81 protein-coding genes, 1 tRNA gene and 3 pseudogenes are annotated in these 87,830 nt (G+C 69.6%); 39 read left to right on the top strand and 46 right to left on the bottom strand.

The annotated features are described in order from the left end of the window. Window positions 1-20: 20 nt before the first annotated feature. From SPR02S_RS28560 to SPR02S_RS28540, 5 genes are all read right to left on the bottom strand, one after another. The gene (locus SPR02S_RS28560; protein ID WP_026150936.1) at window positions 21-833 is read right to left on the bottom strand and encodes a class I SAM-dependent methyltransferase; all 813 of its coding nucleotides are present in this window, start codon (window positions 831-833) and stop codon (window positions 21-23) included. Between the two features lie 311 nt (window positions 834-1,144). Beyond that, complete coding sequence (locus SPR02S_RS28555) at window positions 1,145-1,978, bottom strand: hypothetical protein (protein WP_019060440.1); 834 nt, start codon at window positions 1,976-1,978, stop codon at window positions 1,145-1,147. Beyond that, entirely contained in the window at window positions 1,978-2,526 is a 549-nt protein-coding gene (locus tag SPR02S_RS28550) for a SigE family RNA polymerase sigma factor (RefSeq protein ID WP_019060439.1), read from the bottom strand. The genes SPR02S_RS28555 and SPR02S_RS28550 overlap by 1 nt, the downstream gene beginning before the upstream one ends. A 51-nt stretch (window positions 2,527-2,577) precedes the next feature. Then, window positions 2,578-4,086, bottom strand: coding sequence for an MFS transporter (locus tag SPR02S_RS28545; protein WP_019060438.1), 1,509 nt, complete (start codon window positions 4,084-4,086; stop codon window positions 2,578-2,580). 64 nt (window positions 4,087-4,150) lie between these two features. Beyond that, window positions 4,151-5,341, bottom strand: a complete 1,191-nt coding sequence (locus tag SPR02S_RS28540; RefSeq protein WP_019060437.1) for a lipid-transfer protein — start codon at window positions 5,339-5,341, stop codon at window positions 4,151-4,153. Window positions 5,342-5,562: 221 nt separating this feature from the next. Here SPR02S_RS28540 and SPR02S_RS28535 point away from each other — a divergent pair, with 221 nt between their 5' ends. Both SPR02S_RS28535 and SPR02S_RS28530 read left to right on the top strand, forming a co-directional pair. Further along, window positions 5,563-7,296 (top strand): MFS transporter, encoded by a 1,734-nt coding sequence (locus tag SPR02S_RS28535; protein ID WP_019060436.1) that lies wholly within the window; start codon window positions 5,563-5,565, stop codon window positions 7,294-7,296. A 147-nt stretch (window positions 7,297-7,443) separates the two neighbouring features. Then, window positions 7,444-8,094 carry a class I SAM-dependent methyltransferase gene (locus SPR02S_RS28530; RefSeq protein ID WP_019060435.1) on the top strand — a complete coding sequence of 217 codons (651 nt, stop codon included), beginning with the start codon at window positions 7,444-7,446 and terminating at the stop codon, window positions 8,092-8,094. A gap of 2 nt (window positions 8,095-8,096) precedes the next feature. Here the strand turns inward: SPR02S_RS28530 and SPR02S_RS28525 are convergent, their stop codons facing one another. Then, window positions 8,097-9,080 carry an alpha/beta fold hydrolase gene (locus SPR02S_RS28525; protein WP_019060434.1) on the bottom strand — a complete coding sequence of 328 codons (984 nt, stop codon included), beginning with the start codon at window positions 9,078-9,080 and terminating at the stop codon, window positions 8,097-8,099. A gap of 113 nt (window positions 9,081-9,193) precedes the next feature. Between SPR02S_RS28525 and SPR02S_RS28520 the strand changes: the two genes are divergently transcribed. The 4 genes from SPR02S_RS28520 (at window position 9,194) to SPR02S_RS28505 (ending at window position 13,078) form a co-directional block, all read left to right on the top strand. After that, entirely contained in the window at window positions 9,194-10,102 is a 909-nt protein-coding gene (locus tag SPR02S_RS28520) for an N-acetylmuramoyl-L-alanine amidase (protein ID WP_078623019.1), read from the top strand. A gap of 259 nt (window positions 10,103-10,361) precedes the next feature. Then, a complete protein-coding gene (locus SPR02S_RS28515; protein ID WP_158697886.1) occupies window positions 10,362-10,775 on the top strand; it encodes a hypothetical protein in 414 nt (137 codons plus the stop codon). A 386-nt stretch (window positions 10,776-11,161) separates the two neighbouring features. Beyond that, the gene (locus tag SPR02S_RS28510) at window positions 11,162-11,953 is read left to right on the top strand and encodes a hypothetical protein (RefSeq protein ID WP_019060431.1); all 792 of its coding nucleotides are present in this window, start codon (window positions 11,162-11,164) and stop codon (window positions 11,951-11,953) included. A gap of 120 nt (window positions 11,954-12,073) precedes the next feature. After that, window positions 12,074-13,078, top strand: coding sequence for an LLM class F420-dependent oxidoreductase (locus SPR02S_RS28505; RefSeq protein ID WP_019060430.1), 1,005 nt, complete (start codon window positions 12,074-12,076; stop codon window positions 13,076-13,078). A 32-nt stretch (window positions 13,079-13,110) separates the two neighbouring features. Here SPR02S_RS28505 and SPR02S_RS28500 read toward each other — a convergent pair whose 3' ends face one another. Then, complete coding sequence (locus SPR02S_RS28500) at window positions 13,111-13,686, bottom strand: hypothetical protein (RefSeq protein WP_019060429.1); 576 nt, start codon at window positions 13,684-13,686, stop codon at window positions 13,111-13,113. A 128-nt stretch (window positions 13,687-13,814) separates the two neighbouring features. Here SPR02S_RS28500 and SPR02S_RS28495 point away from each other — a divergent pair, with 128 nt between their 5' ends. Then, a complete protein-coding gene (locus SPR02S_RS28495) occupies window positions 13,815-14,102 on the top strand; it encodes a hypothetical protein (RefSeq protein WP_019060428.1) in 288 nt (95 codons plus the stop codon). A gap of 127 nt (window positions 14,103-14,229) precedes the next feature. Here the strand turns inward: SPR02S_RS28495 and SPR02S_RS28490 are convergent, their stop codons facing one another. Genes SPR02S_RS28490 through SPR02S_RS28480 form a run of 3 tightly spaced genes read right to left on the bottom strand, consistent with a single transcriptional unit; the run spans window position 14,230 to window position 17,437 of the window. Further along, window positions 14,230-15,297, bottom strand: coding sequence for a prenyltransferase/squalene oxidase repeat-containing protein (locus SPR02S_RS28490; RefSeq protein WP_019060427.1), 1,068 nt, complete (start codon window positions 15,295-15,297; stop codon window positions 14,230-14,232). Next, on the bottom strand, window positions 15,294-16,028 hold the full coding sequence (locus SPR02S_RS28485; protein WP_019060426.1) for a class I SAM-dependent methyltransferase: 735 nt from the start codon (window positions 16,026-16,028) through the stop codon (window positions 15,294-15,296). The genes SPR02S_RS28490 and SPR02S_RS28485 overlap by 4 nt, the downstream gene beginning before the upstream one ends. Further along, window positions 16,022-17,437 (bottom strand): glycosyltransferase family 4 protein, encoded by a 1,416-nt coding sequence (locus SPR02S_RS28480; protein ID WP_019060425.1) that lies wholly within the window; start codon window positions 17,435-17,437, stop codon window positions 16,022-16,024. Before SPR02S_RS28480 ends, SPR02S_RS28485 begins: the two co-directional genes overlap by 7 nt. A gap of 222 nt (window positions 17,438-17,659) precedes the next feature. Between SPR02S_RS28480 and SPR02S_RS28475 the strand changes: the two genes are divergently transcribed. Further along, window positions 17,660-18,292 carry a TetR family transcriptional regulator gene (locus SPR02S_RS28475; protein WP_026150934.1) on the top strand — a complete coding sequence of 211 codons (633 nt, stop codon included), beginning with the start codon at window positions 17,660-17,662 and terminating at the stop codon, window positions 18,290-18,292. A gap of 7 nt (window positions 18,293-18,299) precedes the next feature. After that, window positions 18,300-18,923 carry a maltokinase N-terminal cap-like domain-containing protein gene (locus SPR02S_RS28470; protein WP_019060423.1) on the top strand — a complete coding sequence of 208 codons (624 nt, stop codon included), beginning with the start codon at window positions 18,300-18,302 and terminating at the stop codon, window positions 18,921-18,923. A gap of 10 nt (window positions 18,924-18,933) precedes the next feature. Here the strand turns inward: SPR02S_RS28470 and SPR02S_RS28465 are convergent, their stop codons facing one another. Both SPR02S_RS28465 and SPR02S_RS28460 read right to left on the bottom strand, forming a co-directional pair. Next, window positions 18,934-19,797 (bottom strand): hypothetical protein, encoded by an 864-nt coding sequence (locus SPR02S_RS28465; RefSeq protein ID WP_245607630.1) that lies wholly within the window; start codon window positions 19,795-19,797, stop codon window positions 18,934-18,936. 32 nt (window positions 19,798-19,829) lie between these two features. Continuing rightward, window positions 19,830-20,204 (bottom strand): peptidase inhibitor family I36 protein, encoded by a 375-nt coding sequence (locus SPR02S_RS28460; RefSeq protein ID WP_019060421.1) that lies wholly within the window; start codon window positions 20,202-20,204, stop codon window positions 19,830-19,832. 235 nt (window positions 20,205-20,439) lie between these two features. Here SPR02S_RS28460 and SPR02S_RS65020 point away from each other — a divergent pair, with 235 nt between their 5' ends. After that, a complete protein-coding gene (locus SPR02S_RS65020; RefSeq protein ID WP_019060420.1) occupies window positions 20,440-23,691 on the top strand; it encodes an AfsR/SARP family transcriptional regulator in 3,252 nt (1,083 codons plus the stop codon). An 11-nt stretch (window positions 23,692-23,702) separates the two neighbouring features. On the opposite strand, the gene SPR02S_RS28450 is transcribed toward SPR02S_RS65020, so the two are convergent. Together SPR02S_RS28450 and SPR02S_RS28445 are read right to left on the bottom strand one after the other, a co-directional pair. Beyond that, window positions 23,703-23,978: a ferredoxin gene (locus SPR02S_RS28450; RefSeq protein ID WP_052347065.1), complete on the bottom strand. Its 276-nt coding sequence runs from the start codon at window positions 23,976-23,978 to the stop codon at window positions 23,703-23,705. Between the two features lie 5 nt (window positions 23,979-23,983). After that, window positions 23,984-25,441, bottom strand: coding sequence for an aldehyde dehydrogenase (locus SPR02S_RS28445; RefSeq protein ID WP_019060418.1), 1,458 nt, complete (start codon window positions 25,439-25,441; stop codon window positions 23,984-23,986). Between the two features lie 125 nt (window positions 25,442-25,566). On the opposite strand from SPR02S_RS28445, the gene SPR02S_RS28440 reads away from it, so the two are divergent. Next, entirely contained in the window at window positions 25,567-26,592 is a 1,026-nt protein-coding gene (locus SPR02S_RS28440; RefSeq protein ID WP_019060417.1) for a Strvi_7410 family MBL fold metallo-hydrolase, read from the top strand. Between the two features lies 1 nt (window position 26,593). Here the strand turns inward: SPR02S_RS28440 and SPR02S_RS28435 are convergent, their stop codons facing one another. Then, the gene (locus tag SPR02S_RS28435) at window positions 26,594-27,157 is read right to left on the bottom strand and encodes a DinB family protein (protein WP_019060416.1); all 564 of its coding nucleotides are present in this window, start codon (window positions 27,155-27,157) and stop codon (window positions 26,594-26,596) included. Window positions 27,158-27,274: 117 nt separating this feature from the next. Here SPR02S_RS28435 and SPR02S_RS28430 point away from each other — a divergent pair, with 117 nt between their 5' ends. After that, window positions 27,275-27,748: a nuclear transport factor 2 family protein gene (locus tag SPR02S_RS28430; RefSeq protein WP_019060415.1), complete on the top strand. Its 474-nt coding sequence runs from the start codon at window positions 27,275-27,277 to the stop codon at window positions 27,746-27,748. On the opposite strand, the gene SPR02S_RS28425 is transcribed toward SPR02S_RS28430, so the two are convergent. Beyond that, window positions 27,718-29,880: an ATP-binding protein gene (locus SPR02S_RS28425; RefSeq protein WP_019060414.1), complete on the bottom strand. Its 2,163-nt coding sequence runs from the start codon at window positions 29,878-29,880 to the stop codon at window positions 27,718-27,720. The genes SPR02S_RS28430 and SPR02S_RS28425 overlap by 31 nt on opposite strands. Before the next feature lie 211 nt (window positions 29,881-30,091). Here SPR02S_RS28425 and SPR02S_RS28420 point away from each other — a divergent pair, with 211 nt between their 5' ends. Then, window positions 30,092-31,216, top strand: coding sequence for a PP2C family protein-serine/threonine phosphatase (locus SPR02S_RS28420; protein ID WP_245607631.1), 1,125 nt, complete (start codon window positions 30,092-30,094; stop codon window positions 31,214-31,216). A 16-nt stretch (window positions 31,217-31,232) separates the two neighbouring features. Here the strand turns inward: SPR02S_RS28420 and SPR02S_RS28415 are convergent, their stop codons facing one another. Then, a complete protein-coding gene (locus SPR02S_RS28415) occupies window positions 31,233-31,958 on the bottom strand; it encodes an alpha/beta hydrolase (protein WP_019060412.1) in 726 nt (241 codons plus the stop codon). A gap of 241 nt (window positions 31,959-32,199) precedes the next feature. Between SPR02S_RS28415 and SPR02S_RS28410 the strand changes: the two genes are divergently transcribed. From SPR02S_RS28410 to SPR02S_RS28395, 4 genes are all read left to right on the top strand, one after another. Then, window positions 32,200-33,066 (top strand): helix-turn-helix domain-containing protein, encoded by an 867-nt coding sequence (locus SPR02S_RS28410; protein ID WP_019060411.1) that lies wholly within the window; start codon window positions 32,200-32,202, stop codon window positions 33,064-33,066. Between the two features lie 339 nt (window positions 33,067-33,405). Next, complete coding sequence (locus tag SPR02S_RS28405) at window positions 33,406-33,822, top strand: aggregation-promoting factor C-terminal-like domain-containing protein (RefSeq protein ID WP_019060410.1); 417 nt, start codon at window positions 33,406-33,408, stop codon at window positions 33,820-33,822. 69 nt (window positions 33,823-33,891) lie between these two features. After that, window positions 33,892-34,596 carry a YoaK family protein gene (locus tag SPR02S_RS28400; RefSeq protein ID WP_019060409.1) on the top strand — a complete coding sequence of 235 codons (705 nt, stop codon included), beginning with the start codon at window positions 33,892-33,894 and terminating at the stop codon, window positions 34,594-34,596. A 67-nt stretch (window positions 34,597-34,663) separates the two neighbouring features. Continuing rightward, a complete protein-coding gene (locus SPR02S_RS28395) occupies window positions 34,664-35,248 on the top strand; it encodes a TerD family protein (RefSeq protein WP_019060408.1) in 585 nt (194 codons plus the stop codon). A gap of 60 nt (window positions 35,249-35,308) precedes the next feature. Here the strand turns inward: SPR02S_RS28395 and SPR02S_RS28390 are convergent, their stop codons facing one another. Next, window positions 35,309-36,544 carry a cytochrome P450 gene (locus SPR02S_RS28390; protein ID WP_019060407.1) on the bottom strand — a complete coding sequence of 412 codons (1,236 nt, stop codon included), beginning with the start codon at window positions 36,542-36,544 and terminating at the stop codon, window positions 35,309-35,311. Window positions 36,545-36,775: 231 nt separating this feature from the next. Between SPR02S_RS28390 and SPR02S_RS28385 the strand changes: the two genes are divergently transcribed. Continuing rightward, a complete protein-coding gene (locus SPR02S_RS28385; RefSeq protein ID WP_019060406.1) occupies window positions 36,776-37,945 on the top strand; it encodes a steroid 3-ketoacyl-CoA thiolase in 1,170 nt (389 codons plus the stop codon). Here the strand turns inward: SPR02S_RS28385 and SPR02S_RS28380 are convergent. Then, window positions 37,929-38,828, bottom strand: a complete 900-nt coding sequence (locus tag SPR02S_RS28380) for a LysR family transcriptional regulator (RefSeq protein ID WP_019060405.1) — start codon at window positions 38,826-38,828, stop codon at window positions 37,929-37,931. The two genes, SPR02S_RS28385 and SPR02S_RS28380, sit on opposite strands and share 17 nt — an antisense overlap. Before the next feature lie 155 nt (window positions 38,829-38,983). Between SPR02S_RS28380 and SPR02S_RS28375 the strand changes: the two genes are divergently transcribed. Continuing rightward, entirely contained in the window at window positions 38,984-39,871 is an 888-nt protein-coding gene (locus SPR02S_RS28375; RefSeq protein ID WP_019060404.1) for an SDR family oxidoreductase, read from the top strand. Window positions 39,872-39,943: 72 nt separating this feature from the next. Here the strand turns inward: SPR02S_RS28375 and SPR02S_RS56555 are convergent, their stop codons facing one another. After that, a complete protein-coding gene (locus tag SPR02S_RS56555) occupies window positions 39,944-41,992 on the bottom strand; it encodes a bifunctional glycosyltransferase 87/phosphatase PAP2 family protein (protein ID WP_052347064.1) in 2,049 nt (682 codons plus the stop codon). A 277-nt stretch (window positions 41,993-42,269) separates the two neighbouring features. Here SPR02S_RS56555 and SPR02S_RS28365 point away from each other — a divergent pair, with 277 nt between their 5' ends. Then, window positions 42,270-42,977: an O-methyltransferase gene (locus SPR02S_RS28365; RefSeq protein ID WP_019060402.1), complete on the top strand. Its 708-nt coding sequence runs from the start codon at window positions 42,270-42,272 to the stop codon at window positions 42,975-42,977. Window positions 42,978-43,002: 25 nt separating this feature from the next. Here the strand turns inward: SPR02S_RS28365 and SPR02S_RS28360 are convergent, their stop codons facing one another. After that, window positions 43,003-43,395: an FHA domain-containing protein gene (locus tag SPR02S_RS28360; protein ID WP_019060401.1), complete on the bottom strand. Its 393-nt coding sequence runs from the start codon at window positions 43,393-43,395 to the stop codon at window positions 43,003-43,005. 83 nt (window positions 43,396-43,478) lie between these two features. Here SPR02S_RS28360 and SPR02S_RS28355 point away from each other — a divergent pair, with 83 nt between their 5' ends. After that, the gene (locus tag SPR02S_RS28355) at window positions 43,479-43,916 is read left to right on the top strand and encodes a DnaJ family domain-containing protein (RefSeq protein ID WP_019060400.1); all 438 of its coding nucleotides are present in this window, start codon (window positions 43,479-43,481) and stop codon (window positions 43,914-43,916) included. Between the two features lie 18 nt (window positions 43,917-43,934). Here the strand turns inward: SPR02S_RS28355 and SPR02S_RS66210 are convergent, their stop codons facing one another. Then, window positions 43,935-44,747 (bottom strand): hypothetical protein, encoded by an 813-nt coding sequence (locus SPR02S_RS66210; RefSeq protein ID WP_019060399.1) that lies wholly within the window; start codon window positions 44,745-44,747, stop codon window positions 43,935-43,937. Window positions 44,748-44,752: 5 nt separating this feature from the next. After that, complete coding sequence (locus SPR02S_RS28345) at window positions 44,753-45,400, bottom strand: hypothetical protein (protein WP_019060398.1); 648 nt, start codon at window positions 45,398-45,400, stop codon at window positions 44,753-44,755. Between the two features lie 177 nt (window positions 45,401-45,577). On the opposite strand from SPR02S_RS28345, the gene SPR02S_RS28340 reads away from it, so the two are divergent. Beyond that, entirely contained in the window at window positions 45,578-46,207 is a 630-nt protein-coding gene (locus SPR02S_RS28340) for a dihydrofolate reductase family protein (protein ID WP_019060397.1), read from the top strand. Between the two features lie 10 nt (window positions 46,208-46,217). Further along, the gene (locus SPR02S_RS28335) at window positions 46,218-46,709 is read left to right on the top strand and encodes a GNAT family N-acetyltransferase (RefSeq protein ID WP_019060396.1); all 492 of its coding nucleotides are present in this window, start codon (window positions 46,218-46,220) and stop codon (window positions 46,707-46,709) included. 363 nt (window positions 46,710-47,072) lie between these two features. Here SPR02S_RS28335 and SPR02S_RS56545 read toward each other — a convergent pair. Then, a pseudogene (locus tag SPR02S_RS56545) lies at window positions 47,073-49,153 on the bottom strand (MDR family MFS transporter). A 157-nt stretch (window positions 49,154-49,310) separates the two neighbouring features. Between SPR02S_RS56545 and SPR02S_RS28325 the strand changes: the two are divergent. Then, window positions 49,311-50,363, top strand: a complete 1,053-nt coding sequence (locus SPR02S_RS28325; RefSeq protein ID WP_019060394.1) for a peptidoglycan-binding domain-containing protein — start codon at window positions 49,311-49,313, stop codon at window positions 50,361-50,363. A 514-nt stretch (window positions 50,364-50,877) separates the two neighbouring features. On the opposite strand, the gene SPR02S_RS28320 is transcribed toward SPR02S_RS28325, so the two are convergent. Both SPR02S_RS28320 and SPR02S_RS28315 read right to left on the bottom strand, forming a co-directional pair. After that, a complete protein-coding gene (locus SPR02S_RS28320; protein ID WP_019060393.1) occupies window positions 50,878-51,537 on the bottom strand; it encodes an HAD family hydrolase in 660 nt (219 codons plus the stop codon). Between the two features lie 235 nt (window positions 51,538-51,772). Continuing rightward, complete coding sequence (locus tag SPR02S_RS28315; protein WP_019060392.1) at window positions 51,773-52,354, bottom strand: TMEM165/GDT1 family protein; 582 nt, start codon at window positions 52,352-52,354, stop codon at window positions 51,773-51,775. A 396-nt stretch (window positions 52,355-52,750) separates the two neighbouring features. Here SPR02S_RS28315 and SPR02S_RS28310 point away from each other — a divergent pair, with 396 nt between their 5' ends. The 4 genes from SPR02S_RS28310 (at window position 52,751) to SPR02S_RS28295 (ending at window position 57,702) form a co-directional block, all read left to right on the top strand. Then, window positions 52,751-53,395, top strand: coding sequence for an HNH endonuclease family protein (locus SPR02S_RS28310; protein WP_019060391.1), 645 nt, complete (start codon window positions 52,751-52,753; stop codon window positions 53,393-53,395). A gap of 89 nt (window positions 53,396-53,484) precedes the next feature. Then, complete coding sequence (locus SPR02S_RS28305) at window positions 53,485-55,113, top strand: alkaline phosphatase D family protein (protein WP_019060390.1); 1,629 nt, start codon at window positions 53,485-53,487, stop codon at window positions 55,111-55,113. 98 nt (window positions 55,114-55,211) lie between these two features. Further along, window positions 55,212-57,143 carry an FAD/NAD(P)-binding protein gene (locus tag SPR02S_RS28300; protein ID WP_019060389.1) on the top strand — a complete coding sequence of 644 codons (1,932 nt, stop codon included), beginning with the start codon at window positions 55,212-55,214 and terminating at the stop codon, window positions 57,141-57,143. Between the two features lie 97 nt (window positions 57,144-57,240). Continuing rightward, complete coding sequence (locus tag SPR02S_RS28295; protein ID WP_026150933.1) at window positions 57,241-57,702, top strand: DoxX family protein; 462 nt, start codon at window positions 57,241-57,243, stop codon at window positions 57,700-57,702. A gap of 56 nt (window positions 57,703-57,758) precedes the next feature. Here SPR02S_RS28295 and SPR02S_RS28290 read toward each other — a convergent pair whose 3' ends face one another. Beyond that, a complete protein-coding gene (locus SPR02S_RS28290; protein WP_019060387.1) occupies window positions 57,759-58,313 on the bottom strand; it encodes a superoxide dismutase family protein in 555 nt (184 codons plus the stop codon). 229 nt (window positions 58,314-58,542) lie between these two features. On the opposite strand from SPR02S_RS28290, the gene SPR02S_RS28285 reads away from it, so the two are divergent. Beyond that, window positions 58,543-59,184 carry a DedA family protein gene (locus SPR02S_RS28285; protein ID WP_026150932.1) on the top strand — a complete coding sequence of 214 codons (642 nt, stop codon included), beginning with the start codon at window positions 58,543-58,545 and terminating at the stop codon, window positions 59,182-59,184. Between the two features lie 352 nt (window positions 59,185-59,536). Here SPR02S_RS28285 and SPR02S_RS28280 read toward each other — a convergent pair whose 3' ends face one another. Further along, a complete protein-coding gene (locus tag SPR02S_RS28280) occupies window positions 59,537-59,764 on the bottom strand; it encodes a DUF2277 domain-containing protein (protein WP_019060385.1) in 228 nt (75 codons plus the stop codon). Window positions 59,765-59,886: 122 nt separating this feature from the next. Between SPR02S_RS28280 and SPR02S_RS28275 the strand changes: the two genes are divergently transcribed. Then, on the top strand, window positions 59,887-60,792 hold the full coding sequence (locus SPR02S_RS28275) for a ketopantoate reductase family protein (protein ID WP_019060384.1): 906 nt from the start codon (window positions 59,887-59,889) through the stop codon (window positions 60,790-60,792). A 54-nt stretch (window positions 60,793-60,846) separates the two neighbouring features. Here SPR02S_RS28275 and SPR02S_RS56540 read toward each other — a convergent pair. From SPR02S_RS56540 to SPR02S_RS28255, 3 genes and pseudogenes are all read right to left on the bottom strand, one after another. After that, window positions 60,847-61,353: pseudogene (locus SPR02S_RS56540) on the bottom strand (GNAT family N-acetyltransferase). Beyond that, window positions 61,340-61,858, bottom strand: a complete 519-nt coding sequence (locus SPR02S_RS28265) for a hypothetical protein (protein ID WP_019060381.1) — start codon at window positions 61,856-61,858, stop codon at window positions 61,340-61,342. Before SPR02S_RS28265 ends, SPR02S_RS56540 begins: the two are co-directional and overlap by 14 nt. A gap of 694 nt (window positions 61,859-62,552) precedes the next feature. Then, window positions 62,553-63,119, bottom strand: a complete 567-nt coding sequence (locus tag SPR02S_RS28255) for an acyl-CoA-like ligand-binding transcription factor (RefSeq protein WP_245607629.1) — start codon at window positions 63,117-63,119, stop codon at window positions 62,553-62,555. Between the two features lie 120 nt (window positions 63,120-63,239). Between SPR02S_RS28255 and SPR02S_RS28250 the strand changes: the two genes are divergently transcribed. Both SPR02S_RS28250 and SPR02S_RS28245 read left to right on the top strand, forming a co-directional pair. Further along, window positions 63,240-63,608, top strand: coding sequence for a DUF8825 domain-containing protein (locus SPR02S_RS28250; protein ID WP_019060378.1), 369 nt, complete (start codon window positions 63,240-63,242; stop codon window positions 63,606-63,608). Window positions 63,609-63,640: 32 nt separating this feature from the next. Beyond that, window positions 63,641-64,036 carry a nuclear transport factor 2 family protein gene (locus SPR02S_RS28245; RefSeq protein WP_019060377.1) on the top strand — a complete coding sequence of 132 codons (396 nt, stop codon included), beginning with the start codon at window positions 63,641-63,643 and terminating at the stop codon, window positions 64,034-64,036. A gap of 23 nt (window positions 64,037-64,059) precedes the next feature. Here SPR02S_RS28245 and SPR02S_RS65015 read toward each other — a convergent pair whose 3' ends face one another. Then, a complete protein-coding gene (locus tag SPR02S_RS65015; RefSeq protein ID WP_078623018.1) occupies window positions 64,060-64,440 on the bottom strand; it encodes a hypothetical protein in 381 nt (126 codons plus the stop codon). A 124-nt stretch (window positions 64,441-64,564) separates the two neighbouring features. Between SPR02S_RS65015 and SPR02S_RS65010 the strand changes: the two genes are divergently transcribed. Continuing rightward, the gene (locus tag SPR02S_RS65010) at window positions 64,565-64,759 is read left to right on the top strand and encodes a hypothetical protein (protein ID WP_245607628.1); all 195 of its coding nucleotides are present in this window, start codon (window positions 64,565-64,567) and stop codon (window positions 64,757-64,759) included. A 377-nt stretch (window positions 64,760-65,136) separates the two neighbouring features. Here the strand turns inward: SPR02S_RS65010 and SPR02S_RS28230 are convergent. Then, window positions 65,137-65,211 (bottom strand) — tRNA-Val (locus SPR02S_RS28230). Window positions 65,212-65,339: 128 nt separating this feature from the next. Further along, complete coding sequence (locus SPR02S_RS28225; RefSeq protein ID WP_019060374.1) at window positions 65,340-65,546, bottom strand: helix-turn-helix transcriptional regulator; 207 nt, start codon at window positions 65,544-65,546, stop codon at window positions 65,340-65,342. A gap of 46 nt (window positions 65,547-65,592) precedes the next feature. Between SPR02S_RS28225 and tnpB the strand changes: the two genes are divergently transcribed. The 3 genes and pseudogenes from tnpB (at window position 65,593) to SPR02S_RS28210 (ending at window position 68,938) form a co-directional block, all read left to right on the top strand. After that, window positions 65,593-67,059 carry an IS607 family element RNA-guided endonuclease TnpB gene (gene tnpB, locus SPR02S_RS28220; protein ID WP_019060373.1) on the top strand — a complete coding sequence of 489 codons (1,467 nt, stop codon included), beginning with the start codon at window positions 65,593-65,595 and terminating at the stop codon, window positions 67,057-67,059. Between the two features lie 155 nt (window positions 67,060-67,214). Continuing rightward, window positions 67,215-67,439, top strand: a pseudogene (locus SPR02S_RS28215) (DUF4097 family beta strand repeat-containing protein); the annotation flags it as partial. Between the two features lie 71 nt (window positions 67,440-67,510). Beyond that, a complete protein-coding gene (locus SPR02S_RS28210) occupies window positions 67,511-68,938 on the top strand; it encodes a hypothetical protein (RefSeq protein WP_019060371.1) in 1,428 nt (475 codons plus the stop codon). Between the two features lie 73 nt (window positions 68,939-69,011). Here SPR02S_RS28210 and SPR02S_RS28205 read toward each other — a convergent pair whose 3' ends face one another. The 3 genes from SPR02S_RS28205 to SPR02S_RS28195 form a co-directional block, all read right to left on the bottom strand. Further along, a complete protein-coding gene (locus SPR02S_RS28205) occupies window positions 69,012-70,181 on the bottom strand; it encodes an amidase domain-containing protein (protein ID WP_019060370.1) in 1,170 nt (389 codons plus the stop codon). Between the two features lie 109 nt (window positions 70,182-70,290). Beyond that, window positions 70,291-71,571 (bottom strand): polysaccharide deacetylase family protein, encoded by a 1,281-nt coding sequence (locus SPR02S_RS28200; RefSeq protein WP_019060369.1) that lies wholly within the window; start codon window positions 71,569-71,571, stop codon window positions 70,291-70,293. Between the two features lie 43 nt (window positions 71,572-71,614). Further along, a complete protein-coding gene (locus SPR02S_RS28195; protein WP_019060368.1) occupies window positions 71,615-73,798 on the bottom strand; it encodes a transglycosylase domain-containing protein in 2,184 nt (727 codons plus the stop codon). Window positions 73,799-74,109: 311 nt separating this feature from the next. Here SPR02S_RS28195 and SPR02S_RS60515 point away from each other — a divergent pair, with 311 nt between their 5' ends. Beyond that, a complete protein-coding gene (locus SPR02S_RS60515; RefSeq protein ID WP_078623017.1) occupies window positions 74,110-74,325 on the top strand; it encodes an FmdB family zinc ribbon protein in 216 nt (71 codons plus the stop codon). 87 nt (window positions 74,326-74,412) lie between these two features. Here SPR02S_RS60515 and SPR02S_RS28190 read toward each other — a convergent pair whose 3' ends face one another. Genes SPR02S_RS28190 through SPR02S_RS28180 form a run of 3 tightly spaced genes read right to left on the bottom strand, consistent with a single transcriptional unit; the run spans window position 74,413 to window position 78,994 of the window. After that, the gene (locus SPR02S_RS28190; protein WP_019060367.1) at window positions 74,413-75,240 is read right to left on the bottom strand and encodes an HAD family hydrolase; all 828 of its coding nucleotides are present in this window, start codon (window positions 75,238-75,240) and stop codon (window positions 74,413-74,415) included. Then, the gene (locus SPR02S_RS28185; RefSeq protein WP_019060366.1) at window positions 75,240-77,813 is read right to left on the bottom strand and encodes a phosphoribosyltransferase; all 2,574 of its coding nucleotides are present in this window, start codon (window positions 77,811-77,813) and stop codon (window positions 75,240-75,242) included. Before SPR02S_RS28185 ends, SPR02S_RS28190 begins: the two co-directional genes overlap by 1 nt. Window positions 77,814-77,827: 14 nt before the next feature. Next, window positions 77,828-78,994, bottom strand: a complete 1,167-nt coding sequence (locus SPR02S_RS28180) for an HpcH/HpaI aldolase/citrate lyase family protein (protein ID WP_019060365.1) — start codon at window positions 78,992-78,994, stop codon at window positions 77,828-77,830. Window positions 78,995-79,170: 176 nt separating this feature from the next. Here SPR02S_RS28180 and SPR02S_RS28175 point away from each other — a divergent pair, with 176 nt between their 5' ends. Further along, window positions 79,171-79,947, top strand: coding sequence for a TerD family protein (locus tag SPR02S_RS28175; RefSeq protein WP_019060364.1), 777 nt, complete (start codon window positions 79,171-79,173; stop codon window positions 79,945-79,947). 90 nt (window positions 79,948-80,037) lie between these two features. Here the strand turns inward: SPR02S_RS28175 and SPR02S_RS28170 are convergent, their stop codons facing one another. From SPR02S_RS28170 to SPR02S_RS28145, 6 genes are all read right to left on the bottom strand, one after another. Then, complete coding sequence (locus tag SPR02S_RS28170) at window positions 80,038-80,772, bottom strand: TerD family protein (protein ID WP_019060363.1); 735 nt, start codon at window positions 80,770-80,772, stop codon at window positions 80,038-80,040. A gap of 116 nt (window positions 80,773-80,888) precedes the next feature. Continuing rightward, on the bottom strand, window positions 80,889-82,034 hold the full coding sequence (locus SPR02S_RS28165) for a DUF475 domain-containing protein (RefSeq protein WP_019060362.1): 1,146 nt from the start codon (window positions 82,032-82,034) through the stop codon (window positions 80,889-80,891). Window positions 82,035-82,188: 154 nt separating this feature from the next. Further along, window positions 82,189-82,764, bottom strand: coding sequence for a TerD family protein (locus SPR02S_RS28160; RefSeq protein WP_019060361.1), 576 nt, complete (start codon window positions 82,762-82,764; stop codon window positions 82,189-82,191). Window positions 82,765-82,894: 130 nt separating this feature from the next. Beyond that, complete coding sequence (locus SPR02S_RS28155) at window positions 82,895-83,470, bottom strand: TerD family protein (RefSeq protein WP_019060360.1); 576 nt, start codon at window positions 83,468-83,470, stop codon at window positions 82,895-82,897. Window positions 83,471-83,583: 113 nt separating this feature from the next. After that, entirely contained in the window at window positions 83,584-84,042 is a 459-nt protein-coding gene (locus tag SPR02S_RS28150; RefSeq protein WP_026150930.1) for a peroxiredoxin, read from the bottom strand. A 138-nt stretch (window positions 84,043-84,180) separates the two neighbouring features. After that, complete coding sequence (locus SPR02S_RS28145; RefSeq protein ID WP_019060358.1) at window positions 84,181-84,618, bottom strand: DUF3052 domain-containing protein; 438 nt, start codon at window positions 84,616-84,618, stop codon at window positions 84,181-84,183. Between the two features lie 418 nt (window positions 84,619-85,036). On the opposite strand from SPR02S_RS28145, the gene aceE reads away from it, so the two are divergent. Beyond that, complete coding sequence (gene aceE, locus SPR02S_RS28140; RefSeq protein ID WP_019060357.1) at window positions 85,037-87,784, top strand: pyruvate dehydrogenase (acetyl-transferring), homodimeric type; 2,748 nt, start codon at window positions 85,037-85,039, stop codon at window positions 87,782-87,784. Window positions 87,785-87,830 lie beyond the last annotated feature (46 nt).

The following is an 87,830-nucleotide window of genomic DNA, read 5'->3' as shown; positions in this document are numbered from 1 at the left end:
GCTCCCCCGCCCTCCCCGCCCTACGCCCCGGTCCCCCGGCGGAACAACGCCGTCCAGAGGAAGCTCTCCCCGAAGCACGGCGAGGCGTCAGGTTCGTCACGCATCCGACGCAGCTCGACCTCCTCCAGCTCCAACTCCGACTCCCCGAATATCCAACGCAGTTCATCAGCCGTGTAGGCCAACCCGCCCTGAAGCCCGGAGCCCCGATAAAGCTCGGCATCGGGCAACTCGGATCCCATCCCACCCGCAGCGAAGCACGTGAGCGCGAAGCACCCGCCGGGGGCGAGGACTTGGTCCAACAGGGCGAGGTAGCTGATACGCCGGTGCGGGGGCAGGTGATGGAAGCATCCGGAGTCGTAGACGAGGTCGTAGGGGCCCGGAAGTTGGAGTTCACTACCGGCGAGGGCGAACACGTCCCCGCAGTGAAAGCGAACCCGGGGGCCCTCCCCCTCCCCTCCCCCCACCCCCGCCTCCCGTGCCCGCTCCTCCGCCCAAGCGACAGCCGTGGGCGACAGATCCACCCCGTCCACCTCGAAGCCCCACGCGGCCAGTTGAAGAGCATTGCGCCCCGGACCACACCCCAGGTCCAGCGCACGCCCACCCCCGCCCCCGCCTATCAGCCCCCGGTCGACATACCCGACCAGGTTCTCGTCCGGCTTCGCCACGAAGAACGGCACCGGCCTGTCACGGTCGGCATAGAACCCGTCCCACCAAGAGGCGCCCCTGGAACTCCAACGGTCGGCCTCCGGCGCGAACAGTCCGTCCAGAAGCCGGAGCACGTCGTCGACCGTCCGTATGTCACGCCCACGCCGCTCCCGATCCGTCCGGTCCATCCAGACCCCCTCTCCGCTCCACCGATCGTAGAAGCGGACGGACCGAAAGCCCAGGTCAGCCCCCATCCGGGACGCTCACGCGAATCCCGTCAACTCCTCTGTACGGGGCGGGAGTCGACGCCGGAAGCACGTCACCCCAACGCCACGGTGAACCCCTGCCGACACCCCGCCCGAGGACCGCCAGGACGGCATTCCCGGCGACGGCGACCGCACTTTCCGGCGTGCCGGCCCGGCGGGACCTGCACGTCATGCCCCTCAGGCGAACGTGCCCTGCTGCGGCGCCAGTTCATCCACGCCGCCACACTCCCGCCCTACTTCGTCACCTCCGCCGACTCGTAAGCCGTCCCCGCCGCCCCCACGCACACGAACCAGTTGTCCAAAGACCCCGCCGCCGGCCGGATCGCCGCCTCGTCGCTGTTGATGTCGGCCCCCGCCTCCACCCTGCGGGCCACGGTGGACGAGCCGTCCTTCCAGGTGCAGGTGACCTCCTGTGCGGTCTTGGCGACCTGGCCGACCACCACGCGCTGGGGGCCTTCGGTCTTCTTCGGGTCCAGGGTGGACGCGCCCGACTTGAGGTCCGTGCCCGCCATGGTGTCCTGCGGGGAGACCGAGTCGCCCATCAGGAGTTCCGGCTCGCCGGTCCCGACGGCCCGTTGCACGAAGTACGTGATCTTGCCTACCAGTGCGGAGGAGTTGTCCCTGTCCCAGGGCTCCTCGTGATGGCTGGACATGGACCGCAGCTGGGCCGCGGCCTCCGCCTCGGTGCGGGGGGCGCCCCACACGTCGACCGTGACGTACCACGTCTCGCCCTGCTCGATGCCCGCCGCGAGCGTGGTTTGCTGCGGCGTGTACACATGCCGTTCCTCCGGGGTCGACGGCTGTGTCGCCCTCTGGGTCACCGCGGGGGTGACCTCGCCCCCGTCCCCGCCGCGCAGCCCGGCCAGCGCGAGGCCGCCCGACGTGCCGACGATGACCAGTGCCGTCGCCGTCGCGAGCGCCCAACGGCGGGCCCGGCGTCGGCGGCCACCGCGGATCACCGCCTGGTAGGGGGCTATGCCGATCTCGACCTCGTCCGCGGCGTCGGCCAGCAGGAGGGCGATGTCTCTGTCCGTCATGGTCTGGTTCGTCTCCCGGTCCGCGCTCATCACTTCCGCCCTCCGTGCGTCACCATCTCGGCGAGTCCCGGTATGGCGCGGAGTTTCGCGATCCCCTTGGCCGCGTTGCTCTTCACCGCGCCGACCGAGCAGCCCATCGCCTGGGCCGTCTGTGTCTCGGTCAGGTCCTCCCAGTACCGCAGCACCACCGCCTCCCGCTGCCTCGGCGGCAGTTGGGCCAGTGCCTGCAACAGGGCGCTGCGGTCCTCGGCCTGGGCGATGCGGTCACCGGTGTCGGCGACCTCGCGCACCAGGCCCGAGTCGTCCTTGGGCGCCAGGAACTCCTTGAGCCGTCTGCGGTGTTTGCGTGCGTGCGCGTTGATCATCACGCGCCGTACGTACGCCTCCGGATCGTCGGCCGAGCCGACCTTCCGCCAGGCCACAAAGGTCTGTTCGAGTGTCGACTGGACCAGGTCCTCCGCGGCGTGCTGCTCCCCCGTCAGAAGAAATGCCGTCCGCATCAACCGCGGCCAGCGGCCGATGACAAAGCTCTGGAACGCGTCATCGCGAGTCTCCCGAGCCTCTTCGCGATCCCCCATGGGCACCTCCTAGATATGTAAAGGAGTCCATGAGCCGCCCGAACCGTTGCCTCATCCCGTGGAACTCGTCGAAACCCTCCTGGGCGGCCACGGCAGCCACACCACCATCAGCACCACCGCACCGAGCAGCACCCCCGCCCCTGTCCGGAACGCCAGCGCGTACCCCTCCGTCAGCGCCTCGGCCGTACCGCGGCCACTCCCCACCGTCCCCGCCGTCCCCGCCGTCCCCCCGGCACTCGCCGTACGCGCCGCCGCGATCGTCGACATGACCGCGAGCCCCAGCGAACCGCCCATCGTGCGCGAGGTGTTGATCAGCCCGGAGACCAGCCCGGCCTCCCCCGGCGCCGCCCCGGACGTGGCGAGTGCGGCGAGTGGCGTGGCCGTCAGGCCCGCGCCCAGCATCATCAGGATCCCGGGGAACATGATCTCGGTCAGGTAGTCGCCCCGCACCGTCATCAGGGACTGCCAGCCGAAGCCCAGCGCGGCGATCACCGTCCCGAGCACGGCCACGTTGCGCACGCCGAGCACCGGCATGAAGCGGGGTGCCGACTTGGAGCCGATGAGGACGGCCAGGGAGCTGGGCACCAGCGCGAGTCCCGCCTCCAGCGGTGTGTAGCCGAGGACGTTCTGCGCGTACAGGGTCATGAAGAACCACATGGAGAACATCGCCGAGCCGTTCACGAACATCGCCGCGTTCGCCGACGACACCGCCCGCGCGCGGAACAGTCCCAGCGGCATCAGCGGAGCCGCCGTACGCGCCTCGACGACGAGGAAGAGTGCGATCAGGGCGAGTCCGGCGGCCAGCGGGAGCAGGGTGGCGGCGGCCGTCCAGCCCCTGGCCTCGGTCTGCGAGATGCCGTACGCCAGGACTCCGAGACCCGCCGTGATCAGGACGGCGCCCGGCAGGTCGAGCCGTCGCCGGTCGCCCGCGCGGCTCTCCGGGAGCCAGCGCAGGGAGCTGAGCAGCACGACCGCGCCGACGGGCACGTTGATCAGCAGCACCCACCGCCAGGACAGGGTGTCGACGAGCACTCCACCGACAAGTCCGCCCGCGGCCCCGCCACCGGCGCCGACCGCCGTCCAGGTGGCGATGGCCCGGGCGCGGGCCGCGCCCTCCGACACCGCCGAGGTGACGATCGTCAGGGTCGAGGGTGCCAGTACGGCGGCGCCGAGTCCCTGTACGGCCCGGGCGAGGAGCAGTTGCCAGCCGTCCTGGGCGAGCCCGCCGCACAGCGAGGCCAGCGTGAACAGCGCGAGCCCGACCAGGAACATCCGCTTGCGGCCGTAGAGGTCACCGGCCCGTCCGCCCAGCAGCATGAACCCGGCGAAGGCGATGGCGTACGCGTTGACCACCCATTGCAGCCCGGACGCGCTCATCCCCAGGTCGGCCCGCATCGACGGCAGTGCCACGTTGACGACGGACACGTCGAGGACGACGAGGAACTGCCCGGCACAGGCGAGCGCGACGACCAGCCAGGCGGCGGGCGGCGGCGAGCCCCGGCGGAACGGGCGCGATATTCGGGAGGGAGGGGCATCAGCGGCTCGGGGCATGGTCGTCATACTCTCAACCGGCCCGTGCCCCTTGCATCGGCATTTCGCCCCAGCCGTACCACCGCCGCAGGACCTACGCCGCCCGCAGCAACGTCACCACCGCCGCCCCGCCCAACCCGATGTTGTGCGCGAGCCCCACCTCGGCCGCCGGCACCTGCCGCTCCCCCGCCGTCCCCCTCAACTGCCACACCAACTCGGCGACTTGGGCGATCCCGGTGGCCCCCAGCGGATGCCCCTTGGAGATCAGCCCACCGGACGGATTGACCACCCACCGCCCGCCGTACGTCGTCCCCCCGGACTCGACGAGCTTCCCGGACTCCCCCGGCTCGCACATGCCGAGCGCCTCGTACGTCAGCAGCTCGTTGACCGAGAAGCAGTCGTGCAGTTCTACGACGTCCACGTCGTCGATGCCGAGTGCGGACCGTTCGTAGACCTGGCGGGCGGCGGCCCGCGACATGGGCTGCCCTACGACGTCGATGCACGAGCCCGACGCGAAGGAGTCCTCGGTGTCAGTGGTCATCGCCTGGGCGACGATCTCGACGGGCCGGCAGGTCAACTCGCGTTCCTGGGCGAAGCGTTCGGAGACCACGACCGCCGCCGCGGCGCCGTCCGAGGTCGGTGAGCACTGGAGTTTCGTGAGGGGGTGGTGGACGACCCTCGCCGCGAGGATGTCGTCGACGTCGTACACGTCCTGGAACTGGGCGTACGGGTTGTGCGCGGAGTGCCGGTGGTTCTTGGCGGCGACGGCGGCGAGCTGGGCCTCCGTCGTGCCGTACTTCTCCATGTGTTCGCGGGCCGCGTCGCCGAAGATCTGGGCGGTGGGCGGGGTCATCTCGAAGCCGTGCCGGGCGGCCATGATGCCGTAGTGCCGGGCGACGGGGGAGGTCGCGAAGTCGCCGCCATCGGTACCTCCGCCGAGCGCACCCCTCTTCATCTTCTCGAAGCCCAGTGCCAGCACACAGTCCGCCGCCCCGCCCTCGACCAGCTGCCGGGCGAGCATCAGGGCGGTCGAGCCGGTGGCGCAGTTGTTGTTGACGTTGTAGACGGGGATGCCGGTGAGACCTAGTTCATAGGCGGCGCGCTGGCCGGCGGTCGAGGGCTGGAAGCAGTAGCCGACGGGAACCTGTTCTACGTCGGTGTAGGAGATCCCGGCGTCCGCGAGGGCGGCGTTCCCGGCCTCGCGGACCATGTCCCAGTACTGCCACTCCCGGGTCTCGGGCTTCTCGAATTTCGTCATCCCGACGCCTGCGACATAGGCCTTCATGGCGGGCGAGATTAGAACACGTTCCAGTGAATGACCAGAGATGACGGAGGGTCAGATATTCATGGGACGGTCAAGGATTCGTTAGTACGCCGAAGCATCGGAATAGTTGCCCATGCATACGAGGTTTACCGTGCACTTATCTCACCCGGATGAGTCCACCCGCACGGATCAGTCCGCCCCGCACGGATCACGCCACACCTACGGCCTGGAGGCCCTACTCCATGACGCACACGTCGACCGACCAGCCCGCACGGAGGCCGTCCGGCGCCGTCGTGCCGGTGCTCGCCTTCGCGGGCATCGTTGTCGCGGTGATGCAGACCCTGCTCGTCCCGGTCATCAAGGACCTGCCGCAGCTGCTGAGCACCGAGCCCAGCAACGCCACCTGGGTCCTGACCTCGACTCTCCTGTCCGGAGCCGTCGCCACGCCGATCATGGGCCGCCTCGGCGACCTCTACGGCAAGCGCCGGATGCTGATCGTCAGCCTGTCCGTGATGGTCGTGGGAGCGCTGGTCAGCGCGCTCACCAGCGACCTGCTCACGATGATCGCGGGCCGTGCGCTCCAGGGCTTCGCGATGGGTGCGATTCCGCTGGGCATCGGTCTGATGCGCGACATGCTGCCCCGCGAGAAGCTCGGCTCGGCGATGGCCCTGATGAGTTCCTCGATCGGCGTCGGCGGCGGTCTCGCGCTGCCCGCCGCGGCGCTCGTCGCCCAGCACGCCGACTGGCACGCCCTCTTCTACGGCGCCGCCGGCCTCGGTGTCCTCGCGATCGGCCTCACCCTCCTCGTCGTACCGGAGTCCCCGATGCGCGCGGAGGGCACCTTCGACGTGCTCGGCGCGATCGGTCTCTCCGCGGGCCTTGTCCTCTTCCTCCTGCCGATCACGAAGGGCAGCGACTGGGGCTGGACCTCCGGGACCACGCTCGGCCTGTTCGCGGCGGCGGTCGCCGTCCTGCTCCTGTGGGGCGTGATGGAGCTGCGCCTGAAGGCCCCGCTGGTCGACCTGCGCACCACCGCCCGGCCGGCGGTCCTCTTCACCAACCTCGCCTCGATCATGGTCGGCGTCTCCTTCTACGTCGTCTCCCTCGTCCTGCCCCAGCTCCTCCAGCTGCCGAAGGCCACGGGCTACGGTCTCGGGCAGTCGATGGTCAGCGCCGGTCTGCTGGTGGCTCCGCTCGGCCTGACGATGATGTTCACCGCTCCCGTCTACGCCCGGCTCTCGGCGAAGTACGGTCCCAAGGTCACCCTGATCCTCGGCATGCTGATCATCGGTATCGGCTACGGCGCGGGGATCGGGCTCATGAGCGCGGCCTGGCAGTCCCTTGTCATCGCCGTCGTGCTGGGTGCGGGGATCGGGCTCGCGTACTCGTCGTTGCCCGCGCTGATCGTGGGGGCGGTGCCGGCGTCGGAGACCGGTGCGGCGAACGGGCTCAACACCCTTATGCGGTCCATCGGTACGTCCGTCTCCAGTGCGGTGATCGGGATGGTGCTGGCGAATACCGCGAACCATGTGGGCGGGGTTGCCGTTCCGACCATGCACGGGTTCCGGGTGTCGTTCCTGATCGCTACCGGTGCGGTTGCCGTCGGCCTGCTGATGGCCCTGTTCCTTCCGAAGCCGAATCGGGCGCCGCAGTTGAACTTCAGCAGCGAGGAGGAAGCGAACCTTGAGCGGGCCGAGGAGGCTCTGCGGGGCTTCCGGGGGCGGGTGCTGAGTGCCGACGGTGTTCCCGTCGCCCGGGCCAAGGTCACGCTGATCGACCGTCGTGGTCGGCAGGCCGGGGCGACGCTCTCCGAGGAGGACGGGAGTTACTTGCTCGCTGTGCCGTCTCAGGGGGCGTATGTGCTGGCGGCTCGGGCGAGTGGGCATGGGCCGCTTGCTTCGTCTGCGACGCACGGTGGGGACGAGGTCGCGGTTGACCTGGATCTTTCGTTGCCCGGCGAGACTGTCAGCGCGTAGTCGGGTTCGTCGTTTTCTGCGGGTGCGTGGGGGCTGGTCGCGCAGTTCCCCGCGCCCCTAAAAGCAAAAGCCGCACCGCACCCCCTGCCGAAGCGTTCGGCAGGGGGTGCGGGAGCATGTGCGTGCAGCCCTATCGAGAGGAACCCCATGCCCCCGGCACCCAAGCCCGAGATCCTCGCCGCGTTCGAGGCCGCCAAGGGGTTCATGCCTGCCGGTGAAGGGCTCGCCCTCTACGCCGCAGCCGTAGAAGCCGGGCACCTCGGCCTCCCTCTCCTCGAAGTAGGCACGTACTGCGGGCGCTCCACCCTCCTCCTCGCCGATGCCGCCCGCGAAGCCGGTGTCACCGTGCTCACGCTCGATCACCATCGGGGTAGTGAGGAGCAGCAGCCGGGCTGGGACTATCACGACCCGGAGACCGTCGACCCGGAGGTCGGGCTGATGGACACATTGCCCACGTTCCGCAGGACCCTGCACCGGGCCGGCCTGGAGGAGCACGTCGTCGCGCTCGTCGGGCGGTCGCCGCAGGTCTCGCGGATCTGGCGGACCCCGCTCGGCCTCGTCTTCATCGACGGTGGGCACACCGACGAGCACGCGAACGGTGACTACGAGGGGTGGGCGCCCCATGTCGCCGAGGGTGGGCTGCTCGTCATCCATGACGTGTTCCCGGAACCGGAGGACGAGTTCACCGGGCAGGCGCCGTACCGGGTGTATCTCCGGGCGCTGGAGTCCGGCGCGTTCACGGAGGTCTCGGCGACCGACTCCCTGCGTGTCCTACGGCGTACCGGTACCGGTGTCTGAGGTCAACTCGGCAGCCCTGCCAGCCAGTTGAGCAGGTGCTGGTTGACCTCCGCGGGGCGTTCCTGCTGGATCCAGTGGCCGCAGCCCTCCAGGATGTGCGCGCCGCGCAGGCCGGGCAGGGTCGCCGGGTACGCGGCGATCGCGTCGGACAGCCAGGTGGTGGACGCGTCCAGGGAGCCGCCGAGGAACAGGGACGGTTGGGGGATCGGTGCGCCGTCGTGGGCAGCCATGTCCTCCCAGTCCTGGTCCATGTTGCGGTAGCGGTTCAGGGCGGCGGTCAGGCCCGTGCGCTCGAACTCGCCCGCGTAGACGTCCAGTTCGGCCTCGCTCAGCCAGGCAGGCCGGTCGGTCGCCGCGGGGAACCGCTCCCTCAGCGTCCCTCCCTCCCGGCTCACGAAGTGCGGGTCGGGGGCGCCGGGCGCGGGCATCGTGTCGGCGGAGAACGCGGCGTAGAAACCGGAGAGCCAGCCGCGTACGTCCGGTTCGATCTCGGACTCGGCGCGGCCCGGTCGCTGGAAGTAGGAGACGTAGAACTCCTCGTCCCCGCCCATCCCCGCGAAGATCTCGCTGGGGCGCGGGCCGCCGCGCGGCGCGTAGGGGACGCTCAGCAGGCCTACGGCTCGGAAGGCGTCCGGCCTGAGGAGGGCGGAGTGGGCCGCGATGCCCGCGCCCCAGTCGTGGCCGATGATCACCGCCGACTGTTCGCCGAGGGCGTGCACGACCGCCACGGCGTCCTCGACGAGGTCGAGCATCCGGTACGCCGACGCGTCCTCGGGGCGCGACGAGCGGCCGTAGCCGCGGACGTCGACGGCGACCGCGCGGTGGCCGGCCGCGGCCAGCGCGGGGAGCTGGTGGCGCCAGGAGTACCAGGACTCCGGGAAGCCGTGGACGAGCAGGACCAGGGGGCCTGTGCCCTGTTCCACGAGGTGGATGCGGCCGGCGGGGGTGGGGACGAGTCGGTGCGTGACGTCCTTGACCATGGTCATGAGTCCTCCGGGACGGGGGCTGGTCCAACGATCCTGCGCCCCGGCGGCGCCACCCCACGACTCTTGTTGCCGCTTCAGCAAACCCACCCTGTGCGGCGGCTAGGGTGGCTCCCGTGTCGTACGTAGGTCCGGACTTCGATCCCCCGCAGCCCCGCCGTCCCCGTCGAGGGCCCCTGACCGTGGCGCTGGCCGCGCTGGTCCCGGGAGCGCTCATCGGATGGTTCGTCTATGAGGCGGTGGGCAGCCCGGGGGGCGGCTCCTCGGCCCACGCGTCGTCCGCGTCGGCAGGCGCGTCCGTGTCGCCGACGTCCACCGCGTCGAACGACGACAAGCCGCCGGGCCCAAGTCCCCTCAAGGGCAAGGTCGTCGTCATCGACCCGGGGCACAACGTAACCAACTTCCAGCACACCGCCGAGATCAACCGCAAGGTGGACATCGGCACGAACTGGAAGGAGTGCGACACAACGGGGACGTCGACCAACGTGGGTTATTCGGAAGCCCAGTTCACGATGGACGTGTCCCACCGGCTGAAGGCGCTGCTCGAAAAGCAGGGCGTCACAGTGAAGTTGACGCACGACACCGGCTCCCCGTCCTGGGGGCCGTGCGTGGACCAGCGGGCCCGGATCGGGAACGACGCGCACGCGGACGCCGCGCTCTCCATCCACGCGGACGGCGCACCGGCCGGCGACCGCGGCTTCCATGTGATCCTGCCCGCCTCCGTGCACGCGGGCGGCGCCGACACCCGTGCCATCGTCGGCCCCTCTGCCGTCCTCGGGCGGGGCATCGCGAGCAACTACCGTCGGGTGACGGGCGAACCGTTCTCCAATTACGTCGGCGACGGCACCGGTCTCGACACACGTAAGGACCTGGGCGGTCTCAATCTGTCAACGGTTCCGAAGGTGTTCATCGAATGCGGCAACATGCGCGATAGCAATGATGCCGCACTGCTGACGAACGGCGCCTGGCGACAGAAGGCGGCACAGGGGATCTCTGAGGGAATCGTCAGCTTCCTGGAGAGTTAAGCGCTTTGATGGCATGTCACCAGCGCCTCACCCGCTCCCTCATATCTGCCTCAAATCAGTTGCAGATGCACAGCTCACCCTGATCAACTGATCTTGACCGGAGGCGATCAAAGCCTTCCCACTTACGATCACGGGGGATCACTTGAAGTTCCAAACAGTTCGGCGTGGGGCCGTTGTTGCCTCACTGTCCATGGGTCTGCTCGGCATGACGGCTTCAGCGCAGGCGGCATCCGGCGCGGAGCACACGAACATCGCGAGCGTGAAGTCAGCCAAGACCGTGGGCCCGATCGAGTACAAGCGGCTGATCAACGTCCACTCCATCGGGACCTCGTGCGGTAAGCCGGTGATCGCCTCGGCTTCCGGGCGGGGCAAGATGACACTGCGCATCGACGACACCCGATCGGTCGGCACCGTGCTCTCGAAGCACATCGACGCTTCCAAAGGCGTGATCAGTGCGGGCGTCGGCTGGGACGTGACGAAGTCGCACAGCATCACGGTGAGCGGCGCGAAGGAAGTACCGAGCGGTAAGTACGGCACCCTTAACGCCCACACCAAGTACGCCGTCAAGAAGTTCGATGTGCAGCTGTACATCGACGGCAAGACGCGCACCATCCAGAAGGGCAAGAAGGCTTACAAGCCCATCGGCGTCTGCTTCACATACACGCAGAAGTAGACGGCCAGGACACCCTCGCTTGCACACGAAGCGGCTCGCCGAGACCTCTCTTGGCGAGCCGCTTCGTTTGCTGCAAGCACTCCCGGCCGCCTCAAGGGCCAAGGCCCGTCGGCGCTCGCAAGTCATCCACCGACACAGCAAGCATGATCGGTACTCGACAGCACGCCGCTGCCCGTGAGCGGGGCCTGGCACGAGGAGTCAGCGCAAAACATCGTGAGGGTCTTGCGCGAGTAACCGAGCCTGCCCCGTAGCGGCGGACACCCGAACCTTGCAGGCGATATTGTCACCCGTACGATGAGTAGCCATCCCCGCGCTTCGCACCGGGCGTGAAGGCAACAGCGTGACAGCGATGCCGACGACGAGACGACTGATGAAGGATCTCTGAAGTGAATATCCGCTCCCTCACACGAGGCGACGGCGTGGTGATCGGGGCAGCGGTGTTGCTCTTCATCGCGTCGTTCCTCGACACCTACGACAGCTCCGGCAGCAACATCCCCAACGCCTGGGACAACCTCGGCCTAGTGATGAGCACGTACGTCGGCGGCATCATCGGTGCGGTCTTGATCGTTCTCGCCCGTTCACTCCCTCAGCCTCGCAAGGTCGTCGGTCTCGACCTCGGTCAGGTCGGTGTCTCGCTGACGGTCTTCGCCGCGTGGACCGCATTTTGGACGATCATCGACCCACTGGGCGCGTTCGATGACCTGGGCTCCGGGGTCAGTGCCGGAGTCGGCCTCATCCTCGGCCTGATCGCCGCCCTCGTCCTGGCCGGCGGCGCCATCGCCACCCCGCTCCTCCCGCCGCTCCAGGCCGCCCTCATCCCGGCCCCCAAGCCGGCCGCCCCGCAGCCCTACGGCGCCCAGCAGCCGCCCGGTGGTTACGGCTACCCGGGTGCCGGTCAGCCGCAGCCCTCGTACGGCACTCCGCCGCAACAGGCGCAGGCCGCGCAGCCGTTCGGGCAGCCCGCGCCGGCTCCGGCCGGGGACTTCTCGCCGTTCTGGTTCGCGGTGCCGGTGGCCCGGCCGCTGTTCGCGGAGGACGGTACGCCGTCGCCGATCGCCGAACTGGCGCCGGGTACCTGGTACTTGGCCGTGGAGCAGCGTGGTCCGGCGCTCGTCGCGCAGACCCAGGACGGCCGTCGTGGTGTCCTGCAGGACACGTCGGGGATCCAGCGCGGCTGAGCCCCTCCCCCAGCGTTCACCGCGGCCCCTCGCCCTTCCGGGTGGGGGGTCGTTGTCGTACAGTCGCAGCCGTCCGGCGACGGACTGACGGTCCGTCAAGTCCTTGGCTGTGGAGGCGATATGCGGCTCGGTCTCGCACTCGGGTACTGGGGGCGCGGCCCCTCCGCCGACCATGTGCCGCTGGCCCAGGAGGCCGAGCGGCTCGGGTACGACTCCGTGTGGACGGCCGAGTCGTGGGGCTCCGACGCCTTCACTCCCCTCACCTGGATCGCGGCGCAGACCTCAACGATCAAGCTGGGCACGGCCGTTGCGCAGATGGCGGCCCGCTCCCCGACCACCACCGCGATGCACGCGCTCACCCTCGACCATCTCTCCGGCGGTCGGGTGCTGCTCGGGCTCGGGCTGTCGGGGCCGCAGGTGGTGGAGGGCTGGTACGGGCGGCCGTTCCCCAAGTCGCCGCTGACCGCGACCCGGGAGTACGTCGAGGTCGTACGGCAGGTGCTGCGGCGGGAGGCGCCGGTCGAGGTGGACGGGCGGTTCCACGCGCATCCGTACCGGGGCGCGGACGGTACGGGGCTCGGCAAGTCGCTCAAGTCCATTACCCACCCGCTCCGTTCGGATCTGCCGATCCTGCTGGGCGCCGAGGGGCCGAAGAACGTGGCGCAGACGGCGGCGATCGCGGACGGGTGGCTGCCGTTGTACTGGTCGCCGAGCCGACCGGAGGTCTACGGGACTACGGCCTTCCGTGACAACTTCCTCGTCGCGCCGATGGCGCAGGTGAAGGTCTGCGACGACGTGGCCGAAGGCCTTCTCCCCGTGAAGATGATGCTCGGCTTCTACATCGGCGGGATGGGGCACGCGGCCCGTAACTTCCACGCCGATCTGATGGCGCGCATGGGGTACGAGGAAGAGGCCCGGCGGATACAGGAGTTGTTCCTCGCGGGCCGTCGGGAGGAGGCCGTGCTCGCGGTGCCGGACGCGTTCGCCGACGAGATCTCGCTGGTCGGCCCGCGTGAACGGATCGCGGAGCGGCTGGAGTTGTGGCGCAAGGGCCCGGTGACGGACCTGCTGGCCCTTGCGCCCGACCCGCACACGTTGCGGGTGCTGGCGGAGCTGAACTCCTAGGAACCGCTCAACTCCCAGATGCTGAAGGGCTTTTACCCTCCGGTGAGCTGCCCTGCCGACGGCACCTTGTCGGTCACCTCGGCGCCCGCGCTCTTCCCGGCGTCCTTGACCTTGTTGATGATGTCGTCGAAGGAACCCGCCGTGGCGTCCGTCGAGTCACCCTTGCGCAGCTTGGACGGCAGATCCTTCAGGGAGTCGATGCCGGCGCTGAGCGGGGCGACCGCCTTGGACAGCGTGGGGTCGCCCTTGGCGTTCTTGGTGGCCGCCTTGAGCCGGTTGTACGCGAACGCGCCCGCGAGGCCCGCCTTGATGAGCGCGAACCTGCGTCCGCTCGCGCCCTTCTTGAACTTGCCCGCCTTCCAGGGCTTCACGATCCACTGGTAGGTGGCACCGGCGGCGAGGCCCGCGTTCGCGACGAAGCGGGTCTTGGCGAACTTCTGCCGTTCGGCGGAGGTGCTGGGGCTCGGGGTCGCGGCGGCAGCGGCGGCCACTACGGCTGCGGTGTCCTGCGTGGCGTCATCGGTGGCGCTGCCGCAGGCCGTGGCACCGGCGAGCAGGGCGCAGCAGAGGGTGAGCGCCACGAAGAGGCGCCGTATCGGTACGGGCACGGGGTCCTCCGGGGTGTTCTCCCCGAGTGGGTGTCCTTACCCCGGCAGCCTGACCCGGCTCGGCCACGCGCGCCACCCGGGCGGGACCGTACGGGTTTCATCCGGCCGGAAGCGGCAATCCGCTTGGCATGTCCCCCTACCGACGCGGTTCGAATTCGGTCGGCAATGTCATCGTGATCATCGCCGACATCATGGCCCTCATCCTGGCCCTCTGGATTCTGATGTACCTGCTGGACGCCAACCGCGCGAACGACCTCGTGCAGTTCGTCCACCGCTCGGCCAACTGGCTCGCCGGCTGGTCCCGCGACCTGTTCACCTTCGACGAGGCGTGGGCGCGGGTCATCTGCGGCTACGGTCTGGCGGCGGTGGTGTACCTGTTCATCGGGCATGCGATCGCCAACAAGGTGCACCGCTAAGCATTGCCGGTTGCGCCCACGCGGCGGAGCCGCATATAGATACAGCCCCGCGCCCCTAAAAACACCAGCGGGACCAGGCTTTTAGGGGCGCGGGGAACTGCGCGACCAGCCCCCACCGGGCCCGCGCCTAACAACAATCCGGATCCAGCCCCAAAGGCAAATGCTCGGCGCCAAACACCGCACAGGTCGCGTCATGGCCCCCCAACGCCGCCACCGCAAGCAGCAACGACCCCGCAGTCCACGTGGTCAACTCACGAGGCCACACCGCATCGTCATCGAAGACGTACCCGGTCCAGTACAGCCCGCTCTCCGCATCCCGCAGATGCTGAATGGCCTGGAGAATCTCCAACGCACGGTCGGACTCACCCAACACCCACAGCGCCAGGGCGAGTTCAGCCGACTCACCCCCCGTAACCCACGGGTTGGGAACGACACACCGCACCCCGAGCCCCGGCACGACGAACCGGCTCCAGCCCTCCTCCACCCGGGACTTGGCCTCCACACCGGTCAACGCACCACCCAGCACCGGGTAGTACCAGTCCATCGAGTAACGGCCCTTGTCCAGGAACCGTTCAGGATGCCGACGGATAGCGTGCCGCAGCGCCCCGACCGCCAACTCCCAGTCGGGCTGCGGCTCTTCACGCTGTTCGGCGATCGCAAGGGCACACCGCAACGCCTGATGGATCGACGAGGAACCGGTGAGCAGCGCGTCCGACGTGTCCGTACCGTCGTCCTCCCGCTTCCACCCGATCTGCCCACCCGGCTGCTGCAACCGCAGCACGAACTCGACCGCAGTGAACACCGTGGGCCACAACCGGTCCAGGAACGTGTCGTCGCCGGTCGCGAGGTAGTGGTGCCACACGCCTACGGCTATGTAGGCGACGAAGTTGGTCTCGCGCCCCCGGTCCGTGACCTCATCCGGATCCCCGTCCGCGTAGGCCGCGTACCAGGAACCGTCCTCGTTCTGGTGCCGGGCAAGCCAGTTGTACGCCCGCTCGGCGGCTTCGTGTTCGCCCGCCGCGTCGAGCGCCATCGCGGCCTCGGTGTGGTCCCACGGGTCGAGGTGATGGCCCCGGAACCACGGGATCGCCCCGTCCTCCCGCTGCACGGCGAGGATGCCGGCGACGGTCGCGGCGGCCTGCTCCGCGGTGAGGACCCCGGGCAGGACGAGGTGTTCTGTCCGGGGAGTGGTCACTTGGCTTCCGCCACGGGGAGGTGCGGCTTGGTCGCGTAGGCCACGAAGCTCTTGCCGATCAGCGGGTTCAGCGCCTGTTCGGCGACCCGGGTCGCGAGGGGTTTCTTCATGATGTCCCAGACCAGGAGCTTGTGGTACGCCTGCACCGGCAGCGCCTTGTCGTTGTCCACGCCGAACGCGCACTTCAGCCACCAGTACGGCGAGTGCAGCCCGTGCGCGTGGTGGGTGCCGTACGGCTGGAGGCCCGCCTCGCGGATCTTGGTGAGGAGTTCGTCCGCCTTGTAGATGCGGATGTGGCCGCCCTCGACCTCGTGGTAGGCGTCGGACAGGGCCCAGCAGATCTTCTCGGGGCCGTAGCGCGGGACGGTGATGGCGATCCGGCCGCCGGGCTTCAGCACCCGGACCATCTCGGCGAGCACTCCCTTGTCGTCCGGGATGTGTTCCATGACCTCGGAGATGATCACGGCGTCGAACGACTCGTCCGGGAAGGGGAGTTGGAGCGCGTCGCCCTCCATCGCGGTGGCGGTGGCGCCGGCCGGGGCCTCGCCCGCCTCCTTCATCGCCGCGAACCACTTGGCTACCTCGCGGATCTCCTCGGCGTTCTGGTCGAGGGCGACGACCTGTGCCCCTCGCCGGTAGCACTCGAACGCGTGCCGCCCGGCACCGCATCCGAGGTCCAGGACACGGTCGCCAGGGGCGAGCGGGAACCGGGAGAAGTCGACGGTCAGCACGTGGCCCTGCTTTCGGGAGAGACGCCGGTAACACTGGTCGGAGAAGGGGATGGAGCGGGAGACGGAGGCGCCGAGGGCGACAACGATGCCGTGGCCGCGCCGGCCGTCCGGCCGGAGGTGATCGCCTCGCGGTACCTGGCCGCCGTGCCCTCCGCGGCCTTCGCCCAGGTGAAGCGGGCCAGGACGCGTTCACGGCCCGCCGCACCGAGGCGGGCCCTCAGTGCCGGGTCGGCCAGGAGTCGACTCAGCGCGGTCGCCAGCGCCCCCGGGTCGCCCGGCGGCACCGCGAGGCAGGTCTCCCCGTCGCGTCCGGCGACCTCCGGGATGGCCCCGCCCGTCGTGGCGACAAGCGGGGTACCGGTAGCCATCGCCTCCGCCGCCGGGAGCGAGAAGCCCTCGTACAGCGAGGGCACGCAGGCGACCTCCGCCGAGCGGACCAGGTCGACGAGTTCGGCGTCCGTGATGCCCTTGACGAACTGGACGGCGCCTTCGAGGCCGTAGCGCTCGATGGACTGGGCCACCGGGCCCTCGGTGGGGCGTTTGCCTACGACGATCAGGTGGGCGTCGGGGTGTTCGGTGCGGACCTTCGCCAGGGCCTCGACGAGGAACACGAGGCCCTTGAGGGGGACATCCGCGCTGGACGTCGTGACGATCCGGCCCGGCACCTGCGGTACCGCCGGGTTCGGGGAGAACTGGTCGGTGTCGGCGCCGATGTGGACGACGTGGATGCGGTCGTCGCGGACGCCGAGGTGGTCGATGATCTCCTGGCGCGAGGTGCCGGAGACGGTGAGGACGGAAGGGAGGCGGCGGGCGACGCGCTTCTGCATCTGCGTGAACGCGTACCAGCGGCGCTTGGACATGCGCTGGCGCCAGTTCTCGGCGGCGTCCAGCTCCAACTGGCGGTCCACGGTGATGGGGTGATGGATCGTCGTCACCAGCGGGGCGCCGACGTCGCCCAACAGGCCGTAGCCCAGCGTCTGGTTGTCGTGCACGATGTCGAACTCGCCGCGCCTGGCGCGGAGATGACGGCGGGCGCGGAGCGAGAACGTGAGGGGCTCGGGGAAGCCGCCGGTCCACATCGTCGCGACTTCGAGGGCGTCGATCCAGTCCCGGTACTCGTCGCGCTTCGGGGTGCGGAAGGGGTCCGGGGAGCGGTAGAGGTCGAGCGAGGGCAGCTCGGTCAGGGAGATGCCGTCGTAGCCCTCGTCGAGCACGGGGTAGGGCTGCGATCCGATGACCTCGACGCGGTGGCCGAGGCGGGCCAGCTCGCGGGAGAGGTGGCGGACGTAGACGCCCTGGCCCCCGCAGAACGGGTTCCCCTTATAGGTGAGGAGTGCGATACGGAGCGGTCGCTCGCCGTCGGCTGCCAGGTCCTCCTGGGGACCCGCCTGACTGGCCTCAGCGGTCACTCTGAGCCCCCTTCTGCCTGCACCGTCCCGCGAGATTACGCCGGGACGCTAATCTAGAACAAGTTTCAGACTTGATCGTCCAGGAGGTTCTGAATCTACCGGCCGGTACGGGCGCTGTGAGAAGTGGATCAGGTGATTCACACCACGGCCGAGACCCTGCCATGATCGGTCCGATCACCCGCCCTCACCGACAGTCACGGGAACAGTCACGGAACGGGAGCCATGCCAGTGGAAGCCAAGCCCGAAGCCACTGCGCGGACCTCGCCGCCCCTCACCGAGCGGCAGGAGGCCCGGCGGCGGCGCATCCTGCACGCGAGCGCGCAGCTGGCGAGCCGGGGTGGTTTCGACGCGGTGCAGATGCGGGAGGTCGCGGAGTCCTCGCAGGTCGCGCTCGGCACGCTGTACCGGTACTTCCCGTCCAAGGTGCATCTCCTGGTCGCCACGATGCAGGACCAGTTGGAACACATGCACGGCACGCTCCGCAAGAAGCCGCCGAGCGGCGACAGCGCGGCCGAGCGGGTCGCCGAGACCCTGATGCGGGCCTTCCGCGCGCTCCAGCGCGAGCCGCATCTCGCCGACGCGATGGTCCGCGCGCTGACCTTCGCGGACCGCAGTGTCTCCCCCGAGGTCGACCAGGTGTCGCGGCAGACCACGGTGATCATCCTGGATGCGATGGGCCTCGAACACCCCACGCCGGAACAGCTGTCGGCGGTCCGGGTCATCGAGCACACCTGGCACTCGGCCCTGATCACCTGGCTCTCGGGCCGCGCGTCCATCGCCCAGGTGAAGATCGACATCGAGACGGTCTGCCGATTGATCGATCTCACCGAACCGGGCGGGGCCGGTGACCGATAATTCCCCCATGGCTGTCATTCACCAGACCTACGTCAAGCCCACCAAGCTCGAACTCCTCACCGCCTGGCTGCCCACCCGCAGCTGGTATCACGGCCCCGCCGAACCGGAGTTGGCGAAGGCCGGCGGGTTCCGGCTCGACGACCCCGAGGGCGAGGTCGGCATCGAGTTCATGGTCGTCACCGACGGCTCGGGCGCCTACCTCGTGCCGCTCACCTACCGGGCCGCCCCGCTCCCCGGCGCCGAACACGCCCTCGTCGGCACCATGGAGCACGGCGTGCTCGGTCCACGCTGGGCCTACGACGGCTGTCACGACCCGGTACTGACCGCCGGGTTGACGGCGTTCGTCGAGGGGCGGGTGGCGGCGCAGGCGCAGAGCGTCTCCCACACCCTGGACCGGGAGGTCGCCCGCTCCTGGACCGGGACGGCACCCGTCCCCGCCCTGGGCGCCCCGACCGACACCGACGAGGCCACCGAGTTCGCCGTACCGGACGGCCCGACCCTGCGGCTGCACCGGGTGCTGACCGCCGGCTCCACGGCCCCCGAGGACGCGCTCGGCCAGGTCACCGGCGCCTGGGCCCAGGCCGACGGCACCCGGGTCCGCGCGCTGTTCGCCACGCTCCGGCCCAGTTAGTCCCGGTGGCTCATGCGGTGGCGGAGGCCAGTGCCCTGCGCCGGTCCGCCACGTAACGCGCCACCGTCTTCTTGTCGGCCGCCGTCAACAGCCGCTTCTCGACCGCCCGTTGGACATCCCGGACGGCTTCGGACAGGCCCGTCTCCAGCTGGCACTGCGCGTCGGCGCGGGCGGTGCGGAGCTCGTCGTTGCCGAGCGCGCGCAGGGCCGTCTCGTCCGACGCGGCCTTCCGCAGACGGGAGTCGACGGCCTGCCGGGGGGCCTGAAGGTCCTTCGCCGGGTGCCCCGCCTTGGTCATGCACGAGGACCAACGGCGTACGGCGGAAAGGTAGTTGGAGTCCTTCTCCACGGCGTTGAGCACCCGGTTCGCCAGTCCTACGGCGGTGGGCTCCACCGTGTTCCAGTCCGCGCCGTACAGCTCGGTGCGGGCCTTGGTGACGCAACCGTCGGTGGAGTAGGCGAGGTTGACGCCGTCGGGCAGTCGCAGGGTCACCCGGTGGGCCGGGGTGCCGGTCAACGCCCGCTGCCAGGACGCCTGGTGGGATTCGCTCGCGGGGACGGGCGTGGAGCGCCGGTAGAGGTACTCGCCGACGATGCCGTAGCCGTCCTGAGCCGCCTTCCGGACGGTGAGCAGGCCGTAGGGGTTGGTCTCCTCGCCGCGCGCGGACGCGGTGCGGGGCTGTGCCGTGTAGGTCTGGCCGCGGGCGCTCATGCAGGCCGCGACGGCATGTTCCTCACGGTCGTAGAGGCGTACGGCGTCGGCGTGGGTGGACGCGGTGGCACCCGACAGGGGACGCACGTCGAGCGCCGCGGGCCCGCGGGCCGACTGCTCACCCCCGAGGGAGCAGCCGGCCGCGGTCAGCACAAGGAGCACCGTGAGAAGTGTCCGCCGCGCCGTGGTTGTGCTCACACGCACCAGTCGTTGGAGGCGACGTTGTGCCAGTACACGGTGTTCGCCAGCGAGCCGTTGTAGTAGCCCTTGGCGAGGATGTAGCTGGAACCCGTGTAGCCCGTGCCCGAGTAGATCCGGACGTTGCAGCTGCTGCCGTTGTTGTACAGCGACTCGGCGTTGTTGAACTTGTTGTACTGGAGCAGGTTCGTGTTGTCGCCGTAGACCACGCCGGGGGTGCCCGAGCCGTTGACGCCGAGGTAGGCGCAGAGTCCTCCGGAGGGGCAGTCCGACAGTGCCGCGCTTGCGGGGGCGGCGGTGATGAACGCGCCGGTGGTGGCCAGGGCCACGCTTCCGAGGGCGATGCCGGCCTTGGTCAGGATCCGCTTCATTCTCTGTGTTCCTCCATCACTCGGGGTGCCGCCCGCGGACCCGAAGTCGTCCGTGGCACGGGCGAGTTGCCGTGCCCAAGGTGATGGAGGGAGGTGGTCGGGGACCTTGCGCAAACCTTGTCCCGCAGGTGGGCAGGTGGTTGGGTGCGCGGTGGAGAACCTGTGAAGCGCGTGGGGTGGGACAGTGGAGACGGGCGTGAGGGGATTTCGGCTGCTGGGGCCCGTGGAGTTATGGGTGGCGGGCCGTCCGGTCGATCTGGGGCCCGCCAAGCGGCGTACGGTCCTGGCGGCGTTGTTGGTGGACGCGGGCCGCTGGGTGCCGGCCGAGACGCTGATCGACCGGGTGTGGGGGGAGGATCCGTCGGCCCAGGTGCGGGGCACGCTGTACGCCCATATCGCCCGTATCCGCCGGGTACTTGTGGAGACGGGGCCGCGGCTCTCCGGCGGTGACCCTGGGAGGCCCGAAGTCCCCTTCCCCGCACCGGAGTTGGTGCGCGGCCCCGCAGGCTACCGGCTCGACGTCTCGCCGGACCTGGTCGACGTGCACCGCTTCCGGAACCTGGTCGCGCGGGCCCGCCGGGGCGAAAGTACCGACGCGGTACGGGTGTTGGGGCTGCGGGAGGCGATGGGCCTGTGGCAGGGGACGCCGTTGGCCGGGCTGCCCGGTGAGTGGGCGGCGCGGACCCGGGAGAGCTGGCTGCATCAGTACGTCGACGCCGTGCTCGGCTGGGCGGACGCCGAACTCCGGGTCGGCGGGCACCTCGTGGTGGTCGACGCGCTGTCCGTCCTCGTCGCCGAGCACCCGCTGGTCGAGCCGCTCGCCGTGGCGCTGATCCGGGCGCTGCACGCCGCCGGGCGCGCTCCGGAGGCACTCGCCTGCTACGCCGCCCTGCACAAGCGGCTGGCCGACGAACTCGGCACCACCCCGGGGGCGGAGGCCCGGCGGGCACACCAGGCGGTCCTGAGCGGGAAGGCCGCCCCGCGCCGGTCGTCGGGGGTCGGCGGCACCGGGCACGTCAAGGTCGTACCCGCTCAACTCCCTCTGGACCCGGCGGGGTTCACCGGGCGCGAGGAGGAACTGGCCCGGCTGGAGAAGGTGTTGGGAGCGAGTGCCGCGCGGCCGACCGCGGTGGTGGTGTCGGCGGTGTCCGGGACGGCGGGCGTCGGCAAGACGGCCCTGGCGGTGCACTGGGCGCACCGGGCCCGGGACCGGTTCCCGGACGGCCAGTTGTATGTGAACCTGCGCGGCTACGACCCCGACCGGCCGCTGACCGCCCCGGACGCGCTGGTCCGGTTCCTGACCGCGCTCGGGGTGTCCGAACAGGACATCCCGCCGGAGCCGGACGACCGCGCGGCGCGCTACCGCACCGAGGTCGCGGACCGGCGGATGCTGATCGTGCTCGACAACGCGGCCACCGTCGAGCAGGTCCGTCCGCTGCTGCCCGGCACCGGCTCCTGCGCGGTGCTGGTGACCAGCCGCGACAGCCTGGCCGGGCTGGTCGCGCGGGAGGGCGCCCAGCGGCTCGACCTCGACCTGCTGCCCGCCGACGCGGCCCGCACGCTGCTGCGCCGGCTCATCGGCCCGCGTGCCGAGGCCGAGCCGGACGCCGTGGACGCCCTCGCCGCGCAGTGCGCCCGGCTGCCGCTGGCGCTGCGCGTCGCCGCGGAGCTCGCCGTCACCCGCCCCGGCACCCCGCTGACCGACCTCGTCGCCGAACTCGCCGACCAGCAGCGGCGGTTGTACCTGCTGGACGCGGAGGGCGACCCCCGGGCCGCCGTGGTCACGGTGTTCTCCTGGTCGCTACGGCAACTGCCCCCGGAGGCGGCGCGCACGTTCCGGCTGCTCGGTCTGCACCCCGGCCCCGACCTCGACGCGCACGCCGCCGCCGCGCTGACCGGCAACACGGTGCCGGACGCCCGCCGTGCCCTGGAGATCCTCGCCCGCGCCCATCTGGTGCAGCGCGTGGACGCCTCCCCCGCACCGACCGGCACCTCCACGCCGGACGCCCGCGAGGCCCTCGACACCCCCACCCGCACCCAACCCGTCCAACGCGCAGACACCACCCCCGCACCGACCGGCACCTCCACACCGGACGCCCGCGAGGCCCTCGACACCCCCACCCGCACCCACCCGATCCAGCGTGCGGACACCGCCCGGTACGGCATGCACGACCTGCTGCGCGCCTACGCCGCGCGGCTCGCCGTAGCGCAGGATCCGGCGAAGGCCCGCGAGGCGGCGCTGGACCGGCTTTTCGACCACTACCTCGCCACCGCGGCCGCCGCCATGGACCGCCTGCACCCGGCCGAGGCCCACCGGCGCCCCACCGCTCCCGCAACGTCAACTCCCGTGCCCGATCTGTCGGATGCGGACGCCGCACGGGCCTGGCTGGACACCGAGCGCACCTGTCTGACGGCGATGTCCGCGCACACCGCCGCCCACGGCCGGCCGGCCCACGCCATCCGGCTCTCCCTCACCCTGTACCGCCACCTCATCAGCGGCCACCACACCGACGGCCTCACGATCCACGGCCACGCGCGCGACGCCGCCCGCCTGCTCGCCGACCCGGCGAGCGAGGCCCTCGCGCTGCTCGGCATCGGCACCACCCACTACCAACTGGCCCGGCACGAACCGGCCCGCCGGCAGCTCCAGGAGGCGCTGACCCTGTTCCGGCGGGCCGGCGATCCCACCGGCGAGGCCCGTGCCCTGACCAACCTCGGCCTCGTCGACGAACGCCTGGGCCGCTTCCTGTCGGCCGTCGAGTACCTCGAACAGGCGCTGCTGCTGTACCGGAGCGTCGACGACACCTCGGGCGAGTCGATCGCGCTGAAGAATCTCGCCCATGTCGAGGGCCAGTTGGGCCGCTACGACCAGGCAGCCGACCACCTCCAGCAGTCCCTGACCCTGCTGCGCCGCACCGGCAACCGCTACCTGGAGGCGCACGCGCTCATGGACCTCGGCACGGTCGAGACCCGCCTCGACCGGCTCGACGAGGCCGCCCGCCACCAGGAACAGGCCCTGGCCCTGATCCGCGAGGTGGGCGACGGCTACGGCGAGGCCGGTGCGCTGCACGGCCTGGGCATCGTCCACTCACGGCGCGAACAGCACACACAGGCCGCCGAATGCCACCGCCAGGCCCTCGCCCTCTACTCCCGCAACGGCGACCGCGACGGCGAGACCCGAGCCCTCAACGGCCTCGGCGAGGCCGCCCGGGCCGCCGGCCGCACCGCCGACGCCCTCACCCACCACACCGACGCCCTCACCATCGCCGAGGACATCGGCAATCCGGGCCAACAGGCCCGCGCCCACGAGGGATTGGCCGAGGTCCACCACGCACGCGACGACACGACCCGCGCCGTCCACCACTACGAGCGCGCACTCGCCCTGTACACGGAACACGGCATGCCGGAGGCGGACACCGTCAGGTCACGGCTGGCCGCGGTGTCCGACCCCGCCGGTGGCCACGCTTCCGGAGCCATTGGCAGCTGAACCAGGGCGAGTTACTCCTCCTCCGGCGGGAACACCGGCTCCCCGCTCCCCAACAGCGTGATCATGATGGCCTCCACCGGGCACCCCTCCGCCGCCGCGAGGATCTTCTCGTTGGCGTCGGTCTCCGGGGCGACCGGGTGGGACTGCATGGCCGCGTCGAGGTGGAAGCGGTCGGGGGCCTGGTGGGTGCACTGGGCCGAACCGATGCAGATCGAGCGGTCGACCTCTACCTGCCAGCGGTCGCCCGCCCCCACGCTCGAATACGCTCGCGCGGGAGGTACCCCCATCCCGTTCACCCCTCCCAGCCGGCCGGCAGGTGGATCATCTTGTGTTCGAGGAACTCGGAGAAGCCCTCGGGCCCGAACTCCCGTCCCAGACCGCTGTTCTTGTAGCCGCCGAAGGGGCCGAGCATGTCGAGGCTGAAGGTGTTGACGTTGTAGGTGCCGGTGCGGACCCGGCGGGCGATGTCGATGCCGTGCGCCACGTCTCCCGTCCAGACGCTGCCGCTGAGGCCGTAGTCGGAGTCGTTGGCGATCTTCACGGCCTCGGTCTCGTCGCCGTACGGGAGGAGGCAGATGACCGGGCCGAAGATCTCCTCGCGGGCGATACGCATCGAGTTGTCGACGTCCCCGAAGAGGGTCGGCTCCACGTACCAGCCGCGGTCGAGGCCGGGTGGACGGCCGCCGCCGGTAAGGATCTTGGCGCCCTCCTCCTGGCCGATGCGGATGTAGTCGAGGTTTCGTTGTTGCTGGCGCTTGGCCACCAACGGGCCTACCTGGGTGGCCGGGTCGAGCGGGTCGCCGACCACGAGAGCGCTCGCCGCCTGGGCGAAGGCGTCCGCGAACTCGTCGTAGCGCGAGCGCGGTACGAGGATGCGGGTCTGGGCGACGCACGCCTGGCCGTTGTTCATCCAGGCGGCCGAGACGATGCCGGGGACGGCGGTCGTGAGGTCCGCGTCGGGCAAGACGATCGCCGCCGACTTGCCGCCCAACTCCAGTGTCACGCGCGTGAGATGACGGGCGGCGACCTCCATCACACGCTTGCCGGCCGGGACCGAACCGGTGAAGGAGACCTTGTCGATGCCGGGATGCCCGACGAGGTACTCACTGACCTCGCGGTCGGCCGGGAGGATGGAGAGGACACCCTCCGGCAGCCCTGCCTCCTTCGCTATCCCGCCCAACAGATAGGCGTCCAGGGGCGATTCGGGCGACGGCTTCAGGATCGCCGTACAGCCGGTGAGCAGCGCGGGCGCGAGCTTGGCGGCGGCGACGAACTGCGGGACGTTCCACGGGACTACGGCCGCGACCACCCCAACCGGCTCCCGGCGCACGAGAATCGGTCCGAGGACGCCGTCCCGCCGCTCCTCGTAGGTGAAGCCCTTCGCTACGGTGATCGCCGCGTCCCACACCATCATCGCGCCGAGCGCCTGCCCGAGGATGCTCCAGGAGTACGGCGACCCGTTCTCGGAAGAGATGACGCGGCCGATCTCCTCGTACCGGGCGGCGATCGCGTCCTTGATGCGGGTGACGACCGCGATCCGTTCGTCGAGCGTCATGCGCGGCCAGGGCCCCTCGTCGAAGGCGCGGCGGGCGACCGCGACCGCGCGGTCCACGTCCTCCCTCGACGCGTGCGGGACGCGGCCGATGACCTCTTCGGTGTGCGGGGAGATCACCTCGATGACGTCCTTGCCCAGGGGGTCGGTCAACTCCCCGCCGATGAACAGCTGTCGGTGTTCCACGAGCTCTGTCATGGCCGAACGCCTCCCCGGTACCGCTGTCTGACGATCCATCAGATACGAAGACTGAATACCAGTTCCGGTCGATGGAGTCCACGTATAGTGACCGGAAGGCGGCGATTGGGGAGTCCATGACGTCCATGGGGCAGGTCCACGACCACGGCGGCGGCGTTCGCTCCATCGAAGTCCCCATCCCCGACAACCCGTTGGGGACCACGCTCGTCTACGTCGTCGACACCGACCGCGGACCGGTCCTGGTCGACACGGGCTGGGACGACCCGGCCTCGTGGGACACCCTGGTCGAGGGCCTGGCGGCCTGCGGGACACCGGTCGACGAGGTCCACGGCGTGGTCGTCACCCACCACCACCCCGACCACCACGGCCTGTCCGGGCAGGTGCGCGAGGCGTCCGGGGCGTGGCTCGCGATGCACGCGGCGGACACGGCGATCGTACGGCGGGCCCGTTCGACCGAACCGGGCCGCTGGCTGGCGTACATGACCGCGAAGCTCACGGCGGCCGGTGCCCCCGAGGAGCACCTCGCGCCCCTGCGCGCGGCCCGCCCGCGCAGCGTGCCGGGCCTGGCCCCCGCCCTGCCCGACCGGGAGATCGTCCCCGGCGAACTCCTCGACCTGGCCGGCCGCCGACTGCGCGCGATCTGGACGCCGGGCCACACCCCCGGGCATGTCTGCCTGCACCTGGAGGAGCACCACCCGGCCCAACTCCCGGGCCACGGCCGCCTGTTCTCCGGCGACCATCTGCTCCCGGAGATCACCCCGCACATCGGCCTGTACGAGGACCCGGACGACACGACGATCGCCGACCCGCTCGGTGACTACCTCGACTCCCTGGAGCGGATCGGCCGCCTCGCCCCCGCCGAGGTCCTCCCGGCCCACCAGCACACCTTCACCGACGCGACCGGCCGCGTAAGGGAGTTGCTCACCCACCACGAGGACCGGCTGACCGGACTGCTCGCCCTGCTGTCCGAACCGCTCACCGCCTGGCAGGTCGCCGAGCGGATGGAGTGGAACCGGCCCTGGGCCCAAATCCCCTTCCAGTCAAGGAACATCGCGGTGTCCGAGGCCGAGGCACATCTGCGGCGACTGGTGAAGCTCGGGCAGGCGGAGTCGGTGACGGGGAGCGAGCCGGTCACGTACGTGGCGGTGTGACTCATACGCGGCGCGGTACGGCTCCGTCCTGCCAACGGTAGAGGTCGCGCAGCAGGGAGATCTCGGCGCCGTGATGGATCAGCTCCCTGTTGACGTGCAGGATCCTGTTCTCCATGGGATACCGCTCGGGACCCACCGCGGGCGGATTCTCCAGGTCGGCGTCCGAGAGCCCGCGGACCCCCGCGTCCCATCTCCCGTACATCTCGTCGAGCTGTTTCAGCGCCTCGTCGGCGGTCCCCGCGTAGGCGAATGTCTCGGATTCGACGCCCTGGCCGCCGAAGTACCATCCGACCCGGTAGCCCAGGCAGTCGACGATGATGTGCGCCAGCCGCCAGGCGATCGTGGTCACCGGCGCCGGCTCCGGGCCGGGGGACGCGTGGTCCATCGTCCATTCCCCCGAACCCTCCGACATCGGTGCGGTCGACGTGCCCCGTGGGCGGATGCTCCAGCAGTCACGCACCGGCTCCCAGAAGTACTCCTCATCGGCAAGACCGTGCAGCCGCGGCCGCAGGTTTTTCTGCCAGTACCAGTCCAGCTGGAACGCGAGCCGCTCACTTCTTGTCATTTCGGCACACTACAGAGAACGGGGAACGAGCCGGTGGCGTACATGGCGGTGCGGTCGGTTCGGTCGTGGGGGTAATTCGGTCGTGGGGCGAGGGGTGCGGCTGGTACCAACGACCGCATGGACCTGGACCCTTTGCAACGACTCCTCGCCGAACGCGCCTGTGAACGCGTCGTCCTGGACTTCGTCCGCCGGCTCGATCTCGGTGAACCCTCCTCCGTCGCCGAGCTGTTCACCGAGGACGGCAGCTGGGAGTGGCCGGACGGCGATCGGCTCGTGGCGGGGCGGGAGGCGTTGCGGAAGTACTTCGGTTCCCGGCCCGCCGGGCGGCTCTCGCGACGCCTGATGTCGAACGTCCTCGTCACCCTCACCTCCCCCGACACGGCGATCTCGACGGCGTACTTCACGACGTACCGCGTCGACGGCCACCACGGCGGCGGCATGGTCAGCGCCGGTCCCCCGGTCCAGGTCGGCCACTACGAGGACAACTTCCGTCAGATGGACGGGAGTTGGCTGATCGGTACCCGCACCCTGTTCCTGCCGTTCGGCGGTCCCACCCCGCGTCACCGACCGCCCGGCCGGCTCGTCGCGTAGGCGATTCCCTCGTCGTACGACATCGCCAGGCCCGCCCGGTATCCCGTCTCGTAGGCGTCGTCGCCGAGGTGTTCGCGGACGCGGAGTTCGCAGGTGCGGCGGGTGGCGATGAGGTCCGGAGAGTCCATCTGGGCGCGGCCGGTGAGCTCCCAGAGGCGGGTGCCGATGCCCAGGAGGCGGGCGGCGCGGTGGGCGTCGCCGGTGGTGACGATCGCGGCGGCCAGCAGGTCGAGGGACATGGCGGCGCCGACGGTGTTGTGCAGCAGGGCGTGGCCCGCGATGGAGGTGCGGGCGCCGTTCACCGCGGCCGGAATGTCGCCGTGGGCCAAGTCGGCCTGGGCGATGAGGTAGTCGGCGAAGGCCCCGCACCAGTACTCGCCCTGTTTCCGGCCGGCCGTCCGCACCTCGCCCGCGACCTCGCGACCTCGCTCGTACTCGCCGCGCAGCACGTGCGCGAGGGAGAGCGCGAGCCGGACCTGGAGCTGGGCGGCTCCGAACGCGTCGTCCTGTATGGGGAGTTGGGTCGCGGCGGCGAGGACGTCGATGGCCTCGGCGAGGCGGCCGGTGAGGGCCAGTTGGCCGCCCCGCACGTACCCGGCGGCGACCACGGCGACCGGTGAGCCCTGTTCGCGGGCCGCGTCGGCGCAGCGGACCGCCCAGTTGGCGGCCGCCTCCTGGTCGCCCTGGAGGATGGCGACCGCGCCGCGCGACCACAGGGCGAGGGTGCGGCCGTGGCCGGGCGGCGGGTCGGCGGCGAGGGCCTCGTCGAGGCAGGCCTGAGCCTCGCGGAGGTAGCCGCAGTGCCGCCACAGGAACCCGACATGGCCCGCCATCTCCACGGCCGCCGCACGGTCCGGTTCGGCGAGCGCGCTCTCGACCGCCGCGCGGAAGTTGGCGTGTTCGCTCAGCACCCGCTCGCACCAGGCGACCTGCCGGCCGGTGTTCCACTCGGCGCAGCCCTGGTGGGCGAGGCGCGCGTAGTGCTCGCGGTGACGGCGTCGTACGGCGCGTTCCTCACCGAGCGCGTGCAGCCAGTCGGTTCCGTACTCGCGCACGGTGTCGAGCATCCGGTAGCGGGCCGAGATGACGGGTTCGGGCAGCACGATGGATTGGGCGACGAGCCGCGAGAGCAGCCCGGCGATCCGCTCCGGGGCCAACGGGCCGCCCGCGCACACCTGTTGGACGGTCTCCGCGCAGAACCCGCCGGTGAAGACGGACAGCCGCGCCCACAGCAGGCGTTCGAGCGGGGCGCAGAGTTCGTGGCTCCAGCCGATGGCGGTGCGCAAGGTCTGGTGGCGGTGCGGGCGTTCACCGGGGGCGGAGGTCAACAGGTCCAGCGGGGAGGGGAGATCGGGGAGTGAGGGCAGGCGTTCGCCGAGCCTCGCGTGGAGTTGGTCGAGGGTGAGGTCGGCGAGGCGGGCCGCGGCGAGTTCGAGGGCGAGGGGGATGCCGTCGAGGCGACGGCAGACGGCGGCGGCGAGCGCGCGGCCGGCCAGGTCGTCGTCGCTCAGTGGACGTCCGGCGGCCGCGGCGCGCTCGGCGAACAGGGCCACGGCGTCACCGGCGGCCCCGAGGTCACCGGCATCGGAACCGTCCCCGGCGTGGCCGTCCACGGGGAGCGGTTCGAGGTGGAGGACCTCCTCGCCGGGCAGCGCGAGGCGTTCCCGGCTGGTGACGAGGATGCGCAGGCCGGGCACGCGGGACAGCAGCGCGGCGGCGACCTTCGCGCAGTCCGCGAGGAGATGTTCGCAGGAGTCGAGGACGATCAACAGCCGTCTGCCGTGCGCCCATTCGATGATGACGTCGGTCACCGGGCGGGTCGACTGGTCGGCGAGCCGGAGGGTCTCCATCACGGCGAGGTCCACGAGTCCGGCGGTGTGCAGCGGGGAGAGTTCGGCCAGCCAGACACCGTCGGGGTAGGACTCCCGGACCTCCGCCGCCGCGCGCAGGGCGAGCCGGGTCTTGCCGACCCCGCCGACACCGACGACGCTCACCAGCCGGGCCGCGGGACCGACGCCCGGGTCCAACGCGGCCCGGAGCCGCGCGAGTTCGGTGCGCCGCCCGACGAAACTGTGCGTCTCGGGCGGCAGATTCCCGAGGTTCCCGGGGTTCGGGTGAGTCGTGTCCGGCACGAGGCCCAGTGTGTCCGTACGCCACCGACTCCATGCGCGGGTCACGTAACGCGGTCCACGGCTGCCCGGAACAGTCACAGTGGCCACGAAATCGCCGTACCTTCTGATCATTTGTGGGCCGATTTCGACGCGCCGTGATCGAGAGCTGATCAACTCCCCGTTGGCATGGGTGGGGAGACGGAAATTCGGCGATCGTCGTGGCGTGAACACGATGGATGGGGGACGCGGATTCCGCACGGCACGGACGGGTTCCCGTACCGCAGCGGCGGATTCCCGCACGGGCTCGGCCGGTTTTCTCGCGGGGCCGCTCGGGCTGCTCGTCGCGCCGGTCGGTTGTCTGCTCGCGGCCACGCCGGGGCTGCTGATCGGGCGGGTGCAGCCGATCCTGCCGCTGCTGGCGATCGGGCCGCTGATGGCAGCGACGTTCCTGGGCGCCCGCCGTACGTTCCTGGTCAGCTGCTGGACGGTCCTGCTCGCGCTGGCGGCGGGTCTCGGCGCGGGGACGCAGCTGAGCGCCGGGTTCGCCGTCCGCTGGGGCGGGCTGCTGCTGGGCTGCGCGTGCAGCGTGTACGCGGCGTGGCAGCGCGGCCGGCTGCGGGAACGGCTCGCGGAGGCACGGGAGGTGGCCCGGATCACCCAGGAGGCGATCCTGCGGCCGGTGTCCCGCACCCTCTCCGGCACGCATGTCAGCACCCGCTATCACTGCGCGGGCCGTGAGTCGTCGGTCGGCGGCGATCTGTACGACCTCGCGGTGACGCCGTACGGACTGCGTGTCCTGGTCGGCGACGCACGCGGGCACGGGCTCGACGCGCTGCGGACTGCGTCCGACACGGTCACCGCGTTCCGTGAACTCGCGTACACGACACCGGACTTGACGGCCCTCGCGAGGAAACTGGACGTCCGCCTCGCGCCCCGCCTCGCGCCCGAGGACTTCGTCACGGCGGTGCTCGCGGAGTTCGGGCCGGGTGAGGTACGGCTGGTCAACTGCGGTCACCCGGCGCCCCTGCGCTCCGGCCGGCGCCTGGAACTTCTCGAACCCCGGGTCCCCGCCCTGCCGTTGGGCCTGCACCCGGAGCCGCACCAGTACCGGGTCCGGCTCCAGCCCGGTGACCGCCTCCTCCTCTACACGGACGGCCTCACCGAGTCCCGTGCCCCCGACGGCACCCCGTTCGCCCTGCTCACCGAGTCCGCCACGGCCCTCGGCGAACCGACGCCGGACGCGGCGCTGCACGCCCTCTACGACCGCCTCCTCGCCCACACCGGCGGGCCGCCCACCGACGACCTGGCACTCGTCCTGTGCCAGCCGACGGGGGTGACGGCGCCGGTGCGGGTGTGAGGCCGGTCCGTCCGGTTCAGCCCAACTTGAGGAGCAGTTCGGTGAGTTCGGCGGGCTTGGTGATCATGCAGTCGTGGCCGGTCTCCAACTCCCACACCTGCGCCGGGGTGCCGTTGGGCTGTATCGCGGGGACGGGCCGGCGCTCGAAGCCCTCCGGTTCGCTGCCCACGCAGTGGATGTGGGTGCGGGGGATCGCGTTCGCGGCGGGGTTGTCCAGTCGTACGGGTTGCTGGAGGCAGAGCGCCGACTGGTCGGAGACCATCGTGCGCAGCCAGGCCACGTCCGCCGGGTCGGTGACCCCGAACAGGCCACCGGGCGGCGGGAGTTCGGGCAGCGGCGGAATCCGCCAGGGGGTGTCGGACCGCGCCGCGAGGTCGATCAGGACCTGGGTCACGGGCAGGATGTCGGTCGCGCGCTCGCCGTCCACCGGGACCATCGCGTCCAGGTGGACGAGTTGGGCGATCCGGTCCGGGAGCCTGTTGGCCGCGCCCGAGACGACCAGCCCGGCGTAACTGTGCCCCACGAGGACCACGTCCGTGAGGTCCTCCTCGGTGATCAGCCCGACGACGTCGTCGACGTGGGTGTCGAGACCGACCTCGGGACCGAGCAGCCCCGCCTTGTCGCCGTGGCCGGTGAGCGAGGGCGCGAGCACCCGGTGCCCGGCCTCCGTCAGCAGCGGGACAACCCGCTCCCAGGCCTGCCCGCTGTGCCAGGCGCCGTGTACCAGTAGATAGGTGGACATGACTGTGCTCCTTGGTGAGGTGGTGGCCGGGGTTCCCGAGCCGTGGTGGCCGGCGTGCTGATCAGCACGCACTCGACCGGCCATCGACCGGCCATTCAGCGGCCATCGGGGTGGCCACTGAGCGGCCATCGACCGGCCACCGACGACGCTCCCGCCCGCCGAACACCCCAACCAGGGCCCCGCCGACCCTGGGGGTGACAGGACCAGGCACGCGCCCCGCCTGCCGCCTTACAGTGCGGAGATGGCCGAGGAACCGAACCCGCTGGGCGAGTACGTGCGCGCCCGCCGCGAACTCGTCACCCCCGAACAGGCGGGCATCCCCGCCTTCGGGGTACGGCGCGTGCCGGGTCTGCGCCGCGAGGAGGTCGCGATGCTCGCCGGCATCAGCGCCGACTACTACCTGCGCCTGGAACAGGGCCGCGACCGCAACCCCTCCATACAGGTCCTGGAGTCCATAGCCCGCGTGCTACGACTCGACGAAGACGCGACAGCCCACCTCCTGCGCCTCGGCGCCGCCAAACCCCGCCGACACCGCGCCAGACCCCGCCCCCGCAAGGAAACCGTCCCCCCGGGCATCACCAAACTCGTGGCGACACTCCCCCTCCCCGCACTGGTCGAGGGCCGCTACTTCGACGTCCTGGCCGCGAACGCCCTGGCGACCGCCCTCTCCCCCCGCTTCACGCCGGGAGCCAATCGCCTGCGGTCCCTGTTCCTCGACCCGGCCGAGCAGGCGCTGTACCCGTACTGGGAGGGCGCCGCCGGAGGCATGGTCGCCGGTTTCCGCGAGTCCGTCGGCACCGACACCGACGACCCCCGTTTCATCGAGCTGGTCGGTGAACTCTCCCTGGCCAGCCCCCTGTTCAGCCGTCTCTGGGCCCGCCACGACGTCCAGGCCTGCGAGGCCGCCCCCAAACACCTCGCCCACCCCCAGGTCGGCGGCCTCCAGCTGAACCGCGAACGCCTGAGCATCGACGGCACCCCGGGCCAGACCCTCGTCATCTACCACCCGGACCCCGACACCGACGCGGCCGACAAACTCGCCCTCCTGGCCTCCGCGATCCAGCCCCGATCGGTACGCGAGGTGCCCAGAAATCCAACCACTGTGTGAGGCGGCGCGCACCGGCCGTCACAGAGGTGGTGAAGCGGCCCACATGACCCATGTCACAAACTACTTGGATTAGTAGTGTTTAGCCATGACATGTACGCGCCCCAAACACCCTCTGACCTGGGGTTTGAGAGCCAGGTCACACAGTTCATCTTTCACCCACATGCGACCACAACTAGTAAAAGGGGTCTTTGCGGACACGGATCGAGAGTGCTTCTCTGGAGCAGTCGCACGGCGCCGACGAGTCCTCACGGGCCTCGGCGCCGACGCATTGCCACCGCCGCGCACCGCGTGACACCGGCAGGCACACGACGCCTCTGTCCCCGAAGAAACAGGTTCTCCGTGTCCGTCTCCCGCATCGTCGCTCGCATCGCCTCCCCGAAGAAGGCCCTGACCGCCGCCGCTCTGGCCGCCGCCACCACCGGTCTCGTGCTGACCTCGGCTCCCGCCCAGGCCGCGACGACCTCCGCCTCCTCCGCTCAGTCGATCGCGCACAAGATGATCCCGAGCGCCGCGCAGTACAACGCGTTCAGCAAGATCGTCGAGCACGAGAGCGGCTGGAACGTCACCGCCACGAACTCCTCCTCCGGCGCCTACGGCCTGGTCCAGGCCCTCCCGGGCTCGAAGATGTCCTCGGCCGGCTCCGACTGGAAGACCAACGCCGCCACCCAGATCAAGTGGGGCCTGGACTACATGAACTCCCGCTACGGCAGCCCGACGGCCGCCTGGAGCTTCTGGCAGTCCAACGGCTGGTACTGATCACCGGCCCACACACACGCACGCAGCGGCGGTCCCCGGCACACCGGGGGCCGCCGCTACATTGCGTTCATGGACCAGAACACGGACCAGAACACACCGCCCCAGTCCTACGACCGTGAAGCGCGCGGAGTGCGGCTGGTGGCCGTGCTGCTGGGGCTGACCGTGGTCAGCGGGCTCATCGACGCCGTCAGCTATCTGGGCCTCGGACATGTCTTCGTCGCGAACATGACCGGCAATGTGGTCGTGCTGGGCTTCGCCGCCGCCGGGGCGCCCGGGTTCTCGGTGCCGCACACCCTCGCCTCCCTCGGCGCCTTCCTGGTCGGCGCGGCGGCCGGGGGCCGGATCGCGGTACGGATGGACACCGGCTCGCGCCGGACCTGGGCCCGGGTGAGTCTCGGCGCGGAGGCGCTACTGGTCGGCGTGGCGGCGGTGATCGCCTTCGCGGCACCGGGCGACGGCGCCACGACGTATCCCTTGATCGCCCTCACCGCCTTCGCGATGGGCATGCGCAACGCGACGGTCCGCAAACTCAAGGTCTCCAACTTCTCGACCACCACGGTCCTGACGATGACCCTGACCGGCCTGGTCGCCGACTCGGTCGCGGGCGGCGGTTCGGGCCCCGGTTCGGTGCGCCGGGTTCTGGCGGCCGTCACGATGGTGGTCGGCGCGTGCCTGGGCGCCTGGCTCACTCTGCACGACGGTATGCGCTATCCACTCCTGATCGCGGCCCTGACCGCCGGGGCGTTCGCGGTGACGGCATCCGGACGGGAGTAGCCCAAAGCCTGGCCAAGAAGGCAGAATTCGTGCGTCTTAGTCCCACGATCAAGAGGATCGATCACACATGATCACGCTCACGAAGGAAGACGGTCCGGCGGATCTGGACGGAGTGACCCATCTGGAGATCGGGGCGTCCTGGGACCCCACCGTCGGCAGCAGCGGCGGCATCATCGGGAAGCTGCGCCAGAAGGCCGGTACGGACCTCGATCTCATCGCCATCGCGATGCAGGGCTCGGAACCCGTACGGCTCGCGGGGCTCGACTCCCTGGACCCGCTGGGCAACGGCGCGCTGCTGCACAGCGGGGACAACCAGACCGGCAAGGGCGAGGGCGACGACGAGACGGTGACCGTCGACCTCGCCAAGATTCCGGCCGCCATCACGTCCATAGTCTTCGTCGCCGCCGCTTACAAGAAGGGCAGTTCCTTCCAGAAGGCACGGAACATCGCCTTCAAGGTCTACGACGCGAGCGGCGGCAGCACCCAGCAGGTCGCCGAGATCTGGCCGAACCTGCTCAGCTCCGACAACGGTTGCGCGGTCGCCAAGGCCGTCCGGGAGGGCGGTAGTTGGAAGCTCCTGGTCATCAACGAGACCGGGAAGATCAAGCAGGGGGACGAGAAGGAGCTCATGAAGTTCGCGGTACGGAAGTAAGCCCCGAGGACATGAGCTGAGACGGGCCGGCGGCGCCGGGATGCCGCCGGCCCGAGCTTCTCAACCTGCCGTCACCTGAAGCTCTTTGACCCCGTTGATCCATGCCGAGCGCAGCCGGCGCGGGTCGCCCGTCAGGGTCAGGTCGGGCATCGCGTCCGCTATCGCGTTGAAGATCAGGTCGATTTCGAGGACCGCGAGGGACTTGCCGAGGCAGTAGTGCGGGCCTCCGCCGCCGAAGCCCAGGTGCGGGTTCGGGTCGCGCATGACGTCGAACTGGTCCGGGTTCTCGAAGACTTCGGGGTCGTGGTTGGCGGAGGCGTAGAAGATCCCGACGCGGTCGCCCTTTTTGATCGACTTGCCGCCCAGCTCGGTGTCCTGGGTCGCCGTGCGCTGGAAGGCGTTGACCGGCGTGGCCCAGCGGACGATCTCCTCGGCGGCGGTCGACGGGCGCTCCCGCTTGTACAGCTCCCACTGCTCGGGGTGGGTGAGGAACGCGTGCATGCCGTGGGTGATGGCGTTGCGGGTCGTCTCGTTGCCGGCCACCGAGAGCATCAGCACGAAGAAGCCGAACTCGTCGGAGTTCAGGTTGCCCTCGTCCTCGGCGGCGACCAGCGTGCTGACGATGTCGTGGGCCGGGCACTGCTTGCGTTCGGCGGCCATTCCCATGGCATAGGCGATGAGTTCGGCGGCGGACTCGGCGCCGATCTCCTCCGTGATGGCGTACTCGGGATCGTCGTACGCGATCATCTTGTTGGACCACTCGAAGATCTTGACGCGGTCCTCCTGCGGGATGCCGATGAGTTCGGCGATGGCCTGGAGGGGCAGTTCGCAGGCGACCTCGGTGACGAAGTCGAAGGGGCCGGAGTGGGCGCGGGCGGTCTCGACGATCGCGTGGGCGCGGTCGCGCAGGCGTTCCTCCAGGGCGCGGATCGCCCTCGGTGTGAAGCCTCGTTGGACGATCTGGCGGACGCGGGTGTGCTCGGGCGGGTCCATGTTGAGCAGGATCAACTGCTGGACGTCGAGCGCCTCGCGCGTCATGTGCTCGCCGAAGCGGATGATCGCCGTGTTGAGGGTCGAGGAGAAGATCTCCGGGTGGGTGGAGACGTACCGGACGTCGGCGTGCCGGGTCACGGCCCAGTAGCCCTCGTCCTGGAACCCCGCGATGTTGAGGGGCTGCGGTATCCAGCGCACCGGCTCGGCCGCGCGCAGTTCGGCGAACTCCGGTAGCGGGACGCGGTGGTGGAGCAGGTCCGGGTCGGTGAAGTCGAACCCGTCGGGCAGAGCTGGACAGGGCATGGGCACTCCAGCCGTTTTCTGACGGTCCATCAGAACAGGGGAATGCCCGTGAAGGTAATAACGGGTTCTACAAGTCGCAAGAGGCACGGCAAGCCGAATTCCCTGCACGACCCTTGCGGTTGTGGACGACCTGTCAGCAGACTGCACACAGAACTAGAACGCGTACTAGTTCTGCGCGGCAGGTGGCCGGGACGCCCGCGCCGCGCGGTGTACGAGGAGAGGACGTGTCCCATGGTCGCGGAACCCGTCATCGTGGAAGCCGTACGCACCCCCATCGGCAAGCGCGGCGGCGCGCTCGCCAACCTCCATCCCGCCTATCTCCTGGGCGAGACCTACCGTGAACTCCTCGGCCGCACCGGCATTCACGCCGACTGCGTCGAGCAGGTCGTCGGCGGCACGGTGACCCACGCCGGCGAACAGTCCATGAACCCCGCGCGCACGGCCTGGCTGGCCATGGGTCTGCCGTACGAGACGGCCGCGACGACGGTCGACTGTCAGTGCGGCTCCTCGCAGCAGGCCTCGCACATGACCGCCAACATGATCGCGGCGGGCGTCATCGACGTCGGGATCAGCTGTGGCGTCGAGGCGATGTCACGGGTGCCGCTGGGATCGGGGTCGAAGCACGGACCCGGGAAGCCGTTCCCGGACGAGTGGAACGTGGATCTGCCCAACCAGTTCGAGGCCGCCGAACGCATCGCCCGCAACCGGAAGTTGACCCGCGAGAACGTCGACTCGCTCGGCCTGATCTCGCAGGAGCGGGCGGCGATCGCCTGGTCCGAGGAACGCTTCAAGAAGGAGACGTTCGCCGTCCAGGTGCCGACGACGGAGGACGAACAGCGCGCCGGGCACGGCATGTGGCGGCTCGTCGACCGCGACGAGGGCCTGCGCGACACGTCGATGGAGGCGCTGGCGCGGCTGAAGCCCGTGATGCCGACCGCCGTGCACACGGCGGGCAACTCCTCGCAGATCAGCGACGGCGCCTCGGCGATCATGTGGGCATCGAAGCGGATGGCGCGGGCGCTGAAGCTCAGGCCGCGGGCGAGGATCGTGGCCCAGGCGCTGGTCGGGGCCGACCCGCACTACCACCTCGACGGGCCGATCGACGCGACGCGGGCCGTGCTCGGCAAGGCGGGCATGACGCTCAAGGACATCGACCTCGTCGAGATCAACGAGGCGTTCGCGTCCGTGGTGTTGAGCTGGGCGCAGGTCTTCGGCCAGGACCTGGAGAAGGTCAACGTGAACGGCGGCGCGATCGCCCTCGGTCATCCGGTGGGGGCGACGGGCGCCCGGCTGATCACCACGGCTCTCCATGAACTGGAGCGCTCCGACAAGGAGTTCGCGCTGATCACGATGTGCGCGGGCGGGGCGCTGGCGACCGGCACGATCATCCAGCGTCTGTAGCCGCCCAGTTGGCGGGGGTCAGATGATCCTCGGCGCAGGCGCGGAAGGCCGCGAGCAGTCGGCGGTTCTCCTCGCCTGCGCGGGTGGCCAGCACAACCGGGACGGGGGGCGCGCCCTCGATCGGGACCGTGGTCAGATCGAGCCGCAGCCCCTTCTTGACGGCGCCCGCCGGAACGAGTGCCACCGCCTCGCCCGCCGCGATGACTTCGAGCTTGTCCTCGAACTCCCTGACGAACGGACCGGCCGGCGCGGGCCGGCCGCCCGGGCGGGGGTCGACGCGCCAGACCGCGTTGAACTCCTCGTCGGGGAACCGGGGTACGGGCTCGTCGGCGATGTCGTCGAGGGTGACGTACTCCTTGCCGGCCAGCCGGTGGCCGACCGGCATCAGCAGCACGCGGGACTCCTCGTAGAGGACGCTCACGCTCAACCCCTCGGTGGCGAACGGGAGTCGGCCCACCACCACGTCCACCCGGTGCTCCAGCAGGGCGGACGGCAGCTCGCCCCAGCCGAGGAAGCGGCTGTGCACATCGGCCTCCGGGTGCCCGGCGCGCAGGGCACGCACCGCCGGGGTGATGATGAGCCCGGTCATGAACCCGACGACGACCCGGCTGGGCTGCCCGACCGCCCGTACCAAGGCCGCCGCTTCCTCCGCCGACCGCAACAACGCCCGGGCCCGGGGCAGGAACGCCTCCCCGGCCTCGGTGAGTTGGGTGCCCTGCGCGGTCCGGTCGAAGAGCCGGACGCCCAACTCGCCCTCCAAGCGCCGGACATGACGACTGAGGGACGGCTGCGCGAGATGCAGGACGGCCGCCGCCCGGCCGAAGTGCAGTTCCTCGGCGACGACGGTGAAGTAGCGGACGAGGCGCAGGTCCAGGTCACTCATCCCTCGACTGTACGACGCTACAACCGCGCGAGCTGCACTGATACCGGAAATGAATCACGTCTTCCGGAGTCGGTCTTGGACGGGCCTGGTGCGGCGGGCGCAGGCTGGAAGCACACCGATTCTTCCGACCCGACTTTGATCTGGGTGATTTCGTCATGCGTGTTTTCGTCACCGGAGCGACCGGATTCGTGGGCAGCGCGGTTGTCCGCGAACTGCTCGACAACGGCCACCAAGTGCTGGGCCTGGCGCGTTCCGACGCCTCGGCCGAACGGCTCGCGGCGACCGGGGCGGAGGTGCACCGGGGTTCGCTGGAGGACCTCGACGCCCTCCGCGCGGGCGCGTCGGCGTCCGACGGTGTGATCCACACCGGTTTCATCCACGACTTCTCGAACTACGCCGCCTGCGTGGCGATCGACCTGAGCGCGGTGCGGACCCTCACCGAGACCCTCGCCGGCTCGGACCGCCCTCTCGTCATCAGCTCCGTGATGAGCCACGGCCGGACCGAGGACGACGTACCCGACCCCGCCGCCCGCCCCGACCTGGTCCGCCTCCCGGCCGAGGTCACGGCCCTGACGGCGGCGGCGCGGGGCGTCCGTTCCTCGGTCATCCGGCTGCCGCAGGTGCACGGCGAGGGCGATCACGCCTTCGTCCCCGGTGTCATCGACATCGCCCGTGCCAAGGGCGTCTCCGCCTACCCCGGCGAGGGCACGAACGGCTGGGCCGCCGTCCACCGCGACGACGCCGCGCTGCTGTTCCGGCTGGCCCTGGAGAGCGCCCCGGCGGGCACGGTCCTGCACGCGGTCGACGACGAGGGCGTCCCCGTACGGGAGATCGCCGAGGTCATCGGCAGGCGGCTGGACCTACCGGTGAAGAGCGTGCCGGTCGAGGAGGCCGGGACCCACTTCGGCTGGCTGGGCCACTTCTACTCGTCCGACCTGGTGGGCACGAGCGTCCTCACCCGGGAGCGGTTCGGCTGGACCCCGACCCGGATCGGCCTGCTCGCCGACCTCGACCACGACTACTACTTCAACCAGCCGTCGTAGCGGACCAGTTGACGAAGGTGGCGAAGGTGGCGGGGCCGAGGGTGAGACCTTCCGCTACCGGCAGGCGGGCCGCTATCTGGCGGCCGCCGGTTCCAACTCCTCGCTGGTCCGCACCGGTTGGGGCCGCGACCGGGCCCGCGGCCCCTGGAAGACATACGCCAGGCCGAAGCCCGCGGCGACGACCGCCGCGCCGCCGGCCGCGTCCAGGACCCAGTGGTTGCCGGTCGCGACGATCGCGGAGACGGTGAAGAAGGGGTGCAGCAGGCCCAGGGCCTTCATCCACCACTTGGGGGCGAGGGCGAAGATGACGACACCGCACCACAGGGACCAGCCGAAGTGCAGCGAGGGCATCGCCGCGTACTGGTTGGTGAGGGCGGTGAGGGTGCCGTAGTCCGGCTTGGAGAAGTCCTGGACGCCGTGGACCGTGTCGATGATGCCGAGGCCGGGGAGCAGGCGGGGCGGGGCCAGCGGGTAGAGCCAGAAGCCGACCAGGGCGAGCAGGGTGGCGAAGCCCAGGGCGGAGCGGGCCCAGCGGTAGTCGACCGGGCGGCGCCAGTAGAGGACCGCCATGACGGTCAGCGGGACCACGAAGTGGAAGGACTCGTAGTAGAAGTTGAAGAAGTCCTTCAGGAAGTCGACCTTCACGACCCAGTGGTTGACCGCGTGCTCGATGTCGATGTGCAGGAAGCGCTCGATCGAGAGGATCTCGCGGCCGTGGTGTTCCGCCGTGGCCCGGCCGCCCGCGTTGGTGCCGCCGGTCGCCGCGAGGCGGACCTGCTGGTAGGCGGCGTAGGTGACGCGGATCAGGAGGAGTTCGAGGAGGAGGTTCGGGCGGGTCAGGACGCGGCGCAGGAACGGGAGCAGCGGGACGTGCTTCCAGCGCGTGGGGACCGGCTCGGCGTACTCCGTGGGGATCGGCCGCCGGTAGTACTCCGACGTGCGGGACAGGAACGGCACGACGGTCGCGGCGGCCAGCGCCATGAGCAGAACGACGTTGTCACGGAGCGGATAGACGGCCGCCATGTTCGGCAGCATCATCTTCGCGGGCAGCGTGACGACGAGGACCACCGCGACCGGCCACACGTACCGGTCCGAGGTCCGCTTGCCGACCCGGCCGACCACCGCGAGCAGCACCCACAGCAGCTGGTGCTGCCAGGTCGTCGGCGACACGGCGATCGCCGCGCAGCCGGTGACCGCGACCGCGAGCAGTAGCTGCCCGTCACGCGCGTACCGCACGGTCCGGCGCAGGCCCAGGTACGCGACGGCCGCGCCCAGCACCAGGAACACGCCGATCTCCAGCGGCCCGGTGAGACCGAGCCGCAGCAGCGCGCCGTGCAGCGACTGGTTGCCGAGGCCGTCCGCCGCGCCGCCGAGGCCGGCGCCGGCGATGTGGTGCACCCAGTAGGTGTACGAGTCGTGCGGCATCGCGGCCCACGCGATCACCACGCTCGCGGCGAACGTGAGCGCGGAGGTGACGGCGGCCCGGCGCCGGCCGGTGAACCACAGCAGCGGCGCGAAGAGCAGCACGGTCGGCTGAAGTGCGGCGGCGAGGCCGATCAGCACCCCGCCGGCCCGCTCACCGCGCACGGTGAAGCAGCCGAGCAGCACGAGCAGGACCGGGATGATGCTGGTCTGGCCGAGCCAGAGCGTGTTGCGCACCGGCAGCGACAGCATGAGCAGGCTGATCGCGACGGGCGCGGCGAGCAGCGAGCTACGGCGGGTGACGGGCTGTGGCAGGGCACGCGCGACGACCAGGCCGAGCGCGACGACCAGCAGCAGCGTGCCGAAGGTCCAGCCCCAACCGAGGGCCTGTTCGGCCGCGCGGGTGAGCGGTTTGAGGACGAGCCCGCCGAAGGGGGTGCCGGTGAACTGCGTCGAGTCGTACAGCGAGCCCTTCACATGCAGCACGCCGTTCGGCCCCACCCAGGTCTCCAGGTCGGTCAGCCGGTCCCCCTGCGGAGTGCTGAGGACCACGGCCACCTGCCGTACGGCGAGGACCGCGGCGACCAGCCACAGGCCCAGGCGCGCCACGCGCAGCCGTGCCCTGGCCGTCTGGGCGGCACTCGACCCGAATGCTCCCGCGGCTCCCGCCGGTCGCCCGCTGTGCTCCACGTTCGCCACGCCTCGTAGGCCTCCCGCCCCGCTCGTCCCACGCGATGACGCGCGTGGTTGTTCCCTCTGGGAACCCTATGAGGTTCGCACCCCCTGCGGGAGAGACGCAGGCAACCCCCCCTTCACCTGACGTCCGCCCTCCTTTTGTCCGGATGACGATAGTCGGCCTCGGGTTGCCTGGGCACAGCAAATAACGGCGTATCCGTACAGTGAGTGATTGCACACGAACGGGTTCGTAACACTTCTCACCGGATTCACGAACCGGATTCACGAAAGGCACCGGCACATGAGCGAGTCGCAACTGTGGGACGACGTCGACGACTATTTCATCAGCCAACTCGCCCCGGAGGACGAGGTGTTGGCGGCGACCCTGCGCGACAGCGAGGCCGCCGGGCTCCCGGAGATCGCGGTGTCCGCCGCCGCGGGCAAGCTGCTCCACCTCCTGGCCCAGATCCAGGGCGCCACCCGCATCCTGGAGATCGGCACCCTCGGCGGTTACAGCACGATCTGGCTGGCCCGCGCGCTGCCCGCCGACGGCCGGCTGGTCACCCTGGAGTACAGCCCGAAGCACGCCGAGGTCGCCACCCGCAACATCGCCCGCGCGGGCCTCGACAAGATCGTCGAGGTACGGGTGGGCCCGGCCCTGGAGTCACTGGCCGAGCTCGCCGACGAGGCCGCCGAGACCGCCGAGACCGCCGAGAAACCGACCCCCTTCGACCTGGTCTTCATCGACGCCGACAAGGTCAACAACCCGCACTACGTGGAGTGGGCCCTCAAGCTCACCCGCCCCGGCAGCCTGATCATCATCGACAACGTGGTGCGCGGCGGCCGGGTGGCCGACCCGGACAACACGTCGCCGGACGTCCGGGGCACGCGCACGGCGATCGAGTTGATCGGCTCGCACGCGCGCCTTTCGGGTACGGCGATCCAGACGGTGGGCAAGAAGGGCTACGACGGTTTCGCGCTGGCGCGGGTGCTCGACCAGAGCTCCTGACCCGGGGTTTCCCGCTGGGGGCTCCTCAACTCTCGTGATAGAAGCCGACGTTGACGCTGCGCGGCCCGGTGCGGTCCTTGATGACGATCTCGCCGCTGCCACCCCGGGGCAACGGCACGCTGCCTCCGTAGCCGACGGTCTGGGCGTACTCGCCGACGATCAGGCGTACTTCGGAGGACGGGTCGGGCTGGGAGCCGCGCAGCCAGCTCACCTGCCAGACGCCCTCGGGTCCGCACAGGAACTCCAGATGGACCCGCGAGATGAACAGCCAGTCGTCCGGTGTCACCAGACGGCACACCGTCTCGTCGCGGCCCACCCGCAGCACCGCGCCCGGGTCACTGGGCGCGTCGGCCATCAACATGCCGGCGGTGGCGCCCTCGTCCGTCCCGGAGACCGAGGCCATGGTGAGTTCGAGCACGTGCGCTCCCCTGTGAAGTGTCCTTACAGCAGCGGGCGCATGATAAATCGCCCGGCGCCACCGCGTCCGGCACAATTGAAGTCATGACCGAGCGAAAGCCACCGGGTGTGTCCTTCGAGTCCTGGGTCGACAAGCAGATCCGGGACGCCGAGCAGGCCGGCGAGTTCGCCCAACTCCCGGGCGCGGGGAAGCCGTTGCCGTCCGGCGCCGACACGACGTACGACGAACTGTGGTGGATCAAGCAGAAGATGGCCCGGGAGGGCATCTCCGTGCTGCCACCGACCCTGGCCCTGCGCAAAGAGGCCGAGGACGCCCTTGCTGCGGCGTACTCGGCCCCTTCGGAGCGGATCGCGCGGAAGATCGTCACCGAAGTCAACGTGAAGATCCGCGAGATGATGTTCAAGCCACCGCCCGGCCCCCCGCTGGGGATGAAGCCGTACGACGTCGAAGAGGTCGCGCGGGAGTGGCGGGAGCGCCGGGCGGTTGACGGAACAGCTGGATCCGACGGGTCAGATGTGTAGCGATCACATGTGGAGCGATCAGATGTGGAGAAGCCGCTCCGTCAGTTCGCGGTAGTCCCGCAGGGCCAGGCGGAGTTGCTCGGTGTTCTCCGAGCCGTCCGAGCCCTTGGACTCCCAGGAACCGTGCAGGGTGGCGCGGCGCTTGGTGACGGCCTCCGTGAAGCGGGCGGCGACCTCTTCCAGTACGTGGTCGGCCTCCTCGACTGCGGACCGGGGCTCGTCGACGAACCCGGTGACCGCGTGCTGCAACCGCAGGCTGAACTTGTCGCTCTCGTCGTGCGGCAGCAGGCTGCCGTTCTCGGCCTCCTGCGGGACGCGCCGCCCGTTGCCGGAGGCGGCACCGGAGCCGATGCCGGGGGCGGGCTCGGGGGCGTGCACGGGGCGGGACGACTGCTGCTCGGTGCGGTCGGAGCGGTCGGTGCGCTCACTGCGCTCGGTGCCGGTCGTGTCGCCGGCGCGCGGGCTCGGGATCGCCCGGTCGGCTTCGCGCGAGGAGGTCGTCGATGACGTCGATGACGTCGTCGGGGTCGATGCCGTAGGCGTCCGGTCGGACGACCCGAGCGGTGTGGGCTTCTCGGACCCACGCGGTGCCGACTTGTCGTCGGTGGCCGTGCCGTCGGTGGACCTGCCGTCGCCGGTCCTGCTGCCGAACGGCTTGTTGCCGGACCCGGACCCGGACTCGCGCGACGCCTTCTCGGCATCCCGCTGCTCGGCGGTCTTGTCCGCTGCCCTCTCCGCTGTCCTGTCGGTTTCCTTGCGGTCGGCGCGCTCCGCGTTCGTGTTCGTGCTCGCGTCCGTGTTGTCGCCGGTCGGCCGTATCGCGTCGGACATTAAGCTCAACTCCCCTTCAGTGCCTGCTTGTTGAATGAGCCGATCGAGTGGCGGCCACCGCGCCCGTTGCCATTGCGACTGCCACCGCTGTCGTCGCTCACCAGGTCGTCGAAGAGGGCGCGGGCTTCGAGCATCGCCTCACGCATCTCCTCGGTGCCGGCCTGGCTCTCCGGCGTGCCGTTCGTGCGCGCGGTGACGACGCGGTGCACACGCCGGTAGCCGTGGACGTGGGCCGCGTGGTGCACGGACAGCGCGTCGAACTGCTTGTCGTACTCGGCGACGTCGGGGAAGCCCCGGGCGCCGGCGACCTCGCCGAGCAGCTGGTCGACGTCGGCCACGGCCTGGCGGGGCGAGTCGACGAAGAGCTCCTGGGCGGCGGCCCAACGGGCCTGGAACTGCTCACGGGCCGCGGGCTCCAGCGGCTGCTCGTGCAGCGAACCGTGCTCCTGGACGCGCTCGCCGAGCTCGCGCTCGGCGGCCTTCGCGTCGCCGTCGTGCCGGGCCACGGTCCGGTCGTACTCCGGCCCGAAGCGGCGCTTCAGGCCCGAGCCGCCGGTCGCGCCTCGGGCACGCAGCGCCAGGGCGGCCGCGGCAGCGACCACGCCGACCACGATCACGATCACGATCAAAACGATGATCACGCCTGTGGACATGAGTGCCTTCCGGGTTCTTGGCCAACCGGCTCTCGTAGTCGGTCGGTTCCTCTACCGGGTTGCCGTAAAGGCCCTCTTCAAACGACGGCCACACCTCGGCGGAATTCGTGTTGCCGGTGTGTCGATTGCGCCCCGCCCCGTTCGACGCAGGGGTAAAGACCGATCGAGGAGGTTGTCATGGGCGAGGTCATCGCACGGCTGGCCATGTCGCTGGACGGGTACATCGCGGGCCCGGAGTCGGGGCGGGAGCATCCGCTGGGAATCGGCGGGGAGCGGCTGCACTCCTGGGTGTTCGGGCTGCGGAGCTTCCGTCGGATGCAGGGCATGAAGGGCGGGGCGGGCGGTCCGGACGACGAGCTGCTCGCCGAGTGGACCGAGCGGCCGGGGTCAGTCGTCATGGGCCACGGGATGTTCATCAGCGGGGAGACCCCGTGGGGCGACGAACCGCCGTTCCACGCCCCCGTGTTCGTCGTCACCCACCAGCCGCGGGAGTCGGTGGTGAAGAAGGGCGGCACGACGTACCACTTCGTCACCGAAGGCCCCGACCGTGCACTGGAGTTGGCCCGCGAGGCGGCAGGCGACAAGGACGTCTCCCTCGCGGGCGGCGCCGACCTGGTCCAACAGTTCATCCGCGCCGGGTGGTTGGACGAACTCCTCCTGCACGTCGTACCGGTCCTCGCGTGCGGCGGGCGCCGCCTGTTCGACAACGTGGGCGACACGCACATCGAATGGAAGCAGACCCAGGTCCTGGACTCCTCCCCCGAGGTGACCCATATTCGCTTGCGCCGCACCCCCGTCACCTCCTGACAATGCCCGCATGACCTGGACGATCGCCCCGGAACCCTACGACTCCCCCGTCGCCGCCGCGCTCTGGCGGGCGTACTACACCGAGGTCAGCGACCGCTGGTACCTGCTGCACGAGAACCACCGCACGGACCCCGCGGAACTGGAACGCGAGATCGCCGCCGTCACCGGTGCCGAACTCGCCCCGCCCAACGGCTTGTTGCTGGTAGCCCGGTACGGGGACGAGCCGGTGGGCAGCGCGGGCGTACGACTCCTCGACGCGACGACGGCCGAGCTGAAGAGGGTCTTCGTCCACGAGGGGATGCGCGGCCGGGGCGGCGCTCCGAGGCTGGTGACGGCCGCCGAGGACGCCGCCCGCGAGCTGGGCGCCAAGGTGATGATCCTCGACACCAGGAACGACCTGGTGGAGGCGCGAACCCTGTACACAAGGCTCGGCTACGAGGAGACCGACCGCCACAACGACGACCTGTACGCAGAACACTGGTTCCGCAAGAACCTCGACTGACCCCAACTACCCTCACCTGAACGCCGTCAGGCCCACCAAAACAGACGGTGAGGGCCCACCAAGTCGGACTGTCCCCACGTGGACGGCCGAGAGGGAGCCGTAGGGGCGCGCCGGTGTCGAGAGCCTGGGGGTCCCCCCTCTGGGGGAGCGCGGAGGCCCGCAGGGTCGAGCACGGTGGGGCTCTCGACACCGGCTCCCAGCGCCCCGAAGGCGACCGAACCAATAGAGGTGTGGCGCGTGGGTGCCTGATCAACACGGGCCCACCCACGCGGCACCGTCCCCACACCGGCCCACCCACGCAGCACCATCCCAACACCGGCCCAGGCACCCGGCACCACTCGAAGCACCGGTCCCGAAAGAACCTCAACCGACCTTGCTAGCCGCCCCGTTGTGCGGCTGCTCCCGATCAGACCCGCACAACTCCCCATTCAGCTCCTTCACCAACTGAACAAGATCCGTAGGCCGATCCGGCCCCCACCAATCCCCCAGGGTTTCCGCAAGAGACTCCTCACGGGCCTGCGCCAACTTCTCGGCCACTTCCCGCCCCCGCTCGCTCAGTCGGAGGTCGAGACCCTCCCGTACGGCGAGCCCCCGCCCCTCGATCTGACGGACCGCGGCGAGGATGACGGGCAACGGCACAGTGCTGCGCTCGGCCAGCACACCCGGTTCCGCCCAGCCGTCCCGCTTGATGCGCAGCAGCAGCCAACTCGCCGCCGGCTGAAGGTCGTAGCCCGCTTTCGCGGTGATCGTCTTGTAGATCTCGCGGCGCCCCTCCCGCGTGCCGAGCACGGACAGCGCGCGGCACACCTCGTCGTAGGAGGACCGTTGGACGGGGTTGCTGGCGAGGGTCTCGGTGACGTCGGGGGCGGTGACCGAGCCGCGCAGTTTGTCCTCCTTGAGGAACCATGCCAGGACGAAGCCGACGAGGGCGACGGGAGCGGCGTACAGGAACACATCGGTGATCGAGGACGCATACGCGTGCAGGGCCTCCGGCCGTACCGCGACCGGCAGTTGGGAGATGCCACGCGGGTCGGACTCCAGGCCGTCCGGTGTGACGCCCGGCGGCAGCGAGGTCCCCCGGAGAGCGTCCGTGAGCTTGTCACCGAGTCGGCTCGCGAAGACCGTGCCGAAGATGGCGACGCCGAACGAGGCGCCGATGGACCGGAAGAAGGTCGCGCCTGAAGTGGCGACGCCGAGATCCTCGTACGAGACGGCGTTCTGCACGATGAGCACCAACACCTGCATGACCAGGCCGAGTCCGAGTCCGAAGACGAAGAAGTAGGCGCTCATCTCGGCGGTGGAGCTGTTCTCGTCGAGCTGGTGGAGGAGCAGCAGGCCGAGGGCGGTGATGCCGGTGCCGGCGATGGGGAACACCTTCCAGCGGCCGGTACGGCTGACGACCTGGCCGGAGCCGGTGGACGAGATCAGCATGCCGAACACCATCGGCAGCATGTGGACGCCGGACATGGTCGGGGTGATGCCCTGGACGACCTGGAGGAAGGTCGGGAGATAGGTCATCGCGCCGAACATCGCGAAGCCGACGATGAAGCTGATGACGGCGGCGAGCGTGAAGGTGCGGACGCGGAACAGCTTCAGCGGGAGGACGGGTTCGGCGGCCCGCCGCTCCACGGCGACGAACGCGGCGATGAGCACCACACCCAGCACCGCGAGCCCGATGATCTGCGGCGAGCCCCAGCCCCAGGTGGTGCCGCCGAGGGAGGCGACGAGGACCAGACAGGTGGCGACCGCGGCGATGAGGAAGGTGCCGAGGTAGTCGATGACGTGCCGGGTCGACTTGCGCGGGATGTGCAGGGCGGTCGCGATGACGGCGAGGGCGACGACGCCGACGGGGAGGTTGATGTAGAAGACCCAGCGCCAGCTCAGATGCTCGGTGAACAGCCCGCCGAGCAGCGGCCCGAGGACACTGGTCGCGCCGAACACGGCACCGAACAGCCCCTGGTAGCGCCCGCGTTCACGCGGCGATACGACATCCCCCACGATCGCCATCGACAGCACGATCAGACCGCCGCCGCCGAGACCTTGGAGCGCCCGGAAGCCGATCAGCTGGGGCATGTTCTGCGCCGCGCCGCAGAGCGCGGACCCGATGAGAAAGATCACGATCGCGATCTGGAACAGCCGCTTCCGGCCGTACTGGTCGCCGAGCTTGCCCCACAGCGGGGTCGCGGCGGTCGAGGCGAGCAGATACGCGGTGACCACCCACGACAGATGTTCGAGGCCACCGAGATCACTGACGATCGTCGGCAGGGCGGTCGACACGATGGTCTGGTCGAGGGCGGCGAGCAGCAGCCCAGGAGCAGCGCCCCGATCGAGACGAGGACGTTGCCCGACACGTGTTCCTGAGCGGAACTGCCCCGCTGCGGGGGCCCCTCCGGTGGCTGCGCGTCGTGCACATTCCCCGTCATACCGTGCGCATCGCCGGCCATGAAGACCTCCTGCGGCTCTCGTTACACATCCATGGTGATCGGTATGGCCGGTTACGGCCTGTTGAGTCCGAATGGAAGCCCGCATTCCGGGGGTCGGAGGAGACGGCGTGAAGGAGATCCGCATAACCTCTGGAGTCCGACGGGGAGGGACGAACACGTGAACGAGGCGAAGGGCCACATATGCCCGCAGTGCGGGGCACCTCGGGCAGCCGACGGTTCCCCGTCCTGCGCCTGCACCCAACGGGCGTCCGACGCGCTGCGTGACGCGCGCACATCGGAGGCGGCAGCGGCGGAGGACTTCGACCCGCTGCGGATCAGACCGTATGTGGAACTGGACGGCACCCCGCAGGAGCAGACGCCTCCGGCGACACCGGTGGCTCCCGAGGGTGAGACACAGCGGCTGCCGGCGGTCGAGGAGACGATGCTGCTGCGCGCGGTGACGCCGTCGCCGCTCCCCGCGCAGGAGACGTCGGTCCTCCCCACCCTCCGGGCACCGTCGGACACCGCCCCGATCCAGACGGACCTGAGCCTGTTCGCGGACGGCGGGAGTGGCAAGGGCGACGGGGCCGCCCCGGACCCGCTGCTCACGGACGACGAAGACCCCCCGCGCCGCCACCACCGCCGTACCGTCCTCCTCGCCGCCGCGGGAGCCGTCGTAGCGGTGACCGCGGTCGCGGCGTTCGCGAGCGGCATGTTCTCGTACGAGACACCGTCACGGGACGAGGCGGCCCCTCAGGACGTACGGGCGAGCGTCCCGACGGCGTCGAAGAGCCCGGCGTCGGCAACACCGTCCACGAGCGGCTCCACGCCCGCACAGCCGACGTCGGCGTCCCCGGCCCCGTCGCTGAGCGGGACCCCGTCGCCGACGGCATCGTCGAGCCCGTCCGCCACGGCGTCGAGATCGGCGCCCGCCAGCCACACCCCGACGCCCACCGCCTCGACCTCGACCTCCTCCGCCACCGGCCGCCAGAGCAACAGCACCCCCACCACGGTCCTGCAACGCGGCGACGAAGGCCCCGAGGTCACCGAACTCCAACTCCGCCTGACCGAGGCGAAGTTCTACTCCGGCCCCGACAACGGCATCTTCGACAAGCAGGTACAGACGTCGGTCCGCGCCTACCAGGTGGCCCGCGGCATCACGTCCGACGAGCTGGGGGTATACGGGACGGCAACGCGAGCAAGACTGGAGTCCGAGACACCCGAGCCGTAACGCTGCGCTGGCTGGGGGGCTTTTCGGCGCCGGGGTTGTGGGGGGGTGCCAGGGTTACGGACGGCGGGGCTGAAGGGCGCCGGGGCTTGCGGGGAGCGCCAGGGTTACGCGTCGGCGGAGCTGAAGAAGGCTGCCGACGTTTGCGGAGAGCGCCGGGGCTGAAGGTTGCCGGGTTGCGAGAGGCACCGAGACCGCCCCTGGCGCGCGCACCGGGTCGGCCGTCACACCAGCACCCCACAGCCGTAGACCAACGCCCACAGGCCAACAGCCGTGGGTCAACGGCCGTAGGCCAACAGCCGTGGGTCAACGGCTGTGGGTCAACGGCTGTGGGCCAACACCCTCAGGCCAACCCCCGAGGGGCAGCGCCCCAAAGGGGCGCGGGGAACTGCGCGACCAGCCCCCACGGCGCAGCACCCGCAAAACAACCGAAGCGACCCAAGGAGGCACAACCGAAGCGCCACCCACCCCGCCCCACTGATCCCACCCCTAACCCGCACCCCCAACCCCCGCACCCCTATCCCACATGCAGCCGAATCCCCCCGCCCCCCAAATCCTCAACCCGAACCTCACGCAAATCCCGCACCACCACTTCCGCCCGATGGAACCCGGCCTGCGGCCCAACCCCCACCACCCGCATCCCCGCGGAGCGCCCCGCCGCAATCCCCGCCCCGGAATCCTCGAAGACAACACAATCCGCAGGCGCGACGCCCAGTTCGGCAGCGCCCTTCAGGAAGCCCTCCGGGTCAGGCTTGCTCGCGCCGACGGATTCGGCGGTGATCCGGACCTCCGGCAACTCCAGCCCGGCCGCGCCCATCCGCGCCGTGGACAACGCAACGTCCGCCGACGTGACGAGCGCATGCGGCAGCCCCCGCAAGGACGCCAGGAACTCCGCCGCGCCCGGAATCGGGACAACGCCCTCGACGTCCGCGGTTTCCTCGGCCAGCATGCGCGCGTTCTCGGCGTAGTTCTGCTCCATGGGCCGCCCAGGCAGCAGCAGTGCCATCGACGCGTACCCCTGCCGACCGTGCACGACCTTCATGACCTCGTCCGCGTTCAGCCCGTGCCGGTCGGACCAGTTCCGCCAGATCCGCTCGACGACGGCGTGCGAGTCGACGAGGGTGCCGTCCATGTCCAGCAGGAGGGCACGGGCGGTGAGCACGGTGGTGGCCGTCATCGGCAGGCTCCAAGGAACGGGAGAGGTGTACGTCGGTCAACCTGGTCACCCCGGTCAACCCCCGGAGGGACAAGGTGGCCCCGCCCGCCGGTCAGGGAGAACGGACGGGAGCCACTTTGTTTCCCTACGGTACAAAACCGAACCGGCATCGCGCCACCACCCCCCGGAACAGTTCACCCACCGTTCAGCTCACCCCGCCCGCACCAAAGGCACCCTCACGAGCCCCCTCACCCGCTCAGGCCGTCACGGCCTCCCAAAGACTCCACGCCCCCAACCCCAGCATCAGCACCGCCGCGATCCGCGTGATCAACTTCAACGGCACCCGCTTCATCAGCGCCTTCCCGCCCACGATGCCCAGCCCGGCCACCGCCCACAACGCCAGCACCGCACCGAGCCCGACGGAGAACGGATCGTCGTAGCGCGCCGCGAGGTTGGCCGTCATGATCTGGGTCAGGTCACCGAACTCGGCGACCAGAATGAGCATGAAACCGGCGCCGGACACCTTCCAGAAGGACTGGTCCTTCGGCTTGCGGACCTCCTCCTCGCCATCACCCTTCTTGAAGAGGAGCACCGCGGCCCCGCCCAGGAAGAGCACACCGGTCACCGCGGCCACCAACTGCTGCGGCAGCAGCGTCAGTACGCTGCCCGCCGCCACCGCGAGCACGACATGGAGAAGGAACGCGGCGGCCACGCCGACGAAGACGTACGAGGCGCGATAGCGGGTGCCGAGGACGAGTCCGGCGAGCGCGGTCTTGTCGGGGAGTTCGGCGAGAAAGACGACGCCGAAGACGAGCGCCGTCACGCTGATGCTGATCAAGATTCCTCAATCGGTCGGGGCTGCCCCACCGAGAGTGTGATTGCTGTCCGCGGACACCTCGGCACGGCAGCGCACACGAAAAACGACTAGTGCACTGCTTTACCGAAGGTCTCGCTGGCCGACCCGTCCCACCTGCGAGATGAACCTGCCTCCGGGCGCCGGCTCAGACGAGCTGAGCAGTATGTCGACGGTCCGGCGAAGAGCTACTCCCCTTCTGCGCCATCCACTGTACGCGAGGACCGACTCTGCCCACCCGTGAGGAAAGTCTCGTCGCACCCCTTGTTGTGTCATGAACACGTCACTAGCTTCTTACCGGACGCACACCTCCCCGCAACACGGCACCGCGAGCATTTCCCCGCTCGCACTCCAACACCCCCACACCACAAGGGAGTTCGTATGCCGAAGTTCTACGCGCGTCGACGGCTCAGCATACTCGCGGCACTTACCGGGTTCATAGCCTTCGCCGGGCTCTTCAACGGCCCGGCCGCCTCCGCTGCCCTCCCCACCCCGGTCAGCGCCGCCACCGCCCGCACCTACCTCGCCTCGCTCACCGTGGCGACCGAGGTCCGGACCGGCTACGACCGTGACCTGTTCCCCACCTGGATCACGATCAGCGGCACCTGCAACACCCGTGAGTACGTCCTCAAGCGGGACGGTACGAACGTCGTCACCAACTCCGCCTGCGCCTCGACCAGCGGCAGCTGGTACTCGGTCTACGACGGTGCCACCTGGACCGCCGCCTCCGACCTGGACATCGACCACCTCGTCCCGCTCGCCGAGGCCTGGGACTCCGGCGCCCGCAACTGGACCACCGCGGCGCGCCAGGGCTTCGCCAACGACATCACCCGACCGCAGCTGATCGCCGTCACGGACAACGTCAACCAGTCCAAGAGCGACCAGGACCCGGCCGAGTGGATGCCTCCGCTCGCCTCGTACGCCTGCACCTACGTGCGTGCCTGGGTCCAGGTGAAGTACTACTACGACCTCTCGGTCGACACGGCCGAGAAGGCCAAGCTCACCTCGGTGCTCAGCGGTTGCTGAGCCCCACAACCAAGTGGTCATCCGCGGAACCTAGTCGCTGACCTCCGTCGTTCCGTACCGTACGGGGCGACGGAGGAAGGTGATCACCTGTGGCCGGACTGAGTCTTGGACCACTGCTTCGCTACGCCGACGGCTCGTCCGCGACCATCTGGGTCGAGGCGAGCCGTCCGTGCACCGCCGAGGTGCGCTGCGCGGACGGCGCCCGGGGCACCGCCCGGACCTTCCAAGTGGCGGGCCACCACTACGCGTTGGTGCCGGTGGAGGGCCTCACGCCCGGGACGTCGACGCCGTACGAGGTGTTCCTGGACGGCGCGCACGTGTGGCCGCTGCCCGACTCGCCCTTCCCGCCGTCCGTGATCCACACCCCGGACGCCGACGGTACGGTCCGTGTCGCGTTCGGCTCCTGCCGCTGGGCCGCGCCGCCCGCCGACGACCACGACCCGGTGGGCCCGGACGCGCTGGACACCCTGGCCTCGCGCATCGCCCGCGAGCCGGAGTCCGAACGGCCGGACGTACTCCTCCTGTTGGGCGACCAGGTCTACGCCGACGAGGTCTCCGACGCGACCCGTCGCTGGCTCTCCGCGCGCCGAGATCTGCGCGAGCCGCCGGGCAGCGAGGTCGCGGACTACGAGGAGTACACGCGCCTCTACTACGAGTCCTGGCTCGACCCGGAGATCCGCTGGCTGCTCTCCACCGTGCCGAGTTGCATGATCTTCGACGACCACGACGTGATCGACGACTGGAACACCAGCGCCGCCTGGCTGGCGGACATGCGGGAGACCCCGTGGTGGCGCGAGCGACTGCTGAGCGGCCTGATGTCGTACTGGGTGCACCAGCACCTCGGGAATCTCTCCCCCGCCGAACTCGCCGCCGATCCCCTCTACTTGGCGGTCCGGGACACCCCCGACGGCACCGACGAACTCCGCGCCTTCGCCTGCCGCGCCGACGCCGACCCGGCCACCGTCCGCTGGAGCTACCGGCGCGACTTCGGCCGCGTCCGCCTCCTGATGGTGGACAGCAGGGCGGCCCGCGTCCTCGACGAGCAGAACCGCGCGATGCTCGACCCCGGCGAAGCCGACTGGCTGCGCACGCAGGCCCTCACGGACCCCGGTTCCTACGACCACCTCCTCATCGGCACCTCCCTCCCTTGGCTGCTGCCGCACCTCGTCCACGACGCCGAGTCCTGGGACGCGGCCCTGTGCCGGGGTGAACGGGGCGCCCGCTGGGCCGAGTTCGGCGAGAAACTGCGCCGGGCGGCCGACCTGGAGCACTGGGCGGCCTTCCCGGAGTCGTTCGAGAAACTGGCTGACCTGATCGCCGAGGTCGGGACGGGAGACGGGGCGCCGGCGTCGGTGCTCGTGCTGTCGGGGGACGTACACCACGCCTACGTGGCGGAGCCCAAGTGGCGGACAGGCGGCCCGAGTTCCCGCGTCCTCCAGCTCACCTGCTCCCCCGTCCACAACTCCATCCCCGCTTACATACGCGTCGGCTTCCGCTTCGGCTGGAGCGCGGTCGCGCGCGGACTGGGCCGTCGCCTCGCCCGGCACGGCCGTTGCCGGCACCCGTCGGTCAAGTGGCGCAAGACGGGCGGCCCTTGGTTCGGTAACCAGCTCATGACGCTGACGTTGCACGGCCGTTCGGCCCGGCTGCGGCTGGAACAGGCACGGGCGGACGGAACGCTGAAGACCGTGGACGAGTCCCCACTGACACCCCCGTGACCTTGCTCGGGGCATGATGAGGCGGGCCGTCCGCTTTCCCGGTGGGCGGTCTGCTCCATTGCGCCCCCACACGCCCGGGAGTCACCCCTTTGTCTGCAGTGAACGCCGTGTCCGACGGCGGGTCGGCCCCCGCCCCGGCCTCCGTCTCGGTCGCCGTGGTGGGCGCCGGTCCGCGTGGTACCAGCGTCCTGGAACGCCTCTGCGCCTCCGCCCCGGACCTCCTCCCGCCCGGCACCCGGCTCACCGTCCACGTCGTCGACCCGGCACCCCCGGGCCCCGGCCGCGTGTGGCGCTCCGCGCAGTCGCCCGAGCTGCTGATGAACACCGTGGCCTCCCAGGTGACCCTCTTCACCGACGCCAGCGTCGACTGCGCGGGCCCGATCCGCCCCGGCCCGAGCCTGCACGAGTGGGCGCCCGCCGAACTGGGTCCGGACGACTACCCCACCCGCGCCCACTACGGCCGCTACTTGGAGTGGGTGTTCGCCCGCACGGTCCGCGAGGCCCCCGAGTCCGTTCACGTGGAACCACACACTGCCCGCGCGGTACGCCTCGACGACACGGCGGACGGCCACCAGTGCCTCACCCTCGACAACGGCCGTACGCTGTCCGCCCTTTCGGCCGTGGTCCTGGCCCAGGGCCACCTCCCGACGGCCCCGGACACCACCCACCGCCGCCTCACCTCCTACGCCGACCGCCACGGCCTGCGCCACATCCCGCCCGCGAACCCGGCCGACGTGGACCTGACCGTCGTACGGCCGGGCGAACCAGTGCTGTTGCGCGGCCTGGGCCTCAACTTCTTCGATCACACAGCCCTGTTGACGACGGGCAGGGGCGGCCGTTTCCTCCACGCGGAGGACGAGGGCGAGGGCCTGCGCTATGTCCCCTCCGGCAACGAGCCCCGCCTGTACGCCGGTTCACGCCGAGGCATCCCGTACCAGGCCCGCGGCGACAACGCGAAGGGCCCCCACGGCCGTCACACCCCCCTCCTCCTCACCCCGGAGACCGTCGCCGCCTTCCGCAAACGCGCCGACTCCGGCGAGCCACCCGAATTCCTCACGGAGATATGGCCGTTGGTGGCGAAGGAGGTGGAGACGGTCTACTACGCGGCTCTGCTACGGCCCTCCCGGCGCCCGGAGTTGACGGAATTCACGGAGCGCTTCCTCTCCGTACCGCACCGGGACCCTCAAGAGGCCCTGATCCTGGACGAGTTCGGGGTCGTAGCCGCCGACCGCTGGAGCTGGGACCGGCTGTCCCGGCCGTATACGGAACGCGATCTCGCGCACCCGGCGGCCTGGCGGGACTGGCTGCTGTCGTATCTGCGCGAGGACGCCGAACACGCGGCGCTCGGCAATGTGGACGGCCCGCTCAAGGCAGCGCTGGACGTGCTGCGCGATCTGCGCAACGAACTCCGGCTGGTCGTCGACCACGGCGGTCTCGCGGGCACCTCCCGCCGTGACCACCTGGACCGCTGGTACACGCCGCTCAACGCGTTCCTGTCCATCGGCCCGCCCCGCCGCCGTATCGAGGAACTGGCCGCGCTGGTGGCGGCGGGTGTGGTGGAGGTGCTCGGGCCGCGGCTGGAGGTGCGGGAGGCGGACGGCGCCTGGGTGGCACGTTCCCCGGAGATACCGGGCTCGGCGGTGCGTGTGACAACCCTCACAGAGGCCCGGCTCCCCGAACCGGACCTGCGCCGTACCGCCGACGACCTGCTCGGCCGGCTGCTGAGGACGGGCCGGTGCCGGCCGCACACGGTGGACGGTTACGAAACGGGAGGACTCGACGTAACACCACGTCCGTACCGTCTGATCGACCGTCAAGGAGGCGTCCACGCAAGGCGGTTCGCGTTCGGGGTGCCCACGGAGGGCGTGCACTGGGTGACCGCGGCGGGAGCGCGTCCGGGCGTGGATTCGGTCACGCTTTCGGACGCCGACGCGGTGGCGAGAGCGGTTCTACGTGCGGCGACGACCGATCCGGAACCGCAAACGGAAGCTGAACAGTGGCCGAATGTTGAACTTGCAAGCATTGATTAGGTTCACCTAACGTTGATCGCTCACTCGGCTCGTCCCCAGGCCGGTCCGCGACCCGGACCGGCCCGACCGAAGGAGCACCCCCCACGTGACCCCTCACATCAACGGACGCCTCAACAGGGCTCAGCCGTACGCCGTCGGCCTGTTCCGGATCGTCGTCGGCCTGCTCTTCGCCTGCCACGGAGCGGCCTCGCTCTTCGGCATCCTCGGCGGCGCCGCCGGCACCGACGGCGGCACCCTCGACGCGGGCACCTGGCCCGGCTGGTACGCGGCCGTGATCCAGCTCGTCGGCGGCACGTTCGTCCTGCTCGGCCTCGGCACCCGGGTGGCCGCGCTGATCACCTCGGGCTCGATGGCGTACGCGTACTTCGACGTCCACCAGCAGGCGGCCCTGTGGCCGATCCAGAACGGCGGCGAGGCCTCGGCGATGTTCTGCTGGGCGTTCCTGCTGCTGGTGTTCACGGGCTCCGGCGCGCTGGGCGTGGACCGGCTGTTCGCGAAGCGTTCCGCCACGGCGGCCGGTGACCGGACGTCGGCGGACCAGGCACCGGTAGCCGCCTGACCTGACCTGCTGGGCGACTGGCCGGTGCCCCCTCCCAGGGACACCGGCCAGTCACGTCAGGGAGCCCAGCCGAACGGCACCGTGAAGCAGGCGGCGCGGGTGTGGCTACCGGGCATGTCGTGGATGACGACGGAGGACGCCTCGCCCTGCCGGAAGCCCCAGTCGTGCCGGGCGCTCGCCTCGGCGGCGCCGTGCTCGTCGGCCGTGAAGTCGAGCCAGACCTCGTTGTCGGCGTTGGTGGCGGCCGGGTCGGTGGACGGCTTGTGCTGGAAGTGCCCGCCCGCGGCGGCCGGGTCGGCGCCGCACGGCTTCTGGTGCACATGGACGCCGTAAGCGTGCCCCGGCACCATCCCGTCCACCTTGAGCCGCACGGTCGTAGCACCACCAACCGCGATGTGCTGACCGACCTGGATCCACGCGGCGGCGGGCACCAGCTTGCTGTCGTACGTCACCGCCGCCGAGGGCACGAGGGCGCCGACCGGAGCGAACCGAGCGTCCGTCCGCATCCAGAACCCGTCAGGGGCACCGGATCCGGAGCCGACGCCGGTGCCTCCTCCGCCGCTCGCCAGAAGGGCCGCGACGACGGTGCCCGCACATATACCTGCCACCATGATGTGTACCGTTCCTCACGTTCAGGTGCGTTTGGATGCGCTTTGATCCCCTTTACGTTGCTACGGGATACGAGCCCGCCCCGCCCCTCGGGACAGGGCAGCCGGGTGAACACGCTGTGCGGATCACACGCGCCCCCCGTGAATCTCCTGTACCCACCCAGGCGTACGCTGTATGGCTGTCACTGGCCGTCTTTGCCGCGGCCCACGGGGGAGTTCACGGGGAGACGCGTTGTTCGAGAGTGTGGGGTCGCTGACCGGCAGCCCATGGATCTACGCCATGGTCGCCCTGTCCGTACTCCTTGATGTGTTCCTGCCGGTCCTGCCGAGCGGTGTCCTGGTCATCGCGGCCGCGACGGCGGCGGCAGCGGGCACCGGCGCGGCGGCGGACGCCGTTCCCGTCCCGCACGAGGTCCCCAGCATCCTGGCGCTGATCGCGTGCGCCGCGACCGCGTCCGTCCTGGGCGACCTGGTCGCGTACCGGCTGGCCTGGCGCGGCGGCGCCCGTCTGGACCGCGCGATCTCCCGCTCCCGCCGCCTCACCACCGCGCAGGAACGTCTCGGCCTGGCCCTCGCCCGCGGCGGCGGCGCCCTGGTCATCCTGGCCCGCTTCGCCCCCGCCGGCCGCTCGGTAGTCTCCCTCGGCGCAGGCGCCGCCCACCGCCGAGCCCGAGACTTCCTCCCCTGGTCGGCCCTGGCAGGCCTGTCCTGGGCGGCGTACAGCGTGGCTCTGGGGTACTACGGGGCCCAGTGGCTGGGAGCGACCTGGCTGGCGACAGGGGTGTCGTTGATCGCGCTGTTCGGGGCGGGGGCGGGCGCGGCATTCGTGATGCGACGCCAGCCCCGGGTGGCGACGGAGGTGAGCGCCCCTTAGGGGTGCGCGGGTCCGTTACGGATCGGGGGCGCGGTTTCGTTTCTTAGGGACGCGGCTTCGCTATGAATCAGGGGCGCGCGTCCGTCTCTCAGGGGCGCCGCTTCGCTACGGATCAGGGGCGCGCGTCCGCTTTTCAGGGGCGCGCGTCCGCTTTTCAGGGGCGCGGGGAACTGCGCGACCAGCCCCCACCGGCCGGCACCTTCGCTACGGACCGGAAGCGCCCGTTCGTTTCTCAGCAACGCGGCTTCGCTACAGATCAGGGGCACGCGTCCGCTTTTCAGGGGCGCGAGGCTGTATCAATGTGCGGCTCCGCCGCGTGGGCGCACCCAGCCCCCACCGACCCGCACTTTGATCACCGGTCCACCCGCGGAGCGCCCCGCACCTCAAGCCCCGCCAGCAACTCAGCCGTGGCCTCGGCGATCACATCAACCGCGCGGTCAAAGACCTCACGATTGTGCGCGGCCGGCGCCCGGAACCCGGAGACTTTCCGCACGTACTGCAACGCGGCGGCGCGAACCTCCTCCTCCGTGGCCTCGTCGGGCAGGACAGGCGGTCGAAGCGTCTTGATACTGCGGCACATACGTCCAGTCTCCCGCTCCGGAGCCGATCCCGCCGCCCCTCTCCCGAACACACCTGCGATGATCCCTCCGAGGCGGCCACCGTCACCACGCACGGGGCCGACCGACGAGAGGACACAACAACATGGCGAACAACGAACTCACCGTGGCGATACTGGGCCCCGGCGGCGTAGGCGGCCTGCTCGCGGCCCTGCTCTCCCGCGCCGGCCACCGCGTGATCTGCCTGGCCGGAGAAGAGACGGCCGACACCCTCCGCACGAACGGAATCCGGATCCACAGCGCCCGCTACGGCGACTTCACCGCCCCGGTGGAGGCGGACACGGAACTACGCGAACCGGTGGACGCCTGCCTGATCACGGTCAAGGCGACGACCCTGGACGCGGCCCTCACCCGAGTCCCGGCGAAGACCCTGGGAGACGGCCTCCTCGTCCCGTTCCTGAACGGCGTAGAACACCCAACGCACCTCCGCGCCCACTACGCCCCCACCCAGGTAGCCCCCACGATCATCCGGGTCGAGTCAACTCGCGTCGCCCCCGGGGAGATTGAGCACGGCAGCCCCTTCGCGGAGATCGACCTGACGGGCGACCCGGTCCCCCGCGAACGCCTGGACGCACTGGCAACAGCACTGAACGCGGCCGGCCCCAAGACCCAGGTCCTGCCCGACGAGACGGCCGCACTCTGGGCCAAGATGACATTCCTCGCTCCCCTCGCCCTCCTCACCACCCGCTACGGCCTCCCCCTCGGCGACGTACGCACCCGCCACCGCGAGGAGTTGACAGCCCTGCTGGAGGAAACCGCGGCGGTGAGCCGTTCGTACGGCGGCCCCTCGGACGCGGCGGGCGCACTGGCCCGCTACGACACGTTCCCTCCGCAGACCAAGTCGTCGATGCAACGTGACGCGGAGGCGGGCCGCCCGCTCGAACTGGACGCGATCGGCGGGGCGTTGCTGCGGGCAGCGGAGAGGCAGGGGATCGCGGTGCCGGTAACGGCACGGCTGGTAAGGGAATTGGAAGCGCCGAGCACCAACTGACCCTCCGACAGGCAGGTCACCCTCCAACAAGCAGGTCACCCTCGGCCAAGCGGATCACCCTTGGAGGTCGACCCGCCAGTCGTTGGAGGTGATCCAGTGCCCCTTGGGATACTCGAACTCCACCTCACCGAGCAGGGTGAACCCGGCTTTGCGGCACACCGAGTTCGACGCGTGGTGGTCGACGCTCGGAAAGGCATGCAGATACCGGTGCCACCCGGCGACCCGTGCCGCCCCGACAACGGCACCGGCCGCGCGGGCGGCCAGCCCACGCCCCTGGAACTGGGGCAACACCCCCCCACCCGGTCTCCCACACCGACTCACCCCGCCACTCCCGCTCCCAGAACCCGATCGAGCCCACGGTCTCCCCACTCCCCGCCGACTCGACCCGGTACATGCACCCGCGCTCCAGCTCTACATACCGCCGATGCCGATCAAGGAGCTTCTCCTCGCCCTCGGGTCCCCCAAGTGCTCGGTCATCTCAGGGCTGTTGAGCCGCCCCAACAACCAGAAGTCCCCGTCAGCCGAGGACGAGCGGATCACCGCCCCGTCAGGGCATCGCATCCAGAGTTCTCAACGCCTTGCGGGCAGCAGCCGCGCCCTTTCTGTCACCGGCGGCCCTCATCAGCTCGACGCGCCAGGAGGTGCAATCGTGCGCCACCGAGCGGGTTTCCAGGTCAGTCACCGCGAACGGGGTCAGCGCGGCCACAGTGCTGGCAATCCAGGAGGAGAGGTCGAGCGTGAGCTCACGCAGGCCGTTACGCGCGGTGATCTGGGAGCAGGCGAGAAGGACAAGTGCCCAGGACGGGCCGTGCTCGCCCATGTTGTGGCGCAGTTCGGACGACTGCCGTTCGGACTGATGCGCGTAGAGCACGTGGGCTTCCAGCCCCAGCCGCAGGCTCGCGGCCGGCTCGCGTTCCCATGTCGCCGTCGCGGCAGCGGCGAACATGCCGGCGACCATGGGGGCGTCGTCGCTCGTGCACCGCAGGTACGACGTGACAAGAGAGCAGTCGGTGGCCGGGGCGGTCACCGCAGCGGTGAACTCCCGGCTGCGCGCGCTCCTGTTCATCGCCTGCCGGTGCGACCATTTTCAACGCTCGGGCCAGTGTCATGTCGGCCAGCAGCGGCACAGGTGCCTCGATGCTGACGGACGGTAGGACGGGGCCGACATCCTTGACCAGACCCCGGGCGCTCGCCGCGATGGTGGACCGGCCGAACCGTTCGTGGATGTCAGCGGCGATCAGTCCGGCCTTGATGAAGGCGGGTACATACCTCGTGCGTGCGGCGACAGTTCCATTGATCTCGTCACGCCGGTTGAGGAAGGTGCGGATCGCCAGGTCCGCGGCGCCCACCGCGAGGTCGGGATCGCCCCAGCGGTGCAGCACCTCGGCGTGCTGTGAGAGCGCCCTCGCCATGTCCACCGTGAACGGGTCATGGCGCTCGAAACGCTCCAGCCAGGCATGAAGCCCGTTCTCGGCACTCACCAGAGCCGACGCGCCCTGCCCGCCGCGCAGCTTCTCGACAGCATCGTCGAACTGCCGCTCGGGATAACCGGTTTCGACGCGACTCACGGTGTCCCGCCCTGCTGTCGACGCCAACCCATGCCATAAATATAGGGTGTTGGCCATTGCCTGAGAAGTTCGTGACCGCACGGGGCGGACAGAGCCCTACTTTCCGTCTCGTTGACCGGTCTCCGGAGCGGACGAGGGGTTTCGTTTGCCGCTGTTCGGAGGCGCCCAGGCGTCCAGAGCCGACGGGCGGGGTCAGCTCGCGTCGGTGGCGAGGGCGAGTGCCGGCGCCACCAGCGCGAAAGCCTGGTCGGCCAGCTCGTCCATGTTCTTGGTGCCGCCGCTGTCCGCCCAGTGGCTCAGCGCGGTCTGGACCGCGGCGAGCGCGACGCCGGCCGCGAGAGCGGGGCGCAGGTCGGCGCCGGCGTCCAGTCCGGTGCGCCGGGCGAGGATGCCGGTGATCTCGGCCTGCCACTGCGACTGCCGCTCCAGGTAGCGGGCCGGCAGGGCCGGTGTGTCGAGGATCAGCCTGATCTGCCGCAGCATCTTGTCCGTGTTGTCGACGCTCGGACAGGTCAGTACCGACACAGCGCGGCGGAGTGCCATCGCGGACGGCTCGTCGGCGGGCCGCGCGCTCAGCTCCGCGCACATCCGCTCGGCGGCTTCCGCGATCGTGTGCACGACCACGTCTTCCTTGGAGTCGAAGTAGCGGGAGAACGTACGGCGTGACATCCCCACGGCGGCCACGATCTGGTCGACCGTCGTCTCCTCGAATCCCTGATCCGCCAACGGACGCACCCGTGCCACCTGCTCGAAACTCACACCCCTGAACATCAACCCCGTGCCGGTCAAACGTCGATGGCAAAGATCATCCCGAACCCGTTCGTGTGAAGTCCCGGAAGGAACTCGCGACTCAAATTCGAACAGGCGTAGCATTAGCGCGTGGCTACGACCTATGACTTCCCGAGTGATCTCCTCGCCGGTCAGGAGGAGCTGCATCAGGTCCGGGCCGAGCTGTCGGCCCTGCTGAAGCGGCTGCCCTGGTCGGTCGAGCCCCTGGACGGGTTCAGTGACCTGGGCGGCTGGCGCAAGGTGGAGCGCCCGGCCTCCCCCGGCTGGACGCCCGACGAACAGGCCGAGGTGGAGAAGCTCCGGCAGCGGGAGCACGAGCTCGCGGTCTTCGTCAGCGGCCACCGTTTCTGGACGGAGGTCGCGGCGACGGACCGCGTGGACAAGCGGATGAAACTGAAGCACGCGCACGAGGTGCCACCGGACGGCAACAAGGCGGACAATGGCCAGCAGAAGCCTTGAATCGCCGAAGCAACCGAGAGGCGGCGATCACGATGGCCGATCACCCGCACGCACTCCTCGTCCGCAAGGGCTACGACGCCTTCATCCGCGGTGACATGGACACCCTGCGCGGACTGATGTCCTCGGACGCCACGCACCACGTTCCCGGCACCCACCCGCTGTCCGGTGACTTCAAGGGCCAGGACGCGATGATCGACATGTACGGCCGACTCTTCGCGGAGACGAACGGCACCCTGCACGTCGAACTGCGCAACGTCCTCGTCGACGGCCGAGGCCACGCGGTCTCGCTCCACCACTTCACGGCCGATCGCGCGGGCAAGCACATCGACGAGACCGGAGGCATCGTCTTCCGCATCCTCGGGGACAAGATCACGGACCTGGACGAATGCGTCGAGGACATCGACAGGGCGAACGAGTTCTGGTCCTGACCCCGCCCGCCGCCCGTCCTGAACTACGGCTTCCGCAGGGCCCGTTGGGCCAACAGCAAGGCAGCCGCAGCCCCTGCGGCCCCTATGACCGCCACCGAGCCGGCCCCGGCACCGACGGCCCGGAAGCCGCGCGACGAGCGCCAGGACAACACCGACCACCGCGACTGCGCGGACAACACGGACCCCGTACTCAGCCACGACCCGGCCGAGACCAACGACAGGGCCGAGCCGATCGACCCGACGGACAACGCGCTCCCGATCGACCCGACGGACAGGCTCGACCCGACGGACCCGATGGACAGCACCGACCCCACCGAGCCGATCGACAACACCGAGTCCTTCGACCACAGGGACAACACGGAGTCCGTTGCGGCAGCGGCAGGTCCGGTGCGAGGTCTACTCATGAACCCATCCTGCCCAGGATCCCCGGAAACCGCGACACCACCGGGCCGAACAGTCGGCGCGGTCAGCCGTCACGCCCTCAACTCCCCACCCCGGCAAGGGAAGTGTCAGGGTTGGCCTGACGGCATGACCGATGCCGAAGACGCGTCCTCCATACCCGTACCGGCCTCACCAGAGCTGCACAGGCTGTCGCCGCGCGACGAGTCACGCGTGACCCTGGCCCTGACGCTCCGTCAATTCGTGGACGCGGTACCGGTCGAACCGAGCCTTCAACAACGCCTGACCGGACTGCACTTGAGGTCGACGACTCGCGGGACGTAGCCGAGCTGCGCGTCGGCCCGGAGATCTGGGAACGGTTCGCCATCATGGGGCCAAGGTCGAGCACCTGACTGAGCTGGTCGAAAAGGAGAAGGAAGAGGTCACAACGCCGGAGCGCCTGCTCCGTATGACGATGCTCATCGTGCGCCGTGCGAACCAGCGCCTGACCCGCTCCGGAGCTCCACCGGAGGAAGTACCCCGGGAACTGATCCCGTACAGCATCGACTGACGAAGCGGCCCCGCTCTCCAAGGTCGGCGAGCGGGATGTCCATGGCCCGGGCGATCCGCAGCAGAGTGGACAACACTGGGAGCCGAGCCCACAAGACAGGCCCCGCACCCACCCTGAGCTGGGAGGTACGGGGCCTATCTGCTGTTTATCCTGGTGGGCGCGGACGGTTTCGAACCGCCGACATTCGCCTTGTAAGGGCGACGCTCTACCCCTGAGCTACGCGCCCAGGACGAGTCGACAGCCTACATTGCCCGGGGGCCTGTCCTGCAAACCCGTATCGCGATGGAAGAAGGTCCGGGGGAGGTCAGGGCACTCCCGGGGGATGCAAGCTGCTGCGTAATCCATCTGCATTTCTCAGCTTTCATCGTCTTTTCTCTTGCGGGCCGGGTGCCGGGTACGCCAGGCGCCGAGTTCGGATGCGGGCCACAGGAGGGTTCGCCCGACCTTGCGGGGCTGGGGGAAGTCGGGGGTGTTGCGGTGGTGGTTGTAGAGGGTGCGCCAGGCGATGCCGAGGCGGGCGCAGGCTTCATCGCTGGTGATCCAGTTCCCGGAGTTGTCCATGTGCCAGATTATAGTCACTCACTGACTAAGTCGGGAGGTGTCCAGCGTGAAGAAGTTCCAGCCGCAGCCCGGGTTCGTGGTGCAGGCATTCCGTTTCGCGCTGGATCCGAACGCCACGCAGGAGCATGCGCTGCGCTCGCACTGCGGCGCCGCCCGTGCTGCCTACAACTGGGCTGTCGGCTGGGTTACCGCCTCCTGGTGGCAGCGCAAGGCCGAGGCCACGTACGGCATTCCCGAGGCGGAGCTGACGCAGTGGCGGCCGTGGTCGCTGCCCTCGCTGCGCAAGGAGTTCAACCAGGCCAAGCGCACCGACCTCCGGTTCGTGTCGTGGTGGGAGGAGAACTCCAAGGAGGCGTACAACACCGGCCTGGCCAACGCCGCCGCCGCGTTCGACAACTACGCCAAGTCCAAGCAGGGCAAGCGCAAGGGCAAGCGGCTGGGGATGCCCCGCTTCAAGTCGAAGCGGAAAGCGCGCCTCGCCTGCCGGTTCACCACTGGCACGATCCGCGTCGAGTCCGGCGGCCGACATGTGACGCTGCCCCGCCTCGGGACGATCCGTGTCCACGAGCCCACCGACAAGCTCCTCGTAAAGGTGCGGGCGGGGACGGCCCGCATGCTGTCCGCGACCGTGCGGCACGAGCGCGGACGCTGGTTCGTGTCGTTCTCCGTCGAGGTCGCCCGCGAACTCCAGCGCGTCACCCGCCCCGATGCGGCGGTCGGTATCGACCTGGGCATCAAGACGCTCGCCGTGCTGGCCGACAGCGCCGGCGAGATCCGTACCGTCGCCAACCCGCGCCACCTCGCCGCCGCTTTGAAGCAGTTGCGCCGCACGTCGCGCACCGTGTCCCGCCGCCAGGGCCCGGACCGGCGCACCGGTCAGAAGGCGTCGAAGCGGTGGGAGAAGGCCAACGCGGCCCGCAACCGGGTACACCACAGGGTGGCGAACCTCCGCGCCGATGCCCTGCACAAGCTCACCACCGCCGTCACCGGCGAGTACGGCACGGTCGTGGTCGAGGACCTCAACGTGGCCGGGATGCTCCGCAACCGGCGTCTGGCCCGCCACATCGCCGACGCCGGATTCGGCGAGATCCACCGCCAACTCACCTACAAGACCAAGCGGAACGGCTGCCGCATCGTGGCCGCCGACCGCTGGTACCCCTCCTCCAAGACCTGCTCCGGGTGCGGCGCGGTGAAAGCCAAGCTGCCGCTGCACATCCGGACCTACGAATGCGACGCCTGCGGCCGGGTCATCGACCGGGACGACAACGCCGCACTCAACCTCGTCGCACTCGCCGTCCTCGCGGCAGCCGCAGTGACTGGTACCGGAGTGGCCGGAGACCAGGACACCGCCCCGGCGGTGTCGAAGCCTCGTGGAGCCGACCAGAAGACCCGCGCCACCCGCACCTGCCGCAAGGCGAGCACGGGGCGGGCAGGTGGCGCAACCCTGCCGCACCAGCGGCAGACGGAAACGAGAGACCGTACTCAAACCGAAGCCCTCACGCTTTGGTCATGAGACGGACCTTCCAGGCAGAAATGCCCGGAATGTCGAGACCTGACTACGGTCTCGGCAACGGTTTACCCCACCCCGAGTCCGGGAGCGCACCGGGTGCCCCACAGCGCGCCGCTCTCTACGGTCGAGGGGCGCCGTAGGAGTGACCAGGACTCCGCTCGGTGCACCTCGGGCTCGGGGCCGTACCCGACCTGGTGGAGGCCCGCAGCGGCGACGGGTCCGTGACGATCGCGCTGCCCAAGGGCGGCGGCGCCGAGTACCGGGTGACCACCAAGACCGGGGACGGATCGGTGGATGTGTCCGTGCCCCGGGACTCGTCCAGTTCTCATGTGGTGACCGCCCACACCGGCGACGGGAAAGTCACGGTGCGGAACGCGAACTGACCGGCCCGTGTGTTCGTCCTCTACCGGTGGGAGAATGACAACGGTCAGGACGGACAACACGGGAGAGGGATGTGACGGCGACACCAGCGCAGCCGTATTCGCCGCTCACACGGCTCCGGCGCGGTCCCACCGCCGCCCGTGCCGCACACCTCGACAGCCCCGCTCGCGCCACCCGGGCCGCCCTCGACACCCTCACGCTGATGAGTCTGCCGCTGCTGATCGGTGTGCTCACCCTCCCCGCCGCGTTCGCCGGCGGCGGCACCCGGCGCTGGTTCGGCGGGCGGGCGGAGAGCCAGCGGGCCGAGGCGCAGGCGGCGAAGGATGCCGCGGCGGCGGCGTTCTACGAGCTGGACACCGCCCAGCGGGATCTGCGGATCTCGATAGACACCATCACCGCGGTCGACGACTCGCCGGCCGCCCGCCGCGCGGTCACCGACTTCGAGGCCCTCGGGCGGCGCATCGACGAGGCCAGCGGCCGGTACATCAACGCCGTCGACGCGCACGACCTCGACCGCGACGACCTGGAGGCCGCCGCCGCCAACCGCGCCCGCACCGAACTCACCGCCGCCAAGGACCAGTTGGGCCAGGTCAAGCAGGAGCTGGACCGGTTCGAGAGCGGGCTCGGTCCGCTGCTCGGCAAGGCCGAGACCCAGCTCGCCCGGCTGGCCCCCGCCGTCGAGCGCGCCCGGCAGGCACTGCTCGCCGCCTCCAACGCCCTGGACGCCGTACGGGCATCGGGCTTGCGGGCCGACGCGCTCGCCGCCCGGCTCGCCGCGCTCGGGCCGGAGCTGACGAAGCTGAACCAGGGCGCCGGGCAGCACGGCGTTCCGCAGACGCTGGAGCGGGCGACGCAGGTCGCCCGGGAGGCCGAGGCCATCAGGGCCGAGGCGGAGCAACTGCCCGAGCGGGCCGCCGAGATCGACCACCGGCTGGTCTCCCTGCGCACCCGCGCCCAGGCCCTCACCACCCGCGCCGGTCAGGTCGACCCGGTGCTCAGCGAGTTGCGGCGGCGCTTCTCCGCCGCCTGCTGGCAGGACCTCCAGCAGGTGCCGCAGCAGGCCGGCGAGAACGTACGGCAGGCCGAGACGAAGCTGAAGGAGGCGCAGGCCGCCCGGGACGCGCAGCGCTGGCCGGACGCCACCTCGCTGCTGTCGACCGTACGGGCGCTGCTGAACACCACCGACGAGGCCGTGTCGGCCGCCGGTGACCGGCTGCGCCGCCTGAACGCCGTACAGAAGGACCCGCAGCAGGAGATCGACCGCACCCGCTTCGCGATCCGCGACGCCCAGCGGCTCGCGATGTCCGGCCGCAGCACGCCCGAACCGCGCCACGCCCGCCCGCTCGACGACGCCGTCGCCCGCCTGGACCGCGCGGTCACCACGCTGGAGGGCCGCCACCCCGACTACTGGCACTTCCTGACCGAGACGGAGGCCGTACGGCAGTCCGTGGCCCGGGTGGTCGGCCAGATCCGCGAGGAGCGCGGGACCCCCGGACACTGAGCGCGAGACGGCCCCCGGCCGCGTGCCGAAGCATGCGACCGGGGGCCGGTGGGACTACGCCGGGCTGTGGAACTCAGGTGCGGTAGGCGTAGTAGTACGCGGTCGGGTACGACGCGATGAGGCTCGCCACCGACCTGCGCAGGGTGTTGTTCGAGTGGTACGTGACGTACGGGACGCCGTTGCTCTTGGCCGTCACGATCATCGTGTGGTCCTTGGCGCCGTCCCGGTCGAAGTCCATCTGGAGGACGTCGCCGACCTCCAGCTGGTAGACGTTCGCGAGCGGGGTGGTGCGCTTGGAGTTCTGCGCGAACCAGGACCACTCGTTGACGCCGACGAAGGAGTCCGACTGGATGTCGGCGGTGCCGAACCACTTCGTGTAGTCGTAGACATAGCCCGGGACGTGCTTCCAGCCGCCGGCCTTCAGGGACTGGCTGACGAAGTTGGTGCAGTCGCCGCCGTCCGCGTGGCCGTTGAAGTCCGGGTAGGCCGTGTTGTAGACGTTCCAGTACTTCTCGGCGTACGTCGCCATCGCCTTGTAGTCGTACGTCGTGCTCGTCTTCGGGACCGCCACCGGGTTGCGGGTGGTGGCCGCGCGCGGCGCGTCCGGCGTGGTGTTGCCGTCGTCGGCCGGGGCGGGCGACGCCTTGACCGCGGGCTTGGCCACCGTGTTGACGGCGAGGCCGCCGGTGTCCGTGTCCTGGATGTTCGAGAGCTGCCAGGTGCCCTGCTGGTCGGCCTTGAAGGTCAGTTCGTGGTGGGCCTGGAAGCCGGTGCTCTTCGGCTCGTTCCCCGTGACCTTCGCGTACGTCAGCGTGGTCGTCTCGGTGACGTCGGCCTTGGCGGTCCGGCCGGTCACCCGGGTCGCGTCCAGCGTGACCTTGGTGGTCCCCGTGCGGTACGTCTCGCCGAGCTTCGCGATGCTGCTCTGGCGGCCGCGCAGCTGGCTCAGCGCCGACTTCTCGTCGCGTGACTGGGTGCTGGAGAGGCGGACGTCGCCGGAGAAGCGAGACGCGGTCTGCTTCGTCGTGGCCCCGTGGACGAGCGCCTGGGTGCGGTCGGTGAAGACCGCGTCGGCCAGCTTCTGGAAGGTCGCCTTGGTCGCGGCGTTCACGGTCGGGTCGTCGACGACGGCAGCGCCCGCGCTCCAGTTGGGCACGAGGGCGACGCCGGCGACGACCGAGGCGGCGGCCGCCGAGATTATGGCCGTACGGCTCCGCTTACGGCTCAGTTTTCTGGATTTCAATGGTGTTCCCCTCTACGCCGGTACGCCTACCGGGCGAGGGCATCTTCGCACGCCATGTGTGGCTCCTGTGAAGGGGGTTGCACTTGGTCAGTTCACCAGTCCCGAGAGGTCACTTGACCACCGTGGACCAGTCCGGCGACTGGGCCGGGTCCAAGCTGCGCAACTGCTGCAAAGTCTGGGGCGACTGAACGTCCATCCAGTCCGAAAGCTCCCTGAAGGACACGCACTTGACGCCCTTCTTCGTGCAGATCTTCGGGATGATCTGGTCGATCGCCTTCATGTAGATGCTGCCGTTCCAGTTCTCGAAGTGGTTCCCGATGAACAGGGGCGCCCGGCTGCCGTAGTAGACCCGGTTGAAGCCGGCCATGTACGAGTCGACGGTCTTCTTCTCCCAGTCGGCGAACTTCGCGGGGTCGCCCTGGGTGGTGCCGCCCGACTGGTTGTAGAGGAAGTTGAAGTCCATCGACAGGGCCTGGATGTTGTCCCCGTAGGGGAGCAGTTCGAGCGGGAAGTCCCAGAGGCCGTCCTTCTTGGTGGGCCATATCTGGAAGTCGCCCGGGGAGCTGGCGTCGTAGCGCCAGCCGTAACCCTTCAGCGCCTTCAGGAGGTTGGGCTGGCCCTCCAGGCAGGGGGCGCGGCCGCCGACGACCTCCTTCTTGAAGTCGAAGGGCAGGGCCGGGATATCGGTGTAGCCGGTGTTGGTCTTCCAGTTCTCGACGAACGAGAAGAACTGGTCGATCTCGCTCTTCCACTGCGCGACGCTCCACTCACCGCCGCCCTTGGCCTCGCAGAAGTGGCCGTTGAAGTGGGTGCCGATGTCGTTGCCCTGCTCGTAGGCCAGGCGGAGTTGCTCCAGGGTGTCCCGGATGTGCTGGTCGGTGGGGAAGTCGATCGCGGCCGAGCCCACCGAGTGCATCGGCGGGTGGTACAGGTCCCTCTTGCTCTTGGGCAGCAGATAGATGCCCGTGAGGAAGAAGGTCATGTGGGCGTTGTACTCCTTCGCCATCTCCCGGTAGTGCGAGAAGAGTTTGTCGTCCCCCTGAAGCGCCCCGTCCCAGGAGAACACCACGAACTGGGGTGGTTTCTCACCGGGCTTGAGCGGTACGGCCTTCAACTGGTCGGTCTGAGGCCCCGTGTACGAAGTGGAGCCGTCCCCCAGCACCTTCGTCTTGCCGTCCCAGGCGGGTTCCTTGGTCGACTTCGGCTCGGCGTTCTTGCCCGCCGACGCGGTGGGCGCCGTGTTGTCCCGGTTCAGCGCCAGATACCCGGTCACCAGCGAGGCGACGACAAGGAACACGGCCAGGGTGAGGAACCCCGGCTTGGGGGTACGACGGCGCGGTTCAGGGGCTCTGCGGCGGCGGCCGGACGGTGCCTTCGTCCGAGGCTTCATGGGCGGCTCATTCTGCGAGGAGGTGGCGGTTGCGCTGCGGTGGTCAGCCGAGCGGGGTCATGGCTCTCGACCAGATGCCGTAGGGGACGTCGGTGACTGGGGTGCCGGAGATTCCTTTCAGGGGCAGGGGTTCCAGGCTCTTGCCCAGGTCGATGCGGTAGACGACGACGGCGGTCGACACGGACTTGGCCGTGCCGACGTACCAGGCCGCGGTGTCGTCCTGGGTGGTACCGGTCTTGCCCGCCACTTCGGTTCCGGCGGCCTTGGCTGCGCTGGGATGCGCGAGGCCGAAGGAGTCCGTGAGCGCGTCCGTCACCTCGCTCGCGGTGGTCCTGCTCATCGCCCGGGTCGGCTCCGGCCGCTCCAGGGCGACCGCGGCGCCGTTACGGGTGATACGGCGGACCGAGTACGGCTCGGTGTGGACGCCCCCGGCGTCGAACGTGCCGTACGCGCTCGCCATCCGCAAGGCGCTGGGCGTGGCATTCCCCAACGACAGCGCGGGCACCTGTGCGCCGAAGCTGGAGGAGAGCAGCCCGGCGTCCTCGGCGGTCTTCCGTACGGTCGTCAGCCCGGTGTCCATGCCGAGCTGCATGAACGGGGTGTTCACGGACTGGGCGAGGGCCTGGCGCAGACTGATCTGCCCGTAGGACTTCTTGCCGTCGTTGTGCGCGGCGACCTTCTTGCCGCTGCGGTCCCAGTACGGCCCCTCCGGTGTGGTGATCGGCACGCCGTCGTTCCCGTCGTACAGCGTGTCCGGGGTGACCGAAGTCGGCGGTCTGCCACGGGTCTTGGTGACCCCGTGCTCCAGGGCGGCGGCGTAGACGAACGGCTCGAAGGCCGAACCGGCGGGCACAGTGGTCGAGTTGGAGTCGTTGTAGCCCTGCGTACGGTGGTCGGGGCCGCCGTAGACGGCGAGGATCCGGCCGTCGGAGGCCACCGAGGAGGCGCCGTAGTGCGCGGTCTTTGCCGTGTCGGCGTTCTTCTTCTGCGCGTCCTTGCGGGCCTTGTTCACGGCGTCCGTCAGCTCGGTCTCCCGCTTACGGTCGAAGGTCGTGTAGATCTGGTAGCCGCCGAGGTCGAAGTCCTTGTCCGAGATGTGCGCGGTCTTCTTCGCGTACTGGGTGGCCAGTTCGACCAGGTAGTCGCTCTGCTTTCCGGTGTCGTAGGTCTTCGACTGCTTGAGCGGCTCGGGGAAGGTCTTGTACTTGGCGCGCTCGGCCGGCGACAGCTTGCCGATCTTCACCATGCGGTCCAGGATCCACGACCAACGGGCCACCGCCCGGGCGTGGTTGGCCTTGCTGAGCGTCGGGTCGTAGAGGCCCGCGCCCTTCAACAGCGAGGCCAGGAAGGCGCCTTGACTCGCGTTGAGCTGACTGACGTCCTTGCCGTAGTACGCCTGCGAGGCGCGCTGCAGGCCGTAGGTGCCGCGGCCGAACCAGCTGGTGTTGAGATAGCCCTCAAGGATCTTGTCCTTGCTCATCTTGTTGTCGAGCTTGAGGGAGATCATCGCCTCGGTGAACTTGCGGCTCACCGTCTGGTTCTGGGTCAGATAGACGTTCTTCACGTACTGCTGGGTGATCGTCGAACCGCCCTCGGTGTCCCCCTGGCCGACCGTGCGGTAGAGGGCGCGGCCGATGCCCTTCACGGAGATGCCGGGGTCGCTGTAGAAGCTCTGGTTCTCCGCGGCGAGCACGGCCCAGCGGACGTCCTCGGGGATGTCCTTCAGCGGCATCGCCTGCCGCTGCACCCAGCCGGTCCGGGCCATGGGCGTCCCGTCCGACCAGAAGTACACGTTGTCCTGCTGGGTGGCGTACGTGTTGAGGTTCGAGGGGATGTCGGTGGTCGCGTAGGCGACGACCAGGAACATTCCGCTGAGACCTACGACGGCCAGGACGCCCCCGACCGACTGCCGCCACGAGGGTATCCAGCGGCGCCAGTCCGTACGGCCCGGGCGCGGGTACATCGGGCGCAGCTTGCGGACGTACGGCGTGAGGAAGATCACGGCCGGGGCGAGGCGGGCGGCGACGGGGGCGAAGCGGGTGCGGAGGATCGCGGCGAGGCGGGAGAGACGGCTGCGGAGGGACGCGCGGTGGGCTTTGCGCCCCCGGTGCCGGACCGGTTTCGTCTCCCCCTCGGGTATCTCGGACGCCTCCGGTATCTCCAGGTCGGACAACCGCAGCTGCATGGTCTCGTCCGGACGGAACCCGGCGGGGAGCTTCAACTGCATGGTCTCGTCCGGTCGCTGAGGCTCTTCCCCCTCCCCCTCGTGGCTCACGACGCGTTCCCCTCCGCACTCCGTATTGCTCGCACAGGCAGACGCACAGTCGTACGAGGGTCTGTCCAGGTTGCCGCGGACGCGACTGCAAATCCCGGTTCCCCCCGGCCTCACAGATCACGCGACGCCCTCAAATTACCAGTGGTCTTCGCAAGTTCTCCATATAAGAAAACGACAGAACAGGACACAGCCGAAACCTTCATGAAAAAACAAGGTGCCGTACTCATGTGAGGCTCATGTGAGGTGGGGGTTAGCCTGATGCCATGCCTCGCTACGAGTACCGCTGCCGGACCTGTGGGACCACATTCGAAGTCAGCCGACCTATGGCGGAGTCCTCCGCGCCGGCGGACTGTCCCTCCGGGCATGACGACACGGTGAAGCTGCTGTCGGCTGTGGCGGTGGGGGGTACGTCCTCTGCCCCCGCGGCCGGAGGGGGCGGCGGGGGCGGCGGTTGTTGTGGTGGCGGGTGCTGCGGCTAGGCAGAGTCTGTGCGTTGTCGGGTGCGGGTGCGTGGGGGCTGGTCGCGCCCGCGCGGCGGAGCCGCAAATCGATACAGTCCCGCGCCCCTAAAAAAGGGCGACTGTACGGGACTGTGTCAAGAACTCCCGCAGGATTCGCTCGCCCGCCAGGACGCCTCGCTCGGGTAGGGCCGTGACGTTGGGGGCCGTCCAGGACTCGTCTGCCAGCTCTCCATGGCCCGGGCGCCAGGCCTTGTCTGCTGCCAGCAGGAGGTCGGCGTCCAGCAAGGAGTCGCCGGCTGCCAGGGTCAGGGTGGCGCCCGTGCGGTGGGCCACCTCTCGCATCGCTGCGCTCTTGGTGAGGGGCTTCGGGACGGCGTAGATCTTGCGGCCCTGGAGCGAGACCGTCCAGCCTCGGTTCTCCGCCCAGACCGCGAGTTCCTTCACCCACTCCTCGGGGAGGAGTTCGCGCTCGACGACGAGGTAGGCGAAGAGGTCCTCGGCGACGCGGTGCTTGCGTACCCACGCCGGGTCGGCGGTGTCCGCCAGGTACTGCCGGACCTCCTCCAGCGGCGCGCACTCGGCGGCCAGCTTTGCCTGGACCCCGGCGTGCCAGTCCTCGTCGGTGACGCCGTCGACGAGGAGGTGGCCGCCGTTGGCGCAGATCGCGAACTTCGGTTCCGGGCCTGGCAGGTTGATGCGCTGGTACTGCTTGCGGGTGCGGGTGGTGGTCGGCACGAAGACGGCCGCGTCACCCAGTTCGCCGAGTTCGGTGAGGAGTCCGGCCGCGGTCTCCGTCATGAAGGACAGCGGCTTGCTCTCGTGCACCTCGACGCAGAGCAGCCGGGGCGCCTGCGCGTCCGGCATCGTCAGGGCGAGGGCGGCCGAGGAGTAGATGAGCGTACGGTCGAGGTCGCTCGCGACGAGTACCGGCATCAGACCGCCACCGCCTTGCCGTCAGCGCCGGTCGCACCGCGCGTGTACTTGGGGTGGATCAACCCCACGCAGGTGTACGGCAGTTCGGCCACCTCCTCGACGGGCACGCCTCGCTGCTCGGCGAGGAGTCTGACGTGGTCGAGGTCGGCACCCGCACCGGCTCGCGCGAGGATCTTCCAGGGCACCCGGCGCAGCAGCACCCGGGTGGTCTCGCCGACGCCGGGCTTGACGAGGTTCACGTCGTGGATGCCGTACTCCTCGCTGATCCGCTCAACTGCCGCCCAGCCTTCCCAGGTTGGGGTGCGGTCGGCGGCGAGCAGTTCCTTGGCGAGGACGGTCACCGCGTCCGAGACCTCCGGGAAGCGGGCGGCGACCGCGTCCAGGAAGTCCACGGAGACGTCGACTCCGGCGAGTTCGCGGTAGAACTTGGCGCCGTGGAAGTCGTGCGGGCCGACCAGGTCCGAGCGGAGCACCGTGCGTGAAATCAGCCCCGACACGGTCGAGTTGAGGCAGGCGGAGGGGATGAGGAAGTCCTCGCGGGTGCCGTAGGTCTGCACGCAGGATCCTGGGTCGGCGAGCACCGCGATCTCCGGGTCGAAGCCGGTGATGCCGTCGGACTCCTCGAACTCCCTGACCGCGTCGGTGAGTTCGCGGGTGATGGCGCCCTTGCCGGTCCAGCCGTCGACGAACACGACGTCGGCGGGGTCGTGGTGGGCGGCGAGATAGCGGAGCGCGTTGGCGTCGATGCCTCGGCCGCGCACGATCGACACGGCATAGTGCGGGAGGTCGAGACCGTGGCGGTACTGGGCCCAGCGGCGCATCAGGACGCCTACGGGGGTTCCTGCGCGGGCGAGGGAGACGAGCACGGGGTGCGGGGAGCGCTCGGCGAGGACGAGTTCGGTGACCGCGCCCACGGCGAGCGCGAGTCGGCCGGCGGCCTCGTCCAGGGCGGTGTGGAAGAGCTGTTGGTACTGCTCGCTCGGCTGGTACTCCACCGGCAGCGACTCCGCGTAATGCGCGCCGCCGCTCTGGATGGCCTCCTCGCGCTCCTCGGTCGGCGCCTCCAGCGTCACGTCCGAGAGGTCCTGGAGCAGCCAGCCGACCTCTTCGGGCGCGTACGAGGAGAAGGCGGGGCCGCGGAGGGGCTCGGGGAGCATGGGGGGCCTTTCGGGGACGTACGAGGGCACTACCGCGAGGATGACGTGCGGGGTGTGTTCGGCGAGCCTCGCCAACAGGCCGTCCGGGGCGTGGAGTTCGGGGGTGTCGGCAGTGTCGTCGATCACGGCGACGACCGCGTCGAAACCGGCGCCGGCGATGTTGTAGGCGTAGCGGTCGCCCGGGCCGTCGGCGGGGGTGTCGTGGGCCGGGAAGGTCAGGCGGGTTCGTATCGCGTAGCCGGGGTCGTCCACCGCGAGGACGGGCGAGCGGGTGGTGGTGGAGTAGGTGACACCAGCGTCTACGACCTGTTCCAACTCGCGGGCCAGTCTCAACGGGGCGTACATCAGCTCTTCGAAACCGAGGATGTGCACGCGATGCGCGCCCTCAGGGAGGGCGTCTGCGAGGCGGGCGGCCATTGCGGGGAGGGCACGTTCGAGGCGTATTCGGTGTTGGGGGGTGAAGCCGTGACGTCCACCGTCGGGGAGGTTTCTGGGCCAGCGGAGTTCGACTCGGGTGGTTCGGTTGTGGGTCGGGTGCGGGCCGGTGGGGGCTTGTCGCGCAGTTCCCCGCGCCCCTGGGGGGTTGGCGTCCAGGTGGGTTTTTAGGGGCGCGGGGAACTGCGCGACCAGCCCAGACGGCGCAGCAGACGACAGACCACCTGCCCCAGCACCCCCTGCCTCGTACCGCGCCACCAACTCCTGGCCCCTCTCCAGCACCCCCTCCGGCAGGCGAACCGTGCCGGATGCCGCCGCCACCAGGTCCACCCTCGCGCCGATCTCCGCCGCGAACTCGTCCAACCGACCCGCGTCCGCCGCCGAACGCATGTCCACCAGGGCGACCACCACATACCGGTCACGTGGATAACGCTCGTGCAGGTCGCGGATCGTGTTCAGGACCGTGTTGCCCGTGGAGAACTCGTCGTCCACCAGGACCAACGGCCCCTCCCCCGCGAGGAGTTCGGGGTCCTCCGGCAGCAGGAGGTGGGACGTCGCGTGGGAGTGGGACTCCTCGAAGCCGCCCGCCGTGGCCACGCCGGCGACCGGGCGGCGGGTCGAGTGGAGGTAGGGGGCGACGGCGATGCCGTCCGCCACCGCGTGGCCGAGGCCCGTCGCCGTCTCCGCGTAGCCGAGGACCACCGCCCGGGCGGCCTCGTCGGGGCCGAGGAGGTCGCGGACCCTACGGCCCAGGGTGAAGCCGTAGCCGTACACGATCGACGGGGACTGCGGGACGTGCTTGCCGAGTACGTTCGACACGAGCAGGTGGGCCCGCTTGGGGTTGCGGCGGAGGGCCAGGCCCAGGAGGTCCGTCAGCTCGGGGTCGCCGAGCAGTTCGACACCGAGCCGCTCCGCGACCCAACTGCCCGACCAGACCTCGTTATTGCCCGGCCGGACCCCGTCGTTCACTGCCTTGTTCATACGTCCCTTGCGATTCAGCCGGGGATTCCGGCGGCGAGCAGCTCCACGAAGCCGACGTCCTCGCGTGCGACCCCGAAGATCTCGGCGCGCAGCATCGTCCGCTCGGCCCAGGCGCGGTGCGGCTTCACCTCGTTCATCTTGTTCGTGTACGCCGAGCGCAGCACGCCCCCGCCACCCCGCTCCGGCCGCAGGATGTCCTGCGCGTCGCAGAACTCCTCGTGGCTGACCACGGACAGCGCGTGCACGGGCAGCACGTGCGAGGGGTGGATGCAGGTCTTGCCCATCAGCCCGTTGGCCTGGTCGAGAGAGATCTCGCGCAGCAGGCCGTCCATGGCGTGCTCGATCAGCGCCTCACGCAGCTCCTCCGCCTGGCCCTCCAGGAAGGGGCTGCGGCGCAGCTGCGGCTTGAACATGCGCTCCTGGACCCGGAAGTACTCCCACACCGGGCCGGTCACCGTGAACCCGGTGCCGTCGGCGCGGCCCAGCATGTTCACCACGTCGCCGATCACGTTGGCGACGATCTGGACGTCGTAAGCCGTCATGTCGGAGGCGCGGCGCAGGCCGTAGGAGGAGCAGAAGTCCGTCACGCCCAGGCGCAGGGCGAGGACGCGGTCGCGGTACTTGTCGACCGCGCGGGAGATGCCCTCCAGGGTCTCGACACGCGACTCGCGGTACAGCAGCTCCGGCGACTCCAGGACCGGCATGCCGAACAGCCGGTGGCCGCTCGCCGCCTCCGCGGCGGCCAGCGCCTCCAGGAAGGGGGTGCCGCTCTCCTCGGTGAACTTCGGCATCACGAAGCCGGAGAGCAGTTCTACGGCCGGGCCCATGCGGCGTACGAGATCGGGGATCTGTTCGGGCACGCGGACCCGGATGAACAGCAGCGGCAGCTCGGTGTCCGGGCGGGCTGCCAGCTCGGTGAACTGCTGGACCAGGTTCTCCTCGGCGGCCGGGACGTCCTCGTCGCCGATCGAGTCCTCCAGGCACAGCACCATCGAGACGACACCGCGTCCCGCCAGCTTGACGATGTCGTCGGCGAGGTGGGGTCGGGTGGCCGGGCTGTAGAGCGTGGCGCCCAGGGCCGCGGCGAGCAGCCTGGCCGGGGAGTCCGCGTCGAACTCGCACGGCTCCTGGAAGAAGAGACGCTGCCGTACCTCAGGGGCAATGTGCCCGAAATGACGCATAAAGCTCCCCCGTGGTGCCGTTGTGGTTCGTGATTGTTTTCGATAGGTGGCCGGTAATAGTACGTACAAACCCATGTCGAGGGTTCCCGCCGGGCATGAACTTCAGGTAACTCGGCCATGTCGGTGTCCGAACCCCCACGTTGTCGTGACCAGGACCGAGAGGGCAGGATGACCGCATGACGCACGCGATGCTGAAGGGGTCGAACGTCCCGCTGGAAGCCACCACGGTACGTGCCGTGCTGCGCTGGGCCCCCGGGGCGGAGGTCCCGGACGTGGATGCCTCGGCGCTGCTCCTCGGCCCCGCCGGTCAGGTGCGTTCCGACGAGGACTTCGTCTTCTACAACCAGCCCCGGCACCCCTCCGGGAAGGTCTGGTGGCTCGGCAAGAAGCGTGTCGCGGAGGGTCCCACCGACACGATCCAGACAGATCTCGCCGGTGTCGAGCCCGAAGTCAGCCGGATTCTGGTGGTCGCTTCGGCGGACGAGGTCACCTTCGACCACGTACAGGGGCTGCGCATCCTGCTGTACGACGCGGCCGTCGCGGAGGGTGAACCGCTGCTGTATTTCGACATCAAGCCGGAGACCGGTGAGGAGACCGCGCTGATCTGCGGGGAGCTGTACCGGCGGGGTGACGGGTGGAAGTTCCGGGCGCTCGGTGAGGGGTACGCCAACGGGTTGCGCGGGCTGGCGATGGACTTCGGGATCACGGTGGACGAGTCGGAGGGAGTGGGGGTGGGGGTGGCTGAGGCGGGGGTCTCCCAGCCGTTGCCTCCGGCGGTTCCGGTGCAGTCCGGGTACGGGTATCCGCAGGCCGAGGAGCCCGTGACTCAGCCTGCGTATGGGTATCCGCAGACCGCTCCGGCGGGGACGTACGGGTATCCGCAGCCGGTGCCTGTTGCTGCTGCGCCGGATCCGAACTTTCGGATGCCTCCGCAGGGGCCGCAGTTCATCTGAGGGTGGGTGCGTTGTTTTTTGGCTGCCGGCCGGTGGGGGCTGGGCGCGCAGTTCCCCGCGCCCCTGGAGAAGCTGCCCCTTCGGGGCGCTTCAGCGCTCCACCTTGGTCTTGTAGCCCCGCCCCCACTGCAAGCCCCACCCATACAACCGGTCCAGTTCCGCTTGGAAGCCGTACACGAACTTCACCTCGCGGCGGACCATCAGTTCGCCCTTGACGTTTTCGATCATCACGACCGCGCAGGAGCGGGCCTGGGGGTGGCGTTCGTCGAGGCCTATCTCGATGCGGGGGCCGTTGCTGGGGTACAGCGTGACGATCGCGTGGGTGCGGTCGAAGGCCGGGGTCTGGTCGTAGATGTAGACGAAGACCAGGAGGCGTTTGATCTGGTCGCGGTGGTCGAGGTTGACGTACATCGTCTCGCCGGACGCGGAGCCGAAGCGGTCGTCGCCGCTGAGCTTCACGTAGGGGGGTGAGTTGACGTCGCCGAGGAGGCCGCCGAGGGGCTGGACCACGCCCTTGGTGCCGTCCATGAGCTCGTAGAGGCAGCCCAGGTCGAGGTCCACGTTGACCATGCTCTGGCTGTGGCCCATGACCTCCGGGGGCTTGAGCGCCTTGAAGGGGTGCCTCAGGAGGCTGTCCCGCTGGAGGCCGCCGATGTCGGAGGTCCGCATCCGCCAGGTGAGGTTGACGCGGAGGTTGCCGGTGGCCGCGCCCTGTTTGGTGAGCGAGACCTGATGGTGCCGTTTGGTCAGTTCTATCGCGTTGCTGGCCGCGCTGCCCGAGTCGAAGTCGGCCTCGCGCCGCCAGATTCCGTCGAAGAAGCCCATTCCCGCCCCCACGTCCACATCAACGTTCCGCATGACAAAGCCGTCGGGGCGGCCGGACAGAGGACATGTCCTCGACGGCCGCCCCGAACAGAAGCGTTCCCTTACCAGGGAGCTTGTCACACCCCGGACGAGACCTCAGTCTTCTCGTCCGCGCCCGCTTTTCCCTCTGCTTCCGCGAGGGCCTTGTTCCTGCGGACCGAGGACCAGAAGGACCAGCCGATCAGGATGACGCCGACCAGGCCGGTGATGACCTCGTTGATCTGGTACTGGATGGTGACCATGAGGATCACGGCCAGGGCGCCGATCGCGTAGTGGGCGCCGTGCTCCAGGTAGACGTAGTCGTCAAGGGTGCCCTGGCGGACCAGGTAGACCGTCAGCGAGCGGACGTACATCGCGCCGATGCCGAGGCCCAGGGCCATCAGGACGATGTCGTTGGTGATGGCGAACGCGCCGATCACGCCGTCGAAGGAGAAGGATGCGTCGAGCACTTCGAGGTACAGGAACATGAAGAACGCTGCCTGGCCGGCGAGGACGACTGCCGAGCGCTGCTTGCCGGTGCGCGCGGCCTCTTCCTCCTCCTCGTGCTCCCGCTCCTCCTCTTCTTCGAGCTTGTCCTCGAAGTAGCCCGAGAGTCCGCCGACGATCATGTACGTGATCAGGCCGGAGATACCGGCGATCAGGACCGTCTGCGCCTTGTCCGCGTGCGCGCCGCCGTGCTGGTGGGCGTGGGCCGCGAAGGTGAACGAGGTGATCAGCAGGACGATCAGCGCGATGCAGACCGACAGCATGTCGACCTTGCCGAGCTTGGCCAGCGGGCGCTCGATCCAGCGCAGCCACTGGATGTCCCGGTCCTCGAAGATGAAGTCCAGGAAGATCATCAGCAGGAACATGCCGCCGAAGGCCGCGATCGCCGGGTGGGCGTCGGTGACCAGCTGCTGGTAGTGGTCCTTGTTGTTGAGCGCGAGGTCGACCGCGTCGATCGGGCCGATCTTGGCGGTGACCGCGACGATGACGACGGGGAACACCAGCCGCATGCCGAAGACGGCGATCAGGACACCGATCGTGAGGAAGATCTTCTGCCAGAAGGCAGACATCTTCTTCAGGATCCCGGCGTTGACCACCGCGTTGTCGAAGGACAGCGAGATCTCCAGGACGGCCAGGATCGCCACGATGCCGAAGGCTTCCCACCCCCCGTAGAACGCCGCTGCGACAAGGCCGAGCGCGGTGACCGCGAACGACCAGCCGAAGGTTTTCAGAAGCACTGGCTACCCAATCGTGTGTTGGGGGTTCCCCCAGACGGAGTCTGGGGGAGGGTCTCCCCCCGCGCCGCACTCGGCTTTACTTAAAATTTGACGTCGAGCACTGAGTCTAGAGGGAGACTCCGCCGACCGGGACAGCCGGTGTGGATAACGCCCTTTACGAGACGTTGACCCCGAAGTCCATGGCGATGCCCCGCAGTCCCGACGCATACCCCTGTCCGACCGCCCTGAACTTCCACTCGCCCTGGTAGCGGTAGAGCTCGCCGAAGATCATGGCCGTTTCGGTGGAGGCGTCCTCGGAGAGGTCGTAGCGGGCCAGCTCAAGGCCGTCGGCCTGGTTGACGACGCGGATGAAGGCGTTGCTGACCTGGCCGAAGGTCTGGCCGCGGACATCGGCGTCGTGGATGGAGACCGGGAAGACGATCTTGTCGACGTTGGCCGGCACCTTGGAGAGGTCGACCAGGATCGACTCGTCGTCACCCTCGCCCTCACCGGTGAGGTTGTCGCCGGTGTGCTCCACCGAACCGTCCGGGCTGGTGAGCTGGTTGTAGAAGATGAACCACTCGTCACCGAGCACCCGGCCGCCGTTGCACAGCAGGGCGCTGGCGTCGAGGTCGAAGTCGGCGCCGGTGGTGGAGCGCGCGTCCCAGCCGAGGCCGATCAGGACGTTCGTGAGGTTCGGTGCGGCCTTGGACAGGGAGACATTGCCCCCCTTGGCGAGCGTGACGCCCATAGTGCTGGTCCTCCCCGAGGCGATGCTTCTTTGGTTGTCCTGCACTCCCCCGGAGGGGAGACCCTCCGGCGCCGCACGCGAACCGCGCGGCGCCGGACGGTGAAGCCTCCGTACATCGGACGCTCGTACGTCAGACGTTGACGCCGAAGTCCTGGGCGATGCCGCGCAGGCCCGAGGCGTAGCCCTGGCCGATGGCGCGGAACTTCCACTCCGCGCCGTTGCGGTACAGCTCGCCGAAGACCATGGCCGTCTCGGTGGAGGCGTCCTCGGAGAGGTCGTAGCGGGCGATCTCGGCGCCGCCGGCCTGGTTCACCACGCGGATGAACGCGTTGCGGACCTGGCCGAAGGACTGCTGGCGGTTCTCGGCGTCGTAGATCGAGACCGGGAAGGTGATCTTGTCGACGTCGGCCGGGACCGCCGCGAGGTTCACCTTGATCGCCTCGTCGTCGCCCTCGCCCTCACCGGTGGTGTTGTCACCGGTGTGCTCGACGGAGCCGTCGGGGCTCTTGAGGTTGTTGAAGAAGACGAAGTTCGCGTCACTGGCGACCTTGCCCGCGCTGTTCAGCAGCAGGGCGCTGGCGTCGAGGTCGAAGTCGGTGCCGGTGGTGGTACGGACGTCCCACCCCAGACCGACGATGACCGCGGTCAGGCCCGGGGCCTCCTTGGTCAGTGAAACGTTGCCGCCCTTGCTGAGGCTGACTCCCACGAGTCCTCCATTGGTGTCCAGGGGCGGGGATGCCCCGTAGTGCGTCGGTATCGGATCAACGTCTCGATCCTAGTGACGGGTTCCCGACCCTCGCAGGCTCTGGAACCTAACAATCACAGGCTGTCGAGCGCCTTCACGTACTCGTTGAGGTCGCGCGCGTCCGGCAGGCCGTTGACGACCGTCCAGCGCACGACGCCCTCCTTGTCGATGACGAAGGTGCCGCGCACGGCGCAGCCCTTGTCCTCGTCGAAGACGCCGTAGGCGCGCGAAGTGTTGCCGTGCGGCCAGAAGTCGGAGAGCAGCGGGTACTCCAGGCCCTCCTGCTCGGCGAAGACGCGCAGGGTGTGGATGGAGTCGTTCGAGACCGCGAGGAGCTGGGTGTCTCGGTCGGTGAACTGCGGCAGGTTGTCGCGCAGGGAGCACAGTTCGCCGGTGCAGACGCCGGTGAAGGCGAAGGGGTAGAAGAGCAGCACCACGTTCTTGTCGCCGCGGAAGTCGGAGAGCTTCACGGTGGCGCCGTGGTTGTCCTTGAGCTCGAAATCGGGGGCCTTGTCGCCGACCTGAATCGCCATCTCGTCCTGCATCCCTTCGGTGGGGCTGTTCGGGTGAGTCCACCCGGCGTCCACCCTACGCAGCGATCACGGCATGCGGACGGACGGGCTGGCGTGGCCAGCCCGTCCGGGGTTCAACGATCGAGGTACCTCCGGGGTCTACCTCTTGGACTTGGCTGCCTTGGGCGTCACCAGCCGGCTGCCACTCCAGTCCTTGCCCACGCTGACGCTCTTGGCCGCGGAAAGGCCCGCGGTCGTGGCGGCTTCCGAGATGTCGCTGGGCTCGACGTAGCCGTCACGGCCGGTCTTCGGCGTCAGCAGCAGGATCGAGCCGCCCTCCTCGACGTACGAGATGGCGTCCACCAGCACGTCGGTCAGGTCGCCGTCCTCGTCGCGGAACCACAGCACCACGGCATCGGCGACGTCGTCGTAGTCCTCGTCCACCAGGTCGCTGCCGATGACTTCTTCAATGGCCTCGCGGAGTTCCTGGTCTACGTCGTCGTCGTAGCCGATCTCCTGGACCACCTGCTCGGGCTGGAACCCCAGCCTGACGGCAGGGTTCGTCCGCTCCTCCGCGTGGTCCGCGGTCGCGCTCACGGGTTGCCTCCTGATCATGTCTTGATGAATGTCCAGCATCGCGCGTGCGCGAAGCATTGGCCGTAGTCCACACGGACGGGCCGGATCGCGCAAGTACCCGGCGATTCGGAACGCCGAAACGGTGACGATCCTGGCCGTGTCGCCGCAACTCCAGGCACGCTATCGCGGCCGCTGGTGACGTACACCACAGCGTTCTGCCCGGTTTGCACGTTTGAGAACCCTCCGAGGGTACGCGACTCGAATGACTTTGCTAAACGAGTCACGGTTACCTCACGGTAGAGATGACGATTGCCATCCTGCGGTAGACCATGGGGAACGGTGCAGAACCATGGAAATCCAGCACCGATAAGCCTCATTAAGCCCTCATAGGCCCACCCCATCAGCCTCAGACAGTCCCCTCTGACAGGTAAGGAACAGCGTGGCTTCCGGATCCGATCGCAATCCGATCATCATTGGCGGCCTTCCGAGTCAGGTTCCTGACTTCGATCCCGAAGAGACCCAGGAGTGGCTCGACTCGCTCGACGCCGCCGTGGACCAGCGCGGCCGTGAGCGGGCCCGCTATCTGATGCTCCGGCTGATCGAGCGGGCCCGCGAGAAGCGCGTGGCCGTGCCCGAGATGCGCAGCACTGACTACGTCAACACCATCGCCACCAAGGACGAGCCGTTCTTCCCCGGCAACGAGGACATCGAGCGCCGCATCCTGAACGCGACCCGCTGGAACGCCGCGGTGATGGTGTCCAGGGCCCAGCGTCCCGGCATCGGTGTCGGCGGCCACATCGCCACGTTCGCCTCCTCCGCCTCGCTCTACGACGTGGGCTTCAACCACTTCTTCCGGGGCAAGGACCAGGGCGACGGCGGCGACCAGATCTTCTTCCAGGGGCACGCCTCGCCGGGCATCTACGCCCGCGCGTTCCTCCTGGACCGGCTCAGCGAGCAGCAGCTGGACGCGTTCCGCCAGGAGAAGTCGAAGGCGCCGTACGGGCTGTCCTCGTACCCGCACCCGCGGTCGATGCCGGACTTCTGGGAGTTCCCGACCGTGTCCATGGGCCTGGGCCCGCTCGGCGCGATCTTCCAGGCGCGGATGAACCGCTACATGGAGGCGCGCGGCATCGCGGACACGTCGCGGTCGCACGTGTGGGCGTTCCTCGGCGACGGCGAGATGGACGAGCCGGAGTCGCTCGGCCAGCTGTCCATCGCCGCGCGCGAGGGCCTCGACAACCTGACCTTCGTCGTCAACTGCAACCTCCAGCGGCTCGACGGCCCGGTGCGCGGCAACGGCAAGATCATCCAGGAGCTGGAGTCGCAGTTCCGGGGCGCCGGCTGGAACGTCATCAAGCTGGTCTGGGACCGCACCTGGGACCCGCTGCTGGCCCAGGACCGGGACGGCGTGCTGGTCAACCAGCTGAACACCACGCCGGACGGCCAGTTCCAGACGTACGCCACGGAGACCGGCGCGTACATCCGCGAGCACTTCTTCGGGCACGACCACCGGCTGCGCGCGATGGTCGAGAACATGACCGACGACCAGATCCTGCACCTGGGGCGCGGCGGGCACGACCACCAGAAGGTCTACGCGGCCTTCGAGGCGGCCAAGCAGCACCAGGGCCAGCCGACCGTCGTCCTCGCCCAGACGGTCAAGGGCTGGACGCTGGGCCCCAACTTCGAGGGCCGCAACGCCACGCACCAGATGAAGAAGCTGACGGTCGCCGACCTCAAGGGCTTCCGCGACCGGCTGCACCTGCCGATCACCGACCAGGAGCTGGAGTCCGGCGCGCCGCCGTACTTCCACCCGGGCCGGAACTCGGAGGAGATCCAGTACATGCACGACCGGCGCAACGCGCTCGGGGGCTACGTCCCGACGCGTGTCGTCCGCTCGAAGCCACTGGCGCTGCCCGAGGAGAAGACGTACGCGAGTGTGAAGAAGGGTTCGGGCCAGCAGTCGATCGCCACCACCATGGCGTTCGTGCGGCTGCTCAAGGACCTCATGCGGGACAAGGAGATCGGCCGACGGTTCGTACTGATCGCGCCGGACGAGTACCGCACGTTCGGCATGGACTCGTTCTTCCCGAGCGCGAAGATCTACAACCCGCTGGGCCAGCAGTACGAGTCGGTGGACCGTGAACTCCTGCTCGCGTACAAGGAGTCGCCGACCGGGCAGATGCTGCACGACGGCATCTCGGAGGCGGGCTGCACCGCTTCGCTGATCGCGGCGGGTTCGGCGTACGCGACGCACGGCGAGCCGCTCATCCCGGTCTACGTCTTCTACTCGATGTTCGGTTTCCAGCGCACCGGTGACCAGTTCTGGCAGATGGCCGACCAGTTGGCGCGCGGTTTCGTACTGGGCGCGACCGCGGGTCGTACGACTCTGACCGGTGAGGGTCTGCAACACGCGGACGGGCACTCGCAGTTGCTCGCGTCGACCAACCCGGGGTGTGTCGCCTACGACCCTGCGTATTCGTACGAGATCGCGTACATCGTGCAGGACGGACTGCGGCGGATGTACGGCTCGGACGCGGAACACCCGCACGGCGAGGACGTCTTCTACTACCTCACCGTCTACAACGAGCCGATCCAGCACCCGGCGGAGCCCGCGGACGTCGATGTGGAGGGCATCCTCAAGGGCGTCCACCGGATCAGTCGGGGGGCTTCGGGGACGGTTCCGGCGCAGATCATGGCGTCGGGCGTGGCGGTGCCGTGGGCTATCGAGGCTCAGCGGCTTCTCGCCGAGGACTGGAACGTGCGGGCCGATGTGTGGTCCGCGACCTCCTGGAACGAACTGCGGCGCGAGGCGGTCGATGTCGAGCGGCACAATCTGCTGCATCCCGAGGAGGAGCAGCAGGTTCCTTATGTCACGCGGAAGTTGAGCGGGGCGGAGGGGCCGTTCGTGGCTGTTTCCGACTGGATGCGGTCGGTTCCTGACCAGATTTCTCGGTGGGTGCCCGGGACTTATCAGTCGTTGGGGGCTGATGGGTTCGGGTTCGCTGACACCCGCGGGGCGGCTCGGCGGTTCTTCCACATTGACGCGGAGTCGATTGTGGTGGCTGTGCTGACGGAGTTGGCGCGCGAGGGGAAGGTTGATCGGTCTGTGTTGAAGCAGGCGATCGATCGGTATCAGTTGCTGGATGTTGCTTCGGCTGATCCGGGTGCGGCGGGCGGGGACGCGTAGTCGTTTTTCGTCTGCGGGTGCGTGGGGGCTGGTCGCGCCCACGCGG

The sequence above is a fragment of the Streptomyces prunicolor NBRC 13075 genome (genome assembly GCF_000367365.1).
Lineage (GTDB): Bacteria > Actinomycetota > Actinomycetes > Streptomycetales > Streptomycetaceae > Streptomyces > Streptomyces prunicolor.
This window is presented reverse-complemented; position numbering and strand designations above follow the sequence as displayed.

What these genes read in the sequence shown, in the direction of transcription:
- SPR02S_RS28560 (WP_026150936.1), bottom strand. Translation starts at nt 833, where the DNA reads ATGGACCGGACGGATCGGGAGCGGCGTGGGCGTGACATACGGACGGTC.
- SPR02S_RS28555 (WP_019060440.1), bottom strand. Translation starts at nt 1,978, where the DNA reads ATGAGCGCGGACCGGGAGACGAACCAGACCATGACGGACAGAGACATC.
- SPR02S_RS28550 (WP_019060439.1), bottom strand. Translation starts at nt 2,526, where the DNA reads ATGGGGGATCGCGAAGAGGCTCGGGAGACTCGCGATGACGCGTTCCAG.
- SPR02S_RS28545 (WP_019060438.1), bottom strand. Translation starts at nt 4,086, where the DNA reads ATGACGACCATGCCCCGAGCCGCTGATGCCCCTCCCTCCCGAATATCG.
- SPR02S_RS28540 (WP_019060437.1), bottom strand. Translation starts at nt 5,341, where the DNA reads ATGAAGGCCTATGTCGCAGGCGTCGGGATGACGAAATTCGAGAAGCCC.
- SPR02S_RS28535 (WP_019060436.1), top strand. Translation starts at nt 5,563, where the DNA reads ATGACGCACACGTCGACCGACCAGCCCGCACGGAGGCCGTCCGGCGCC.
- SPR02S_RS28530 (WP_019060435.1), top strand. Translation starts at nt 7,444, where the DNA reads ATGCCCCCGGCACCCAAGCCCGAGATCCTCGCCGCGTTCGAGGCCGCC.
- SPR02S_RS28525 (WP_019060434.1), bottom strand. Translation starts at nt 9,080, where the DNA reads ATGACCATGGTCAAGGACGTCACGCACCGACTCGTCCCCACCCCCGCC.
- SPR02S_RS28505 (WP_019060430.1), top strand. Translation starts at nt 12,074, where the DNA reads ATGCGGCTCGGTCTCGCACTCGGGTACTGGGGGCGCGGCCCCTCCGCC.
- SPR02S_RS28495 (WP_019060428.1), top strand. Translation starts at nt 13,815, where the DNA reads ATGTCCCCCTACCGACGCGGTTCGAATTCGGTCGGCAATGTCATCGTG.
- SPR02S_RS28475 (WP_026150934.1), top strand. Translation starts at nt 17,660, where the DNA reads ATGCCAGTGGAAGCCAAGCCCGAAGCCACTGCGCGGACCTCGCCGCCC.
- SPR02S_RS28470 (WP_019060423.1), top strand. Translation starts at nt 18,300, where the DNA reads ATGGCTGTCATTCACCAGACCTACGTCAAGCCCACCAAGCTCGAACTC.
- SPR02S_RS28460 (WP_019060421.1), bottom strand. Translation starts at nt 20,204, where the DNA reads ATGAAGCGGATCCTGACCAAGGCCGGCATCGCCCTCGGAAGCGTGGCC.
- SPR02S_RS28450 (WP_052347065.1), bottom strand. Translation starts at nt 23,978, where the DNA reads ATGGGGGTACCTCCCGCGCGAGCGTATTCGAGCGTGGGGGCGGGCGAC.
- SPR02S_RS28445 (WP_019060418.1), bottom strand. Translation starts at nt 25,441, where the DNA reads ATGACAGAGCTCGTGGAACACCGACAGCTGTTCATCGGCGGGGAGTTG.
- SPR02S_RS28440 (WP_019060417.1), top strand. Translation starts at nt 25,567, where the DNA reads ATGGGGCAGGTCCACGACCACGGCGGCGGCGTTCGCTCCATCGAAGTC.
- SPR02S_RS28435 (WP_019060416.1), bottom strand. Translation starts at nt 27,157, where the DNA reads ATGACAAGAAGTGAGCGGCTCGCGTTCCAGCTGGACTGGTACTGGCAG.
- SPR02S_RS28430 (WP_019060415.1), top strand. Translation starts at nt 27,275, where the DNA reads ATGGACCTGGACCCTTTGCAACGACTCCTCGCCGAACGCGCCTGTGAA.
- SPR02S_RS28420 (WP_245607631.1), top strand. Translation starts at nt 30,092, where the DNA reads ATGGATGGGGGACGCGGATTCCGCACGGCACGGACGGGTTCCCGTACC.
- SPR02S_RS28415 (WP_019060412.1), bottom strand. Translation starts at nt 31,958, where the DNA reads ATGTCCACCTATCTACTGGTACACGGCGCCTGGCACAGCGGGCAGGCC.
- SPR02S_RS28410 (WP_019060411.1), top strand. Translation starts at nt 32,200, where the DNA reads ATGGCCGAGGAACCGAACCCGCTGGGCGAGTACGTGCGCGCCCGCCGC.
- SPR02S_RS28400 (WP_019060409.1), top strand. Translation starts at nt 33,892, where the DNA reads ATGGACCAGAACACGGACCAGAACACACCGCCCCAGTCCTACGACCGT.
- SPR02S_RS28395 (WP_019060408.1), top strand. Translation starts at nt 34,664, where the DNA reads ATGATCACGCTCACGAAGGAAGACGGTCCGGCGGATCTGGACGGAGTG.
- SPR02S_RS28390 (WP_019060407.1), bottom strand. Translation starts at nt 36,544, where the DNA reads ATGCCCTGTCCAGCTCTGCCCGACGGGTTCGACTTCACCGACCCGGAC.
- SPR02S_RS28385 (WP_019060406.1), top strand. Translation starts at nt 36,776, where the DNA reads ATGGTCGCGGAACCCGTCATCGTGGAAGCCGTACGCACCCCCATCGGC.
- SPR02S_RS28380 (WP_019060405.1), bottom strand. Translation starts at nt 38,828, where the DNA reads ATGAGTGACCTGGACCTGCGCCTCGTCCGCTACTTCACCGTCGTCGCC.
- SPR02S_RS28375 (WP_019060404.1), top strand. Translation starts at nt 38,984, where the DNA reads ATGCGTGTTTTCGTCACCGGAGCGACCGGATTCGTGGGCAGCGCGGTT.
- SPR02S_RS28365 (WP_019060402.1), top strand. Translation starts at nt 42,270, where the DNA reads ATGAGCGAGTCGCAACTGTGGGACGACGTCGACGACTATTTCATCAGC.
- SPR02S_RS28355 (WP_019060400.1), top strand. Translation starts at nt 43,479, where the DNA reads ATGACCGAGCGAAAGCCACCGGGTGTGTCCTTCGAGTCCTGGGTCGAC.
- SPR02S_RS66210 (WP_019060399.1), bottom strand. Translation starts at nt 44,747, where the DNA reads ATGTCCGACGCGATACGGCCGACCGGCGACAACACGGACGCGAGCACG.
- SPR02S_RS28345 (WP_019060398.1), bottom strand. Translation starts at nt 45,400, where the DNA reads ATGTCCACAGGCGTGATCATCGTTTTGATCGTGATCGTGATCGTGGTC.
- SPR02S_RS28340 (WP_019060397.1), top strand. Translation starts at nt 45,578, where the DNA reads ATGGGCGAGGTCATCGCACGGCTGGCCATGTCGCTGGACGGGTACATC.
- SPR02S_RS28335 (WP_019060396.1), top strand. Translation starts at nt 46,218, where the DNA reads ATGACCTGGACGATCGCCCCGGAACCCTACGACTCCCCCGTCGCCGCC.
- SPR02S_RS28320 (WP_019060393.1), bottom strand. Translation starts at nt 51,537, where the DNA reads ATGACGGCCACCACCGTGCTCACCGCCCGTGCCCTCCTGCTGGACATG.
- SPR02S_RS28310 (WP_019060391.1), top strand. Translation starts at nt 52,751, where the DNA reads ATGCCGAAGTTCTACGCGCGTCGACGGCTCAGCATACTCGCGGCACTT.
- SPR02S_RS28290 (WP_019060387.1), bottom strand. Translation starts at nt 58,313, where the DNA reads ATGGTGGCAGGTATATGTGCGGGCACCGTCGTCGCGGCCCTTCTGGCG.
- SPR02S_RS28280 (WP_019060385.1), bottom strand. Translation starts at nt 59,764, where the DNA reads ATGTGCCGCAGTATCAAGACGCTTCGACCGCCTGTCCTGCCCGACGAG.
- SPR02S_RS28275 (WP_019060384.1), top strand. Translation starts at nt 59,887, where the DNA reads ATGGCGAACAACGAACTCACCGTGGCGATACTGGGCCCCGGCGGCGTA.
- SPR02S_RS28265 (WP_019060381.1), bottom strand. Translation starts at nt 61,858, where the DNA reads ATGAACAGGAGCGCGCGCAGCCGGGAGTTCACCGCTGCGGTGACCGCC.
- SPR02S_RS28245 (WP_019060377.1), top strand. Translation starts at nt 63,641, where the DNA reads ATGGCCGATCACCCGCACGCACTCCTCGTCCGCAAGGGCTACGACGCC.
- SPR02S_RS65015 (WP_078623018.1), bottom strand. Translation starts at nt 64,440, where the DNA reads ATGAGTAGACCTCGCACCGGACCTGCCGCTGCCGCAACGGACTCCGTG.
- SPR02S_RS65010 (WP_245607628.1), top strand. Translation starts at nt 64,565, where the DNA reads ATGACCGATGCCGAAGACGCGTCCTCCATACCCGTACCGGCCTCACCA.
- SPR02S_RS28225 (WP_019060374.1), bottom strand. Translation starts at nt 65,546, where the DNA reads ATGGACAACTCCGGGAACTGGATCACCAGCGATGAAGCCTGCGCCCGC.
- SPR02S_RS28200 (WP_019060369.1), bottom strand. Translation starts at nt 71,571, where the DNA reads ATGAAGCCTCGGACGAAGGCACCGTCCGGCCGCCGCCGCAGAGCCCCT.
- SPR02S_RS28195 (WP_019060368.1), bottom strand. Translation starts at nt 73,798, where the DNA reads ATGCAGTTGAAGCTCCCCGCCGGGTTCCGTCCGGACGAGACCATGCAG.
- SPR02S_RS60515 (WP_078623017.1), top strand. Translation starts at nt 74,110, where the DNA reads ATGCCTCGCTACGAGTACCGCTGCCGGACCTGTGGGACCACATTCGAA.
- SPR02S_RS28190 (WP_019060367.1), bottom strand. Translation starts at nt 75,240, where the DNA reads ATGCCGGTACTCGTCGCGAGCGACCTCGACCGTACGCTCATCTACTCC.
- SPR02S_RS28185 (WP_019060366.1), bottom strand. Translation starts at nt 77,813, where the DNA reads ATGAACAAGGCAGTGAACGACGGGGTCCGGCCGGGCAATAACGAGGTC.
- SPR02S_RS28180 (WP_019060365.1), bottom strand. Translation starts at nt 78,994, where the DNA reads ATGCGTCATTTCGGGCACATTGCCCCTGAGGTACGGCAGCGTCTCTTC.
- SPR02S_RS28175 (WP_019060364.1), top strand. Translation starts at nt 79,171, where the DNA reads ATGACGCACGCGATGCTGAAGGGGTCGAACGTCCCGCTGGAAGCCACC.
- SPR02S_RS28170 (WP_019060363.1), bottom strand. Translation starts at nt 80,772, where the DNA reads ATGGGCTTCTTCGACGGAATCTGGCGGCGCGAGGCCGACTTCGACTCG.
- SPR02S_RS28160 (WP_019060361.1), bottom strand. Translation starts at nt 82,764, where the DNA reads ATGGGCGTCACGCTCGCCAAGGGGGGCAATGTCTCCCTGTCCAAGGCC.
- SPR02S_RS28150 (WP_026150930.1), bottom strand. Translation starts at nt 84,042, where the DNA reads ATGGCGATTCAGGTCGGCGACAAGGCCCCCGATTTCGAGCTCAAGGAC.